The organism is Pseudomonas sp. B23(2017) (genome assembly GCF_002113725.1).
Classification (GTDB): domain Bacteria; phylum Pseudomonadota; class Gammaproteobacteria; order Pseudomonadales; family Pseudomonadaceae; genus Aquipseudomonas; species Aquipseudomonas putida_Z.
Map to the genome: position 1 here is coordinate 1 of NZ_NEJM01000003.1, position 115,343 is coordinate 115,343.

The 115,343-nt window shown below is 63.8% G+C and carries 97 protein-coding genes (1 of these 97 running past the window's edge); 60 read left to right on the forward strand and 37 right to left on the reverse strand.

Annotated features, from left to right (window positions below):
* Positions 1 to 441: 441 nt before the first annotated feature.
* Positions 442 to 1,338, forward strand: coding sequence for a formate/nitrite transporter family protein (locus tag CAG46_RS05740; protein WP_085614170.1), 897 nt, complete (start codon positions 442 to 444; stop codon positions 1,336 to 1,338).
* Positions 1,339 to 1,341: 3 nt separating this feature from the next.
* Here the strand turns inward: CAG46_RS05740 and CAG46_RS05745 are convergent, their stop codons facing one another.
* Entirely contained in the window at positions 1,342 to 2,433 is a 1,092-nt protein-coding gene (locus CAG46_RS05745; RefSeq protein ID WP_085590165.1) for an MBL fold metallo-hydrolase, read from the reverse strand.
* 130 nt (positions 2,434 to 2,563) lie between these two features.
* On the opposite strand from CAG46_RS05745, the gene CAG46_RS05750 reads away from it, so the two are divergent.
* Both CAG46_RS05750 and CAG46_RS05755 read left to right on the forward strand, forming a co-directional pair.
* Positions 2,564 to 3,637, forward strand: coding sequence for a diguanylate cyclase (locus tag CAG46_RS05750; RefSeq protein WP_085614372.1), 1,074 nt, complete (start codon positions 2,564 to 2,566; stop codon positions 3,635 to 3,637).
* A 51-nt stretch (positions 3,638 to 3,688) separates the two neighbouring features.
* The gene (locus tag CAG46_RS05755) at positions 3,689 to 6,274 is read left to right on the forward strand and encodes an EAL domain-containing protein (protein WP_085614171.1); all 2,586 of its coding nucleotides are present in this window, start codon (positions 3,689 to 3,691) and stop codon (positions 6,272 to 6,274) included.
* Between the two features lie 175 nt (positions 6,275 to 6,449).
* Here the strand turns inward: CAG46_RS05755 and CAG46_RS05760 are convergent, their stop codons facing one another.
* Entirely contained in the window at positions 6,450 to 6,785 is a 336-nt protein-coding gene (locus CAG46_RS05760) for a DUF2025 family protein (RefSeq protein ID WP_085614172.1), read from the reverse strand.
* A 122-nt stretch (positions 6,786 to 6,907) separates the two neighbouring features.
* On the reverse strand, positions 6,908 to 7,816 hold the full coding sequence (locus CAG46_RS05765) for a LysR family transcriptional regulator (RefSeq protein ID WP_085614173.1): 909 nt from the start codon (positions 7,814 to 7,816) through the stop codon (positions 6,908 to 6,910).
* A 111-nt stretch (positions 7,817 to 7,927) separates the two neighbouring features.
* Here CAG46_RS05765 and CAG46_RS05770 point away from each other — a divergent pair, with 111 nt between their 5' ends.
* Positions 7,928 to 8,686, forward strand: coding sequence for an SDR family NAD(P)-dependent oxidoreductase (locus CAG46_RS05770; protein ID WP_085614174.1), 759 nt, complete (start codon positions 7,928 to 7,930; stop codon positions 8,684 to 8,686).
* Between the two features lie 202 nt (positions 8,687 to 8,888).
* Here CAG46_RS05770 and CAG46_RS05775 read toward each other — a convergent pair whose 3' ends face one another.
* The 7 genes from CAG46_RS05775 to CAG46_RS05795 all read right to left on the reverse strand — a co-directional run bounded on the left by CAG46_RS05775 (position 8,889) and on the right by CAG46_RS05795 (position 13,805).
* The gene (locus CAG46_RS05775; RefSeq protein WP_085614175.1) at positions 8,889 to 9,746 is read right to left on the reverse strand and encodes an HlyD family secretion protein; all 858 of its coding nucleotides are present in this window, start codon (positions 9,744 to 9,746) and stop codon (positions 8,889 to 8,891) included.
* Positions 9,747 to 9,758: 12 nt separating this feature from the next.
* The gene (locus CAG46_RS05780) at positions 9,759 to 9,965 is read right to left on the reverse strand and encodes a DUF1656 domain-containing protein (protein ID WP_025340345.1); all 207 of its coding nucleotides are present in this window, start codon (positions 9,963 to 9,965) and stop codon (positions 9,759 to 9,761) included.
* A complete protein-coding gene (locus tag CAG46_RS05785; RefSeq protein ID WP_085614176.1) occupies positions 9,952 to 11,940 on the reverse strand; it encodes an FUSC family protein in 1,989 nt (662 codons plus the stop codon). The genes CAG46_RS05780 and CAG46_RS05785 overlap by 14 nt, the downstream gene beginning before the upstream one ends.
* A gap of 295 nt (positions 11,941 to 12,235) precedes the next feature.
* Complete coding sequence (gene ccoM, locus CAG46_RS29235) at positions 12,236 to 12,352, reverse strand: cytochrome c oxidase subunit CcoM (RefSeq protein WP_025340347.1); 117 nt, start codon at positions 12,350 to 12,352, stop codon at positions 12,236 to 12,238.
* A 135-nt stretch (positions 12,353 to 12,487) separates the two neighbouring features.
* On the reverse strand, positions 12,488 to 12,649 hold the full coding sequence (locus tag CAG46_RS28870; RefSeq protein WP_075046112.1) for a hypothetical protein: 162 nt from the start codon (positions 12,647 to 12,649) through the stop codon (positions 12,488 to 12,490).
* A 67-nt stretch (positions 12,650 to 12,716) separates the two neighbouring features.
* The gene (locus CAG46_RS05790) at positions 12,717 to 13,046 is read right to left on the reverse strand and encodes an aspartate-semialdehyde dehydrogenase (protein ID WP_085590175.1); all 330 of its coding nucleotides are present in this window, start codon (positions 13,044 to 13,046) and stop codon (positions 12,717 to 12,719) included.
* 63 nt (positions 13,047 to 13,109) lie between these two features.
* Entirely contained in the window at positions 13,110 to 13,805 is a 696-nt protein-coding gene (locus tag CAG46_RS05795) for a M949_RS01915 family surface polysaccharide biosynthesis protein (RefSeq protein ID WP_085614177.1), read from the reverse strand.
* Positions 13,806 to 13,966: 161 nt separating this feature from the next.
* Between CAG46_RS05795 and rapA the strand changes: the two genes are divergently transcribed.
* Both rapA and CAG46_RS05805 read left to right on the forward strand, forming a co-directional pair.
* Positions 13,967 to 16,813, forward strand: coding sequence for an RNA polymerase-associated protein RapA (gene rapA, locus CAG46_RS05800; protein WP_075046115.1), 2,847 nt, complete (start codon positions 13,967 to 13,969; stop codon positions 16,811 to 16,813).
* A 320-nt stretch (positions 16,814 to 17,133) separates the two neighbouring features.
* Positions 17,134 to 19,398, forward strand: coding sequence for a bifunctional diguanylate cyclase/phosphodiesterase (locus CAG46_RS05805; RefSeq protein WP_085614179.1), 2,265 nt, complete (start codon positions 17,134 to 17,136; stop codon positions 19,396 to 19,398).
* On the opposite strand, the gene CAG46_RS05810 is transcribed toward CAG46_RS05805, so the two are convergent.
* Together CAG46_RS05810 and CAG46_RS05815 are read right to left on the reverse strand one after the other, a co-directional pair.
* The gene (locus tag CAG46_RS05810) at positions 19,298 to 20,185 is read right to left on the reverse strand and encodes an NAD(P)-dependent oxidoreductase (RefSeq protein WP_085614180.1); all 888 of its coding nucleotides are present in this window, start codon (positions 20,183 to 20,185) and stop codon (positions 19,298 to 19,300) included. The genes CAG46_RS05805 and CAG46_RS05810 overlap by 101 nt on opposite strands.
* Before the next feature lie 308 nt (positions 20,186 to 20,493).
* Positions 20,494 to 20,805, reverse strand: a complete 312-nt coding sequence (locus CAG46_RS05815) for a DUF2288 domain-containing protein (protein ID WP_085590181.1) — start codon at positions 20,803 to 20,805, stop codon at positions 20,494 to 20,496.
* A 359-nt stretch (positions 20,806 to 21,164) separates the two neighbouring features.
* Between CAG46_RS05815 and CAG46_RS05825 the strand changes: the two genes are divergently transcribed.
* From CAG46_RS05825 to nhaA, 8 genes are all read left to right on the forward strand, one after another.
* Complete coding sequence (locus CAG46_RS05825; RefSeq protein WP_085614181.1) at positions 21,165 to 22,280, forward strand: branched-chain amino acid ABC transporter substrate-binding protein; 1,116 nt, start codon at positions 21,165 to 21,167, stop codon at positions 22,278 to 22,280.
* A 186-nt stretch (positions 22,281 to 22,466) separates the two neighbouring features.
* Positions 22,467 to 23,390 carry a high-affinity branched-chain amino acid ABC transporter permease LivH gene (gene livH, locus CAG46_RS05830; RefSeq protein WP_025340356.1) on the forward strand — a complete coding sequence of 308 codons (924 nt, stop codon included), beginning with the start codon at positions 22,467 to 22,469 and terminating at the stop codon, positions 23,388 to 23,390.
* On the forward strand, positions 23,387 to 24,643 hold the full coding sequence (locus CAG46_RS05835) for a high-affinity branched-chain amino acid ABC transporter permease LivM (RefSeq protein WP_085614182.1): 1,257 nt from the start codon (positions 23,387 to 23,389) through the stop codon (positions 24,641 to 24,643). The genes livH and CAG46_RS05835 overlap by 4 nt, the downstream gene beginning before the upstream one ends.
* Entirely contained in the window at positions 24,640 to 25,407 is a 768-nt protein-coding gene (gene livG / locus CAG46_RS05840) for a high-affinity branched-chain amino acid ABC transporter ATP-binding protein LivG (RefSeq protein ID WP_025340358.1), read from the forward strand. Before CAG46_RS05835 ends, livG begins: the two co-directional genes overlap by 4 nt.
* On the forward strand, positions 25,408 to 26,109 hold the full coding sequence (locus CAG46_RS05845) for an ABC transporter ATP-binding protein (protein WP_013973921.1): 702 nt from the start codon (positions 25,408 to 25,410) through the stop codon (positions 26,107 to 26,109). It begins immediately after the preceding gene.
* Positions 26,110 to 26,349: 240 nt separating this feature from the next.
* Positions 26,350 to 27,024: a COG3650 family protein gene (locus tag CAG46_RS05850; RefSeq protein ID WP_025340360.1), complete on the forward strand. Its 675-nt coding sequence runs from the start codon at positions 26,350 to 26,352 to the stop codon at positions 27,022 to 27,024.
* Positions 27,025 to 27,127: 103 nt separating this feature from the next.
* On the forward strand, positions 27,128 to 28,735 hold the full coding sequence (locus tag CAG46_RS05855; RefSeq protein ID WP_046614721.1) for an NAD(P)/FAD-dependent oxidoreductase: 1,608 nt from the start codon (positions 27,128 to 27,130) through the stop codon (positions 28,733 to 28,735).
* Between the two features lie 312 nt (positions 28,736 to 29,047).
* Positions 29,048 to 30,223 carry a Na+/H+ antiporter NhaA gene (gene nhaA / locus CAG46_RS05860; protein ID WP_085614184.1) on the forward strand — a complete coding sequence of 392 codons (1,176 nt, stop codon included), beginning with the start codon at positions 29,048 to 29,050 and terminating at the stop codon, positions 30,221 to 30,223.
* A 69-nt stretch (positions 30,224 to 30,292) separates the two neighbouring features.
* On the opposite strand, the gene CAG46_RS05865 is transcribed toward nhaA, so the two are convergent.
* The gene (locus tag CAG46_RS05865; protein ID WP_013973925.1) at positions 30,293 to 30,757 is read right to left on the reverse strand and encodes a glycine zipper 2TM domain-containing protein; all 465 of its coding nucleotides are present in this window, start codon (positions 30,755 to 30,757) and stop codon (positions 30,293 to 30,295) included.
* Between the two features lie 146 nt (positions 30,758 to 30,903).
* Between CAG46_RS05865 and CAG46_RS05870 the strand changes: the two genes are divergently transcribed.
* The gene (locus CAG46_RS05870) at positions 30,904 to 31,137 is read left to right on the forward strand and encodes a hypothetical protein (protein ID WP_085614185.1); all 234 of its coding nucleotides are present in this window, start codon (positions 30,904 to 30,906) and stop codon (positions 31,135 to 31,137) included.
* 128 nt (positions 31,138 to 31,265) lie between these two features.
* On the opposite strand, the gene pdxH is transcribed toward CAG46_RS05870, so the two are convergent.
* The 5 genes from pdxH to dinG all read right to left on the reverse strand — a co-directional run bounded on the left by pdxH (position 31,266) and on the right by dinG (position 38,871).
* A complete protein-coding gene (pdxH, locus tag CAG46_RS05875; protein WP_085614186.1) occupies positions 31,266 to 31,913 on the reverse strand; it encodes a pyridoxamine 5'-phosphate oxidase in 648 nt (215 codons plus the stop codon).
* Positions 31,914 to 31,931: 18 nt separating this feature from the next.
* A complete protein-coding gene (locus CAG46_RS05880) occupies positions 31,932 to 32,909 on the reverse strand; it encodes an OmpA family protein (RefSeq protein WP_085614187.1) in 978 nt (325 codons plus the stop codon).
* Positions 32,910 to 33,008: 99 nt separating this feature from the next.
* Positions 33,009 to 34,154 carry a serine hydrolase domain-containing protein gene (locus CAG46_RS05885; RefSeq protein ID WP_085614188.1) on the reverse strand — a complete coding sequence of 382 codons (1,146 nt, stop codon included), beginning with the start codon at positions 34,152 to 34,154 and terminating at the stop codon, positions 33,009 to 33,011.
* A 256-nt stretch (positions 34,155 to 34,410) separates the two neighbouring features.
* Positions 34,411 to 36,645, reverse strand: a complete 2,235-nt coding sequence (locus CAG46_RS05890; RefSeq protein WP_085614189.1) for a beta-galactosidase — start codon at positions 36,643 to 36,645, stop codon at positions 34,411 to 34,413.
* 81 nt (positions 36,646 to 36,726) lie between these two features.
* On the reverse strand, positions 36,727 to 38,871 hold the full coding sequence (dinG, locus tag CAG46_RS05895; RefSeq protein ID WP_013973931.1) for an ATP-dependent DNA helicase DinG: 2,145 nt from the start codon (positions 38,869 to 38,871) through the stop codon (positions 36,727 to 36,729).
* A gap of 98 nt (positions 38,872 to 38,969) precedes the next feature.
* Here dinG and CAG46_RS05900 point away from each other — a divergent pair, with 98 nt between their 5' ends.
* Positions 38,970 to 39,434 (forward strand): CopD family protein, encoded by a 465-nt coding sequence (locus tag CAG46_RS05900; protein WP_085614190.1) that lies wholly within the window; start codon positions 38,970 to 38,972, stop codon positions 39,432 to 39,434.
* 150 nt (positions 39,435 to 39,584) lie between these two features.
* Here the strand turns inward: CAG46_RS05900 and CAG46_RS05905 are convergent, their stop codons facing one another.
* From CAG46_RS05905 to CAG46_RS05920, 4 genes are all read right to left on the reverse strand, one after another.
* Positions 39,585 to 40,343 carry a collagen-like triple helix repeat-containing protein gene (locus CAG46_RS05905; protein WP_075046127.1) on the reverse strand — a complete coding sequence of 253 codons (759 nt, stop codon included), beginning with the start codon at positions 40,341 to 40,343 and terminating at the stop codon, positions 39,585 to 39,587.
* Positions 40,336 to 40,611 carry a DUF1145 domain-containing protein gene (locus CAG46_RS05910; RefSeq protein WP_025340369.1) on the reverse strand — a complete coding sequence of 92 codons (276 nt, stop codon included), beginning with the start codon at positions 40,609 to 40,611 and terminating at the stop codon, positions 40,336 to 40,338. The genes CAG46_RS05905 and CAG46_RS05910 overlap by 8 nt, the downstream gene beginning before the upstream one ends.
* Before the next feature lie 98 nt (positions 40,612 to 40,709).
* Positions 40,710 to 41,429 (reverse strand): OmpA family protein, encoded by a 720-nt coding sequence (locus CAG46_RS05915; RefSeq protein ID WP_085614191.1) that lies wholly within the window; start codon positions 41,427 to 41,429, stop codon positions 40,710 to 40,712.
* Between the two features lie 89 nt (positions 41,430 to 41,518).
* Positions 41,519 to 42,211, reverse strand: a complete 693-nt coding sequence (locus tag CAG46_RS05920) for an OmpA family protein (RefSeq protein WP_025340371.1) — start codon at positions 42,209 to 42,211, stop codon at positions 41,519 to 41,521.
* A gap of 159 nt (positions 42,212 to 42,370) precedes the next feature.
* Between CAG46_RS05920 and CAG46_RS05925 the strand changes: the two genes are divergently transcribed.
* The 4 genes from CAG46_RS05925 to CAG46_RS05940 are packed head-to-tail and all read left to right on the forward strand — an operon-like array spanning position 42,371 to position 44,037.
* On the forward strand, positions 42,371 to 42,865 hold the full coding sequence (locus CAG46_RS05925; protein ID WP_025340372.1) for a DUF6231 family protein: 495 nt from the start codon (positions 42,371 to 42,373) through the stop codon (positions 42,863 to 42,865).
* Between the two features lie 2 nt (positions 42,866 to 42,867).
* Positions 42,868 to 43,344: a YchJ family protein gene (locus CAG46_RS05930; RefSeq protein WP_085614192.1), complete on the forward strand. Its 477-nt coding sequence runs from the start codon at positions 42,868 to 42,870 to the stop codon at positions 43,342 to 43,344.
* Between the two features lie 2 nt (positions 43,345 to 43,346).
* Positions 43,347 to 43,832: an LEA type 2 family protein gene (locus tag CAG46_RS05935; RefSeq protein WP_013973937.1), complete on the forward strand. Its 486-nt coding sequence runs from the start codon at positions 43,347 to 43,349 to the stop codon at positions 43,830 to 43,832.
* A 7-nt stretch (positions 43,833 to 43,839) separates the two neighbouring features.
* Positions 43,840 to 44,037: an SEC-C metal-binding domain-containing protein gene (locus CAG46_RS05940; RefSeq protein ID WP_003258907.1), complete on the forward strand. Its 198-nt coding sequence runs from the start codon at positions 43,840 to 43,842 to the stop codon at positions 44,035 to 44,037.
* A gap of 54 nt (positions 44,038 to 44,091) precedes the next feature.
* Here CAG46_RS05940 and CAG46_RS05945 read toward each other — a convergent pair whose 3' ends face one another.
* Positions 44,092 to 45,288 carry an MFS transporter gene (locus tag CAG46_RS05945; protein ID WP_085614193.1) on the reverse strand — a complete coding sequence of 399 codons (1,197 nt, stop codon included), beginning with the start codon at positions 45,286 to 45,288 and terminating at the stop codon, positions 44,092 to 44,094.
* Positions 45,289 to 45,443: 155 nt separating this feature from the next.
* Between CAG46_RS05945 and CAG46_RS05950 the strand changes: the two genes are divergently transcribed.
* The 8 genes from CAG46_RS05950 (at position 45,444) to pdeM (ending at position 57,055) form a co-directional block, all read left to right on the forward strand.
* Positions 45,444 to 46,784 carry a PLP-dependent aminotransferase family protein gene (locus CAG46_RS05950; RefSeq protein WP_085614194.1) on the forward strand — a complete coding sequence of 447 codons (1,341 nt, stop codon included), beginning with the start codon at positions 45,444 to 45,446 and terminating at the stop codon, positions 46,782 to 46,784.
* A gap of 103 nt (positions 46,785 to 46,887) precedes the next feature.
* Positions 46,888 to 49,329 carry a penicillin acylase family protein gene (locus tag CAG46_RS05955; RefSeq protein WP_085614195.1) on the forward strand — a complete coding sequence of 814 codons (2,442 nt, stop codon included), beginning with the start codon at positions 46,888 to 46,890 and terminating at the stop codon, positions 49,327 to 49,329.
* 104 nt (positions 49,330 to 49,433) lie between these two features.
* Positions 49,434 to 49,775 carry a hypothetical protein gene (locus tag CAG46_RS05960; protein ID WP_085614196.1) on the forward strand — a complete coding sequence of 114 codons (342 nt, stop codon included), beginning with the start codon at positions 49,434 to 49,436 and terminating at the stop codon, positions 49,773 to 49,775.
* A gap of 98 nt (positions 49,776 to 49,873) precedes the next feature.
* Positions 49,874 to 50,890, forward strand: a complete 1,017-nt coding sequence (locus tag CAG46_RS05965) for a ligase-associated DNA damage response exonuclease (RefSeq protein WP_085614197.1) — start codon at positions 49,874 to 49,876, stop codon at positions 50,888 to 50,890.
* Entirely contained in the window at positions 50,887 to 52,545 is a 1,659-nt protein-coding gene (locus tag CAG46_RS05970; protein WP_085614198.1) for an ATP-dependent DNA ligase, read from the forward strand. Before CAG46_RS05965 ends, CAG46_RS05970 begins: the two co-directional genes overlap by 4 nt.
* A 223-nt stretch (positions 52,546 to 52,768) precedes the next feature.
* Positions 52,769 to 53,884 carry a succinylglutamate desuccinylase/aspartoacylase family protein gene (locus tag CAG46_RS05975; RefSeq protein WP_085590209.1) on the forward strand — a complete coding sequence of 372 codons (1,116 nt, stop codon included), beginning with the start codon at positions 52,769 to 52,771 and terminating at the stop codon, positions 53,882 to 53,884.
* A 67-nt stretch (positions 53,885 to 53,951) separates the two neighbouring features.
* Positions 53,952 to 56,405 (forward strand): ligase-associated DNA damage response DEXH box helicase, encoded by a 2,454-nt coding sequence (locus CAG46_RS05980; RefSeq protein ID WP_085614199.1) that lies wholly within the window; start codon positions 53,952 to 53,954, stop codon positions 56,403 to 56,405.
* Positions 56,402 to 57,055: a ligase-associated DNA damage response endonuclease PdeM gene (gene pdeM / locus CAG46_RS05985; RefSeq protein ID WP_085614200.1), complete on the forward strand. Its 654-nt coding sequence runs from the start codon at positions 56,402 to 56,404 to the stop codon at positions 57,053 to 57,055. Before CAG46_RS05980 ends, pdeM begins: the two co-directional genes overlap by 4 nt.
* 10 nt (positions 57,056 to 57,065) lie before the next feature.
* Here pdeM and CAG46_RS05990 read toward each other — a convergent pair whose 3' ends face one another.
* The gene (locus CAG46_RS05990) at positions 57,066 to 57,293 is read right to left on the reverse strand and encodes a hypothetical protein (RefSeq protein ID WP_046614742.1); all 228 of its coding nucleotides are present in this window, start codon (positions 57,291 to 57,293) and stop codon (positions 57,066 to 57,068) included.
* A gap of 93 nt (positions 57,294 to 57,386) precedes the next feature.
* Positions 57,387 to 57,953, reverse strand: a complete 567-nt coding sequence (gene dcd / locus CAG46_RS05995; RefSeq protein ID WP_003258001.1) for a dCTP deaminase — start codon at positions 57,951 to 57,953, stop codon at positions 57,387 to 57,389.
* Between the two features lie 328 nt (positions 57,954 to 58,281).
* Here dcd and CAG46_RS06000 point away from each other — a divergent pair, with 328 nt between their 5' ends.
* On the forward strand, positions 58,282 to 58,491 hold the full coding sequence (locus tag CAG46_RS06000) for a cold-shock protein (protein WP_003254922.1): 210 nt from the start codon (positions 58,282 to 58,284) through the stop codon (positions 58,489 to 58,491).
* A gap of 184 nt (positions 58,492 to 58,675) precedes the next feature.
* On the opposite strand, the gene apbC is transcribed toward CAG46_RS06000, so the two are convergent.
* Positions 58,676 to 59,770, reverse strand: coding sequence for an iron-sulfur cluster carrier protein ApbC (gene apbC / locus CAG46_RS06005; RefSeq protein ID WP_016713757.1), 1,095 nt, complete (start codon positions 59,768 to 59,770; stop codon positions 58,676 to 58,678).
* Positions 59,771 to 59,928: 158 nt separating this feature from the next.
* On the opposite strand from apbC, the gene metG reads away from it, so the two are divergent.
* The 7 genes from metG to CAG46_RS28875 all read left to right on the forward strand — a co-directional run bounded on the left by metG (position 59,929) and on the right by CAG46_RS28875 (position 65,693).
* Positions 59,929 to 61,968, forward strand: a complete 2,040-nt coding sequence (gene metG, locus CAG46_RS06010; RefSeq protein WP_085614201.1) for a methionine--tRNA ligase — start codon at positions 59,929 to 59,931, stop codon at positions 61,966 to 61,968.
* Positions 61,969 to 62,133: 165 nt separating this feature from the next.
* Positions 62,134 to 62,682 carry an Rnf-Nqr domain containing protein gene (locus tag CAG46_RS06015; RefSeq protein ID WP_085614202.1) on the forward strand — a complete coding sequence of 183 codons (549 nt, stop codon included), beginning with the start codon at positions 62,134 to 62,136 and terminating at the stop codon, positions 62,680 to 62,682.
* Positions 62,679 to 63,653: an RnfABCDGE type electron transport complex subunit D gene (locus CAG46_RS06020; RefSeq protein ID WP_085614203.1), complete on the forward strand. Its 975-nt coding sequence runs from the start codon at positions 62,679 to 62,681 to the stop codon at positions 63,651 to 63,653. Before CAG46_RS06015 ends, CAG46_RS06020 begins: the two co-directional genes overlap by 4 nt.
* Positions 63,650 to 64,252 carry an RnfABCDGE type electron transport complex subunit G gene (locus tag CAG46_RS06025; protein ID WP_085614204.1) on the forward strand — a complete coding sequence of 201 codons (603 nt, stop codon included), beginning with the start codon at positions 63,650 to 63,652 and terminating at the stop codon, positions 64,250 to 64,252. Before CAG46_RS06020 ends, CAG46_RS06025 begins: the two co-directional genes overlap by 4 nt.
* On the forward strand, positions 64,245 to 64,769 hold the full coding sequence (locus CAG46_RS06030) for an NADH:quinone oxidoreductase (protein WP_085614205.1): 525 nt from the start codon (positions 64,245 to 64,247) through the stop codon (positions 64,767 to 64,769). The genes CAG46_RS06025 and CAG46_RS06030 overlap by 8 nt, the downstream gene beginning before the upstream one ends.
* A gap of 4 nt (positions 64,770 to 64,773) precedes the next feature.
* Positions 64,774 to 65,412: an endonuclease III gene (nth, locus tag CAG46_RS06035; protein WP_025340388.1), complete on the forward strand. Its 639-nt coding sequence runs from the start codon at positions 64,774 to 64,776 to the stop codon at positions 65,410 to 65,412.
* Positions 65,413 to 65,516: 104 nt separating this feature from the next.
* The gene (locus tag CAG46_RS28875; protein ID WP_003258006.1) at positions 65,517 to 65,693 is read left to right on the forward strand and encodes a PA3496 family putative envelope integrity protein; all 177 of its coding nucleotides are present in this window, start codon (positions 65,517 to 65,519) and stop codon (positions 65,691 to 65,693) included.
* 43 nt (positions 65,694 to 65,736) lie between these two features.
* Here CAG46_RS28875 and CAG46_RS06040 read toward each other — a convergent pair whose 3' ends face one another.
* On the reverse strand, positions 65,737 to 66,357 hold the full coding sequence (locus CAG46_RS06040; RefSeq protein ID WP_023660944.1) for a response regulator transcription factor: 621 nt from the start codon (positions 66,355 to 66,357) through the stop codon (positions 65,737 to 65,739).
* 365 nt (positions 66,358 to 66,722) lie between these two features.
* Between CAG46_RS06040 and CAG46_RS06045 the strand changes: the two genes are divergently transcribed.
* Positions 66,723 to 67,205, forward strand: a complete 483-nt coding sequence (locus CAG46_RS06045) for a hypothetical protein (protein ID WP_025340389.1) — start codon at positions 66,723 to 66,725, stop codon at positions 67,203 to 67,205.
* Positions 67,206 to 67,263: 58 nt separating this feature from the next.
* Here CAG46_RS06045 and CAG46_RS06050 read toward each other — a convergent pair whose 3' ends face one another.
* Together CAG46_RS06050 and CAG46_RS06055 are read right to left on the reverse strand one after the other, a co-directional pair.
* Positions 67,264 to 68,481 carry an argininosuccinate synthase gene (locus tag CAG46_RS06050; protein ID WP_013973956.1) on the reverse strand — a complete coding sequence of 406 codons (1,218 nt, stop codon included), beginning with the start codon at positions 68,479 to 68,481 and terminating at the stop codon, positions 67,264 to 67,266.
* Between the two features lie 273 nt (positions 68,482 to 68,754).
* A complete protein-coding gene (locus tag CAG46_RS06055) occupies positions 68,755 to 69,672 on the reverse strand; it encodes an OmpA family protein (RefSeq protein ID WP_085614206.1) in 918 nt (305 codons plus the stop codon).
* 130 nt (positions 69,673 to 69,802) lie between these two features.
* On the opposite strand from CAG46_RS06055, the gene pyrC reads away from it, so the two are divergent.
* On the forward strand, positions 69,803 to 70,849 hold the full coding sequence (gene pyrC, locus CAG46_RS06060) for a dihydroorotase (protein ID WP_085614207.1): 1,047 nt from the start codon (positions 69,803 to 69,805) through the stop codon (positions 70,847 to 70,849).
* 59 nt (positions 70,850 to 70,908) lie between these two features.
* On the forward strand, positions 70,909 to 71,520 hold the full coding sequence (gene rnt, locus CAG46_RS06065; RefSeq protein ID WP_230388460.1) for a ribonuclease T: 612 nt from the start codon (positions 70,909 to 70,911) through the stop codon (positions 71,518 to 71,520).
* A 159-nt stretch (positions 71,521 to 71,679) separates the two neighbouring features.
* Here the strand turns inward: rnt and CAG46_RS06070 are convergent, their stop codons facing one another.
* Positions 71,680 to 72,282 carry a peroxiredoxin gene (locus CAG46_RS06070; RefSeq protein ID WP_003254945.1) on the reverse strand — a complete coding sequence of 201 codons (603 nt, stop codon included), beginning with the start codon at positions 72,280 to 72,282 and terminating at the stop codon, positions 71,680 to 71,682.
* Positions 72,283 to 72,506: 224 nt separating this feature from the next.
* Here CAG46_RS06070 and CAG46_RS06080 point away from each other — a divergent pair, with 224 nt between their 5' ends.
* Both CAG46_RS06080 and bfr read left to right on the forward strand, forming a co-directional pair.
* Positions 72,507 to 72,725, forward strand: coding sequence for a bacterioferritin-associated ferredoxin (locus CAG46_RS06080; protein ID WP_003254947.1), 219 nt, complete (start codon positions 72,507 to 72,509; stop codon positions 72,723 to 72,725).
* 201 nt (positions 72,726 to 72,926) lie between these two features.
* Positions 72,927 to 73,400: a bacterioferritin gene (gene bfr, locus CAG46_RS06085; protein WP_003258014.1), complete on the forward strand. Its 474-nt coding sequence runs from the start codon at positions 72,927 to 72,929 to the stop codon at positions 73,398 to 73,400.
* Between the two features lie 57 nt (positions 73,401 to 73,457).
* Here the strand turns inward: bfr and grxD are convergent, their stop codons facing one another.
* Together grxD and CAG46_RS06095 are read right to left on the reverse strand one after the other, a co-directional pair.
* Positions 73,458 to 73,793: a Grx4 family monothiol glutaredoxin gene (gene grxD, locus CAG46_RS06090; RefSeq protein ID WP_003254949.1), complete on the reverse strand. Its 336-nt coding sequence runs from the start codon at positions 73,791 to 73,793 to the stop codon at positions 73,458 to 73,460.
* A gap of 91 nt (positions 73,794 to 73,884) precedes the next feature.
* Positions 73,885 to 75,993 carry a molybdopterin-dependent oxidoreductase gene (locus CAG46_RS06095; protein ID WP_085614209.1) on the reverse strand — a complete coding sequence of 703 codons (2,109 nt, stop codon included), beginning with the start codon at positions 75,991 to 75,993 and terminating at the stop codon, positions 73,885 to 73,887.
* 397 nt (positions 75,994 to 76,390) lie between these two features.
* Between CAG46_RS06095 and argF the strand changes: the two genes are divergently transcribed.
* The gene (argF, locus tag CAG46_RS06100; RefSeq protein WP_013973960.1) at positions 76,391 to 77,311 is read left to right on the forward strand and encodes an ornithine carbamoyltransferase; all 921 of its coding nucleotides are present in this window, start codon (positions 76,391 to 76,393) and stop codon (positions 77,309 to 77,311) included.
* Positions 77,308 to 78,417 (forward strand): ABC transporter ATP-binding protein, encoded by a 1,110-nt coding sequence (locus tag CAG46_RS06105; protein ID WP_085614210.1) that lies wholly within the window; start codon positions 77,308 to 77,310, stop codon positions 78,415 to 78,417. The genes argF and CAG46_RS06105 overlap by 4 nt, the downstream gene beginning before the upstream one ends.
* A 121-nt stretch (positions 78,418 to 78,538) precedes the next feature.
* Here CAG46_RS06105 and ybaK read toward each other — a convergent pair whose 3' ends face one another.
* Positions 78,539 to 79,009: a Cys-tRNA(Pro) deacylase gene (gene ybaK / locus CAG46_RS06110; protein WP_085590236.1), complete on the reverse strand. Its 471-nt coding sequence runs from the start codon at positions 79,007 to 79,009 to the stop codon at positions 78,539 to 78,541.
* A 303-nt stretch (positions 79,010 to 79,312) separates the two neighbouring features.
* Between ybaK and CAG46_RS06115 the strand changes: the two genes are divergently transcribed.
* The 4 genes from CAG46_RS06115 to glpD all read left to right on the forward strand — a co-directional run bounded on the left by CAG46_RS06115 (position 79,313) and on the right by glpD (position 84,532).
* Positions 79,313 to 80,164 carry an MIP/aquaporin family protein gene (locus CAG46_RS06115; protein WP_085614211.1) on the forward strand — a complete coding sequence of 284 codons (852 nt, stop codon included), beginning with the start codon at positions 79,313 to 79,315 and terminating at the stop codon, positions 80,162 to 80,164.
* Between the two features lie 51 nt (positions 80,165 to 80,215).
* Positions 80,216 to 81,715, forward strand: coding sequence for a glycerol kinase GlpK (glpK, locus tag CAG46_RS06120; protein WP_015271569.1), 1,500 nt, complete (start codon positions 80,216 to 80,218; stop codon positions 81,713 to 81,715).
* Between the two features lie 276 nt (positions 81,716 to 81,991).
* Positions 81,992 to 82,747, forward strand: a complete 756-nt coding sequence (gene glpR / locus CAG46_RS06125) for a DNA-binding transcriptional repressor GlpR (RefSeq protein ID WP_025340394.1) — start codon at positions 81,992 to 81,994, stop codon at positions 82,745 to 82,747.
* 252 nt (positions 82,748 to 82,999) lie between these two features.
* Complete coding sequence (gene glpD, locus CAG46_RS06130) at positions 83,000 to 84,532, forward strand: glycerol-3-phosphate dehydrogenase (protein WP_084785256.1); 1,533 nt, start codon at positions 83,000 to 83,002, stop codon at positions 84,530 to 84,532.
* Between the two features lie 74 nt (positions 84,533 to 84,606).
* Here the strand turns inward: glpD and CAG46_RS06135 are convergent, their stop codons facing one another.
* Complete coding sequence (locus CAG46_RS06135; RefSeq protein WP_085614212.1) at positions 84,607 to 88,935, reverse strand: NEL-type E3 ubiquitin ligase domain-containing protein; 4,329 nt, start codon at positions 88,933 to 88,935, stop codon at positions 84,607 to 84,609.
* Positions 88,936 to 89,144: 209 nt separating this feature from the next.
* Between CAG46_RS06135 and CAG46_RS06140 the strand changes: the two genes are divergently transcribed.
* The 8 genes from CAG46_RS06140 to CAG46_RS06175 all read left to right on the forward strand — a co-directional run bounded on the left by CAG46_RS06140 (position 89,145) and on the right by CAG46_RS06175 (position 100,493).
* Positions 89,145 to 93,299 carry an NEL-type E3 ubiquitin ligase domain-containing protein gene (locus tag CAG46_RS06140; protein ID WP_085614213.1) on the forward strand — a complete coding sequence of 1,385 codons (4,155 nt, stop codon included), beginning with the start codon at positions 89,145 to 89,147 and terminating at the stop codon, positions 93,297 to 93,299.
* A 319-nt stretch (positions 93,300 to 93,618) separates the two neighbouring features.
* Positions 93,619 to 94,536, forward strand: coding sequence for a glutamate/aspartate ABC transporter substrate-binding protein (locus tag CAG46_RS06145; protein WP_085614214.1), 918 nt, complete (start codon positions 93,619 to 93,621; stop codon positions 94,534 to 94,536).
* A gap of 142 nt (positions 94,537 to 94,678) precedes the next feature.
* Entirely contained in the window at positions 94,679 to 95,425 is a 747-nt protein-coding gene (locus CAG46_RS06150; protein WP_025340399.1) for an amino acid ABC transporter permease, read from the forward strand.
* Entirely contained in the window at positions 95,426 to 96,097 is a 672-nt protein-coding gene (locus CAG46_RS06155) for an amino acid ABC transporter permease (protein WP_075046155.1), read from the forward strand. It abuts the gene before it with no gap.
* On the forward strand, positions 96,094 to 96,828 hold the full coding sequence (locus CAG46_RS06160) for an amino acid ABC transporter ATP-binding protein (protein ID WP_003258023.1): 735 nt from the start codon (positions 96,094 to 96,096) through the stop codon (positions 96,826 to 96,828). Before CAG46_RS06155 ends, CAG46_RS06160 begins: the two co-directional genes overlap by 4 nt.
* Before the next feature lie 73 nt (positions 96,829 to 96,901).
* A complete protein-coding gene (locus tag CAG46_RS06165; RefSeq protein WP_025340401.1) occupies positions 96,902 to 98,806 on the forward strand; it encodes an ATP-binding protein in 1,905 nt (634 codons plus the stop codon).
* Positions 98,803 to 100,131 (forward strand): sigma-54 dependent transcriptional regulator, encoded by a 1,329-nt coding sequence (locus tag CAG46_RS06170; protein WP_046614764.1) that lies wholly within the window; start codon positions 98,803 to 98,805, stop codon positions 100,129 to 100,131. Before CAG46_RS06165 ends, CAG46_RS06170 begins: the two co-directional genes overlap by 4 nt.
* A 26-nt stretch (positions 100,132 to 100,157) precedes the next feature.
* Positions 100,158 to 100,493, forward strand: coding sequence for a GlpM family protein (locus tag CAG46_RS06175; protein ID WP_015271577.1), 336 nt, complete (start codon positions 100,158 to 100,160; stop codon positions 100,491 to 100,493).
* A 169-nt stretch (positions 100,494 to 100,662) separates the two neighbouring features.
* Here CAG46_RS06175 and CAG46_RS06180 read toward each other — a convergent pair whose 3' ends face one another.
* Positions 100,663 to 101,658, reverse strand: a complete 996-nt coding sequence (locus tag CAG46_RS06180) for an alpha/beta fold hydrolase (protein WP_085614215.1) — start codon at positions 101,656 to 101,658, stop codon at positions 100,663 to 100,665.
* Between the two features lie 196 nt (positions 101,659 to 101,854).
* On the opposite strand from CAG46_RS06180, the gene metR reads away from it, so the two are divergent.
* Positions 101,855 to 102,772 (forward strand): transcriptional regulator MetR, encoded by a 918-nt coding sequence (metR, locus tag CAG46_RS06185; protein WP_003258025.1) that lies wholly within the window; start codon positions 101,855 to 101,857, stop codon positions 102,770 to 102,772.
* Here the strand turns inward: metR and CAG46_RS06190 are convergent.
* On the reverse strand, positions 102,756 to 103,169 hold the full coding sequence (locus CAG46_RS06190) for an NUDIX domain-containing protein (RefSeq protein ID WP_003258026.1): 414 nt from the start codon (positions 103,167 to 103,169) through the stop codon (positions 102,756 to 102,758). The genes metR and CAG46_RS06190 overlap by 17 nt on opposite strands.
* Before the next feature lie 245 nt (positions 103,170 to 103,414).
* Here CAG46_RS06190 and CAG46_RS06195 point away from each other — a divergent pair, with 245 nt between their 5' ends.
* Positions 103,415 to 107,683: a DEAD/DEAH box helicase gene (locus CAG46_RS06195; protein WP_085614216.1), complete on the forward strand. Its 4,269-nt coding sequence runs from the start codon at positions 103,415 to 103,417 to the stop codon at positions 107,681 to 107,683.
* 245 nt (positions 107,684 to 107,928) lie between these two features.
* Positions 107,929 to 109,548 carry an FMN-binding glutamate synthase family protein gene (locus CAG46_RS06200; protein ID WP_085614217.1) on the forward strand — a complete coding sequence of 540 codons (1,620 nt, stop codon included), beginning with the start codon at positions 107,929 to 107,931 and terminating at the stop codon, positions 109,546 to 109,548.
* 124 nt (positions 109,549 to 109,672) lie between these two features.
* On the opposite strand, the gene CAG46_RS06205 is transcribed toward CAG46_RS06200, so the two are convergent.
* The gene (locus CAG46_RS06205) at positions 109,673 to 111,091 is read right to left on the reverse strand and encodes an amino acid permease (RefSeq protein ID WP_075046161.1); all 1,419 of its coding nucleotides are present in this window, start codon (positions 111,089 to 111,091) and stop codon (positions 109,673 to 109,675) included.
* Between the two features lie 475 nt (positions 111,092 to 111,566).
* Between CAG46_RS06205 and CAG46_RS06210 the strand changes: the two genes are divergently transcribed.
* Together CAG46_RS06210 and CAG46_RS06215 are read left to right on the forward strand one after the other, a co-directional pair.
* Positions 111,567 to 114,716 (forward strand): transglycosylase domain-containing protein, encoded by a 3,150-nt coding sequence (locus CAG46_RS06210; protein WP_085614218.1) that lies wholly within the window; start codon positions 111,567 to 111,569, stop codon positions 114,714 to 114,716.
* An 89-nt stretch (positions 114,717 to 114,805) separates the two neighbouring features.
* On the forward strand, positions 114,806 to 115,343 hold the 5' portion of the coding sequence (locus tag CAG46_RS06215; protein ID WP_046614772.1) for a PadR family transcriptional regulator. The gene runs 8 nt beyond the window's last position; only the first 538 of its 546 coding nucleotides appear in the window; it begins with the start codon at positions 114,806 to 114,808; its stop codon lies beyond the right edge, outside the window.

The following is a 115,343-nucleotide window of genomic DNA, read 5'->3' on the forward strand; positions in this document are numbered from 1 at the left end:
TAAGAAACCCTAAACTTGGCTCAGCAATCTCAAATGACTATGTGATTTCTCGCATGGCCACTTGTGATGCTGATAATCTTTGTGACTATCAGTCCGTACTCACAAGCACCCACACGAATTGCTTGATTCGATTTGTTAAAGAGCGTTTGGTTAAGAGCCTTTCGTCTCAACCGAGGCGCGCATTCTACGCTTTCCTCATTTGCTGTCAAGCGTTTATTTTGAAGTTTTTTACAACCGGTTTCTTTCGAAACCCTTCAACCTCAACAACTTACCGCTTGCCTCGAAGCGTTCATCGCTGCGAGGAGGCGAATAATACGCGCTTTGAAATCAGAGTCAACACCTTGATCTGAAAAAACTTTCTGCCGGCGTTTGTCTCCTCGCCGGCAACTAATGAAAGCGCCGCGAATCTGTAGAGAAACACCCCCACGGAGCGTAGCGGCCATGAGCGATGCGCAAAGCGAGAAAACCCCGGGCCTGTCGGCAGACGAGGAGCAGGAAGTCAGCCTTAGCCAGCCGCCCCGCGCGGCAGTACTGCACGAGATCATTCGTTACCAGGGCGACCAGGAACTGGAACGTACACTCGCCGCACTATGGTGGTCGGCACTGGCCGCAGGCTTGTCCATGGGGCTGTCGCTCATGGCCATGGGCCTGTTCTATGCCCGCCTGCCAGAGGGGGACAGCGCCCAGGTAATCGCCAGCATCGGCTACAGCGCAGGCTTCCTTGCAGTGATTCTGGCGCGTCAGCAGTTGTTCACCGAAAACACCCTGACCGCCGTGTTGCCGGTAATGACCGCCCCCACCCTGGCCAACTTCGGGCGCCTGCTGCGCCTTTGGAGCGTTGTACTGCTTGGCAACCTCGCCGGCACCTTGCTGGTGGCCTGGGTAATGCTGGAACTGCCGATCTTCGACAGCAAGACCGACGTGGCCTTCCTGGAGGTGGGCCGCAAGGTCATGAAGAACGATATCAGCCAGATGTTCGCCAAAGGCATCGTATCGGGGTGGATGATCGCCACGATGGTCTGGATGATCCCGTCGATGGAACACGCCAAGATCTGGATCATCCTGATGATCACCTACCTGATGGCCCTGGGCGACTTCACCCATATCGTGGTCGGCTCGATCGAGGTGTCCTATCTGGTCTGGGCCGGCGATGAAACCTGGAGCAGCTTCTGGCTGGAGTTCGCGCTGCCGACACTGTCGGGCAACATCATCGGCGGCAGCTTCATCTTCGGCTTGATCAGCCATGCACAGGTGCGCAGCGACAGCGGCAAACCGCCCTCACGGCTACTGAAAGAGGACCGGCCACCCTCCCCGCGCCGCAACAACGGCAACAAATGAACTTCAGCGTGCCGCCACCACGCGCTCGTTCGCCTGGCCGCGCTGACGCACAGGCCGCGGCTGCCACCAGTTCTGCCCGGCGTGCGGAGAGTCGAGGCTGACCCGCTCCCCCATCTGCGGCGTGCTCAGGCGCACCTGTGCCTGGTTGGCCAACGCCAGGATGCGCTCGAACGGCTCCTGCCAGCCATGCATGGACAGGTCGAAGGTGCCGTTGTGAATCGGCAACAGCCAGCGCCCGCGTAGATCCAGATGGGCCTGCAGGCTCTGCTCCGGCTGCATGTGCACATCGGGCCAGGCGACGTTGTAGGCCCCGGTCTCGATCAGGGTCAGGTCGAACGGCCCGAAGCGCTCGCCAATCTGCTTGAACCCATCGAAGTAGCCGGTATCGCCACTGAAGAATACCCGCACATCCTCGTCGACGATCACCCACGACGCCCACAAGGTCCGGTTGCTGTCCAGCAGCCCACGCCCGGAAAAGTGCTGAGCCGGGGTGGCGACAAAGCGCACACCCTCGACCTCGCTTTCCTGCCACCAGTCCAGCTGCCGCACCTTTGCCGGTGCTACGCCCCAGGTCATCAGCAGGTTGCCTACGCCAAGCGGCGCCAGGAACACACTGGTGCGCGGTGCAAGTTGGCGAATCGCCTGTTCGTCAAGATGATCGAAGTGATCGTGGGACAGTACCACCGCAGCCAACGGCGGCAACTGGTCCAGCGCCAGGGGCGGCGCATGGAAGCGCAGTGGGCCGGCCCACTGCACCGGCGAGGCGCGCTCGGCGAATACCGGGTCGGTAATAAAGAAGCGCCCGCGCAGCTTGAGCAGTACCGTGGAATGGCCCAGGCGCCAAAGGCTGCGGTCGGGCGCATCGAGCACCTGCTGGCGGGTCATGGGCTGGAGGCTGACCGGTGTGGCCGGCCGGGTTTCCGGCGGTTTGCGCAGGAACAGGTACTTGAGCCCGATGCGCAGCTTCTTCAATACGCCATCCTGTGGCAACGACGCCTGATTGTGAAAGCGCCCTTCCCGCTGAGGCGCCGGCTCGCCGGCAGGGTTGGCCAAAGGGACCATCAGCAACACTCCGAGCAACAGGAAAGCCTTCATGTTACCCCACAGTGATCGGATCAACCGTGAATTGGCTTGTAAGGTCATTTTTCGTCGATGAAACACTGTTCAACAATATTCATGCGAGTTATGCGATAAACGGTGCTTCAGCAGAAGAACGATGACCAAGATGGATAAACGCAGCGGCAAAGGCCTTTCATTCGCCAAACGCATCTACCTGCCGCGGGTCATCGGCCTGGGGATCGGTCTGTTCAGCGTCATGGCCGCCATGGCGCCGCTGTCACCGCCCACCTGGGCATGGCTGCTGTTACTGTTCAACGGCCTGCTGTGGCCGCATGTGGCCTACCTGTGGGCCGCCCGTTCGGCCATGCCCTACCAGGCAGAACAGCGCAACCTGGTGCTGGACTCCCTGATGGGTGGGTTCTGGACCGCCGCCATGCATTTCAATCCATTGCCCAGCGTGACCGTGCTGTCGATGATGACCATGAACAACGTCGCCGCCGGCGGCAAGCGCATGGTCGTTCGCGGGGTGCTGGCCCAGCTGGCGGGCATGCTCGTCGCCATCCTGCTGCTGGGCCCCGGCCTGCAACTGAATGCGACGCCCCTGCAGGTCTATGCCTGCCTGCCGATGTTGACCCTCTACCCGCTGGCGCTGGGTTGGGTCTGCTACCAGTTGGCGATCACGCTGGCCGACCACAAGCGCCGGCTGAGCACCCTGAGCCTTACCGACAGCCTGACCGGTCTGCTCAACCACGGCGCCTGGAAAGACCTGCTGCTGCTGAAGTTCCAGGCTTGCCAGCAGCAACAGGGGCACGCGGTGATTGCCCTGATCGACATCGACCACTTCAAGACCATCAACGACACCTTCGGCCACGTGGTCGGCGACTGTGTGCTGCGCCAGCTCGGCGCCGAGCTGCGGCGCAATCTGCGCGAAGGCGACCAGGCCGGGCGTTACGGTGGTGACGAATTCTGCGTGATCCTGCCGGACACCAGCGAGGCCCAAGCCTGCCAGGCCATGGAGCGCCTGCGCGAGCAGGTCGCCAGCTACCGTAACCCGCAGTTGCCGCACCTGCGCATCAGCCTGAGCATCGGCCTTTCGGCATTCGAGGCCGACCTGGAGTCACCCGAACACTGGCTCGAACAGGCGGACAAAGCGCTGTACACCGCCAAGCATGCCGGACGCGACCAGGTCAATTTTGCCCACAGAGACGCTGCGGCGCTCAGGCTGGCCTATCCTGATTGAACCTCCTTCCTGACCAACTGGCGGGAGGCTGCCTGAAGGAGCCGCTCGCGCATGGCCAGGACCGCCAACCTTCCACCCGCCAGCCCCACACCCCGCTTCCAGGTGCGTCGCCTGATTGCCGGCTTCAGCGCAGTTTTCGGTCTGGCCTGCCTGATCATCCTCGGCGCCCTGTTCAATATCGCGGGTACTCTTGACCATCAGGAACGCCAGCGCAGTGCCTCGCAGGCAACCAAGGCGCTGGAGCAACGGCTGCTCGCCTCGCGCCAGTTCCTGTCCAGCTATGCCGTGTGGGATGCTGCCTTCGAACACCTGGCGGGCCAGGCCGACTGGAAATGGGCCTACGAAGAAAAGAACGTGGGCGAGTCGCTGTACAGCGCCAGCGGCTATGAAGGGGTGTTCGTGGTGGAGGACGCTCGCACCACCTACGGTTTGTTCAAAGGCCAGCCTACCCAGGCAGCGGCCAATACCTATATTGATGCAGCGCTGCAGCCAATCATCGACCAGGCTCGGGCGGCGGCCATCCCACGTGAACAGATCACCCGTTTCGTCCTGTTCAACGGTTGGCCGGCAGTGCTCAGTGCCGCGGCGGTGCGCCCGGACCGGGATGTTACCGATAGCGAGGTGCGCCAGGCGCCGGTGATGCTGTTCGTCGACCAGCTCACCGAGGAAAAGCTGGCACAGCTGAGCAGCGGTGCCGGCCTGACCGGCATGCATGTGGAAAACGATGATGTGCGGGAGCATGGCCACCTGCGCATCGACCTCGGCGATACCGGCTACCACCTGTCCTGGAGCAGCCCGCTGCCAGGACACCAGTTGCTGCGTGCGGTGTTGCCGCCGCTGGCGGGTGCCTTGCTGATACTCGGCCTGGTCATGCTGTACCTGTTCCGCCATGCCTTGCGCAGTTCGCGGGCGATCGACCTCACGCTCGCCGATCTGCAGCAGAGCAACCAGGCCCTGGAGGCCAGCGAGCAGCGTTTTCGCGCGGTGGCCGAGTCGGCCTCCGACTGGATCTGGGAAACCGATCGGCAACAACGCCTGACCTACCTTTCGCAACGCTTCGTCAATGTCACCGGCTACCCGGTGGACGACTGGCTCGGCCACCCGCTCAATCAGTTGCTGGCCTGCGATACCACGCCGCTCTCGCCGTGGCTGGATGCCCTGGCCGCGGCCGACCCGCAACAACTGGCCAACCTGCGCTGCACCTACCGCGACCAGAATGGCCAGAACCGCTACTGCCGGATATCGGCCCGCGCCATCTGGTACGACGGCAAGCCCGTCGGTTTTCGCGGCACCGCCAGCGACATCACCGACGAAGTCGACGCTCATGCGCGCATCCAGCACCTGTCGCTGCACGACCCGCTGACCGGGCTGGCCAACCGCAACAAGCTCGCCCGGCACCTCGAGCAGGCCTTGTTGCGCGGCAGTGATTCGCCGCCACTGACCTTGCTGCTGCTGGACCTGGACAACTTCAAGCCGATCAACGACTCCCTCGGCCATGCCGCCGGTGACGCCGTGCTGCAGGAGGTAGCAACACGCCTGCGCGACAGCACCCGCGATGGCGACCTGGTCGCGCGCCTGGGCGGCGACGAGTTCCTCCTGGTGCTCGGCGGCATGGACAACCGCAGCGAGATCGACCGCTTCTGTGCGCGCCTGATCAGCCTGCTGCAACAACCGATCATCTTCGATAACCAGCCCCTGCACGTTGGCGCCAGTATCGGTGTCGCCCAGACCCGTACCCAGGGCTTCGATGCCGGCGAGCTGATCCGCTGCGCCGATATCGCCCTGTACCAGGCCAAGGCCGACGGCAAGTGCACCTGGCGCTATTTCGCTGCCGAAATGAACCAGCAGATCCAGTACCGCCGCCAACTGGAGAACGACATGCGGCGGGCCCTGCGCAACCAGGAATTCGAGCTGCACTACCAGCCGCGCTATCGCCTCAGCGACCTGCGCATCGTCGCGGTCGAGGCTTTGCTGCGCTGGCAGCACCCGCAGGAGGGGTTGCTGGGGCCGGACACCTTCATTCCGTTGGCCGAACAGAGTGACATCATTGTTGCGCTGGGCCGCTGGGTGCTGCGCGAAGCCTGCCGCACCGCCCATGACTGGCCCGCCGATGTACTGGTTTCCGTGAACCTGTCACCGGCGCAGTTCCTGCGCAGCGATGTGGTGGCCGATGTACGCGAGATCCTGCTGGAAACCGCCTTCCCTGCCCAGCGCCTGGAGCTGGAAATTACCGAGAACGTGATGCTCAATGACATCGAAGGCGCGCTGGGCACCATGCTGTCGCTCAAGGAGCTGGGGGTGCGCCTGAACATGGACGACTTCGGCACCGGCTACTCGTCGTTGGGCTACCTGCGCACCTACCCGTTCGACAGCATCAAGATCGACAAACGCTTCATCGGCGGGCTGAACAACACCGCCGGCAGCGACCGCGCCGTGGTCCAGGCCATCATCAACCTGGGCGAAGCGATGGGGCTGACGGTGACGGCCGAAGGGGTGGAAAGCGAGCAGCAGCTCAGGGCATTGCAGAAGGACCGTTGCCATGAAGTGCAGGGCTATTACCTGAGCAGGCCGCTGGACAGTGCGGGGCTCGAAGCGTTGTTGCAGCAGGCATCCCAGCGTTCGGCGCCCTACCTGTAGCGTGTGGAGGTCACTGTCTTGTCCAGGTTTGATACTTGCCCCCTGTGGGAGCGGGTTCACCCGCGAAGAATGCGACGCGGTATATGGCACCGGCTTCGCCGGTGTTCGCGGGTGAACCCGCTCCCACAGTGATGGTGCAGGTTTTCGGTATTCGAGCGAGGCAGTTACTCCGCTATTACAGAGCGGAATCCCGCTGCAAGCTGCGCTCAGCCACGATTTCCGGCAGGTCGCGCCGGCGCAGGTAGGTGCGCAGCGGTTCACCGATGTTCAAACGGTCATCCACATGCTGCTCCAGCAACAGCGCCAGCCGTTCGCGGCACAGGGCCATGCGCTGCCCTTGCTCGGGCCGCCAGACAAACTCGTTGCAGGGCGTGATGCTGGCGTCGGCCACGTCCATGCCGAACGAATCTTCGGAAAAACGCACGATGTGCACACCGCGCTTGCCATGAAAACCGACGAAGCCCTTGAGCTGGTCGGCAGCGTTGCAGATGTCCTGGGAAGTGATGGCCATGACGTAACCTCGCAATGAAATCGGAAGATACGCACGCCAGGCGGGGGTGGTTGCCTCTGCCGGGCAACTCGTGACTGGCAGCCTAACGCAGGCCGTCGCACAGGCGCCACGCTTTTCATCAATCAGCGGCCACCGTCAACCTGCGAATGCAGCACCTCGCCCAGCCACTGCATGAAGGCCTGCACCCGGCGTGGCACGTGCCGTTGCCGGGCATACAGCAGTGACACGGGCATGGCCGGGGCCTGCCAGCCTTCCAGTACCGAAACCAGCTCACCGCGCTGCAGGTGCTCGGCCACGCCCACCGCCGGCACCTGGATCAACCCCAGCCCGGCCAGGCAGGCCGCCGAGTAGGCCTCGGCATTGTTGACCGTGACCACTCCGGCCATGGCCTGGAAGTGCAGTTCACCGCCCTGCAGGTATTCGAAACCGGCACTGCGCCCCCCAAGGGTGCGCACGTAATGCACCAGGTGGTGCTCGGCCAGGTCCTGCAGCGTGCGCGGCACGCCACGGCGGGCCAGGTAGGCAGGGCTGGCACAGTTGCGCATGCTCAGTTGCCCGACCGGGCGCGCCACCACGTCCAGGTCATGCAGGGCACCAATGCGCATCACACAATCGAAGCCTTCACGCAGCAGGTCGACCTGGCGGTCGGTGCAACTGAGCTCCACCTCCAGGCGCGGGAAGCGCTGCAGAAACTGCGGCAGCGCCGGGATGATGACCCGGCGGGCCATCATGGTCGGCAGGTCGACCCGCAGGCGCCCGGCCAGCTCGGCGTCGTCGGCGCAGAACAGGCTCTCGATCTCGTCCATGCCCGACAGCAGGTCCTTGCTGCGCTCGTACAGCAAGGCGCCATCCTGGGTTGCCTGCACCCGGCGGGTGGTGCGGTTGAACAGCTGCGTACCCAGCAAACGCTCCAGCGCCCTGACCTGCTCCGACACGGTCGAACGGGGCAGCCCCAGGCTCTCGGCAGCCAGGGTGAAACTGCTGACCTCGCTCACCCGCACAAAGGTGCGCAACAACTCCAGCTTGTTCACTTGAACCTCGTCTATCCGGTTTTACCGAACAGTATTTCCATATTTGCTGGATTTAACAGCACAACACCGACCAATAACCTGTGCTCATCAGCCCACCATGAGGTTTTCACCATGACCCGCAAGATTGCCCTGATCACTGGCGCCAGCCGCGGCCTGGGCCGCAACACCGCCGAACACCTGGCCGCACGCGGCATTGATGTCATCGGCACTTACCACAGCAAGGCCGAGGAAGCCCAGGCCGTGGCCGTGCGGCTGGAGCAGGCCGGGGTCAAGGCCGCCATGTTGCAACTGGACGTCAGCGACAGCGCCAGCTTTGCCGGCTTCGCCGAACGCCTGGGGGCAACCTTGCAGCAACACTTCGGTCGCGAGCATTTCGACTTTCTGGTGAACAATGCCGGGATTGGCTTGAACGTGCCATACACCGAAACCAGCGAGGCGCAGTTCGACCAGTTGCTGAACATCCAGCTGAAAGGACCGTTCTTCCTCACCCAGCGCCTGCTGCCGCTGCTGGTCGACAATGGCCGCATCGTCAACATTTCCACTGGGCTGGCGCGCTTTGCGCTGCCGGGGTATGCCGCCTATGCCGCGATGAAGGGGGCGATGGAGGTGCTGACCCGCTACCAGGCCAAGGAACTGGGCGCGCGTGGTATTCGCGTGAACATTCTGGCACCGGGGGCGATCGAGACGGACTTTGGCGGCGGCGTGGTGCGGGATAACCGCCAGGTGAATGAATACATTGCCGGCAACACGGCGCTGGGGCGGGTGGGCTTGCCGGATGATATCGGGGCAGCGATTGCGCTGTTGCTGGAAGATGGCAATGGCTGGATCAACGGGCAACGGCTGGAGGTTTCAGGCGGGATGTTCCTCTGAGGTCAGGTTTTCTGGGGCCGCTTTGCGGCCCATCGCCGGCAAGCCAGCTCCCACCTCGACTGCATCGACCTCAAGCATTGTGCAGTACCTGTGGGAGCTGGCTTGCCGGCGATGAGGCCAGGACAGACAACACAGGACAGTTGCTCCCACCACCGCATGAGCCTGGGTTGCCAGCGATCGGGCCACAGAGTAGCCACCTGCCTCATTGCTCATGCACCTGCACACTGGCCGTCATCCCCGCACTCAGGGTCACCCCCTCCGGCACCTGGTCCAGGCGGATCCTCACCGGTATCCGCTGCGCCAGGCGCACCCAGTTGAAGGTCGGTTCAACCTCCGGCAGCAACTGGCTGTCGGGGTTGCTGTTGCGGTCGGTGATACCACGGCTGATGCTCTCTACATGCCCTTGCATCGGCTCGCCTGCGCCCATCAGCCAGACCTTCACCGCATCCCCCACACGAATGCGCGGCAGCTTGGTTTCCTCGAAGTAGGCCTGGATATAGAAGGTTGAATCGTCCACCAGGGCCATCACCGATTCCCCGGTGTTCACATAGTTGCCCTCGGCCAGGCGCAGGTTGGTGATATGCCCGCTGCGCGGTGCCCGCACTTCACTGCGCGCCAGGTTGATTCTGGCAACCTGCAACTGTGCCTCGGCCTCATGCAGCTCACCACGGGCGATGGCCGCATTGATCTGGGCGTTTTCCCGCAATTCGGCACTGATCGCCTCCGGCCCAAGGGCGGTACGCCGGGCCGCTTCACGCTCGCGCAGGCGCAGTTGCTGGGTGCGGGTCTCGGTCACCGCGCTGGCCTGGTCGAAGGCCGCCTGGAAGCGTTCGCGGTCGATGCTCATCAGCAGGTCGCCGGCCTTGACCTGCTGGTTGTCACGGGCCTTCAGCTCGCGCACCCAGCCGGACACATCAGGGGCGATCACCACCACATCGGCGCGCACACGGGCATCGCGGGTCCAGGGGGTGAGCATGTAGTACTGCCACAGCTGATAGCCGGCGAACACGGCAAGGGCCACCACACACAAGGTGACCAGGGTACGTACGGCCGCACGCATCGAAACACTCCTTTATAAAGCTCCCAGCAGTCGCACCACCAGGAACAGCACACAAACGAACAACGCCGCGTCGAACAGCGCTTCATGCCAGATCCAGCGCCCCAACGGCGTGGCCTGCACCACCAGACGCAACAACCCGGTAAGCACCAGCGCCAGCAACACATAAACAAGGAAGGGGCTGAACAGCACGCCGCCCACTTCCCACTCACGCAACCCCATGGGCTTCCTCCTGCCAGCGGCACCACTTGCCCCAGCTTTTCTGCAGTTGCAGCACCGCCCCTTCGGCCAACCGCAGCGGATCGCTTGAGGGTAGACGGCGCAAGGCGCCAATGAACTGTTCGCTGGCGGCATCCAGGCGCTGACCGCGCCCGGGCGCCGGCCCCTTGGCCAGCACGGCCTCTACCTGCTGCAGGTATTCGCGCTCGGCCCGCCCCAACGGGGCCTGGGCAACCGCCAGGCACATGCGCAGGTGCACCAGTTCGTCGCCGATATCCAGGCCGTGCAGGCCGTCGTCCCAGCGCTTGCGTTCGCTCTCGGGCAGTTCGCCGGCATGCCGCGCCAGTTGCATCAAGCGGTCGGCCATGCGCCCGCCAAACCAGCTGTCGGCCCCGCGCAGGTCGCGCCGGGTCAGGCGCACCAGGTCGTTCTGGGTCGCCGCACGCAGGCGCCGGCCCAGCCAGGCCGGGTGGCGGAACACCAACAAACGGAAGGCCATCACCGCCGCCGATACACCCACCAGCATGGCCAAGGCACTGTTGAGCATGGTGGCCACGCCGAACTGCATGGCGTTGAGCGGCGACACCAGCACGATGAAATGCAGGCAATAGGAGGTGGCCGTGGCCCCGGTCCGCGGGTGAGCCATGCCCAGCGCACCAAGAAACAGCGGCACGCCCATGCCCAGGCAGAGCATGGCGAAGCTGCTCCATTGCGGCAGCAGAATCTGCCCGACCAGAAACGCCGCAGGTATCGCCAGGAAAATCCCACGCAAGAAGCTCAGGCCGATCTGCGCGCCGTTCTCGCGGCTGGCGAACAGGCTGCAGACCACGCAGGTCAGCACCAGGCCACCTGGTGCCGAAGGCCAGGCGGTGGCCAGCCAGAAGCCACTCATTACCAGAAAGGCCAGCGCACTGCGTGAGCCGAACAGCAAAGCCAGCGACCAGTCGCGGTGCGCGGCCAGGCCTTGGGACACATCTTTGGGCGCCCTGCCCGCCTCCACATCGTCCAGCGCCTGACTGGCAGCCATGGAGTAATCCATCAGCAGCGCCATGCGCGCCAGGCAGAAGTGCTCCGCCGGGCTGATCTGTTCATCGTGGGCAGCATCCCAGATGCGCTGGCGCAGGAACAACAGGCTCGGCTGGTCGGGCTTGCCCAGCAGTGCGCGCACCTCCTCCAGCCAGGGCGCCAGGCGTTCGGCCTCGCGCTCATCAAGTTGCCGCCACTGCCGGCGCACCGAACGGGAAATGCGCAACAGCACCATCAGTTTCTGGCTCAGGCCACGAATGGCACGAGCGCGCTGGCGCCCGCGGTTGCCTTCGAACCAGGCGTGTTCGCGTTGGCTGTCGATGGCAACGATACGCCCCAGGCTTTCCAGCAGGCCTTTGCGCGCCTCGTCTTCGCCGCCCAGCATGGCACTGGCGGCCTGCAGGCCGTTCTGCCAGGCCTGGCGGGCCTGCCCGCCCAGTTGCTGCTCTACCCGCATGGGCCAGAGCAAGGCACTGCTGGCGGTGGCACAGAAGATACCCAGGCAGATCTCGGTGCAGCGCGCCACGGCCTGGTCGAACACCTGCAACGGGTGGTCGATGGCCGGCAGGGCAATGATCGCCGCGGTGTAGCCTGCCAGCACGAAGGCATAGGCCCAGGCGCTGCGCAGTTGGGTGGAGGCGGCGGTGCACAGGGCCAGCCACAGGGCCAAGGTGAGCAGGAACAGCCATGGGGTCTGGGCAAACAGGCCAATGAACAGCACCGACGCAAACGTGCCGACCAAGGTACCGGCCAACCGCGCCAGGCCCTTCTGCACCACCATGCCCGACAACGGCTGGGCGACGATGAAAGCGGTCATCAGTGCCCAGGACGGTTGCTCCAGCCCCCAGCGCATCGCCAGCCACAGCGCCAGGCCGCCACCGAGCAGGGTCTTGATGGCGAACTTGAGGGCGAGGCTGCTGGGGGCGAACAGGGCCTGGAGAGTGATGGGCACGAGACGGACCTTGCGGGGATGGTCTTGTAGAAAGATAGACAATTGGGGAAAGGATAAAGCGGAAACGATTAATTAGCTAGCTAATCATCTTTGTTGTGGACAGGCTCTCCTGCGCTGCCCTCTTCGCGGGCACGCCGCTCCCACATGGGACCGCGCACAGTCCGAATCCTGTGAAGTCATTGTGGGAGCGGGTTTACCCGCGAAGAGGCCGGTACAGGCAACACAAAAATTGCAGGCAAAAAAATGGGCGACCGAAGTCGCCCTAAATGCCTTGCGTGCTCGTGTACCCGGAAGGTCAGCGCGGCTTGCGCTTGTTCGAGTCCTTCCAGATGAAAATGCCCAGACCGGCAAAGAAGACGACCATCAACCCGACCGTTACCACTCCGGCGATAACCACGTTGTCGAAGAACATGCTGGCCTCCCCATTCGTTTGCCGTTGTCCGATGGGTGCAAGTTAACCAATGTGGGGGCGGGGAAAATTGATCGGTGTCAATGGTGCCCGGGGCCGGGCACGCGAGGCGGGGGCAGGGTTGACCTGCGTCAAGTTTCAGCGCTTCTTCGGTTTGCCCTTGGGCTTCTTTTTCTTGGCGGTGTTCAACGGCAGGGCCTGCTCGAACGCATTGCGCATCTCGTTCAGGCGCTTTTCCTTGAGGTCGTGGACGCGCTTGGCGCGTTCGGCATCGAAATCGATGAGGTTGTCTTGGCTCATGGGTGGGCTCGACGATCAACTGAGACTTGCATGATGAAGCCAGGCGCTGGCGCTGACCAGCCCCATGTCAGACTTCGATGTCCACCAGCAGCCCCTGGCGTACATGCTCGCCCATCAACGGCGCCACCGGCACGGTGTTGTCGGCGTTGACCTCGTCACCCGGCATCGCACTGTAGCGTTCGTCGTCGCCCTTCTGCCGGCGTTGCTGCTGGCGGCGCTGCTCGTCGCGCAGCAGCAGCGCCTGCTCCTGCGGGTCACGCTGGTGCTTGAGATCGATGGCACTTTCACCGGATGCAGGCTGCGTCGGCACCACCGGCTTGATGTCGGGGGTCGGCTTGACCGGGTCCTGTTGCGAGGTCACCGGCGCGGCACTGAGCGGAATGATCGGTGGCAGCATGGACGTTCTCCTATGCCCCCTGTATCGGCAGGCGCGGGATTATCTTGATGGCAGGCACAACACTTATTCGGCTTCGTCGTCAGGGTCGTCGTCGCTTGGCGGGCTGGCCTCGCTCCAGGGCCGCTTGTACACCTGCTGCCAGACCGCGTCCATGTGCTCGCGCAGCACCTGCGGCGCGGCCTTGAGCGAAGCGCTGTCCTCACGCTCACCGCCGATCGGCTCTTCACCCGCCGGGGTGATCAGCGACTGGCCGGTGATGCTGTAGCTGGCCTGCCCTTCGCGCATCTCGATGGCGATGTCGTGCGGGTCGATGCCACCGCCGCAGAAGGCGTGGCTGGCGACCGTCACCTCGGCGACGCCGTCCTTGTTCAGGTCGCCGACATCGCTTACGTCGTTATAGAAGTCCACGTCCAGGTCCAGGCCCGGGCAGGTGGTTTCCTGTTCGATCTGCCAGCGCGCCTTGAACGCGTCGTTTTCGGCGGTGCGCCCGTAAAGCGTGGCCTTGAGTACCACCTTGTCCACTTCCTGCTCGCTTTCCGGGTCGCTGGCCTGGCCATCGCTGCGGCTCAATACCAGCAGGCCTTCACCGTCGCGGTCACGAAAGTGCACGCTCTTGATCGGTGTCTGCACACCCAGTACCTCGAGCTGCTCGATCGGGATGGCGGGCAAGGTCTCGAAGTTTTTCTGCTCGCAGGCGGCCAGCAGCAACAGGCTGCCCACGGCAATCGAAGTGCTGATCCAGCGGTGCTTGGCAGACATGTTGATCCGGGGCCCTCGTCGGCAGCACGGTGGGGGGCGATGAAGCGGCTAGACTGTTGCTACCTATCGCACTTCGGCACCTTTCGATGCGCTCGGCACTTTGGTCTGACCGGCCGATCCGTTAACATAACCGGCTTTTTCATCGCGGGAGTTCAGGCAGTATGGCGCAGCAGTATCAACCGGGGCAACGCTGGATCAGCGACAGCGAAGCCGAGCTCGGCCTGGGTACCATCCTGGCGCAGGATGGCCGCCTGTTGACCGTGCTCTACCCGGCCACTGGCGACACCCGCCAGTATTCCCTGCGCAATGCGCCGCTGACCCGCGTGCGCTTCTCGCCAGGTGACCAGATCACCCACTTCGAAGGCTGGAAGCTGACCGTGCGCGAGGTCGAGGACATCGACGGGCTGATGGTCTACCACGGCCTGGACGGGCAGAACCAGCCGCGCACCCTGCCGGAAACCCAGTTGTCGAACTTCATCCAGTTCCGCCTGGCCAGCGACCGCCTGTTCGCCGGGCAGATCGACCCGCTGTCGTGGTTCAGCCTGCGCTACAACACCCTGCAGCACACCAGCAAGCAGATGCAGTCGGCGCTGTGGGGCCTGGGCGGCTGCCGTGCCCAACCCATCGCCCACCAGTTGCACATCGCCCGCGAAGTCGCCGACCGCAGCGCGCCGCGCGTCTTGCTGGCCGACGAAGTGGGCCTGGGCAAAACCATCGAAGCCGGCCTGGTGATCCACCGCCAGCTGCTGTCGGGCCGCGCCAGCCGCGTTCTGATCCTGGTACCGGAAAACCTCCAGCACCAGTGGCTGGTGGAAATGCGCCGCCGCTTCAACCTGCAGGTGGCCCTGTTCGACGCCGAGCGTTTCATCGAAAGCGACGCCAGCAACCCGTTCGAGGATGCCCAGCTGGCGCTGGTGGCCCTGGAGTGGCTGGTCGACGACGAAAAGGCCCAGGACGCGCTGTTCGCCGCCGGCTGGGACCTGATGGTGGTGGACGAAGCCCACCACCTGGTCTGGCACGAAGACCAGGTCAGCGCCGAATATGGCCTGGTCGAACAGCTGGCCCAGGTGATCCCGGGCGTGCTGCTGCTCACGGCCACCCCCGAGCAGCTCGGCCAGGACAGCCACTTCGCCCGCCTGCGCCTGCTCGACCCCAACCGTTTCCACGACCTGGCCGCCTTCCGCGCCGAGAGCGAGCACTATCGCCCGGTGGCTGAAGCCGTACAGGAACTGCTCGACGAAGGCCGCCTGTCGCCCAAGGCCCACGCCACCATCCAGGGCTTCCTGGGTGCCGAAGGCGAAGCCCTGCTGGCCGCGGTCAGCGACGGCGATACCCAGGCCAGCGCGCGCCTGATCCGTGAGCTGCTCGACCGCCACGGCACCGGCCGCGTGCTGTTCCGTAACACCCGCGCGGCGATCCAGGGCTTCCCTGAGCGCCAGCTGCACCCTTACCCACTGGCCACACCCGAGCAGTACCGTGACCTGCCAGCCGGCGAACATGCCGAGCTATACCCGGAAGTCGCCTTCCAGGCCCAGGGCGAGGTGGCCGACGACGAGCGCTGGTGGCGTTTCGACCCGCGTGTCGACTGGCTGATCGACACCCTGAAGATGCTCAAGCGCACCAAGGTGCTGGTGATCTGCGCCCATGCCGAAACCGCGATGGACCTGGAAGACGCCCTGCGCGTGCGCTCCGGCATCCCGGCCTCGGTGTTCCATGAAGGCATGAGCATCCTCGAACGCGACCGCGCCGCCGCCTACTTCGCCGACGAAGAGTTCGGCGCGCAGGTGCTGATCTGCTCCGAGATCGGCAGCGAAGGCCGCAACTTCCAGTTTGCCCACCACCTGGTGATGTTCGACCTGCCGGCGCACCCCGACCTGCTAGAACAGCGCATCGGCCGCCTCGACCGTATCGGCCAGAAGCACACAATCCAGCTGCATATCCCGTACCTGCAGGACAGCCCGCAAGAGCGCCTGTTCCAGTGGTACCACGAAGGCCTCAACGCCTTCCTCAACACCTGCCCTACCGGCAACGCCCTGCAGCACCAGTTCGGCCCGCGCCTGCTGCCGCTGCTCGAAGGTGGCGAAAGCAAGGCCTGGGAAGCCCTGGTGGCCGATGCCCGCAGCGAGCGCGAACGCCTGGAAGCCGAACTGCATACCGGCCGTGACCGCCTGCTGGAGCTCAACTCCGGCGGTGCCGGCGAAGGCCAGGCGCTGGTCGAGGACATTCTCGAACAGGACGATCAGTTCGCCCTGCCGATCTACATGGAAACCCTGTTCGACGCCTTCGGCATCGACAGCGAAGACCATTCCGAGAACGCCCTGATCCTCAAGCCGAGCGAGAAGATGCTCGACGCCAGCTTCCCGCTGGGCGACGACGAAGGCGTGACCATCACCTACGACCGTGGCCAGGCGCTGTCGCGCGAGGACATGCAGTTCCTCACCTGGGAGCACCCGATGGTGCAAGGCGGCATGGACCTGGTGCTGTCCGGCTCGATGGGCAACACCGCTGTGGCGCTGATCAAGAACAAGGCGCTCAAACCCGGCACCGTGCTGCTTGAACTGCTGTTCGTCAGCGAGGTGGTGGCACCGCGCAGCCTGCAACTGGGCCGTTACCTGCCACCGGCGGCATTGCGCTGCCTGCTCGACGCCAACGGCAACGACCTGGCGTCCCGCGTGGCCTTCGAAACCCTCAACGACCAGCTGGAAAGCGTGCCGCGCGCCAGCGCCAACAAGTTCGTCCAGGCCCAGCGCGATGTGCTTGCCCAGCGCATCAGCAGTGGCGAGGCCAAGGTCATGCCGGCCCACGTCGAGCGCGTGGCCGAGGCCCAGCGTCGCCTCACAGCTGAAGCCGACGAAGAACTCGCTCGTCTGGTCGCGCTGCAAGCGGTCAACCCGAGCGTGCGCGACAGCGAGATCGAAGCGCTGCGCAAGCAGCGCGAAGAGGGCCTGGCGATGCTGGAAAAGGCCGCCCTGCGCCTGGAAGCCATTCGCGTGCTGGTGGCTGGCTAATACAGGTCAGACACCGCCGCCTTTGTGGGAGCGGCCTTGTGTCGCGAAAGGGCCGCAACGCGGCCCCAGGATTGACGCGCAATAGTTGAAACTGCCGGGGCTGCTTTGCAGCCCTTTCGCGACACAAGGCCGCTCCCACAGGGGGGCCAATTTTTAGAACCCATGTACATATTCCAGGCTGCGATCAAGTTCATAACCAAATCGTAGAAATCAATGTGCCATTAGTCAGGAAGGGTTAAACACCTCTTCCTATACTGCCTCTGGACAGTCTGCACAGGGTTGTAGCGCAGACGAGTGAAAACTCGATCATGAGGCATTCCATGGAATGGCTGGGGCTGCAACTGTTCGCCGACCTGCCGGCAACCGGGCGCATCGTCATTGATTGCCGGCATGAACCGTTCCTGGTTCTGCTCGCCTACTTCGTCGCCTGTGCGGCCTGCTTCGCCACTCTGGACATGGCCGAGCGCCAATCCCACAGCGAAGATCCCACCGCCCACCGACAATGGAACATGCTCGGCGCCTGCTGCCTTGCTGGTGGCATCTGGGCCATGCACTTCATCAGCATGCTGGCCTTCCAGGCGCCAGTTGAAGTGCACTACGACGCGTCCCTGACCATCCTTTCGCTGCTCATCGCCCTGGCCGTCGCCTGGCTGGCCATGCACAGCCTCGACCGCAGCCAGATGCAAACACACCATTACCTGCAAAGTGCGGTACTGATCGGCCTGGGTATCATCGTGATGCACTTCGTAGGCATGGCCGCCCTGGAAACCGGCGCCCGCCAGTACTACCAGTCCGGCCTGCTGCTGGCCTCGGCCACCATTGCCCTGCTCACCAGCCTGACCGCGCTGTACCTGGCCCGCTACTTCCGGCATGGCAGCGGTACCCTGCACCAGGCCATGAAGTACGGCGCCAGCCTGCTGATGGCCGGCGGTATCGTCGCCACCCACTTCACCGCGATGTCGGCCATGACCCTGGTCATCCCGGCCGACACCGCCCTGCGCCTGCCCTCTGGTGACAACAGCCTGCAACTGGCGCTGGGCATCGGCTTCATCACCCTGCTGATCAGTGCTGCCAGCATCAGTACCGCGCTGGCCGACAAGAAGCTGCAAAGCAAGGAGCACGACCTGCGCCGGGTCAGCGTGCTGCTCAGCCAGCTCGACCAGGCCCGCGCGTCGCTGCAGCAGGCCGCGCACTACGATGCCCTGACCAGCCTGGTCAACCGCCGCGGTTTCAACCAGGTGTTCGCCGAACGCCTGGCCGAACACCAGGCCACGGAAAGCCACCTGGCAGTGATGTTCCTCGACATCGACCATTTCAAGCGCATCAACGACAGCCTCGGTCACGACGCCGGCGACGAACTGCTCAAGGTGATCGCCAGCCACATCAAGGCCGCCACCCGCAACCACGACCTGGTCGCACGCTTTGGCGGCGACGAGTTCTGCGTGGTCACCAGCCTCAACAACCGCGACGAAGCCCGCCACCTGGCCCAGCGCATCATGCAGAGGATGAAAGAGCCCATCAACCTGGGCGGCCGGCGCATGGTCATGACCACCAGCATCGGTATCAGCATCTTCCCCGACGACGGCACCACCGCCGAAGAGCTGCTCAAGCATGCAGACCTCGCCCTGTACCAGTCCAAGGGCAACGGGCGCAACAGCCTGAACTTCTTCAACGACAGCCTGAAGACTCAGGCCTCGATTGCCCTGCAACTGGAAGAGGAACTGCGGGTGGCCCTGCTCGAGGAGCATGGGCTGTGCGTGCACTACCAGCCGATCTTCGACCTGCGCAGCAGGCAAGTGGCCAAACTGGAGGCCCTGGTGCGCTGGCGACACCCGCAACACGGCCTGCTCGGGCCCGATCGTTTTGTCGCCATCGCCGAAGCCAACGGGCTGATCATCGACCTCGACCTGTGGGTGCTGCGCCACGCTTGCGCCGACCTGGCCTACCTGCAGCGCCACGGCCATGGCAACCTCAAGGTCACGGTCAATTGCTCGGCCGTCACCCTCAGCCACGATGAACTGCCCAACGAAGTGGAAAAGGCGCTGTTCCACGCCGGGCTCGCACCCCGGCAGCTGGAACTGGAAGTGACCGAGAACGCCCTGATGGGTGATATCCAGCGCACGGTCAACCTGCTCAAGCGCGTGCGCGCCCTGGGCGTGGCGCTTTCGATCGATGACTTCGGCACCGGCTACTCGTCACTGGCCTACCTCAAGCGCCTGCCGCTGGACGTGCTGAAGATCGACCGCAGCTTCCTGCAGGATGTGCCGGGCAGCCAGAAGGACCGCGAGATCGTCCAGGCGATCATCGTCATGGCGCATACCCTGCATCTGCAGGTGGTCAGCGAGGGCGTGGAAACCGCCGAACAGCTGGCGTTTCTCGAAGCCCACGGCTGCGACTACCTGCAGGGCTACCTGCTGGGCCGCCCGGAGCCGCTGGCCGAACTGCGCTCGCTGCTGGAGCGGCTGCAGCACCAGGGCGGCGTGTTCAGCCCTTGTTGCGATACAGCTCAACCAGGGTCGCCGGATCTTTTTGCAGGTAACCCTGGCTTGCGTGCAGGCGCATCAATTGTGCGGCAAGGCCACTGAGCGGCGTCGCCGAGCCTTGCTCGCGGGAAAACTTGACCGCGCCATCGAGGTCCTTGAGCAGCGTGCGCACGTGCCACTTGATCGGCTCGAAGCGGCTTTCGGCCATTTGCGGGGCGAGGATCTGCAACGGTTTGGAATCGGCAAAGCCGCCCGCCAGCGCTTCGGCGATCAGCGTCGCATCGACCCCGGACTGTTCAGCCAAGGCCACCACTTCGGCGATCACCAGGGCATTGCAGGCCACGATCATCTGGTTGCAGGCCTTGGTCACCTGGCCTGCGCCCACCGCCCCCATGTGCGTCACCCGCTGGCCGAGTACCTGCAGTACCGGGCGCGCCCGCTCCAGGTCGGCCGCCTCGCCACCGACCATGATCGCCAGAGTGCCGGCTTCGGCCCCCGGCGTGCCGCCGGAAACTGGCGCGTCCAACCAGGCCATGCCGCACAGCGCTGCCAGTTCGGCGGCCATTTCACGGGTGGCGGTTGGCTCCAGGCTGGAGAAATCGATCAGCAACTGGCCGCTGCGCCCGCCCTGGGCGATGCCTTGCTCGCCGAACACCACCTCGCGGACCACGGCCGTGTCGGCCAGGCACAGCAGTAGCATGTCGCTGTCGCGGCACAGTTCGGCAGGGCTGCTGGCCAGGCGCGCGCCGGCGGCGACCAGTGCAGCGCACTTGTCCGGGCTGCGGTTCCACACGGTCAGCGGGTAACCCGCTGCCAGCAGGCGGCGGCACATGGGCAGGCCCATCAGGCCGATGCCGGCGAATCCAAGCGAAGGTAGTGCAGTGCTCATCAATGACTCCTGACTGGTTCGAACATTACCCATGCGGGCCAGGAACCTGTAGGAGCGGCCTTGTGTCGCGATGGGCTGCACAGCAGCCCCAGATTTCCGCATCGATGCAAAAAATGCCGGGGCTGCTGTGCAGCCCATCGCGACACAAGGCCGCTCCTACAGGTTTCGCGTTGCCTGGCAGAACGGTGGGGCATTACGCATCCCGTAAACTGTTACCGCCACGCCGAATTGTTACTTCCCTCCACCCGCCTTGAGCGCCCTCAAGCACCAAAACGGGGCTGCTGCGCATTTTCGCGCACCAAAAGCGATCACGCCTCTGCCGGGGGCTTCACCTGGATCACGATGAACGGCGAAACCACTACCGCCCAGATCTCTGGATCGCGGCTTTGCAGGTCATGGGCCTGCTCGGCGGTCACCGGCCCAACAGTGCCATCACTACGCCACTTGGCGAAGATCTCGCTGCGATTCTCGGCCATCGCCTCGGCAACGGTGATCAGGTCGAGGCTCGGGTCGACCCAAATCAGGTCACCCTTGGCCCAGAAACGCTCCAGCGCTTTCCACTCGATGATTGCCGTCTCGCCAAGCAATTTGGCATAGAGGGTGCTTGTTTGATCAGTCATGGGTGGTTTCCGCAAAAATCGGCCAATAAAAAAGGTCGGCATTTTTGCAGAAAAACCCGGTTTCAAATATGTAATTTGGTCGATTGATCCCGAACTTGTGGGGCGGGGTCGCAGATGCAGGCAGTTTGATGGCGCCTTTCTGTATCTTTGTGTCGACCATGCGACAACCCAGGAAGCAGGCACTTTTCGACCGCTTTTCAAGCGCTCGAACAGCGCTCTACACTGTACCGGTACAGTTCCGGGACATGTTCCGGGGGAAGGTGGGCTTGCGCGTTGGCATGGCCACGCCGCAAATCCCGCCCGGTCTGTAGCCCTGGCCGCCAGGACTATAAGAATTACAACAGAATGAGTGGAGCACTATGATCAAGATTTCCAAGCTGTTCGCCGCAATGGTTCTGGCAGGGGTAGCCAGCCATTCGTTTGCCGCCGATACCATCAAGATCGGGATTGCAGGCCCCAAGACCGGTCCTGTGACCCAGTACGGCGACATGCAGTTCATCGGCGCAAAGCAAGCCATCAAGGATATCAACGCCGCGGGCGGCGTGGATGGCAAGATGCTCGAAGCCAAGGAATACGACGACGCCTGCGACCCTAAACAGGCCGTTGCAGTCGCCAACAAAGTGGTCAACGACGGCGTCAAGTTCGTCATTGGCCACCTGTGCTCCAGCTCCACCCAGCCTGCGTCCGACATCTACGAAGACGAAGGCGTGATCATGATCACCCCGGCCGCCACCTCCCCGGAAATCACCGCCCGTGGCTACAAGCTGATCTTCCGTACCATCGGCCTGGACAGCGCCCAGGGCCCGGCTGCCGGCAACTACATCGCCGACCACGTCAAGCCGAAGGTGGTCGCCGTCCTGCACGACAAGCAGCAGTACGGTGAAGGCATCGCTACCGCGGTCAAGCAGACCCTGGAAGGCAAAGGCACCAAGGTTGCCGTGTTCGAAGGCCTGAACGCCGGTGACAAGGACTTCTCCTCGATCATCCAGAAGCTCAAGCAGAACAACGTCGACTTCGTCTACTACGGCGGCTACCACCCAGAGCTGGGCCTGATCCTGCGCCAGGCTCAGGAAAAGGGTCTGAAAGCCAAGTTCATGGGCCCGGAAGGCGTGGGCAACGACTCCATCTCGCAGATCGCCCAGAACGCCTCCGAAGGCCTGCTGGTGACCCTGCCGAAGTCGTTCGACGCGGACCCTGCCAACAAGAAGATCGTCGACGCCATCAAGGCTGACGGCAAGGACCCAAGCGGCCCGTTCGTGTTCCCGGCCTACTCGGCTGTCGAACTGATTGCCCAAGGCATCAAGGCCGCCAAGTCCGAAGATACCGACAAGGTAGCAGCCGCCATCCACGCCGGCTCCTTCAAGACCCCGACCGGCACCCTGTCGTACGACGAGAAGGGCGACCTGAAAGACTTCAAGTTCGTGGTCTACGAATGGCACTTCGGCAAGCCGAAGACCGAAGTCTCCCCTCAGTAACTGCGTGACTAATAGCTGACCGTAGAAGCCCACTGTGCGAGCAGTGGGCTTTGTTTTACGAGGTTCATGGGCCTGATCCCCGCGATCCGGGGGCGGGCTCACCTGAAAATCTTAAAACCGTCACCCGCGGTTTCCTGGCCGTACCCCCGCCAGCGAAATGCAAATCAGGTTTTTAGGAGCGCTGTAATGCCTGAGATCTACCATTTCTTCCAACAACTGGTTAATGGATTGACCATCGGCAGCACCTATGCCTTGATCGCCATCGGCTACACGATGGTGTACGGCATCATTGGCATGATCAACTTCGCCCACGGCGAGGTGTACATGATCGGTTCCTACGTGGCCTTCATCGCCCTGGCGGGCCTGGCCATGATGGGTATCCATTCGCTGCCGATCCTGATGACCGTCGCCTTCGTCGCGACGATCTTCGTCACCAGTGCCTATGGCTACAGCATCGAACGGGTTGCCTACCGCCCCCTGCGCAACAGCAACCGACTGATCCCGCTGATTTCCGCCATCGGCATGTCGATCTTCCTGCAGAACACCGTCTTGCTTTCGCAAGACTCCAAGGACAAGTCCATCCCCAACCTGATCCCCGGAAGCTTCTCGTTCGGGCCGGGCGGCGCGGAGGAAGTACTGATCAGCTACATGCAGATCCTGGTGTTCGTGGTCACCCTGGTGGCCATGACCTGCCTCACCCTGTTCATCTCCCGTTCCCGCCTGGGCCGCGCCTGCCGCGCCTGCGCCGAGGACATCAAGATGGCCAACCTGCTGGGCATCAACACCAACAACATCATCGCCCTCACCTTCGTCATCGGTGCCGCCCTGGCGGCGGTGGCGGCCGTGCTGCTGAGCATGCAGTACGGGGTGATCAACCCCAACGCCGGTTTCCTGGTGGGCCTGAAGGCCTTCACCGCGGCGGTGCTGGGTGGCATCGGCAGCATCCCGGGCGCCATGCTCGGCGGGCTGGTGCTGGGCGTGGCCGAAGCGTTCGGTGCCGATATCTTCGGCGACCAGTACAAGGACGTGGTGGCATTCGGCTTGTTGGTTCTTGTCCTGCTATTCCGGCCGACCGGCATCCTGGGCCGCCCGGAGGTTGAAAAAGTATGAACAGAAATCTCAAACAGGCGTTCTTCAGCGCCTTGCTGGTATGGGCCGTGGCCTTCCCGGTACTGGGCCTGAAACTGAGCATCGACGGCATCAGCCTGTCCGTGCACAGCCAGGGCTCGTTCAACCTCAGCATCATTGCCCTGTGCTCGGTGCTGATGTTCCTGCGCGTGCTGTTCGACAAGCAGTGGAACTCGGTAATTGGCCGCCGTTCGGATCGCAAGCTGATCCCGCCGGCGGTCAGCAACTACCTGACCCTGCCGAAAACCCAGCGCTACGTGATCATGGGCCTGATCGTCGCGGCACTGGTATGGCCGTTCTTCGGCTCGCGCGGTGCGGTCGACATTGCCACGCTGATCCTGATCTACGTGTTGCTGGGCCTGGGCCTGAACATCGTGGTCGGTTTGGCAGGCCTGCTCGACCTCGGTTACGTCGGCTTCTACGCCGTCGGCGCCTACAGCTACGCCATGCTTTCGCACTACCTGGGCTGGAGCTTCTGGGTATGCCTGCCGATCGCCGGCCTGATGGCCGCTACCTTCGGCTTCCTGCTCGGCTTCCCGGTGCTGCGCCTGCGCGGTGACTACCTGGCGATCGTGACCCTCGGCTTCGGCGAGATCATCCGCCTGTTCCTGCGTAACCTCACCGACTGGACCGGCGGCCCCAACGGCATCAGCAACATCCCCAAGCCAGAGCTCTTCGGCCTGACCTTCGAACGCCGTGCCGCCGAGGGCATGCAGACCTTCCATGAGTTCTTCGGGCTGGAATACAACTCGATCAACAAGGTCATCTTCCTCTACCTGGTGGCCCTGCTGCTGGCCCTGCTGGCGCTGTTCGTGATCAACCGCCTGCTGCGCATGCCGATCGGCCGCGCCTGGGAAGCCCTGCGCGAAGACGAGATCGCCTGCCGTGCACTGGGCCTGAACCCGACCGTGATCAAGCTGTCGGCATTCACCCTGGGCGCCTGCTTCGCCGGATTCGCCGGCAGCTTCTTCGCTGCGCGCCAGGGCCTGGTGACGCCGGAGTCGTTCACCTTCATCGAGTCGGCGATCATCCTCGCCATCGTCGTGCTCGGCGGCATGGGCTCACAACTGGGCGTGATCCTCGCGGCCATCGTGATGATCCTGCTGCCCGAGCTGATGCGTGAGTTCAGCGAATACCGGATGCTGATGTTCGGTGCGCTGATGGTGTTGATGATGATCTGGCGTCCGCAAGGCCTGCTGCCTATGCAACGTCCACACATGGAGCTGCGTCGATGAGCCGCGAAATTCTGCAAGTCAGCGGCCTGAGCATGCGCTTCGGCGGCTTGTTGGCGGTCAACGGCGTGGGCCTGACCGTCAAGGAAAAACAGGTGGTGGCACTGATCGGCCCGAACGGTGCCGGCAAGACCACGGTGTTCAACTGCCTGACCGGCTTCTACAAGCCCAGCGGCGGCACCATCCTGCTCGATGGCCAGCCGATCCAGGGCCTGGCCGGGCACCAGATCGCCCGCAAGGGCGTGGTGCGGACTTTCCAGAACGTGCGCCTGTTCAAGGAAATGACCGCGCTGGAAAACCTGCTGATCGCCCAGCACCGCCACCTGAACACCAACTTCTTCGCCGGCCTGTTCAAGACCCCGAACTTCCGCCGCAGCGAGAAGGAGGCCATGGAGCGCGCGCAGTACTGGCTGGAGAAGGTCAACCTGACCGAGTTCGCCAACCGTACCGCCGGCACCCTCGCCTACGGCCAGCAGCGCCGTCTGGAAATCGCCCGCTGCATGATGACCCAGCCGCGCATCATCATGCTCGACGAACCGGCAGCGGGCCTGAACCCGAAGGAGACCGAAGACCTCAAGGCGCTGATCGCCTACCTGCGTGAGTCGCACAACGTCACCGTGCTGCTGATCGAGCACGACATGAAGCTGGTGATGAGCATTTCCGACCATATCGTGGTGATCAACCAGGGCACCCCCCTGGCCCACGGCACGCCGGAAGAGATCCGCGACAACCCTGACGTGATCAAAGCCTACCTGGGGGAAGCGTAAATGCTGAAGTTCGAGAACGTTTCCACCTTCTACGGCAAGATCCAGGCGCTGCACAGCGTCAACGTGGAGATCAACCAGGGCGAGATCGTTACCCTGATCGGCGCCAACGGTGCCGGCAAGTCGACCTTGCTGATGACCCTGTGCGGCTCGCCGCAGGCGCACAGCGGCAGCATCAAGTACCTGGGTGAAGAACTGGTCGGCCAGCCGTCCTCGCACATCATGCGCAAGAGCATCGCGGTAGTGCCGGAAGGCCGCCGCGTGTTCTCCCGCCTGACCGTCGAGGAAAACCTGGCGATGGGCGGTTTCTTCACCGACAAGGGCGATTACCAGGAGCAGCTGGACAAGGTGCTGCAGCTGTTCCCGCGCCTGAAGGAGCGTTATATCCAGCGTGGCGGCACCATGTCCGGTGGCGAGCAGCAGATGCTCGCCATCGGCCGGGCGCTGATGAGCAAACCCAAGCTGCTGCTGCTCGACGAGCCCTCGCTGGGCCTGGCGCCGATCATCATCCAGCAGATCTTCGACATCATCGAACAGCTGCGCCGTGATGGCGTGACGGTGTTCCTGGTGGAGCAGAACGCCAACCAGGCGCTGAAGATCGCTGACCGGGCGTATGTGCTGGAGAACGGCCGGGTGGTGATGCAGGGTACTGGGGAAGCACTGTTGACCGACCCGAAGGTGCGCGACGCGTACCTGGGGGGTTGACCGGGAAAAGGGCCATCTACTGGCCCTTTTTTCTACCTGTCAGAAATGTATTGCCTGTACTGGCCCTATCGCCGGCAAGCCAGCTCCCACAGGTACCCCACAGTTCCTGAAAGTTGTGGGGGCCTGTGGGAGCTGGCTTGCCGGCGATAGGGCCAGCACAGGCAACCATTAACTTGTGATCCAGCGCCAGCCTGAGTAACGTGGCCTGCTTTCACGGCAAAGACCCCCGGAGCCCGCCCCATGCGCCTCACCCCCACCCTGCTGCTCACCGCCCTGCTGCCCCTGTTCGCCGGCTGTCAGCTCATGGCTGACGCCCCCAGCGACCCGAACATCGGCACCACGCGCATGCAGGGCGAGTTGCGTGCTGCCGGTGGCCAGCTGCTGTTCAAGCCGTGCAGCGAAAACCGCACTTTCGTGATCAACGACGTCGCCGCCACCGGTATCCTGCAGGAAGCCGCCAACCTCGCCAAGGACGCCAACGACAAGCTGTTCGCCGACGTCCGTGGCCGCCTCACCGGCAGCAGGCAGGCCAACAACGACGGCCAGCTGGAAGTTCGTCGCCTGTACCGCCTGGAACCTTCCACCCGAGCTTGTGAAGACCCCAACTTCAAACAGCTGACCCTGCGCGCCAACGGCCATGAGCCGGAATGGGACATCAAGGCCAGTGGCAAAGGCATGGTGCTCAACCGCGTCGGCCAGGAACCCCTGCCCCTGCCCTTCCTGGAAGAAGAAGTGCCCGGCGGCGGCCTGACCCTGACCAGCGAAGCCAACGGCCAGCACGTGGAGCTGTGGGTCGCGCCACAACGCTGCGTAGACACCGCCACCGGTGCCATCCACCACCTGCGCGCCGAACTGCGCATCGACGGCAAGACCCTGCAAGGCTGCGGTTACTATGGCGGTGCGCGCGACAACTGATCGCCGGGCGCTTTTATCCTGCCAGTCGGGGCGGCGAACAGCTTATACTTGGCGGTTTGTGTAAAGCCGCCGGCCGCCCATGGCCGGGATACTGGACCCTGCCATGCTACGAATCACCGAACTGAAGCTGCCCCTGGACCATCCCGACGAAGCCCTGCGTGAAGCCATCGTCCAGCGCCTGGGCATCCGCGACGAGCAACTGCTCAGCTTCAACCTGTTCAAGCGCAGCTACGATGCGCGCAAGAAGAACAGCGAACTGCTGTTCATCTACACCATCGACCTGGAAGCCAGCAACGAAGCCGAACTGCTCAGCAAGTTCGCCGACGATCGCAACATCGGCCCGGCGCCAGACGTGACCTACAAGTTCGTCGGCCAGGCCCCTGCCGATCTGCAGGAGCGCCCGATCGTGGTCGGCTTCGGCCCGTGCGGCATCTTCGCCGGCCTGTTGCTGGCACAGATGGGCTTCAAGCCGATCATCCTCGAGCGCGGCAAGGAAGTGCGCCAGCGCACCAAGGACACCTGGGGCCTGTGGCGCAAGAGCGTGCTCAACCCCGAGTCCAACGTGCAGTTCGGCGAAGGCGGCGCCGGTACCTTCTCCGACGGCAAGCTGTACAGCCAGATCAAGGACCCGCAGCACCACGGCCGCAAAGTGCTGGAAGAGTTCGTCAAGGCCGGTGCGCCGGACGAGATCCTGTACATCAACAAGCCGCACATCGGTACCTTCCGCCTCACCGGCATGGTCGAGCAGATGCGTCAGGACATGATCGCCCTCGGCGCCGAAGTGCGCTTCCAGCAGAAGGTCACCGACCTGCTGATCGAGGATGGGCAGCTGACCGGCGTGGTGCTGGAGAGCGGCGAACAGCTGCACTCGCGCCATGTGGTGCTGGCCCTGGGCCACAGTGCCCGCGACACTTTCCGCATGCTGCATGCCAAGGGCGTGTACATGGAAGCCAAGCCGTTTTCGGTGGGCTTCCGCATCGAACACCCGCAAACGCTGATCGACAAGGCGCGCCTGGGCAAGTACGCCGGTCACCCGAAACTTGGTGCCGCCGACTACAAGCTGGTGTACCACGCCAAGAACGGCCGTTCGGTGTACAGCTTCTGCATGTGCCCGGGTGGCACCGTGGTCGCCGCCACCAGCGAGCCAGGCCGGGTGGTTACCAACGGCATGAGCCAGTACTCGCGTAACGAGCGCAACGCCAACTCCGGCATCGTCGTCGGCATCGACCCCGAACGCGATTACCCGGGCGGACCGCTGGCCGGCATCGAGCTGCAGGAGCGCCTGGAAGCCCACGCCTACGTGATGGGCGGCAGCAACTACCAGGCCCCGGCGCAGCTGGTGGGTGACTTCGTCGCCGGCCGGCCGTCGACTGCACTGGGCAGTGTCGAGCCGTCCTATAAACCGGGCGTGACCCTGGGCGACCTGGCGCCGAGCCTGCCGGACTTCGCCATCGAGGCCATTCGCGAGGCACTGCCGGCGTTCGACCGGCAGATCAAGGGCTACAACCTGCATGATGCAGTGTTGACCGGGATCGAGACCCGCACCTCGTCGCCGCTGCGCATTACCCGCGGTGAGGACTTCCAGAGCCTGAACCTGAAGGGGCTGTTCCCGGCGGGTGAAGGGGCTGGGTATGCGGGCGGGATCCTGTCGGCAGGTGTCGATGGCATTCGTATCGCCGAGGCGGTGGCGCGGGATATGCTCGGTCTCTGAGCCTTTATTGCCCGCGAGGGCCTCTTCGCGGGTAAACCCGCTCCCACAGGTACTGCACAGGTATTGAAGACTGTGAAGTACCTGTGGGAGCGGGTTTACCCGCGAAAGGGCCACTGCAGACATCAGAAAAATCCACAACAAACATCAGACTTCCCCTCCCCACTCTTTTCCCATCTGCATCTAGGCTTCCCTCAGCCCAGCCAGTAACAACATATAACAAAAACGAATATAGTTTTTGTTTGAAAGCATATCATCACAGGCTAGGGTGTACGCCCGTTCCATCGTCAACTGCTCATGGAGAGCCTATAGCCCGTGCGTAGCCTGTTCACCCGCTTCTTCCAGCTCGAAGCCGCCAGCGGCCTGCTGCTGATCGCTGCGGCCATCCTGGCCCTGGTCATCAACAACTCGCCGTTGTCCTACCTGTACAGCGGCCTGCTCGACGTCCCCGTCGCCGTCCAGGTCGGCGCGCTGCACATCGCCAAACCGCTGCTGCTGTGGATCAACGACGGCCTGATGGCCCTGTTCTTCCTGCTCATCGGCCTGGAGGTCAAGCGCGAGGTGGTCGACGGCCACCTGTCCAAGCCCTCCCAGGTGATCCTGCCTGCCACCGCCGCCGTGGGCGGCATGGTGATACCGGCACTGATCTACTGGTTCATCAACCGTGACAACCCGGCGGCCGTGGCCGGCTGGGCGATCCCCACAGCCACCGACATCGCCTTCGCCCTCGGCGTACTGGCCTTGCTGGGCAAGCGCGTGCCGGTGTCGCTGAAACTGTTCCTGATGACCCTGGCGATCATCGACGACCTGGGTGCGATCATCGTCATTGCCCTGTTCTACTCGGGCACCCTGTCGAGCGTGTCGCTGCTGCTGGCCGCCGCCTGCCTGGTAGTGCTGGTGGCCATGAACCGGCTTGGCGTGGTCAAGCTTGGGCCGTACATGGTCGTTGGCCTGATCCTCTGGGTCTGCGTGCTCAAGAGCGGTGTGCATGCCACCTTGGCCGGGGTTGCCCTGGCCCTGTGCATCCCGCTGCGCACGCGCCATGCCGAACGCTCGCCACTGCTCGCCCTGGAGCACGCCCTGCATCCTTGGGTCGCCTACGCCATCCTGCCGCTGTTCGCTTTCGCCAATGCCGGTGTATCGCTGGCAGGCATGACCGTAGAAAGCTTCACCCACCCGGTGCCACTGGGCATCGCCGTCGGGCTGCTGCTGGGCAAGACAGTGGGTGTCTTCGGCCTGACCTGGGTCGCGGTCAAGCTGCGCCTGGCCGCGCTGCCTGCAGGCGCCAGTTGGGGGCAATTGCTGGGTGTGGCGATACTTTGTGGTATCGGCTTCACCATGAGCCTGTTCGTTGGCTCGCTCGCCTTTGTGCCTGGCAGCAGTGATTACGCCGGAATGGACCGCATGGGTATTCTCACCGGCTCGTTCTTCGCCGCCGTGATCGGCTATGCGGTGACCGCCATGGCCAGCCGCAAGCCCAATGTCGGCTGACCTGGCCGCAGCATGAAAAAACCCCGACTGGCGAGCGCCATGTCGGGGTTTTGTCTTGTTGGGCTACGGTCAGTGCGTGACGCGGCTGGTGCCATCGACGGTCATGATGCGCACGCGGTCGCCAACGCGGAAGATCTCGTTCTGCTGCACGGCCTGCACATAGGCACGCATGCTGCCATCATCCTCACGCACGGTGATTTCGACACCTTGGGTACGAGTCAGGCCTTCTTCGGCGGCGGAACCGGCCAGGCCACCGGCAACGGCACCGATCACGGCAGCGACGATGCTGCCACGGCCCCCACCCACGGCGCTGCCGGCCACGCCACCGACGATGGCGCCAGCACCACCGCCGATCGGGGTCTTGGTGCCTTCGATCTTGACCGGGCGCAGGGACTCGATGGTGCCCATGCGCACGGTTTGCACGCGGCGGGCCTCATCACGGGAGTAGCTGTCACCGGTCAGGCTCGAGGCACAGCCACCCAGCAACAGCGACATGGTGGTAAAGGTCGCCACCAGCAAAGCGGATTTACGCATGGGTAAAGTCTCCATAAGTCAGGTGCTCATTAGACGCTGCACGTTGACGGCTGTCACGGTACAAACGTAATAAAATTGTTTTCATTCAGCCAAGGGACAGCCTGCGTGGCTGTGTCGAGGCCTTTCAAGTGAGACCAAGGATAGCCATGGATTACTTCATCGTCGTGGTCACCACCGTTGCGGGGTTGTACTTCCACTGGTGGCTGTATGTGCGCATGCGCCGCTGGATGGACCGTGACCTGGCGTTGTCGCTGGCTGGGGCGGACCCTGGAAAACGCACGTATATGCTGGAAAGGCTGGAGCAGGCGCGGGTGGAGAAGGTGGGGCGCAAGCAGTTGGCGGGGTGGTTGGAGCGGGAGGCTGCGGGGTATCCGGGGTAGCCTTGGAGATTGCTGGGGCCGCTTTGCGGCCCTTTCGCGACACAAGGCCGCTCCCACAGATTGGGTCTGCGCTGTACCTGTGGGAGCGGCCTTGCGTCGCGATGGGCTGCGCAGCAGCCCCCGGAATCTCAGGGCGCCAACCGCTCCCGCAGCCACTGCCCATCCACCAGCCGGTAGTTCAGTCGGTCATGCAGGCGGCTGGCCCGCCCCTGCCAGAACTCGATACGCTCAGGCAGCAATCGATACCCACCCCAATGTTCCGGGCAATGCGGCTGGGTGTCGGAAAAGCGCGCCTCGGTGGCCTTGACCAGCCCCTCCAGCTCCTCACGGCCGGCAATCACCTGGCTCTGCGGCGAAGCCCAGGCCCCCAGGCGGCTGCCCAACGGGCGCACCTGGTAGTAGGCGTCCGACTCCTGGGGCGTGACCTTTTCCACCCGCCCTTCGATGCGCACCTGGCGCTCCAGTGCCGGCCAGAAGAAGGTCATGGCGGCGAAAGGGTTTATCAACAGTTGCTTGCCCTTGGCACTATCGTAGTTGGTGAAGAAGGTGAAACCACGCTCATCGAGCCCCTTCAGCAGCAAGATACGGCAGTGAGGGCGGCCTTCACCATCGACAGTGGCCAAGGTCATGGCGTTGGCTTCCACCGGTACCTGCTCGGTTTTCACCGCATCGGCGAACCACTGGTGGAACAGGGCGAACGGCTCCCCCGGGGCCTGGGCTTCGGCCAGGCCATCACGGGTGTAGTCGCGGCGCATATCGGCCAGGGATTGGGTCATTGCTGCGTTCCTTGACGATCAGTTGGTCTTCGCAGGGCTGTTGGCAGCTACTTTCTTGTCAGTGGTAGCTTTCTTGGCGACGGGCTTGGCCGGCGCGGCTTTTTTCTTGGCCGTGGTCTTGGCTGGCGCCTTGGCCTTGGCTTTGGTTACAGGCTTCTTCGCCGCAGCCTTGGTGGCCGGCTTGCTGTCGGCAGGCTTGGCGGCAGGCGCCTTGACGTCCTGCACCGCCACCATCGGGGCCCGCGCCGGGGCGGCTTGCTGGTACTTGGCCAGCAGGGCGACCATGGTGTTCTGCGGGGTCAGCAGCATTTCCACACGGCGGTTCAGGGCACGGCCCTCGGCGCTGTCGTTGGCGGCGCGCGGCATTTCCGAGCCCATACCCTTGAGGTTCAGGCGATCACGCTGCAGGCCGCTGAGGCGGAAAATGGCCGACACCGAAGCGGCGCGCTCCAGGCTGAGCTTCTGGTTGGCGGCAGCGACACCGCTGCTGTCGGCATGGCCGAGCACCAGCACGGCGGTCTTGGCATCGCCCTCGACAGTCTTGGCCACACGAGTGATCGGGCCCAGGGTCATCGGCAGCAGCATGTTCGGACGATCAGGGTTGTACGAGCTGTCCACCGGGATGGTTACGGCCAGCACGTTGTCACGGCGCTCCAGTTCCAGCTTGCTGCCCTTGATCGCCTCACGCAGCTTGGGCTCGTACTCGTCCAGCCAGGCCTGGGTGGCCTTCTGGTCGATCTTCGGTACCACCGGCCCCTTTGCCTGCTTCTCTTCACCGCCGAACGGCCACCACCAACGGCTGGCGTTGTCGGACTTGGCGTCGGCCTTGGCCACGTTTTCCGTGACGGCTTGCTTCACTTCCTGCTCGGCAACCTTGTCCGAACCGAAGGGCCACCAGCTCGAGGCGCTGTCCTTCGAGCCGTCCTGGGGGTGACTGGCGCAGCCGGTAACGGCGGTCAGGCACAGGGCGAGTGCTAAGGTTTTGTGTGAAGACATCAGCGATACACCATGAAATAGAAAGAAATTTTGCCTACGCCTTTCAGGCGTTGGCATTGAGGATAGTCAAAGGGGTGGGGCAACACCCGCATTACCCGATCAAAGGCAACTGGCAAGGACGCGTACCAGTTTCTGGGCTCGCGGGTCCATGAGCACATAAGGGCCGAGGGTATTGACCACGAAACCGAAGGCCACATCGTGTTCCGGGTCAGCGAAACCGACCGAGCCACCGGCACCTGGGTGGCCGAAGGTCCGGGCCCCGAGGCCGAACGTGGCATTGGCCACGTCGGGCTGGTCGAGCATGCAGCCCAGGCCAAAGCGGGTCTGGGTGAGCAGGGTGCGATCCTGCCCGAGGCTGTGCTCACGGGTCAGTTCCTCGAGCAGTTCGGATTCGAGCAGGCTGCCGTCCAGCAACCCGGCATAGAAGCCCGCCATGCTGCGCGCATTGCCATGGCCATTGGCCGCTGGCTGCTGCATGCGCCGCCACTCCGGCTTGTTGGTACTGGTCAGGATCGCCGGCGGGTTGGTGAAGGCACGGGTCGACAGGGCCTCGGGCTCGCGCATGGTCACCTGCAGCAGGCGCTGCGCCGCAGCGTCCCCGGCGTTGCCCTTGCCACGGGCGATGTGCGCCACGCGATAAAACTCATCGTCCGCCAGGCCGACATGAAAATCCAGCCCCAACGGCCGAGCGGTACGGGCCACGATCGAGTCGCCGGGGCCACGGCCGTCGGCACGGCGGATCAGCTCGCCGATCAGCCAGCCGTAGGTAATGGCGGCATAGCCGTGCTCGGTGCCGGGTGTCCACCAGGGCGTTTCGGCAGCCAGCGCATCGACCATGGCCTGCCAGTCATACAGTGCCTCGGCCGGCAGCAGCTCACGGATGGCCGGCAAGCCGGCACGGTGGCTGAGCAGCTGGCGCAGGGTGATCGCCTGTTTGCCTGCCTGGGCGAACTCGGGCCAGTAGTTGGCCACCGGCGCATCGAGGGCCAGCTTGCCCTCGCCGACCAGTTGCAGGGCGGTGACAGCGGTGAAGGTCTTGGTGCAGGAGAACAGGTTGGCGATGGTATCGCTGTGCCAGGCCTGCTGGCCGTCCTTGTCGGCACTGCCGGCCCACAGGTCGACCACGGTTTCGCCACCAACCTGGATGCACAGCGCGGCGCCACGCTCCTGGGGATCATCGAACAGCGCGGCAAAGGCTTCGCGCACTGCTTCGAACTTCAGCTCATAGTGACCCTGGATCTGCACCCGCTGTTCTCCGTACGACCAATTCCGAAAATGGTGTGCATTGTTTCAGTAGTTGCGTGTTTTGCAAACTGGCTTGGGCCAAGTGGTCGCGACGAATGGCAGCCAGGACGAACGGTGCTCCTGTAGGAGCGGCCTTGTGTCGCGATGGGCTGCGCAGCAGCCCCGGCAATTGTGCATTGCGGCGGAGATCCTGGGGCTGCTGCGCAGCCCATCGCGACACAAGGCCGCTCCTACACCAGACCGCGTCAGCCGGTTGCTAGGGCGCCGGCTTTTCCAGTTGGGCGCGCAGCTGGCTCATTGCCTGCAAGTTGCTCTTGCGCACGGCATCGACAAACCCCGGGTATGGCATATCGGTGATCGCCACCAACCCAAGGTGGCCGTTCTCGCCGTCGAGCAGGCGGCCGCTGGCCGGCTGGTCGAGGTACTGGAACCAGTGCGCGCCAACGATCATCGGCTGCGCCAGGGCCGCCTTGAGGAAGTTGCCGTAGGCCGGGCCACGGTCTTCTTCCCGCGCCACTTCCAGCGGCCCCGGCCAGAACGGCCCGCGATCGCGCGAACCGAACTGGAACTCGGACACCAACACCGGCTTGTCCAGCTCGGCCAGGCGGGCGAAGTCGTAGCCATCCTGCGGCTTGAGGGTATAGAAGTTGAAGCTGAGCACATCGCAGAACTCCGCGCAGGCCTTGACCGCCTCCGGCGTGCTGACGGCATAGCGGCCCCCCAGCAGCAGGTGATTGGGCGCATGCCACTTCAACGAGTCGGCAATGGTCCTGAAGTAGGTTTCGGCGAACACCTGCTGGAAGTGCTGGTAGTCACGCTCGATTTCCGGGTGCTCCGGGTCGGGCAACGGAGCCTCGAAGCCCGGGTCCTCCATCAGTTCCCAAGCGGTCAGCTCGATGCCCCAGGCCTTGGACAGCCCTTCCTGGTTGCGGTACTTGTCACGCAACTGCTTGAGGAAGGCGCGCTTGGCCGGTACATCGGTGGTCAGGCGCAAGGTACCGTAGGCCAGGCCGTAACGCGCCTTCGGGTCGCTACCGGGGGCGGCCCAGGCCAGTTCGTTGTCGGCGAAATAACCGATCAGCCAGGGGTCGTCACGGTGATCGCGGGCGGCAATGGCCACGGCGCGCTCGGTAGCCATGGCAAAACGCGGGTCGAACGGGTCGGGCATGCGGCCCCACCAGTCCATGCCGGTGCTGATGCTGGCGTAATCCCCCACGATCGATAGCGGCAAGGTGTACGGCATGCGCCTGGCCTGGCCCAGGGCCGGCTCGCTCCAGTTGCCGACCGTGTTGAAACCCCAGGCCTGCAGGCGGTCGAGCGCATGCGCCTGCCAGCGGGCGGCATCCAGCGCCAATGGTGGGCAGTTGGCCGGCTGCCCTTCTACCGCGGGCGGGCAGGGTTTGCCATAGGTGCGCTGCAGGTTGGCGGCATAGAAATCGAACCAGCGCCCCTGTTTGAAGTTGCGCCCTTGCGACGAGGGGTTGCCGTCGTCGTTGTTGCCGTCGCCATAGAATGCGGCCAGTGCATCACCCTCGCCCGGCAACGCCTTGAACATCCCTTCACGCCCGGCGACGTAGGTACGCCCGCCATCCGCGGCCACGGCATTCACCCCCAGGGAATAGAATGGATGCCCCTCGGGCGTTACCAGGTACCAGCGGCCGTCACGCTTTTCGGTGCGGAAGAAGCCTTTGGCCTCGAACGCCGGCCCGGCCAGCAGGCCACCGTATGCATCCAGCTGCTGCTTGCCACGCTCTGCCAGCCAGCCTTTGAGCTGTTGCTGCTCGCGTGCATCGGCCGCCTTGAGCTGCTCGTCATTGGCAACCTTTTCAGGCCAATGGCCGCGGGTGGACTGGCCATAGGCATCGATCAGCTCATGGTAGGCCGCCTTGTAGGCCTGGTCGTCATCCTGGATGCCGACCCGCTCGATCAGCAGGTTCTGCGCCACCTTGGGGTTGGGGATACTCAGGCTGACCGACGCCACCTGCTTGAGGTCGACCGCGCCGGCGCTGCTGGTCAGCAGCAGGCGCTGGCCGCCATGGTTCCAGGGCATGGGCGGGCCGGCGCGCATGCCCTGGCTCAGCGGTGAGCTGGCCGTCAGCGGTACCATCACGGTTTGCGCAGGACCGGCCGGAAGGTCGATGCGGCTGGTCAACGTGCGGCCATCACTGCCCTGCACCATGACGTCCACGGTCAGCGCCCAATCCATCGCGCTTTGCAGGCGCAAGGTCAGGAACTGACCGCCGGACCAATCCCACACACCGCTTTGCGGGCTGAGGCGCAGGGTCGGCCGCTGGGCCGGGTTGAACACCACGCGCCGCAACACTTCGCCTTCGGCCGTCTGCTCCGCGTTGTACTGCGGCATGCCGGCATCCTCGGTCGCCACGTTGACCACCGAGGCCGGGCGCACGAAGCTGAACAGCGTCTGCTGCCCAGCCAGCAAGGGCGAGCTGAACAACAGGGCGAAAATGGCGGGCAGGGTACGGCGGACCATAAGGCTGGGGCTCTCCTTCAGGGCCCTCATGGCCCACGACTGAGTAATGGACATCGCGCCGGAGCAAGTGTGCTCCGGCGGTCAGGAAATCTCCCGCCGGAACGGCGGCAGCGCATTGAGAATAGCCTTGCCGTAGCGCTGGGTGACCAGGCGCCGGTCAAGCAAGGTGATGACACCGCGATCCTGTTCGGTTCGCAGCAGGCGGCCGCAGGCCTGGATCAGCCGCAGCGAGGCGTCGGGCACGGCAATTTCCATGAACGGGTTGCCGCCGCGAGCTTCGATCCACTCGGCCAACGCCGCTTCGACCGGGTCGTCGGGCACGGCAAAGGGAATCTTGGCGATCACCACGTGCTCGCAGTAGGCACCCGGCAGGTCGACACCCTCGGCAAAGCTGGCCAGGCCGAACAGCACGCTGTGCTGGCCATCGTCGACCCGCGCCTTGTGCTTGTTCAGGGTCTCCTGCTTGGACAGGTTGCCCTGGATCAGCACCAGCTTGCGCCAGTCACGGTCCAGGCCATCGAACACGTCCTGCATCTGCTTGCGCGAGGAGAACAGCACCAGCGCGCCGCGGGCATCTTCGACGATGTTCGGCAGTTCGCGGATGATCGCTGCGGTATGCGCCGCCGCATCCCTCGGGTCGGCCTTGAGGTCGGGGACCCGCAGCAGGCCGGCATCGCCATGCACGAACGGGCTGGGCACCACGCAGGTGACCGCGTCACGCGGCAACCCCGAGCGCATGCGGAAGCGGTCGAACTTGCCCAGCGCGGTCAGCGTCGCCGAGGTCACCAGCGCGCCATGGGCCACGCTCCACAGGCTGCGGCGAAGCATTTCGGCGGCCAGGATGGGGCTGGCGTTGACTTCGATATCGAACAGCGCACCGCTCTCGGCCAGGGTCAGCCAGCGGGCCATGGGCGGGCTGTCTTCCGGGTCTTCGGCGGTAAAGGCCGTCCACAGCTCCCAGTTGCCCTGGGCACGGGTGACCAGGCTACCGAACAGCGGGTACCACTCCTCGGCCTGATGGCTGGCGATGCCGATGTTGACCTCACCGTCCATGCCCTCCTTGAGCAGGTCGGCCAGGCGGGTGAACAGGTCGTTGAGGCGGGCAAAGCCCTTTTTCAGCTCGATGCCCACTTCGCGAATCTGCTCCGGCACCACGCCGCCTTCGAAGCGGTAGCGCGGGCGCTCACGGCCTTCGTTGTCCTCGCTGGGGCGGAAGTCGGCAACCTGCTCGCACAGGGTGAACATGAACTGCTGCTGGGTGCGCACTTCCCGCGCTAGCTCCGGCACCTGTTCGATGTACTTGCCCAGGTCACCGGGCAGCGGGTGCTGGGCCAGCAGCTTGGTCAGGTTCTTGGCGGTCTGCTCCAGCCAGTCGGCAGTGGAACGCAGGCGCGAATAGTGGGCGAAATGGCCAATGGCCTTGTCCGGCAGGTGGTGGCCTTCGTCGAACACGTACATGGTGTCGCGCGGGTCGGGCAATACCGCGCCGCCGCCCAGGGCCAGGTCGGCCAGCACCATGTCGTGGTTGGTGACGATCACGTCGACCTTGCCCATGCCTTCGCGGGCCTTGTAGAACACGCACTGCTGGAAGTTCGGGCAATGACGGCCGGTGCACTGGCTGTGGTCGGTGGTCAGGCGCGCCCAGTCCTGGTCTTCGAGGGCTTCGGGCCAGCTGTCGCGGTCACCGTCCCAGCGGTTGCCGGCAAGCTTCTCGATCATGCTGTTGAACAGCTTCTGGCTGCGCTCGTCGACTTCGATGTGGAAGCCTTCTTCCTCGAACAGCTGGGCGGTGGCCGATTGGGCGTGGCCCTCCTGCAGCAGGATGTCGAGCTTGGACAGGCACAGATAGCGGCCACGGCCCTTGGCCAGGGCGAAGCTGAAGTTCAGCCCGCTGCTGCGCATGAGGTCGGGCAGGTCCTTGAAGACGATCTGCTCCTGCAGCGCCACGGTGGCGGTGGCGATCACCAGGCGCTTGCCGGCGGCCTTGGCGGCCGGAATGGCAGCCAGGCTGTAGGCCACCGTCTTGCCGGTACCGGTGCCCGCCTCCACTGCCACCACGGCAGGCTCGCCGGCACGGCGGCCTTCTTCGTCGCAGGCGATGTCGCCGAGCACCTTGGCCACTTCGGCGATCATCAGGCGCTGGCCATAGCGCGGCTTGAGGCTCTTGGCTTCGAGAAAACGCGTATAGGCGCCCTGGATGGTGGCTTTGAGTTCGTTGCTGATCATGGTCTGCAGGCGCCCGGAGGGCTGGATATATTTTCAGTGTTTCGCATGGGGCGGCTATCATACCCCGCTATTGCCCTTTATGCCGCATGGAGATCCGGATGCTTGCCTTTGCCCTGCCCTACACACTGCATGTCCTGGTCGCCCTGGTGTGGGTCGGCGGCATGTTCTTCGCCTGGCTTGTGCTGCGCCCGGCAACGGTTGCAGCCCTTGAGGGGCCTGCCCGGCTGCGCTTGTGGGTGGAAGTTTTCCGACGCTTCTTCGGTTGGGTCTGGCTGGCCGTGGCGATTTTGGCGATAAGTGGTATCGGCATGTTGCACATGCGCTTCAGCGGCTTCGAGACTGCACCGAAGTATGTGCAGGTGATGATCGGTGGAGGCATCGCCATGTTTGCCCTGTTCATGCGCATCCAGGCGTTGCTGCTGCCGGAGTTGAGGGCGGCGGTGCAGGCCGAGGACTGGCCGGCAGGTGCGGCAGTGCTGGGGCGGATTCGGCGGATGGTGGGGATCAACCTGCTGCTGGGCCTGGCGGTGGTAGCCGTGGCCAGTTCGCGGCTGATGCTCTGACAGGATCTGCGCGGCCCCTGTAGAAGCGGCCTTGTGTCGCGATGGGCTGCGCAGCAGCCCCGGCAATTTGTGCGAAGGCGCTGAAATCCTGGGGCTGCTGCGCAGCCCATCGCGACACAAGGCCGCTCCTACAGGGGGCGCGGCAAGGCTTCAGAGGCGCTGCAGAATCAGCTCACCTGCAGCGCCGGCCAACCCAGGCTGGCCCGGCTGCCCCGGCCGGCCATTGGCGCCGGCGTCTGTGCGGTACACCAGGCAACCCTTGCTAGCCCCGCCCTTGCCGGCCTTGCCAGCAGCCCCGGCCTTGCCCGGTGCGCCGCCGTCCAGGCGCACCACGATGCGTTCTTGCGGGAAGCCCTGCGGCACGCTCAAGCGGATGCGCCCACCCGGCGCACCATCGTGCCCGTTGCCGCCGTCATCGCCATTGGCACCGCGGCTGGCCTGGCCCCAGGTGCAGCCACCGGCCTGGCCGTTGGCGCCATCGAGCCCCACGTACCCCGGCGCACCGGCACCGCCACGGGCATCGATGGCCAGGCGCTCGGCATCCACTTCAGCCAGTTTCAGGTCCAGGCTGCGGCCCGACCGGGCTCCCCGCTGGTAAGTACCCGCCGCTCCCGGCGCACTGAATTCGCTACCCTCACCCAGCCGCGCGCTGCGCGCCTCGATCAGCAACGGGCTATCGGACGGTGCAATGGCGATACGCGCATCGCGCCCCAACTCCAGTTGGTCGACCTTCAACTCAGCGAGCGTGGCAGGCAGCAGCAGGGTTGCGGCATCGGCGACACGCAACTGTGCCAGGTGCACGCTTGCCGACTTGTCGGGCAGGCGCAGCATGGAATTGGCAGCGACCTCCAGGCTTTCGGCCTGGGCCAGGGGAACGGCCAACATGGCCAGCAACATCAGATTACGCATTTCGCGGCGCCTCCTGCACACGGGGGATGGACATGACATGGAAGATACCCGTCAACAGGATCTGCAGACGATCGAACCAGCGGTGGCTGCGGCCGCGCAGGCTGCCATTGAAGAACAGCACTTCGAGCAGGTGCAGGCCCAGCAAGGTGATGCCGGCGGCGTTGATCAGCAGATTGAAGGGCAAGGGTTGTGGCATCAACTGATTGAACAACACCACACCCCAGAAAGCGACTGTCAGGACCTTGCCCAAGCCCAGGATGAACTTCATATCCCGCCCCCATGGATTGTTGTTATGTCGAGACGGCCCGTTCGAGCGGACCGTGCGACCAACATTAACTGCAATGTCAGGACAGGCGCCAGCACCACTCAGTTGAGGTGCAGTTCCACCCGTCGGTTGCGGGCGCGGCCCTCCTCGCTTTCGTTGTCGGTGAGCGGTTCACTCTCGCCGCGCCCCTGGCTGGTGACCTTGCCCGCCTCCAGCCCCTGGCTGATCAGGTAAACGGCCACGCTGCTGGCGCGGCGTTCGGAAAGTGCCTGGTTGTAGCTATCGGAGCCCACGTTGTCGGTATGCCCGATCACGCTTACTTTCGCCACTGTCGGTGAATCGAGCTTCGCCACCAGGCCTTGCAGGCGCTGCTGGGCCGCCGGGGTCAGCTCGGCGGAATCGAAGGCGAACATCACCACGCCGTTGTCATCCAGGATGATCACCTCTGGCGAGGGTTCAGGTTCAGTGGCAGGCGGCGATGCGGGGTACACCTTCAACGGGCAACCCATGTGGTCGACCGCAGTGTTGGCGGGGGTATCGGGGCAAAGATCGCGGCGGTCGAAAATACCGTCGCCATCTTCGTCGCCATCCTGGGCGTAACAGATCAGGCCCCCGGCAATGGCGCCAAGGGCACCGCCGCCAGCCGCCCAGCTCGAACTTTCGATGGCGCCCAGGCCACCACCGACCAGGCCGCCGAGCAGGCTGCAGATGGGCCAGGTCCTCTGGTTGAGCGGCGCGCTGCCATCGCTGTGGGTGGCGCAGCCCGCGAGCAGGCTGGCAGCCACCAACAGCGGCAGCGCCGCCTTCGACGTCACACTCATGCTGAATGCTCCTGTGTCATTGGCCACGGACGGTTGACCGCCGTGAAGGCGCGCCCGTGCCACTGCTCAAGGCACGGGCGCACGCCGCTCTACCGCTGGATCTTGATCTCGGTACGGCGGTTCATGGCGCGCCCATCGGCCGTGGCGTTGTCTGCCACCGGCTGGGTTTCACCGGCACCGACCACCGAAACGAAGCTGCTGCGCGGCACACCGCTCTCGACCAGGTAATCGGTCACCGAGTGGGCACGGCGCTCGGACAGTTTCTGGTTGTAGCTGTCGGAGCCGACGCTGTCGGTATGGCCGCTGACGCTCAGGCGGGCGGACGGCGCTTCCTGTTTCAGGCGCGTGGCAATGGTGTTGAGGCGCTCCTTGTCGCTGGCGGTCAGGCGCGCAGAGTCGAACTCGAAGTGCACATCGCGGATGACGATGACTTCTTCCTTCTGCACCACCACTTCCTCGACCACCGCGGCCGGCTCTGGCGGGCAGCCGTTGGCATCGACCTGCACACCGCGCGGGGTGCCTGGGCACTTGTCACGGCTGTCCGGCACGCCGTCGCCATCCTCGTCGCCATCGCCATGGGCCCAGCAATAGCCCGCCGCCAGGCCACCGCCCAGCAACGCGCCCCAACCAGCCCAGCTGGAGCTCTCGATGGCGCCCAGGGCAGCGCCGCTTACACCCCCGACGGCGGCACATTTCGGCCAGTCGGTCTTTTGCAAACCTGCACAACCAGTCAACACACTGGTGAGCAGAACCAGGGGTATCGCTGTGCGTACTATGCTCATTTCATTGCTTCTCCTAGGGGGAATCGGCATAAGGCCGATTTCAGGGAGTAAAGACCGAGCATCTGATCCCTGCCACCAATAAGCCACGACACAGTCACATGCCTCTTTGCCCGCACGCTGCGGCCCGCTAGTCTTGGACGACTTCAACGAGGATTGCCAATGACCGACGGTTTTTCCCAGCGCACCCCGCAGCAGGCCCTGGCGGCCCTGCTCGAGCGCTTCACCCCGCAACGCCTGCTGCTGGTGGGCACGCGCTTCCCGGCGCTGGACGCCTTCGCCCAGGCGCACCCACAGGTAACCATCGCCACGGCCGCCCCAGGCCCGCTGCCGGCCGAACTGGCAGCCCAGCGCTTTGACCTGGCGGTACTGGTGGACTGCCTGGAGCACCTGCCCAAACGCACCGGCCTGGAATTGCTCGGCGGCATTCGCAACCTCAATGCCAGCCGGGTCGCGGTGCTGGCCGACCTGGCCGCCTGTGGCTGGCAAGACACCGATTTCTTTGCCCTGGCCCTGTCGGCCAGCGAGAAATTCCGCCGTGACCAGCAGGTATTGAGCCTGTTCACCTATGATCTACATGACTACAAGCAGGTACCGGACTGGCTGAATGCCAAGTTCTGGGCCAACCCTGAAAACTTCGGCAAGTACTGGTGGTGATGATGAGTGTCTCGGTCTGCCCTTGTGGCAGTGGCAACCTGCTCGACGCCTGCTGCGGGCATTACCATGCCGGCACCCCGGCACCGGATGCCCAGGCGCTGATGCGCTCACGCTACAGCGCTTACGTGCTGGGCCTGGTCGACTATCTGGTGGCCACCACCCTGCCCGCCCAGCAAGCCGGCCTGGACCGTGCCGCCATGGCCGCCTGGAGCGCCCAGAGCACCTGGCTGGGCCTGGAGGTGGAAAGCGCAGAGGTGCTGGGCGGCCAGCCGGAGCACGGTTTTGTCACCTTCACTGCACGCTGGCACGACCAGGAGGGTGACCATCAGCACCGCGAGCGCTCGGCATTCGTCCAGCATGCCGGGCGCTGGTACTTCATCGACCCCACGGTCGGGCTCAATGCCGGGCGCAACGACCCCTGCCCCTGCGCCAGCGGCCAGAAGTTCAAGAAATGCTGCGCCAGTTACGTGGGTAGCTGAACATGATCGCCCGCACCCGCCCGCTGCTGCTCGCCACCCTGATGGCATGGCTGGCACTGCTGGCGGGCTGCGCCAGCTGGGGCAGTGACGACTGGCGCGAACCCGAGGTGCACCTGGTCGAGGTGGAGACGGTCAAGGCCAGGTTGCTGGAGCAGGAGTTCGTGCTGCATCTGCGAATCGACAACCCCAATGACAGCCGCCTGTTCATCCGCAACCTGTCGTATGCCATACGCCTCAACGACCTGTTGCTGGTGCAGGATGAAACCAGCGTGTGGCGTAGTGTCGGCGGGCATGCCCAGCGTACTTTCAAGATCACCGCGCGGACCAACCTGTGGCAGCACCTGAAACCACTGGCCAAGCTGCTGAAAAGCGAACAACCGCTGCACTACAGCCTGCAGGGCGAGCTGGCGACCGGGTTGCTCATCCATCGGGACCTGCACTTGTCGCGCAGTGGTGAGATAATCCCCGGTGATTACAAACCGGAGTAACCCTGCAATGTCCCAGCAACCCCACGTTCATGGCCCTGACTGCAACCACGATCATGATCACCACCACGATCATGGCCATGTACACGGCCCGCACTGCAACCACGGCCACCAGGAGCCGGTACGCAACGCCCTGAAGGACGTTGGCCGTAACGACCCGTGCCCGTGCGGTAGCCAGAAAAAGTTCAAGAAGTGCCACGGCGCCTGACCTGAACAGCGCTTGCGCGTCCCTGCCGCGGGCCGCGCAGTGGGTAGCCGGGGCCTAGCTGGCCCTGGCAGGCCCTGAAACCTTGCGCTGCAGCACCCCTGCGGTGGCCATGAGCAGCACGATGCACAGGGCCATGCAGATGGCATTGGTGCCATCCCAACCGACCGTGCCCAGCAACAGCGACGGGCTGAATGCGCCAATGGTCGCGAACACAGCAATGGCCAGATCGTTCTTCCCCTGCATCTGCATCGCTGCCGGGCTGTTTTGCAGCGTCTGCGCCAACAGCGCCCCACCGCCCACGTAGGTCAGGTTCCAACCCAGGCCCAGGGCTATCAGTGACAAGGTCATCATCGCGTAGCTGTGCGACCACATGTTCATGGCAGTGCAACCGATCAGCAGGCCCAGGCCGAGACAGATGGTGGCCCTGATGCCGAGTTTGTGGATGATGGCGCCGGTGAAGAACGACGGCGCAAACATGGCAATCACATGCCATTGAATCGCCAGGCGAACGTCGGAAAAGTCCTCATGCATGTGTTTCATGTGCATGGACGCCTGGATCATCAGCAAATTCATGATCCCATAGCCCAGCGCGGCCACTGCCATGGCCACGGCAACCACCGGGCTCAGCGGCTCGGCGGTGGTGCCAGCCGGTTTCGCTGCACGGTCGTTACTGGCGGTGCCGGTATCGCCGGGCAGGCAGGCCGCTGTCAGCAACGACATCACCGCCAAGCCGACAAAAGCGGCGTAGCACAGCGAAAACAGCGGATACCCACCAACGTCCCTCAGCCACTCGGTGAGCGCCGGCCCGACCACGGCAGCGATCACCCCACCGGCCACGACCAGGGAAAGCGCCTTGGGCTTCAGGTTCTGAGCCAGATTGTCGGTGGCCGCGAAGCGATTGAAGTTGGCAAACGCAATGTAGATGCCCAACGCCGAATGGCTGATCACCAGCGTCGGGAAGTGCTGGTACTGCACAGCCAGGTAACCACTGATGCCAGACACCGCCAAAGGGATCGAGCCCAGCATGAAGGCGCGCTTGCGGCCAATACGGCTCATCAGCCTGGAGACCGGATAGGTGGCGAGCATCAGGCAGAGGAACTGGAAACCATAGGGCACGGTGGACCACGTGGCGGCAGGCGCCAGCGCCGCCCCGACAATGGCCGCCATGGTCACGGACATGACCGCAGTCGTCAGGTTGATCGATTGCGCGGTGAAATACAGGTACGTGCGCCGCGGAAGTGTGCTCGACATAGCGTGTGCTCACGGTTGGTGGACGGGTCGATTTCGGTATTGGGAAAGATGCCGACAGGTGCATGGTCGCATCTGCCACGCCCTGAAATTCGAACAGTCGACGCGCTTTCCGGTTAACTGTTAGGCTGCTTTTTCTAACAGCTGCTGGACCCGCCATGCGCCCGCACAGCCTTCATGACCAGTTGAAACAGCGCCTCGAAGCCGGCGAATGGCTGCCCGGCCAGCGCATGCCGTCCATCCGCAAGCTGACGGCGGCGGCTGGCTGCAGCTACCACGATGTCGTCTCCAGCTATGCCCGGCTGGTCAGCGAAGGTGTGTTGACCGCCATTCCCGGCCGCGGCTACTTCGTCGCCAGCCACACACGGCAAACCAGTGCGGTGGATGCGCCCGCAGGCATGGCCGGCGATCCGCTGTTCAAGCTGCTGCAGGGGGGCCAGCACTACATCAAACTGGGCAGCGGCTGGCTGCCACCCGCCTGGCGTGACACCGAGCTGCTGGCCAAGGCGATTCGGCGCACGGCGCGGCTGGAGCAGAGTTCGCTGGCGGAATATGGCGACATCCAGGGCTACCTGCCCATGCGCAAACAGCTGTGCGTGCACCTGAAACGCCTGACCCGTGTCGATGCCCGGCCAAGCCAGTTGCTGACTACGCTGGGCGCCACACAAGCGCTGGACCTGGTGGCGCGGTTGTTGATCAAGCCAGGCGATCACGTGTTCGTCGACGAGCCCGGCAACGGCAACCTGATCAAACTGATCCAGTTGGCCGGCGGCCACGTGGTCGGGGTGCGCCGAACCCAGGACGGACCAAGCGTGGAAGACATGCAGGAGCACCTGGCCAGGCACAAGGTCAAGGCGTTCTTCTGCAACAGCACCTTCCACAACCCGACCGGCGGCAACATCAGCCCGCACAATGCCTTCAGCGTCCTGCGCCTGGCGGTGGAACACGACTTCTTCGTGGTCGAGGACGATGTCTACGGCGACTTCAGCCCGGGTGTGCGCCAGACCTTTGCCGAACTGGACAACCTTGAGCGGGTCATCTACATCGGCAGCTTCTCGAAATGCCTGTCCGCTTCATTGCGCGTGGGCTACATCGCCTGCTCGGCAGAGCTGATAGAGCCGCTGACGCGCCTGAAGCTGCTGACCTGCGTGGCGGTGCCGGCGTTTTGCGAACGCTTCGTCAACACCATCTTGTCCGACGGCACCTATGCCCGGCACATGCAAGACCTGCAGCAGCGCCTGATCCGGCAGCAGGCGCAGACCCAGCAGTTGTTGCGGGCGCGTGGCTGGCAGTTCGACATAACGCCCCAAGGCGGCATGTTCCTGTGGGTCTACCACCCCGAACTGGCCGACCTGCAGCCTTTCATGCGTCGCCTGGAACAGCACAAGGTGCTATTGATGCCAGGCTCGGCCTTCGCCGTCAGCCGTGACTATCAGCGCCTTGCTCGCATCAATTGCACGCACTTTTCCGACGCCGTGGCCGAACATTTCAAGGTTTGAGTCGGCACTGGCAAATAAACCGCCCAGGGACCTTGCACGGCGCCTGCGCGCTCACTACCTTAGCGCCTTTCGAAACCCGCCACGCCTTGCAGGAGCCCTTGTCATGGCCGCCTCCGCCTTTCCTCCATTCCGCCCGCGGTTCGCAACCGCTGCCACGCTGCTCGGCATGCTCGGGCTGGCCGGCTGCCAGACGGGCGGCTACCAGGGCAGCGTGCCACCGACCAGCGGCGTGCAGCCGCTCAAGGGCCTGGCGCAGAACGTCTCGGTACGGCGCAACGCAATGGGCGCACCACTGATCGAAAGCAGCAGCTTCCATGACGCCCTGTTCAGCCTGGGCTATGTGCATGCCGGCGACCGCATCGAGCAGATGGTCGCCATGCGCCTGCTGGCCCAGGGCCGCCTGGCCGAACTGGCCGGCAGCGACGCGCTGGACATCGACCGCCTGATGCGCGCGGCCAACCTCAAGCAGAGCGCCGCCCAGCAGTACGCCGACGCCTCGCCACGGCTCAAGCGCTTCTTCGAAGTGTATGCACGCGGGGTCAACGCCTACCTGTTCCGCTACCGCGACAAGCTGCCCGCCGGCCTGGCCAGCAGTGGCTACCGCCCCGAATACTGGAAGCCCGAGGACTCGGCGCTGATCTTCAGCCTGTATGCGTTCAGCCAGTCGGTGAACCTGCAGGAAGAACTGAGCGCCCTGACCCTGGCGCAGAAAGCCGGCAGCGACAAGCTGGCCTGGCTGCTGCCCGGTGCCCCGGACGAGCCGTTGGCCGAAGCCGAAGTGGACAAGCTCAAGGGCCTGAACCTGGCCAGCCAGTTGCCGGGGCTGCCGGCCCTGGCAGCTGCCAGCCAGAAGCTGGCCGACCTCGACCTTCTGGGCAGCCCGGGCTCGGCCAACCTGGCCCTGGCGCCGCAGCGCAGCCGCAGCGGCAAGAGCCTGCTGGCCAGCGACAGCCGAGCCGCCTGGGCCCTGAGCCCGGTACAGATCCACACCGGCAAGTACCAGGTCGCCGGCCTGTCGTTGCCCGGCCTGCCAATCGTGCTGGCCGGCTACAACGGCAAGCTGGCCTGGAGCAGCAGCGCGGTCATGGCCGACAACCAGGACCTGTACCTGGAGCAACTGCGCCACCAGGGCAGCCAGCTGAGCTACCTGGCCGACGGCAAATGGCTGCCGGCCCGCGCCCGTAGCGAAACCTTCTTCGTCCGCGGCCAGCGCCCGCTGCGCGAGGTGATGTACGACACCCGCCACGGCACCCTGCTGGCCCAGCCAGGCAATGCCAGCCTGGGCCTGGCGCTGAATCTGCCACAGTTCAAGGGCGACCGCAGCCTGGATGCGCTGTTCGACCTGACCCGTGCCAAGAGCGTGGAGCGTGCCTTCGACAGCACCCGTGAAGTGACCGCCGCCGCCCTCAACTTCGTCTTCGCCGAACCCGAGCACATCGGCTGGCAAGTCAGTGGCCGCTACCCCAACCGCCGCGAAGGCCAGGGCCTGCTGCCCTCGCCGGGCTGGGACGGGCGCTACGACTGGGACGGCTATGCCGACCCGATGCTGCACCCTTACGACCAGGACCCGCCCGCCGGCTGGATCGGCCACGCCAACCAGCGCAGCCTGCCGCGTGGCTATGGCATGCAGCTGTCCAGCACCTGGTACTACCCCGAGCGCGCCGAGCGCCTGGCCCAGCTGGCCGGCAATGGCCGCCACGACAGCCGCAGCCTGATGGCCCTGCAGAACGACCAGACCACACTGCTGGCCGACAAGCTCAAGCAGATGTTCGACGCCCCGGGCATGGCCCAGCCGCTCAAGCAGGCGATCGACGCCCTGCCCGCCGCACAGCGCGACAAGGCCAGCGACGCGCTGGCCCGGCTCAAGGCCTTCGATGGGCGCCTGAGCCCGGTATCGGCCGATGCCGCACTGTACGAACTGTTCCTCCAGGAAGTGGCCCGGCAAACCTTCCTCGACGACCTGGGCCCGGAATCCGGCCCGGCCTGGCAGGCTTTCGTCAGCAATGCGCGGTTGTCGTTCTCGGCGCAGGCCGACCACCTGCTGGGCCGCGACGACAGCCCGTTCTGGGATGACCGCAGCACGCCGCAGACAGAAGACAAGCCGGCCATTCTCGCCCGCAGCCTGGCTGGCGCGGTGGATGCCGGCACCGCGCAACTGGGCGCCGACCGCCGCGCCTGGCAGTGGGGCAAGCTGCACCAGTACCGCTGGCCTGCACCGGCCTACCATGGCCTGGGCGACGCCCTTGGCCGCTCGCCGCTGGCTGCCGGTGGCGACTTCACCACCCTGGCCCTGACGCCCTACGCCTGGGGCAGCGACTTCGACACCCGCCTGCCGGCCTCGGCGCGGATGATCGTCGACTTCGGCCAGGCCGAGCCGTTGCAGGTGCTGACCAGCAGCGGGCAGTCCGGCAACCCGGCCAGCACGCATTACAGCGACGGGCTGGATGCCTGGTTCAAAGGGCGCTTCATGAGCCTGCCACTGCAGCAGCAGAACTTCGGGCGAGCGTATGGCAACCAGCGTTTGACGTTGGTGCCTGGGCGCTAGTGGAGCCTTTCCTGCTTACCGGCAGCCGCCCAGCTACCTAGCATCCTCGGTGCCGCACTGTTCCCGGACAGGAGCGGCACACTTTCCATCAAGAGGATGAGAACATGGCTACAGAAACCCTGAAAATTGAAATTTCCTGGCCTGATACGCTCAAAGTTCCAGCTGGCGCTACCGTCAATGCACAACTTTGGGTGGGAACCGCAATCGCCGACTACCGCATGATCAGCGACGGAGATGCCTGCGCCCCTGCGGTTACTTCACCCGTCACCCTGGAAATCACTTACGATACCGAGGACCTGCTGCCAAACAGCGTCGATACCACTTGGGATCACTTCCGTGCTTCGCCATATTTGATGCATGACGGCAAACGCCTGAACATCGCCCGCGTCGCCAAGATCAGTATCGAAGAAGCCCGAAAAACGGGCTGGAAGGTCGCTATTTCCTGACGCGGGTCTGGCAGCCCTCGAGAGGGCTGCCTCACACATAGAACTTGTCGCGGGCCTCGACACTCTGACCTAGCAAGCCCTACTCCAGACGTTGAGCCATGGACCTCGTCATCGCCCGCCCCGAAGGCCTGTACTGTCCGCCCGGTGATTTCTACATTGACCCCTGGCGGCCAGTGGAGCGTGCCGTCATCACCCACGGCCACGGCGACCATGCCCGCGTCGGCAACCGCAATTACCTCACCGCCGCCCCAGGCGCCGGCATCCTGCGCAGCCGCCTGGGCCAGGACATCAACCTGCAAACCCTGCCGTACGGCGAACGCCTGCTGCACCATGGCGTAACCCTGAGCCTGCACCCGGCCGGGCATGTACTGGGCTCGGCGCAAGTGCGTCTGGAGTACCAGGGCGAAGTCTGGGTCGCCTCCGGCGACTACAAAGTGGAACCCGACGGCACCTGCACGCCGTTCGAACCGGTGCGCTGCCACACGTTCATCACCGAATCGACCTTCGGCCTGCCCATCTACCGTTGGCCCAGCCAGGGCGAGATCTTCACCGGCATCAATAACTGGTGGCGCGCCAATAGCGAACAGGGCAAAGCCAGCGTGCTGTTCTGCTATGCCTTCGGCAAGGCCCAGCGAATCCTCCACGGGCTGGACGCCAACATTGGTCCTGTCCTCGTGCATGGCGCTGTCGAACCACTCAACCGGGTGTACCGGGACGCTGGCGTCTACCTTCCGCAAACCCGCTATGTGGGCGATATCCCACGCAACGACCCGCTGCTGCGCCAGGCACTGGTCCTGGCACCGCCTTCGGCGGGTGGCAGCAGCTGGATGCGCCGTTTCGGTGACTACAGCGATGCCTTTGCCAGTGGCTGGATGCTGTTGCGCGGCACCCGCCGCCGGCGCGGGGTAGACCGAGGTTTCGTGCTCTCGGACCATGCCGATTGGCCGGGGTTGCTCTGGGCCATCGGCCAGACTGGCGCAGAACGCGTGATGGTCACCCATGGCTCGGTCAATGTGCTGGTGCGCTATCTCATCGAACAAGGCCTCGATGCCCGCGCCTTCGTGACCGAGTACGGCGAGGAAGATGACGTGGTAGCCGCGGAGCCAGACGCATGAAAGCATTCGCCGAGCTGTACCTGAGGCTGGATGCGACTACCTCCAGCACTGCAAAGCTCACGGCGCTACGCGACTACTTCAGCACCGCCCCGGCTGGGGATGCCGCCTGGGCGGTGTACTTCCTGGCAGGTGGCCGCCCTCGCCAACTGGTGCCTACACGCGTGCTGCGGGAGCTGGCCGGCAGATTGGCGGGGCTGCCTGACTGGCTGTTCGAGGAATGCTACCAGGCCGTTGGCGACCTGGCCGAAACCATTTCCCTGCTGGTACCGGAAAGCCACCACCCTGGCGACGACGGCCTCGCCCGCTGGGTCGAAGCCCATCTGTTGCCATTGCGTGGCCTGCCGGTCGAGGAGATCCAGCAACGCCTGCCGCCTCTTTGGGCCCAGTTGGACCGCCCCAGCCTGATGCTCTGCCTGAAACTCATCACTGGCAGCTTTCGCGTGGGGGTATCGAAGCTGTTGGTCACTCGCGCCCTCGCGCAACTGGCCGGGCTGGATGCCAAACGCGTGGCCCAGCGCCTGGTTGGCTACACCGACATCAGCCACCGCCCGACGGCAGCCAGCTATCAACGGCTGATAGCCCCGGAATCAGACGATGAATATAGCCAGCGTGGCGGCCAGCCCTACCCGTTTTTTCTGGCCCACCCCCTGCAGGTACCAACCGAACAGCTCGATGCACTGCTCGGGCCGCCGAGCGAATGGCAGATCGAATGGAAATGGGACGGCATTCGCGCCCAGGTGGTCAAGCGCGAAGGCCAGCTGTGGGTCTGGTCGCGCGGTGAGGAACTGGTCACCGAACGCTTCCCCGAATTGCACAGCCTGGCGCAGACGCTACCCGACGGTGTCGTGCTCGATGGCGAGATCCTGGTGTGGAAACCCGGCGGCTCAGCGGCTGAACTGGCTGTACAGCCCTTTGCCATGTTGCAGCAGCGCCTGGGTCGCAAGACCTTGGGCAAGAAGCTGCTGAGCGACGCGCCGGTCGTGCTGCAGGCCTATGACCTGCTGGAATGGCGAGGCGAGGACTGGCGCAGCCGGCCGCAGCATGCACGCCGCCAACAGCTGGAACACGTGCTTGAGCAGCACCCATTGGCCCCGGTGTTGCTCTCGCCTCTACTCGAAGGCCGGGACTGGGCCGACCTTGCCTACCAGCGCGAACAGTCCCGCAGCCTGGGGGTGGAAGGGCTGATGCTGAAACAGCGCGAGGCCTTGTATGGCGTGGGGCGCACCAAGGACATGGGCACCTGGTGGAAGTGGAAGATCGACCCGTTCAGCGTCGATGCCGTGCTGATCTATGCCCAGCGCGGCCACGGCCGGCGGGCCAGCTTGTACAGCGACTACACCTTCGCCGTGTGGGACGCGCCAGCCGGTACGCCGGGGCGGGCACTGGTCCCCTTTGCCAAGGCCTATTCAGGGCTCAGTGACGAAGAGATGCGCAAGGTCGACGCCATCATCCGCAAGACCACGGTTGAAACCTTCGGGCCGGTGCGCAGCGTGACGCCGACGCTGGTGTTCGAGCTTGGCTTCGAGGGCATCGCGCTGTCCAGGAGGCACAAGAGCGGCATTGCCGTGCGCTTTCCGCGGATGCTGCGCTGGCGGCTGGACAAGCCGGTGGAGGAAGCGGATGACCTGGCTACATTGCAGGCGCTGCTGGCCTGAAACAATTTCTGGACCGTGCTGGCTTCTTCGCGGGTAAACCCGCTCCCACAGGTCATGCACAAAAGCTGGGTTTTGCGCGATCCCTGTGGGAGCGGGTTTACCCGCGAAGAAGCCAGCGCGGTGGCCAGGAGGGCACCGATGCAGGCGCAAGGCCAAAAACTGTGCTTCTATCTGTGTGCCGCCCCGTGTCGCAGACCGTTTTCGCCACGCACCCAGGACCACCATGCACCATTCAACTCACGACCTGCTCTCGCCCGTTCCGGGCATTACCCGCCAGTTGCACAGCTTCCACTTCGGACCTCGCGGTGGCGGCAAAGTCTATATCCAGGCCTCGCTGCATGCCGACGAGCTGCCCGGCATGCTGGTGGCCTGGCACCTCAAGCGCCGCCTGGGTGAACTGGAACAGCAAGGCCGCCTGCAGCGCGAGATCATCCTGGTGCCGGTGGCCAACCCGGTCGGCCTGGAACAGGTGCTGCTGGACGCGCCGCTGGGGCGTTTCGAACTGCAAAGCGGCGAGAACTTCAACCGTAACTTCGTCGACCTTTCCGACAGCATCGGCGACCAGATCGAAGAACACCTGACCGAAGACCCGGCACACAACCTCGCACTGATCCGCGAATACCTGCGCCGGGGGCTGGACGCACACCCGGCGCGCACACCGCTGCAGGCCCAACGCCTGATACTGCAGCGCCTGGCCTGCGATGCCGACATGGTGCTGGACCTGCACTGCGACTTCGAGGCGGTCGAGCACCTGTACACCACGCCAGACGCCTGGCCGCAGATCGAACCGCTGGCCCGCTACCTGGGTGCCCAGGCAAGCCTGCTGGCCACCGATTCGGGCGGGCAGTCGTTCGATGAATGCTTCAGCCTGGTGTGGTGGCAGTTGCAGCAACGCTTCGGCAAACGGTTCCCGATTCCGCTGGGCTGCTGCTCGGTCACCGTCGAGCTGCGCGGCCAGGCCGATGTCAGCCACGACCTGGCCAGCAAGGACTGCCAGGCGATCCTCGATTTCCTGACCCATGCGGGGGTCATCGAAGGCGCAAGCCCGGCCCTGCCCGACTTGCGCTGCCCGGCCACGCCGCTGGCCGCCGTCGAACCGGTGATAACGCCACTGGGCGGGCTGCTGGTGTACCACGCCCGGCCAGGCCAGCACCTGGAAGCGGGCCAGTTGATCGCTGAAGTCATCGACCCGCTCAGCGACCGGGTGACTGCCATCCACAACAGCCAGCCCGGCCTGCTGTATGCACGTAACGTACGGCGCATGGCTACCGCCGGCATGGTCATCGCCCACGTCGCAGGCGAGCAGGTATGCCGCAGCGGCTACCTGCTGGCAAACTGATCCGGTAAAACCATTGCACCTGGCTGGTTGTCTGTAGAAACACAGCCACCGAAGGACCCTATGCCCCATGCCCGCCGCCACCGACCTCGCCAAGGCCTGGTTCGCCAAGCGTGGCTGGAAGCCTTTCGCTTTCCAGCGCCGTGTATGGGCGGCCGTGGACCGGGGCGAATCCGGCTTGCTGCATGCCAGTACCGGTGCCGGCAAGACCTACGCCGTATGGCTCGCCGCGCTGCGGGCCTTCAAGGCCGAAGCCCAGGGGCGTCATGCTGCACCCCTGCAGGTGGTGTGGGTTACCCCCATGCGTGCCTTGGCCGCCGACACCGCCCGCGCGCTGCAGTTGCCGCTGGACGACCTGGGCCTGCCCTGGAGCGTGGGCGTTCGCAGCGGCGACACCGGCAGCGCCGAACGTGCCCGGCAAGCACGGCGCCTGCCCAGCGTACTGGTCACTACCCCTGAAAGCCTTACGCTGCTGTTGACCCGGGCACAAGCCCGCGAAGACTTCGCCACGCTGCGCCTGGTAGTGGTAGACGAATGGCACGAACTGCTGGGCAACAAGCGCGGGGTACAACTGCAACTGGCGCTGGCCCACCTGCGCCACTGGCACCCGAGCCTGCCGACCTGGGGCCTGTCCGCCACCCTCGGCAATCTTCAACATGCGCTGGACGTATTGCTGCCAAAAGGCGGCTTGCTGGTACAAGGCCGACAAGACAAGCCGCTGCAGGTCGATACCCTGCTGCCAACGGCCATCGAGCGCTTCCCCTGGGCAGGGCACATGGGCTTGAAGATGCTCGACCAGGTAAGCCGGGAGATCGATGCCAGCACCAGTTGCCTGGTATTCACCAACACGCGGGCACAGGCCGAACTCTGGTACCAGGCCCTGCTCGAAGCACGCCCCGACTGGGCCGGCCTGATTGCCTTGCACCATGCCTCGCTGGCCCGCGATACCCGTGACTGGGTCGAGCGCAGCCTCAAGCAAGGCAGCCTGAAGGCAGTGGTCTGCACCTCCAGCCTGGACCTGGGGGTGGACTTCCTGCCCGTGGAGCGAGTACTGCAGATCGGTTCCGCCAAGGGCATTGCCCGCCTCGTGCAACGGGCCGGGCGCTCCGGCCACGCGCCGGGGCGGCGCTCCCGGGTTACTCTGGTGCCCACCCACAGCCTGGAACTGGTGGAAGCGGCCGCCGCCAGGCAGGCCTTGGCAGCCGGGCACATCGAGGCCCGTCATTCGCCGCGCTTGTGCATGGACGTGCTGGTGCAACACCTGGTCAGCATGGCCCTGGGCAGTGGCTTTCACCCGGAGCAGTTACTGGCCGAAGTGCGCAGCACCTGGGCCTTTCGCGAGTTGCGCGACAGCCAGTGGCAATGGGCGCTGGACTTCGTCTGCCATGGCGGCAGTTCACTCAGCGCCTACCCGGACTACCAGCGCGTCGAGCGCCAGGCCGACGGTGCTTACCGGGTTGCCAGCGAACGCCTGGCACGTCGCCACCGCATGAGTATCGGTACTATCGTCAGTGACGCCAGCCTGCAGCTCAAGTACTGGAGCAAGGGCGGCGGAGGCAAGGCGCTGGGCAGCGTCGAAGAGGCGTTCATTGCCCGTTTGCGCCCTGGCGATACCTTGCTGTTCGCCGGGCGAGTGCTGGAACTGGTGCGCGTGGAAAACATGACCGCCTACGTACGCCGCAGCACCGCGCGCAAGGCAGCGGTCGCTCGCTGGAATGGTGGCCGCATGCCGCTTTCCAGCGAACTGGCCGACGCACTGGTCGAGCAGCTTGGCGCAGCATCCCAAGGGTGCTTCCAAGGCCCGGAGATGCGTGCAGTGCGCCCTCTGCTGACCTTGCAGGCGCTATGGTCGGCGCTGCCCACCCCCGGCACGCTGCTGGCCGAGACCTTCAAGTCGCGCCAAGGTTGGCACCTGTTCCTGTACCCGTTCGCCGGACGCATGGCCAACCTTGGCCTGGCCAACCTGATTGCCTGGCGAGTGAGCCGCGTGCAGCCGCTTTCGGTTTCGATTGCCGTCAATGACTACGGGTTCGAACTGCTCAGCCCGGGCAACGTGGACTGGGCAACGCATCTGCCACAGGCGCTGGTTACCGAACACCTGCTGGAGGATGTGCTGGCCAGCCTCAATGCTGGAGAAATGGCATTGCGCCGTTTTCGCGAGATCGCGCAGATTGCCGGGCTGGTGTTTGGCGGGTATCCGGCGGCGCAGAAAAGCCTGAGGCAGATCCAGGCCTCCAGCGGTTTGTTCTATGAGGTTTTTCGCAAGCACGACGCCGGCAACTTGCTGCTGGCTCAGGCACGGGACGAAGTGCTGAATGAGGAACTGGAGATCGAGCGGCTGCACCGTCAATTGCTGAAAATGGGGCAGTTACGGCTGGAGCTGCGACAGCTTGAGCGGCCCGGGCCGTTGGCATTTGCCTTGCTGGTGGAAGGCATGCGCGAAACGTTGAGCACCGAGAAACTGGCGGACCGGATTGCCAGGATGGTCGCGGAACTGAACAGTGCGGCGGACGCTACGGAATGACCAACTTCCTATCCATCGAACACCATGGCCAGGTGCTCTGGCTGCTTTCGGACAAGGCCATCTACTGGCCAGCCCGTCGTGCCCTGCTGGTGGCCGACGTGCACATCGGCAAGGCAGCAAGCTATCGCGCCCTGCACCAACCGGTACCACGCGGCACCACCGAAGCGACACTCGAGCGCCTGGATGCATTGCTGGCCGCGCATGATTGCGAGCAACTGATCGTTCTTGGCGATTTCCTGCATGCCCGAACAGCGCGGGCGCCGGCAACGCTCACCAGGCTGCAGACATGGAGGGAACGGCACAAGGCCCTGAAAATCGTGCTGATACGCGGCAATCATGATCGCAACGCCGGTGATCCACCCGTGACGCTCGAAATAGAAGTCATGAACGAACCCTGGCTGCTTGAACCCTTCGCGCTCCAGCACGAACCCGAACCGCACCCCAGCCACCCGGTACTGGCAGGCCATGTACATCCGGTATTTGTACTGCGTGGCAAGGCTCGGCAACGCCTGCGACTGCCCTGCTTCCTGATCGATGGCCAGGTCAGCCTGTTGCCGGCGTTCGGTGAATTCACCGGGGGTTGGGAAATCGCGCCCACGAGCGCCAGCCGGGTGTACCTGGCAGGGGCAGACCGTGTCTGGGCGCTCTAGCGGAGTCAACTCAGGCTACAGGCGCCGGAGGGGGCTCATCAGGCAAGGTTGGCTCGCCCGGTTCCATGGGTGGTGTTTCACCGGGCTCCGGCGGTTGCGGGGTATCCGGGTCAGGCTGGTGGGGCACGCCGCCCGCCTGCATGGGCAGCGGGTGTGCCAGCAGTGACCATGGCAGCAACCCGACGTGATTGGGCTGCAGAACTGCCAGCTTGGCACTGATTGCGGGGTGGAGTTTCATTGGCTGCTCCTGACAAGGCCGCTGCGCATCATGCGCACCGACGTTATCCAGTTGGAGTGCCAAAGGCGCGGGGAATTCCCCGCGCTCGTCGGCTCAGGTACGCGGCAGGGTGACGCCGCGTTGGCCCTGGTACTTGCCGCCACGGTCCTTGTACGACACTTCGCATTCTTCGTCGGACTGCAGGAACAGCATCTGGGCCACACCTTCGTTGGCGTAGATCTTCGCCGGCAGCGTGGTGGTGTTGGAGAACTCCAGTGTCACATGGCCTTCCCACTCGGGCTCGAGCGGGGTGACGTTGACGATGATGCCGCAACGGGCGTAGGTGCTCTTGCCCAGGCAGATGGTCAGCACATCACGCGGAATGCGGAAATACTCGACGGTGCGCGCCAGGGCGAAGGAGTTCGGCGGGATGATGCATACGTCGCTCTTGATGTCGACGAAACTGCCGGCATCGAAGTTCTTCGGGTCGACGGTGGCCGAGTTGATGTTGGTGAACACCTTGAATTCGTCGGCGCAGCGCACGTCGTAGCCGTAGCTGGAGACGCCGAAGGAGATCACCCGGCTGTCCTGTTCGCCGCGCACCTGGCGCTCGACGAACGGTTCGATCATGCCGTGTTCCTGCGCCATGCGGCGAATCCACTTGTCCGATTTGATGCTCATGGCGGGGTGTCCTGAAGAGTTGCGAGGTGAAAAATCGAGACGCGCATCTTACCGGTCCCGGCGCCCAGGTTAAAGTTCCATGCCTCATCCCGCGCCGGGCGGGGGCTGCAGCCGCCGTCGATCCGAATTTGCGTAAAGCGCCTTCTGACCATTGGCAGGTTGCGGAAAGTGGGGTAAGGTGGCGCCACTGTGCTGCACGTGACACCGAGAATCTCTAGTTTGATGCACGATCCTGATCGGCCCATCGCTGAATTTTCTGCTCTCTTTGCGCTCAGTCCCGGCCAGGGTTTTTCCTGACCGTTATCAAATTGTCCAAGGAGACAGAAAAATGTCCAACCGTCAATCCGGTGTTGTTAAGTGGTTCAACGATGAGAAAGGCTACGGCTTCATCACCCCTCAGTCGGGCGACGACCTGTTCGTGCACTTCAAAGCCATCCAAGCTGACGGCTTCAAAACCCTGAAAGAAGGCCAGGCTGTTACTTTCGTCGCTACCCGCGGCCAGAAAGGCATGCAGGCTGAAGAAGTTCAGATCGCCTAAGTCGATCGAAGCTTCCTAGCTTTCAAAAAACCCGCCTTCCGGCGGGTTTTTTATGCCTGGCCGAAAGACCGAGTCGGCCTCTTCGCGGGTAAACCCGCTCCCACAGGGACAGCGCGGTACTTGAAGGCTGCGCTGTACCTGTGGGAGCGGGTTTACCCGCGAAGCAGGCGACTCGGTCTGCCAGTCAATCTTCGCTGATGGTAATGCTAGGCATCGCCGGCGCAGCAGCTTCCTGCAGCACGATCCGCGCGCCCACCTGGCGGGCCAGTTCCTGATAGACCATGGCAATCTGGCTTTCCGGCTCGGCGATCGCCGTCGGCTTGCCACTATCGGCCTGCTCGCGGATCAGCATCGACAGCGGCAACGATGCCAGCAGGTCGACACCATACTGGCTCGCCAGCTTCTCGCCACCGCCTTCGCCGAACAGGTGCTCGGCATGGCCGCAGTTCGAGCAGATATGCACGGCCATGTTCTCCACCACGCCCAGCACCGGGATGTTGACCTTGCGGAACATCTCCACGCCCTTCTTGGCATCCAGCAAGGCCAGGTCCTGCGGGGTGGTGACGATCACCGAACCGGCCACCGGTACCTTCTGCGCCAGGGTCAGCTGGATGTCACCGGTGCCCGGCGGCATGTCGATCACCAGGTAATCCAGGTCGTCCCAGGCGGTCTGGGTCACCAGCTGCAGCAGCGCGCCGGAAACCATCGGGCCACGCCATACCATCGGCGTGTTGTCGTCAGTCAGGAACGCCATGGACATGACTTCCACGCCATGGGCCTTGATCGGCACGAACCACTTCTGCTCGCGAATCTGCGGGCGGGTGCCTTCGGCGATGCCGAACATCACGCCCTGGCTGGGGCCATAGATATCGGCATCGAGAATACCCACCCGCGCACCCTCGCGGGCCAGCGCCAGCGCCAGGTTGGCCGCGGTGGTCGACTTGCCCACACCGCCCTTGCCCGAGGCCACGGCGATGATGTTCTTGACGTTGGCCATTGCCGGCACCTGGGCCTGGGCCTTGTGCGCGGCCACCACGCAGTCGATCGACACCTGGGCACTGCTGACGCCCTCGAGGTTGCCGATGGCGGTCTGCAGCACCTGGGCCCAGCCGTTCTTGAACAGCCCTGCGGCATAACCCAGCTGCAACTGCACGCTGACCTGCCCGCCCTGGATATCGATGGCGCGCACGCAGCCGGCGCTGACCGGGTCCTGGTTCAGGTAGGGGTCGGTGTACTGGCGAAGCACGCCTTCGACGGCGGCACGGGTGACGGCACTCATGGAGACTCCCAATGGCAAACTGAATGTAAAACAGACGCCTATCCTAACCCGTCAATCGTCAGCAGATGCGCATGCGGGGTGAAATATCTTCGCCAGCCCTTTATAGTGGCCGATCAACCTCATTTTTACCCCGTCGCCAGATAAGTAGCCGAGCCACCATGTCCGAGCCACGTCAGATTCTCGTCACCAGCGCCTTGCCCTATGCCAACGGATCGATCCACCTTGGCCATATGCTCGAGTACATCCAGACAGACATGTGGGTCCGCTTCCAGAAGCTGCGCGGCAACCAGTGCATCTACGTCTGCGCCGACGACGCCCACGGTTCGGCCATCATGCTGCGCGCCGAGAAGGAAGGCATCACCCCGGAACAGCTGATCGCCAACGTCCAGGCCGAACACAGCAGCGACTTCGCCGACTTCCTGGTGGACTTCGACAACTTCCACTCCACCCACAGCGAAGAGAACCGCGAGCTGTCGGGCCTGATCTACGCGCGCCTGCGTGACGCCGGGCATATCGCCACCCGTTCGGTGACCCAGTACTTCGACCCGGAAAAGGGCATGTTCCTCGCCGACCGCTTCATCAAGGGCACCTGCCCCAAGTGCGCGGCCGAAGACCAGTACGGCGACAACTGCGAGAAATGCGGCGCCACCTACGCGCCCACCGAGCTGAAGAACCCTAAGTCGGCGATCTCCGGCGCCACCCCGGTACTGCGTGATTCCCAGCACTTCTTCTTCAAGCTGCCGGACTTCCAGGCCATGCTGCAGCAGTGGACCCGTAGCGGCACGCTGCAGGACGCGGTAGCCAACAAGCTGGCCGAATGGCTGGACTCGGGCCTGCAGGAATGGGACATCTCCCGCGACGCGCCGTACTTCGGCTTCGAGATCCCGGGCGAGCCAGGCAAGTACTTCTACGTGTGGCTGGACGCACCGATCGGCTACATGGCCAGCTTCAAGAACCTCTGCGCACGCCGCCCGGAGCTGGACTTCGACGCGTTCTGGAACGAGGGCTCCAAGGCCGAGCTGTACCACTTCATCGGCAAGGACATCGTCAACTTCCACGCCCTGTTCTGGCCAGCCATGCTCGAAGGCGCCGGCTTCCGCAAGCCGAGCGCGGTCAACGTGCACGGCTACCTGACCGTGAACGGCGCCAAGATGTCCAAGTCGCGCGGTACCTTCATCAAGGCCCGCACCTACCTGGACCACCTGCAGCCGGAATACCTGCGTTACTACTACGCGGCCAAACTGGGCCGTGGTGTCGATGACCTGGACCTGAACCTGGAAGACTTCGTGCAGAAGGTCAACTCCGACCTGGTCGGCAAGGTGGTCAACATCGCCAGCCGCTGCGCCGGTTTCATTCACAAGGGCAACGAAGGCGTGATGGTGGCTGGCGATGCCGCACCGGAGCTGACCGAAGCCTTCCTGGCGGCCGCCCCGTCGATCGCCGACGCCTATGAAGGCCGCGACTTCGGCCGTGCCATGCGCGAAATCATGGCACTGGCCGACCGCGCCAACGCCTGGATCGCCGACAAGGCCCCATGGTCGCTGGCCAAACAGGAAGGCAAGCAGGATGAAGTGCAGGCCATCTGCGCCCAGGGCATCAACCTGTTCCGCCAACTGGTGATCTTCCTCAAGCCTGTTCTGCCAGTGCTGGCCGCCGACGCCGAGGCCTTCCTCAACGTGGCACCGCTGACCTGGAACGACCACCTGTCGCGCCTGGAAAACCACCAGCTGAACCCGTTCAAGGCGCTGATGAGCCGTATCGAACCGGCCAAGGTCGAAGCCATGGTCGCCGCCAGCAAGGAAGACCTGCTGGCCGCCGAAGCCAAGACCCCGGCCGGCAACGGCGAGCTGGCCAAGGACCCGCTGTCGGCGGAAATCGAGTTCGACACCTTCGCAGCCGTCGACCTGCGCGTGGCACTGATCGTCAAGGCCGAGGCCGTGCCGGGTGCCGACAAGCTGCTGCAACTGACCCTGGACATCGGTGACGAGCGCCGCAACGTGTTCTCCGGCATCAAGTCGGCCTACCCCGACCCGTCCCAGCTGGAAGGCCGCCTGACCATGATGGTGGCCAACCTCAAGCCACGCAAGATGCGCTTTGGCGTGTCCGAAGGCATGGTCATGGCGGCCGGGCCTGGCGGTGAAGAGATCTACCTGCTGAGCCCGGACAGCGGTGCCAAGCCGGGCCAGCGCATCAAGTAACAAAACCTGCTGGACCTTGTGGGAGCGGGCGTGCCCGCGAAACGGACTACGCGGTGCATGGCACCGGCGCTGCCGGTGTTCGCGCGCACGCCCGTTCCCACAATGACTCCGGCACCTTGATGCCAAACCCGGACAATCGCCCCGATTCCCGGCTATCGTCATCTCATGAGCGACTACATCCTGGTCCTGATCAGCGCTGCGCTGGTCAATCACCTGTGCCTGCAACAACAGCCACTCCCAAGGCTGCACCTCCATGTGCACGGCCTCGCCTGCGCACTGTGCATTGCCTTGGGCGTGATCGGCGCACAACTACTGGTGCGCGGGGTGCTTGCCCCGCTGCAGGCCCAGGACCTTGCCCTGTTCCTGTTGCTGCCCTGGCTGGCCGTGCTCGCCTGGGGCGTGCCATGGCTGCTGACAAGGTGGCGCCCGAGCTGGCCGGTGACGCAACTGCCCGCGCTGCTGTTGAGCAACGCGGTAGTACTGGGGTTGGCCCTGCAACAGTCAAGCGACGACAGCACATGGCTCGCTACCTTGCTGCAAGGCCTGCTGGCCGGCGGCGGCTTCTGGCTGGCGTTGGTGCTGTTCGCCGACCTGCGCCAGCGCAGCGCTCATGCCGACGTCCCGGGGGCAATGCGCGGCCTGCCCATCGAACTGCTTGGGGCCGGGGTAATGGCCATGGCGTTTTCCGGCTTCAACGGGCTGTTCGCCCAATGACCGCCAAGCCCGACCCGCGGCTACGCACCAGCATGGGCCTGGTGTTGCTGGCCTGCGTACCTGGCCTGTTGGCGCTGTTCTGGCTGCACGGCTGGAGTTTGCTACTGAACCTGTTGCTGTGCGCCAGCGCCGCGCTGCTGTGCGAGGCGCTGTTGCTTACCTTGCGAGCACAACCGCTGCGCACGGCGCTGAACGACGGCAGCGCGCTGGTGACCGCCGTGCTGCTGGCCGCCGCCCTGCCCACCCTGGCACCCTGGTGGTTGCCTGTGGTCGCAGCCAGCGTTGCCATCGGCATCGGCAAGCAGGCCTTTGGCGGGGTCGGGCGCAATCTGTTCAACCCGGCCATGGTCGGCTACGCCTTCGTGCTGCTGAGCTTCCCGTTGCAGATGAACCATTGGCCGGGGCCGACACCAGGCCTGCTCGACAGCCTGCAGCTGGTGTTCGCCGGCGGCGAGCAGATCGATGCCTGGGCCCGGCCGACACTGCTCGACGGCCTGCGCCACAACCGCAGCCTGACCATCGATGAACTGTTCGCCAGCCACCCGGGCTTCGGCAGCATCGGTGGGCAGGGCAGCGAATGGGTCAACCTGGCGTTCCTGCTGGGCGGCCTGTTTTTGCTGCAACGCAAGGTGATCAGCTGGCATGCGCCGGTTGGCCTGCTGGCAGGGTTGTTCCTGTTCAGCCTGCTGGGCTGGAATGGCCCGGGTTCGGACTCCAACGGCTCCCCCCTGCTGCACCTGTTCTCCGGCTCGACCATGATGGCGGCGTTCTTCATTGCCACCGAACCGGTGTCCGGTCCGCGGCAGGAGTGGGCGAAGCTGGGGTTCGGTCTGGGGGCGGGCCTGCTGATCTACCTGATCCGCACCTGGGGCAGCTACCCGGACGGTACGGCGTTCGCCATCCTGCTGATGAACCTCATGGCGCCGAGCCTCGAACGCCTGGCTTTGCAGCGCCAGCAGGTTGCACGATGAAGCGCCTGGTACGTGATGTGGGCCTGTTGCTACTGACCGGGGTACTGGCACTGTCGGCCACCCTGGCCTGGCGACACTGGACCAGCGCGGCCATCGCCGACGCCGAGAAACAACTGAATAGCCGTCAGCGGCTGGCAGTGCTGCCAGAAGGCAGTTACGACAACCAGCCCCTGGACAGCCCGCTGCCCAGGCCCGCCGCACAGCGGCCAAACAGCCGTATCCTGGCAGCTTACCGGGCGACGCTGGCGGGCAAGCCGGCCGCCATCATCCTGGTCACTCAGGCCCAGGGCTATGCCGGGCAGATCGTGCTGAGCGTGGCCATCACCCCGGACGGCCGGCTGATCGGCAGCCAGGTGGTCGAGCAACAGGAAAGCCCCGGGCTGGGTGCACGCCTGGGTGATCCGCAGCTGAACTGGCTTGGGCAATTTGCCAACCGCCAGTTGGGCGATCGCTGGGCGCTGAAACGCGACCAGGGCGACTTTGACCAGTTGGCTGGCGCAACCGTGACCTCACGGGCGGTGATCGGCGCGCTGCAAGAGGCGCTGAGCTACTTCGATGAGCAGCGCAGCGTATTGCTGGAGGGCGGCTCTCATGAATAGGTTCTACCTGCTCGGCGCAAGCCTGGTGCCCCTGTTGGGCGCCACCCGAACACTGAGCGAAGGCGCCACCATCGGCGTGTGTGCGGTGCTGATGAGCAGCCTTCACCAGCTGTTGCTGGCCCCCCTGCGCCAGCGGCTTGCCACCTGGACCTATGTGCTGGCCAGCCTGCTGCTGTTGGCGGCCCTGGCCAGTTGCCTGCAACTGGCGCTGCGTGCCTGGCTGCTGCCAGTGGCACTTGCCCTCGGCCACTACCCAGCACTGCTGTGCCTGCAATGCCTGGCCACTGACCACCTGCTGCCCGATCAAGGGCGCTGGCGCCTGCTCGCTGGCCACCTTTGTGCGCTGCTTGCCACATGCCTGCTGCTCGGCGCCAGCCGCCAATGGTTGGCCGACGGTACCGGCCTGCACCTGGTCAGCCTTGCCCCGGGCGCCTTGCTACTGCTCGGACTGCTGTTGGCCTTGTACAATCGCCTGCGTCCGGGCCCCGCCCAACCACGTCGTCAAGGAAAGCTCTGATTTCATGAATGCCGCCAAACGCCTGGAGATCTTTCGCAGGCTGCACGAAGACAACCCCGACCCGAAGACCGAACTGGCCTACACCACCCCGTTCGAACTGCTGGTCGCCGTGACACTGTCTGCGCAGTCCACCGATGTCGGCGTCAACAAGGCCACCGCACGCCTGTTCCCGGTCGCCAACACCCCCGAGGCCATCTATGCGCTGGGCGTCGAAGGCCTGAGCGAGTACATCAAGACCATTGGCTTGTACAACAGCAAGGCCAAGAACGTCATCGAAGCCTGCCGACTGCTGATCGAACGCCATGGCAGCCAGGTACCGCAAACCCGCGAAGCCCTGGAGGCGCTGCCCGGCGTGGGCCGCAAGACCGCCAACGTAGTGCTCAACACGGCGTTCCGCCAGCCAACCATGGCGGTGGATACCCATATCTTCCGGGTCAGCAACCGCACGGGCATTGCGCCAGGCAAGACGGTGCTGGAAGTGGAGAAAAAGCTGATCAAGTTCGTGCCAAAGGATTACCTGCTCGACGCCCACCACTGGCTGATCCTGCACGGGCGCTATGTGTGCCAGGCACGCAAGCCGCGCTGCGGCAGTTGCCGGATCGAAGATTTGTGCGAGTACAAGCACAAGACCTCCGACGATTGAGTCGATAGCTGGAAACCAGCTGCGGCGATTGAAAAAATCTTTTTTACCAGCGTCTGCTTTCTGGTTATAAGGACGGCCAATGGCCCCTTGGCTTGGAGCGACTCATGAGTAGCGATAAAGACGACCTGTCGATCGAAGATGATTTTGTTGCCGCGGATGACGAAGCGGAACCCCAGGTAGAAACCGCAAAGACCAACCTGAGCAAGCGCCGCACCATCGACAACATGCTGGAAGAAAGGCGCCTGCAGAAGCAGCTGGCCGACTTCGACTACGATCTGTAACCCTGGCAAAGCCTCCTGACTGGAGGCTTTACGGCCTTGGCGGTCAGTTCAACCCTTGCCGCTGCGCCAGCTCGATCAGGTCGACCAGCGAGCGCGCATTGAGCTTGAGCAACAGGCGCGACTTGTAGGTACTGACCGTCTTGTTGCTGAGGAACATGCTGTCGGCAATCTCCTTGTTGGAACGCCCTCGCGCCAGCTGTTGCAACACGGTCATCTCGCGCGCCGAGAGGCGGTTGACCATATCCGTCTCGCTTCCGCCCCTGCCACGTGACACATGCAAGGCCTGGTTGGGGAAGTAGCTGTAGCCCGACAGCACGGCCTTGATGGCGCTCAGCAACTCGGTGAGTTCCTGCTGCTTGCATACATACCCCGCCGCCCCCGCCTGCATGCAGCGCATCGAGAAGTTGCCGGGGGCCTGCGATGTCAGCACCAGCACCTTGCTGCCCGGGCTGAAAGTTGTCATGCGACCGATCACCTCCAGGCCATCCAGCTTGGGGATACCGATATCGAGCACCACGATATCCGGCAAGTGTTGCCGTGTGAGTTGCAGCGCAGCCACCCCGTTGTCGGTTTCCGCCACGACGTCATACCCATGCCGCTCCATCAGCATGCGTACGGCCAGGCGTATGACCGGATGATCATCCACGATAAGCACTTTATTCATGCGATATCCATTCATTGCTTTTGCTTTGGCCCGCCAAGATAACCTACAGAACGCTTACTGGCGCGGTGATTTACCGGCGAAATATATGAACAGATAGAACCTACAACACTTACAGAAATTTCCTACACTCAACTGATGCACTTGTAACAATCAAATTCCCTGTTACCGAATGAACGGTATCACCGGCCGGTAAAAGTGCACCAGTTGGAAACCGGCCGACACCTCAGGAAATATTCAGCTCAAATGCGCTGAACAAACACCGTCATCAGGATTTCAAGCGATTATTCTCACCCGGGAAACAATCCAGTCTTTAGTTGAGCATCGCCGTAAGGTAAAGATGTGCAAAATCGCTGGAGACGACCCATATGCACCAAGTACAGCCTGTCGCCCCGCTGACGATCATTGCCATCTTCGCAGGGATTATCGAAGCCTCCGCCCTTGCCACATTGCCGTTTCTCAGCGAATCCAGCCAAAAGCTCTATACCTGGTTCCTGGTGGGCTTCCCATTCTTCCTGACGGCACTGTTCTTCCTCACGCTCAACTTCAATTACAAGTCGTTCTACGACCCTTCATCAAACAGGACGGCAAATGACAACACGTCGACACAGAGCGATGTGGCCAAACATGCAATGCCCGGTAATACCAGCGAAGCGCTGCAGGGCGAGCCTGTCACATTCATGTTTTCCGGCCCCGATGCCTATCGCATGATGGAGCAGCAATTGCTGTCCGCCCTTGCCCAACCGCCGCAGCAAGCGCGCACGTGGCGCTTTTGCAACCTGGATAGGCGCCAGTGCGCACAACTATCGATCAGCGCGCTTGATGGACAGCAGGCGAACGACGGCCATTGATATCACAGACAAAAAAAACCCCGGCCTGGGCCGGGGTTCTTGTTTCACATGCCAGCGATCAGAGCAGCGAGCGGCCCTTGTTGGCAGCAATGCGCATACGCAGGGCGTTGAGCTTGATGAAGCCCGCTGCGTCCGCCTGGTTGTAGGCGCCGCCATCTTCCTCGAAGGTAGCGATGTTGGCATCGAACAGCGAGTCGTCCGACTTGCGGCCGACAACGGTGACGTTGCCCTTGTACAGCTTCAGGCGTACCACGCCGTTCACGTTGACCTGCGAAGCGTCGATCATCTGCTGCAGCATCAGACGCTCCGGGCTCCACCAGTAGCCGGTGTAGATCAGGCTGGCGTACTTCGGCATCAGCTCATCCTTCAGGTGAGCGACTTCGCGGTCCAGGGTGATCGACTCGATGGCACGGTGAGCCTTGAGCATGATGGTGCCGCCTGGGGTCTCGTAGCAGCCACGCGACTTCATGCCGACGTAACGGTTCTCGACGATGTCCAGACGGCCGATGCCATTGGCACCACCGATACGGTTCAGGTCGGCCAGGACGGTGGCCGGGGTCTTCTCGACACCGTCGATGGCAACGATGTCACCGTTGCGGTAGGTCAGCTCGATGTAGGTAGCCTGGTCCGGGGCGTTCTCGGGCGAGACGCTCCAGCGCCACATGTCTTCTTCGTGCTCGGTCCAGGTATCTTCCAGGACACCGCCTTCGTAGGAGATGTGCAGCAGGTTGGCGTCCATCGAGTACGGCGACTTCTTCTTGCCGTGGCGCTCGATCGGGATGCCGTGCTTCTCGGCGTAGTCCATCAGCTTCTCGCGGGACAGCAGGTCCCACTCACGCCATGGGGCGATTACCTTGACGCCTGGCTTCAAGGCGTAGGCGCCCAGTTCGAAACGCACCTGGTCGTTGCCTTTGCCGGTGGCGCCGTGGGAAATGGCGTCGGCGCCGGTTTCGTTGGCGATTTCGATCAGGCGCTTGGCGATCAGCGGACGGGCGATGGAAGTACCCAGCAGGTACTCGCCCTCGTAGACGGTGTTGGCGCGGAACATCGGGAACACGAAATCACGCACGAATTCTTCGCGCAGGTCGTCGATGTAGATCTCTTTAACGCCCATTGCCTGGGCCTTGGCACGAGCCGGCTCGACCTCTTCGCCCTGACCCAGGTCAGCGGTGAAGGTCACCACTTCGCAGTTGTAGGTATCCTGCAGCCACTTGAGAATCACCGAAGTATCAAGGCCGCCGGAATACGCCAGTACGACCTTTTTTACGTCCGCCATGCCATCACTCCACGGGGTTGTACGGAAAGGGATCGATTCTAACGACGTTACGGATAAATTTACAGTGGGGCGACAGCTTCTGACGACAAAGCGACAGGAAGTTTCGGAAGGGCGACTTACCGTCGGAAAGTATGAAATGCCGTGTAGGAGTGGCCTTGTGTCGCGATGGGCTGCGCAGCAGCCCCTGGATCTCAGCAATGCAGCGAAAACTGCCGGGGCTGCTGCGCAGCCCATCGCGACACAAGGCCGCTCCTACAGAAAGCTCCGCAGCCTTCAGGACTTGGCAGGTGTTGGCTCAGGGGCCTTTTCGACAGGCTTCTCAACCGGCTTCTCGATTACCGTCACCCGATCCAGTTCAATATTCACCCGACGATTACGCGCCCGGTTGGCAGCATTGGTGTTCTTCGCCAATGGGTAACGCTCGCCATGGAAGCGCACGGTAATCTGCTCTTCCGGAACGCCATGGGCCTTGAGGTAGTCGGCCACCGCCAGTGCCCGGCGGCGCGACATGTCGCGATTGGTCAGGCGGTTGCCACTGTTGTCGGAGTGGCCGTTGAGCTCGACATGGTTCACCGTCGGGTCAGCCTTCATGTAGTCGAGAATCACGTCCAGCCGCGCCTTGGCCGCGCCATCCAGCTCGAAGCCGCCCCCGGGGAAGCCCACCTGGGTCTGGCGCACCTGGTCGTAATTCATCGGCAGCAGCTTGCCGGCACAGGCCTGATAGTCGCTGTAGGCCTTGGCGAAGCTGACCGGTAGCACACGCACTTCCATCGGCCTGCCCGCCTCGCCGGTGTAATTGCGTACCACCGTGCTGCGCCCATCGAGCAGGCCGTTGATCAGGCGGCTGGCCTGGCCCTGGGACGAACTGAACAGCACCCCGGTGCGAGCCATGCGCACGCTGCCCAGGTTGATGTCACTGCGCCCGGGTTGCCACGGCGCAGCGGCTGCCAGCAAGGTGGCTGTGCCCGCCCCCAGAACGTTGCTGTCCGAACGCAGCTGGAACACCGGCTGCTCGCCCGCGCGGCGCACGAACTCGCCACTGCCGAAGCCGTCGATCGGCTGGATCAGCCGGCATTCGAACTGGTCACCCTCGACCTTCCAGGCGATGTTCTCCATGCGCGTCTGGAAGGTCAGCGCGCCGGCCGGCAGGCTGGCGAACAGGGTCAACAGGGCTAGGTAACGCTGGCGCACGGGCGGCTCCACAAATTCTGACGGCTTACCTGCAGGCTATCGGACGCCTGCCGGAAAACTTGATAGCCGTGCTCCACCCAGGGTTTTCCGGTAGCATTGGGGCTTGAGTTCGACCCGCCTGGAATCCCCAATGTCCGATCGCCTGACCCTCCTGCGTCCCGACGACTGGCACATCCATCTGCGCGATGGTGCCGTCCTGCCCCACACCGTTGGCGACGTGGCGCGTACTTTCGCCCGTGCCATCATCATGCCCAACCTGGTTCCGCCGGTACGCAATGCCGTCGAGGCCGGCGCCTACCGTGAGCGCATCCTGGCCGCCCGCCCGGCTGGCAGCCGCTTCGAGCCGCTGATGGTGCTGTACCTCACCGACCGCACCAGCCCCGAGGACATCCGCGCGGCCAAGGCCAGCGGCTTCGTGTACGCCGCCAAGCTGTATCCTGCCGGCGCCACCACCAACTCCGACTCGGGCGTGACCAGCATCGACAACATCTTCCCGGCCATCGAGGCGCTGGCGGAAGTTGGCATGCCGCTACTGGTGCATGGCGAAGTGACCCGCAGCGAGATCGACGTGTTCGACCGCGAGAAGCGCTTCATCGACGAGCACATGCGCCGTGTGGTCGAGCGCTTCCCCACGCTGAAGGTGGTGTTCGAGCACATCACCACCAGCGATGCCGCGCAGTTCGTCACCGAGGCCCCGGCCAACGTCGGCGCGACCATCACCGCGCAGCACCTGCTGTACAACCGCAACCACATGCTGGTTGGCGGCATTCGCCCGCACTTCTACTGCCTGCCGATCCTCAAGCGCAACACCCACCAGGTGGCGCTGCTGGACGCGGCCACCAGCGGCAACCCGAAGTTCTTCCTGGGTACCGACTCGGCCCCGCACGCCCGTCATGCCAAGGAAGCCGCCTGCGGTTGTGCCGGTTGCTACACCACCTACGCGGCAATCGAGATGTACGCCGAAGCATTCGAGCAGCGTAACGCGCTGGACAAGCTGGAAGGCTTCGCCAGCCTGCACGGCCCGGCGTTCTACGGCCTGCCGGCGAACACCGACACCATTACCCTGGTCCGCGAGGAGTGGACCGCCCCGGACAGCCTGCCGTTTGGCGAGCAGACCGTGGTCCCGCTGCGCGCCGGCGAAAAACTGCGCTGGCGCCTGCTGGAGGAAAACGCGTGAGCGAAGACCTCTACGAAGACGACCTGGACACCCAAGGCAGCAGCGGCTCGCGCCACCCGATGGCCGAGCGCTTCCGCGGCTATCTGCCGGTAGTGGTAGATGTTGAAACCGGCGGCTTCAACAGCGCTACCGATGCCCTGCTGGAAATTGCCGCTGTCACCATCGGCATGGACGAAAAGGGCTTCCTGTTCCCCGAGCACACCTACTTCCACCGGGTGGAGCCATTCGAGGGCGCCAACATCGAGGCGGCCGCGCTGGAGTTCACCGGGATCAAGCTGGACCACCCGCTGCGCATGGCGGTCAGCGAGGAAAGTGCGCTGACCGACATCTTCCGCGGCGTACGCAAGGCGCTCAAGGCCAATGGCTGCAAGCGGGCGATCCTGGTCGGCCACAACAGCAGCTTCGACCTGGGCTTCCTCAATGCAGCGGTAACGCGCAATGACCTGAAGCGCAACCCGTTCCACCCGTTCTCCAGCTTCGACACCGCTACCCTGGCGGGCCTGGCTTACGGCCAGACCGTACTGGCGCGGGCCTGCCAGAGCGCCGACATCGACTTCGACGGGCGTGAGGCGCATTCGGCGCGTTATGACACCGAGAAGACGGCCGAGCTGTTCTGCGGCATCGTCAACCGCTGGAAAGAGATGGGCGGCTGGCGCGATTTCAACGATTGAGTTGAAAAAGCATTCGCGGGCATGCCCGCTCCCACAGGGATCGCACAATGGCTGAGGCCCGTTGGGTACCTGTGGGAGCGGGTTTACCCGCGAAGAGGACGGCACAGGACGGCACAAAAAAACCGGCCACAAGGGCCGGTTTTTTCATGCGCTTGGCAATTACAGCTTGCCAGCGTTCTCGCTCAGGTAGGCAGCAACGCCTTCCGGCGAAGCGTTCATGCCTTTGTCGCCTTTTTTCCAGTTGGCAGGGCAGACTTCGCCGTGCTCTTCGTGGAATTGCAGGGCATCGACCAGACGCAGCAGCTCGTCCATGTTGCGGCCCAGTGGCAGGTCGTTGACGATCTGCGAACGGACAACACCGTTGGTGTCGATCAGGAAGGCACCACGGAAGGCCACGCCGCCTTCGGACTCGACGTCGTAGGCCTTGCAGATTTCGTGGGTCATGTCGGCAGCCAGGGTGTATTTGACCTGGCCGATACCGCCGTTGTTGACCGGGGTGTTACGCCAGGCGTTGTGGGTGAAGTGCGAGTCGATCGACACGCCGATCACTTCCACGTTGCGCGCCTGGAAGTCAGGGATGCGGTTGTCCAGGGCGATCAGCTCGGACGGGCAGACGAAGGTGAAGTCCAGCGGGTAGAAGAACACCAGGCCGTACTTGCCCTTGATGGCCGAAGCCAGGTTGAAGCTGTCGACGATCTCGCCATTGCCCAGCACGGCCGGAACGGTGAAATCGGGGGCTTTCTTACCAACGAGTACGCTCATTGTAATCTCCTGATGAGGGTGAAAAACCGTTTGCCGGGCCAGACGGGCTTGCCCGACATCCAACAAAGGCCGACCATCATACACGGCTTCTGGTGACAGGCCGACTCCAACGACGAAGCAACCGCCGGTCGCTCAACCACGGCCCTTTCAGAAACTCCTTTGACAAGCATTCTCATTAACATTAAGCTCCACCCCATCGAGCCCACCAACGATGGTCAGCCTTTATGTATGTGTGTCTTTGTGTCGGCGTTACCGACGGACAGATCCGCGATGCGATCTATGAAGGATGCTGCAGCTACAAGGAAGTGCGAGCCGCGACCAATGTCGCCAGCCAGTGTGGCAAATGTGCCTGCGTGGCCAAGCAGGTGGTCCGCGAGACCCTGACCGAGCTCCAGGTCAGCCAGGCAGCCCTGCCCTACCCCGTGGAATTTACCGCGGCCTGAAATCCCAGAATTCGAAGAACCGGACCTTGCGTCCGGTTTTTTTATGCCCGCAATTCAATAAGTTAGCGCTCCAACGCGGTTCACAAACATTCTTATTTCCATTAATTTTCACTTATTATTCAAGAACTTAGGTTTGACACTCCTAAGTATCGGGCTCAAACTTCACTGTATTGGCACACTTCTACAGGGCAGGAACCCGAAATGAAAGGCGACGTAAGCGTCATCCAGCATCTCAACAAGATCCTCGGAAACGAGCTGGTCGCGATCAACCAGTACTTCCTGCACGCACGCATGTACGAAGATTGGGGCCTGAACAAACTCGGCAAGCACGAGTACAAGGAATCCATCGACGAGATGAAGCACGCTGACAAACTGATCAAGCGTATTCTCTTCCTCGAAGGCATCCCTAACGTCCAGGACCTGGGCAAGCTGCTGATTGGCGAGCACACCAAGGAAATGCTCGAGTGCGACCTGAAGATCGAACAGAAAGGCCTGGTCGACCTGAAAGCAGCCATCGCCCATTGCGAAACCGCTGGCGACTTCGGCTCGCGTGACATGCTCGAAGACATCCTCGAGTCCGAGGAAGAACACATCGACTGGCTGGAAACCCAACTGGGGCTGATCGACAAGATTGGTATCGAGAACTACCTGCAGTCGCAGATGGGCGAAGAATAAATATTCGCCCCATGAAAAAACCCGCGATCAGCGGGTTTTTTCATGCTTGCCGGAAATTCAGGCCTCGGACGCCTTGGCCTTGGCAGCCGCTTCCTTGATCAGGGTCTGCAGCTCACCCTTCTCGAACATTTCCAGCATGATGTCGCTGCCGCCGACCAGCTCACCGGCTACCCACAGTTGCGGGAAGGTCGGCCAGTTGGCGTACTTTGGCAGGTTCGCACGGATTTCCGGGTTCTGCAGGATGTCGACGTAGGCGAACTTCTCGCCACAACCCATCACGGCCTGCGATGCACGCGCAGAGAAGCCACACTGCGGGGCATTCGGCGAGCCTTTCATGTAAAGCAGAATGGTGTTGTTGGCAATCTGCTCTTTGATCGTTTCGATGATATCCATGTAGCACCTCGGCTGAACTTTCCGACGCGGTCGTCGGCACGGTGACGCATTGTAACGGAAAGCCGAGCAGCATGCTCGGCCTTACCGTTCCTTACGCGGCCTCTACCTGCACGGGTACGCCATTGAGGGCGGCATTGCCAGAAACCTGATCACGCAGGCGCTCATCGGTGAGGTCGTTGGCGCTCACGCCAGGTTGCGCCTGGGCGGTCTGCATGTGCACGCCTCGACGAGAGTGACCGAAGCCATGAGGCAGGCTCACCACGCCCGGCATCATGTCCTCGCAGGCCTGCACCTCGACTTCAAGCTCCCCGGTACGCGAGCGGATACGAACCCGCTGGCCGTCCTGCAGCTGCCGCTGCTGCAGGTCCTGCGGGTGCATCAACAACTGATGTCGCGGTTTGCCTTTCACCAGCCGATGAAAATTGTGCATCCACGAATTGTTGCTGCGTACATGGCGACGGCCGATCAGCAGCAGTTCGCCCGGCGTCGGAGGGGCTTGTTGTGCCAACCGCCCCAGGTCGTCCAGCAGCACCTGGGGCGCCGCTTCGACAGCCTTGCTGGCAGTCGTCAGGCGCGCTGCGAGGTTGGCGCGCAATGGCCCCAGGTCGAGGCCATGCGGGTGCTCGTCCAGCGCTGCCAGCGATAACTGCCAGGGTGTCGCTTCACCATAGCGCCCCTTGCGCAGGGCCAGGTCGATCATCTGCGCTGGCGCCCAGGTCGGCTTCAACTCCAGCTCGGCGCGTTTGGCGAACGCTTGTGCCAGCCCGACGAAAATCTCCCAGTCATGCAATGCCCCTTCGGGCTTGGCCAGGATCGCCCGGTTGAAGCGGGTCACGTTGCGCACGGCCAGCAAGTTGAACGTGGAGTCGTAATGGTCGTTTTCCAGCGCCGAGGTGGAGGGCAGGATCAGGTCGGCATGCCGGGTGGTTTCGTTGATGTACAGGTCGATGCTGAGCATGAACTCCAGCCCCTCCAGCGCCAAATCCAGCTGGCGGCCGTTGGGCGTGGACAGTACGGGGTTGCCAGCCACCGTCACCAGCGCGCGCACCTGCCCTTCGCCGGGTGTCAGCATTTCCTCGGCCAAGGCCGCCACGGGCAGTTCGCCGCCGTACTCGGGCAAGCCCGACACCCGGCTCTGCCAGGCGTTGAAATGGCCACCCGAGGTGGTCGCTACCAGGTCGACGGCAGGCTCGGTGCACAACGCGCCGCCTTCACGGTCAAGGTTGCCGGTCACCAGGTTGATCAGTTGCACCAACCAATGGCAAAGAGTGCCGTAGGCTTGGGTCGAAACCCCCATGCGGCCGTAGCACACCGCCTTGTCGGCCGCGGCGAAGTCCCGTGCCAGCTGGCGGATGTCTGTAGCGGCAATGCCACAGTGCGCGCTCATGGCCTCCGCGCTGAACGGCGCGATCGCTTCGCGCACCTGCTGCAGGCCGGCGACCGGCAAGTGCGAGCCGCGCGCCAGGCCTTCAGTGAACAGGGTGTTGAGCAAGCCGCACAACAAGGCCGCATCCCCTCCAGGGCGAATGAACAGGTGACTGTCGGCCATCGCCGCCGTTTCGCTGCGCCGCGGGTCCACCACCACCAGGCGCCCACCCCGGGCCTGCAGCGCTTTCAGGCGCTTTTCCACATCCGGCACGGTCATGATGCTGCCGTTGGATGCCAGCGGGTTGCCGCCGAGGATCAGCATGAAACCGGTCTGGTCGATGTCCGGGATCGGCAGCAGCAGGCCATGGCCGTACATCAGGTGGCTGACCAGGTGCTGCGGCAATTGGTCCACCGAGGTGGCAGAGAAGCGGTTGCGGGTTTTCAGCAGGCCCAGAAAGTAGTTGCTGTGGGTCATCAGGCCGTAGTTGTGCACGCTCGGGTTGCCTTGGTACACCGCCACCGCATTGCGCCCATGGGCCTGCTGGATCGCCCACAGCCTGTCGGCGGCCAGGGCAAAGGCCTCGTCCCAGCCGATGGCATGCCAGTGCTCGCCCACCCGCCTGTGCGGTTGGCGCAGGCGGTCGGGGTCGTTCTGGATGTCCTGCAGGGCCACGGCCTTTGGGCAGACATGGCCGCGGCTGAACGGGTCCTGGGGGTCGCCCTTGATCGAACTGATCAGCGCCCGCCCGTCGTCGTCATGGCTGACTTCGATGTTCAGCCCACAGATCGCTTCGCACAGGTGACAGGCACGGTGATGCAGGGTCTTGGTCATGGCCGCCTCTGCCTTGTTGTCGTGGAGGATGTGTAGAGGGTTGTCGAACATCGACTATGCGCCCAGCCCCCGCCGCCGGCCAGCGCGCTTCGCGGCGTGAATCCACCGACATCAGGCACACGATTTGCGACAGCCATTTGCCAAATTGCCGGCAAGCCGTGTACAACCCTCTGTAGCAAATAAAAAACAGCACTGCCCGTCGGGTAAAGACACCCTTTGCAACACCCTTTGGTACTGGGCAGCTGTTTCCCCTCTTGGCTTCAGGCGACATTTACTTATAGTATTGCGCCTTTCCCTATTTCGTCCGCCCCCGTGCGGCTTACGCCGCAGGTCACTCCCGTTGTCAAAAAAAACCATACGGTCGACCTGCATACCGTTGCAGATAAGGTAGTCAATCATGAGCGCTAGGCACTTTCTCTCCCTGCTGGACTTCACCACCGACGAATTGCTCGGGGTGATCCGCCGCGGCATCGAGCTGAAGGACCTGCGCAAGCGAGGCGTGCTGTTCGAGCCCCTGAAGAACCGCGTGCTGGGCATGATCTTCGAGAAGTCCTCGACCCGTACCCGCGTGTCGTTCGAGGCCGGCATGATCCAGCTCGGCGGCCAGGCCATCTTCCTGTCCCCGCGCGACACCCAGCTGGGCCGTGGCGAGCCGATCGGCGACAGTGCCATCGTGCTGTCGAGCATGCTCGACGTGGTGATGATCCGTACCCACGCCCACAGCACCCTGACCGAATTCGCCGCCAACTCGCGTGTGCCGGTGATCAACGCGCTGTCCGACGAGTCGCACCCGTGCCAGCTGCTGGCCGACATGCAGACCTTCCTCGAACATCGCGGCTCGATCCAGGGCAAGACCGTGGCCTGGATCGGCGATGGCTTCAACATGTGCAACTCGTACATCGAGGCAGCCAGGCAGTTCGACTTCCAGCTGCGCATCGCCTGCCCGGAAGGCTACGAGCCGGACCCACGCTTCATGGCCATTGGTGGTGACCACGTGCAGATCGTGCGTGACCCGAAGGAAGCCGTGCGCGGCGCCCATCTGGTGACCACGGATGTCTGGACTTCCATGGGCCAGGAGGAGGAAACTGCACGGCGCCTGGCGCATTTCGCGCCTTACCAGGTCACCCGCGAACTGCTCGACCTGGCGGCACCCGACGCCCTGTTCATGCACTGCCTGCCAGCCCACCGTGGTGAGGAAATCAGCCATGACCTGCTCGACGACCCACGTTCGGTCGCCTGGGACCAGGCTGAAAACCGCCTGCATGCACAGAAGGCCCTTCTCGAATTCCTTGTAGAACCGGCTTACCACCACGCATGAGTCAACCCCTACTGCTCAACCTGCGCAACCTCGCCTGCGGCTATGGCGACCAGCGCATCGTCCAGAACCTCAATCTGCACCTGAACGCAGGCGACATCGGTTGCCTGCTGGGTTCATCCGGTTGCGGCAAGACCACCACCCTGCGCGCCATCGCCGGTTTCGAACCCGTGCACGACGGCGAGATCCAGCTGGCTGGCGAGGTCATTTCCCGGGCTGGCTTCACCCTGGCCCCGGAAAAACGCCGCATCGGCATGGTGTTCCAGGATTACGCGCTGTTCCCGCACCTGACCGTGGCACAGAACATTGCCTTCGGCATCGCCAAGCACCCGCGCCAGGCCGAGGTCATCGAAGAGATGCTCGAGCTGGTCAAGCTGGGCGGCCTGGGCGGGCGCTACCCGCATGAACTGTCCGGCGGCCAACAGCAACGGGTCGCCCTGGCCCGTGCGCTGGCACCGGAGCCGCAACTGCTGCTGCTCGACGAGCCATTCTCCAACCTCGACGTGGAGCTGCGCCGGCGCCTGAGCCATGAGGTTCGCGACATTCTCAAGAGCCGCGGCACCAGCGCCATCCTGGTGACCCATGATCAGGAAGAGGCCTTTGCCGTCAGCGACCAGGTTGGCGTGTTCAAGGAAGGCCGCCTGGAGCAGTGGGACACGCCCTACAACCTTTACCACGAGCCGCAGACGCCGTTCGTGGCCAGCTTCATTGGCCAGGGATATTTCATCCGTGGGCAGATGATCAGCCACGAAGCGGTCAATACCGAGCTGGGTGAACTGCGCGGCAACCGTGCCTACATCATGGCGCCGGGCAGCTCTGTGGATGTGCTGCTACGCCCTGACGATATCGTCCACGCACCGGGCAGCGCGCTGCAGGCGAACATCGTCGGCAAGAGCTTCCTTGGGGCATCGACCCTGTACCGCCTGCAGTTGCCGACCGGCAGCCAGCTGGAAGCGATCTTCCCTAGCCATGACGACCATCAGGTCGGTGAGGATGTGGGGATTGCGGTCAAGGCCGATCACCTGGTGCTGTTCCCGGTTCCGGGCAGCGTGGCGGCGCAGTTGCCGCGGCAGGAGAACGGGGTGCGCCGGTACAGTTCGGCGACCTGATTCGACATTCTGGGGCCGCTCTGCGGCCCATCGCGACACAAGGCCGCTCCTACAAGGGTACGTATTCCCCCTGTAGGAGCGGCCTTGTGTCGCGATGGGCTGCAGAGCAGCCCCAGAAATCTCAGCCCCGACCAATCCCGGCAAACTTGCCCTGGGTGTACTCAGCCAGCACCACGGCCGCCAACTCCACCTCCAGCCCACGCCGCCCGGCGCTGACATGGATGGTTGCAAAGTTCTGCGCCGAGTCATCGATGAAGGTGCGCAGGCGCTTCTTCTGCCCCAGCGGGCTGATCCCGCCCACCAGGTACCCCGTGGCCCGCTGCGCAACCGCCGGGTCGGCCATCTCGCACTTTTTCACCCCGGCAGCATGGGCCAGGGCCTTGAGGTCGAGCGTACCCACCACAGGCACCACCGCCACCAGCAATTCACCCTTCTCACTGCTCGCCAGCAAGGTCTTGAACACCTGCTGCGGGTCGAGACCGAGCTTTTCCGCCGCCTCCAGGCCATATGACGCCGATTTGGGGTCATGTTCGTAACTGTGCACACGATGCTCGGCACGGTGTTTCTTCAACAGGTCTAGGGCGGGGGTCATGCGGGGGCTCCGGTCGGGGACAGCTCGGCGGCTACTTTAGGACAATTCCCACACCTCAGCCAGCGAACCGCAACTGCGCGCCTCTAGTACGCGGATCCGCACCTGAAACCAGCATCCAGATCGTGACCGGCCGTTCACTTTCGACCTTTGACATCAGCGTTTCTTGTCTATATTTTTTCGTTTCTGAATAAATGATGCACTTTTAAGGTGCGTTTCCTACATCTGCCTGGGGTCAACGGGGATAGACTCCGGGCTTTGCTGTCGAGCGCCACGCGCCTCACAACAAAAAAAACGAGGTCATACATGACGACTGCTCTACGCCAACCCGCGCTGTCCAGCCAATGCCTGGCCGAGTTCCTCGGCACTGCCCTGCTCATCTTCTTCGGTACCGGCTGCGTCGCCGCGCTCAAGGTCGCGGGCGCCAGCTTCGGCCTTTGGGAAATCAGTATCATCTGGGGCGTGGGCGTCAGCATGGCGATCTACCTCACCGCCGGTGTTTCCGGCGCGCACCTGAACCCTGCGGTGAGCATTGCCCTCACCCTTTTCGCCGGTTTCGACAAGCGCAAGCTGCCCTTCTACATGCTGGCCCAGGTATGCGGCGCATTTTGTGGCGCAGCGTTGGTCTACACCTTGTACAGCAACCTGTTCTTCGATTTCGAACAAACCCACGCGATGTTGCGCGGTAGCGAAGCCAGCCTGGAACTGGCCTCGGTGTTCTCTACCTATCCGCACCCATCGCTGTCCACCGGCCAGGCGTTCCTGGTCGAAGTGATCATCACCGCCATCCTGATGGCCGTGATCATGGCCCTGACCGACGACAACAACGGCCTGCCGCGCGGTGCCATGGCCCCGCTGCTGATCGGCCTGCTGATCGCCGTGATCGGTAGCGCCATGGGCCCGTTGACCGGCTTTGCCATGAACCCGGCCCGCGATTTCGGACCCAAACTTATGACCTTCCTGGCCGGTTGGGGCGAAATCGCCTTCACTGGCGGTCGGGACATGCCTTATTTCCTGGTTCCGGTGTTCGCACCGATCCTTGGCGCCTGCCTGGGCGCCGCGACCTATCGCGGCCTGATCGCCCGCAACCTGCCAATGGCAGCCGCCGTGAACCCTGAGACAAATGACAGTCGCCAGGGCGATACTCAAGTCAATTGACGCCGGCATCACGCCCAGCCCTGAACCCCTATTTTCGCAAGGCCTACGACCATGACAGACACCCAGGATAAGAACTACATCATCGCCCTGGACCAGGGCACCACCAGTTCGCGGGCCATCATTTTCGACCGCGACGCCAATGTGGTGGGTACCTCCCAGCGCGAATTCGCCCAGCACTACCCGCAAGCGGGCTGGGTCGAGCACGACCCGATGGAAATCTTCGCCACGCAGAGCGCGACCATGGTCGAGGCCCTGGCCCAGGCGGGCATCAGCCACGCTCAGGTCGCCGCACTGGGTATCACCAACCAGCGTGAAACCACCGTGGTATGGGACAAGGAAACCGGCCGCCCGGTGTACAACGCCATCGTCTGGCAGTGCCGCCGCAGCACCGAGATCTGCGCCCAGCTCAAGCGCGACGGCCATGAAGACTACATTCGCGAAACCACCGGCCTGGTCACCGACCCGTACTTCTCCGGCACCAAGCTGAAGTGGATCCTCGACAATGTCGAGGGCGCCCGTGAACGCGCCGAGCGCGGCGAACTGCTGTTCGGCACCATCGATACCTGGCTGATCTGGAAGTTCTCCGGTGGCAAGGTGCATGTCACCGATTACACCAACGCCTCGCGCACGCTGATGTTCAACATCCACAGCCTGCAGTGGGACGACAAGCTCCTGGAAATCCTCGGCATCCCACGGCAGATGCTGCCCGAGGTTCGCCCTTCTTCCGAGGTCTACGGCCACACCAAGAGCGGCATCGCCATTGCCGGTATCGCCGGCGACCAGCAGTCGGCACTGTTCGGCCAGATGTGCGTGGAGCCGGGCCAGGCCAAGAACACCTATGGCACCGGCTGCTTCCTGCTGATGAACACCGGCGACCAGGCGGTGAAGTCGTCCCATGGCCTGCTCACCACCATCGCCTGCGGCCCGCGAGGCGAAGTGGCCTACGCGCTGGAGGGCGCGGTGTTCAATGGTGGTTCCACCGTGCAGTGGCTGCGTGACGAACTGAAGATCGTCAACGACGCACTGGATACCGAATACTTTGCCAGCAAGGTCAAGGACAGCAACGGCGTGTACCTGGTGCCTGCCTTCACCGGCCTGGGTGCCCCGTACTGGGACCCATATGCCCGTGGCGCACTGTTCGGCCTGACCCGTGGCGTGAAGGTGGACCACATCATCCGCGCTGCTCTGGAATCGATCGCCTACCAGACCCGCGATGTGCTCGACGCCATGCAGCAGGACTGCGGCCAGCGCCTGTCCGAGTTGCGCGTTGACGGCGGTGCGGTGGCCAACAACTTCCTCATGCAGTTCCAGGCCGACATCCTCGGCACCTGCGTGGAGCGGCCGAAGATGCGCGAAACCACCGCGCTGGGTGCGGCCTACCTGGCAGGCCTGGCCTGTGGTTTCTGGAGCGGCCTGGACGAACTGCGCGACAAGGCGATCATCGAGCGCGAGTTCAGCCCGCAGCTGGATGAAACGCAGAAAGAGAAGCTGTATGCCGGCTGGAAGAAGGCAGTCGACCGTACCCGTGACTGGGAAGATCACGAGGCCTGATCCTGCCTGACAGGCGCTACACCACGTGTAGGAGCGGCCTTGTGTCGCGAAAGGGCCGCGAAGCGGCCCCAGCAGCATTTGCTATGACGCGAAAATCCTGGGGCCGCTTCGCGGCCCTTTCGCGACACAAGGCCGCTCCTACAAGAAAGCGCCAGCGCAGGCCACAGAATCGATGCAGGGCATTTGTCCCCGCGGCCGCCCCGATAGTCTACTGGTCGTAGTCCGCGTCCTACGGCATCATTGCAGCATTTGTCCGGCAGCCCCAAAGGACCGCCCATGAATCTGCCCCCTCGCCAACAACAAATCCTCGAACTGGTGCGCGAACGCGGTTACGTCAGTATCGAAGAGATGGCGCAGCTGTTCGTCGTCACACCGCAAACCATCCGCCGTGATATCAACCAGCTGGCCGAGCTCAATCTGCTACGCCGCTACCACGGGGGCGCGGCCTACGATTCGAGCATCGAGAACACCGCCTACGCCATGCGCGCCGACCAGATGCGTGACGAAAAGCAACGCATCGCCGAAGCCGTGGCCCGGCAGATTCCCGACCATGCCTCGCTGTTCATCAATATCGGCACCACCACCGAATCCATCGCCCGGGCGCTGCTCAACCACAACCACCTGAAAGTCATCACCAACAACCTGCACGTGGCCGCGATCCTTGCCGCCAAGGACGATTTCGAAGTGCTGGTGGCAGGTGGCACGGTGCGCCGTGATGGCGGCGTTGTCGGCCAGGCCAGTGTCGACTTCATCAACCAGTTCAAGGTCGACTTCGCCCTGGTGGGCATCAGCGGCATCGACGAAGACGGCAGCCTGCTCGATTTCGACTATCAGGAAGTGCGGGTGTCACAGGCGATCATCGCCAATGCCCGTCAAGTGGTCCTTGCCGCCGACTCCAGCAAGTTCGGGCGCAACGCCATGGTGCGCATGGGCTCGATCAGCCTGGTCGACTGCCTGGTGACCGACCAGGCGCCAACCCCCGCCCTCACCCAGCTGCTGAACCAGTACAAGATCCGGCTTGAGGTGGTTTGAGGGCTGACAGGCGCATGCCGCAAGGTTTGTCGCGCCTGTGAGATCGAGCGTCGCCCGCGCCGCGCTCGATCCCACAGACGTCACATCTTTCAAACCGATCATCCAAAATTTTCGTAAATGTTCATTTCATTGTCATCTGATCAGTTTTTTCTATAAAGACTGACTGGCGACCGGCTTTCTGTTGCGCTAGTATTTTCGAAAACGAACATCAATGTTCATATTCGATGTGAACAGCCCCAGGAGGCCTTGCCCGTGTCCCAGCCCGTTTCGTCCCAGCCCCCCGTTGCCGACTGCTATGACCTCGCCGTGATCGGCGGCGGCATCAATGGCGTGGGCATCGCTGCCGACGCCGCCGGGCGTGGCCTCAAGGTATTTCTCTGCGAAAAGGACGACCTGGCCCAGCACACCTCGTCGGCCAGCAGCAAACTGATCCACGGCGGCCTGCGCTACCTGGAGCACTACGAGTTCCGCCTGGTACGTGAAGCGCTGGCCGAGCGCGAAGTGCTGCTGGCCAAAGCCCCGCACATCGTCAAGCCGATGCGCTTCGTGCTGCCGCACCGCCCGCACCTGCGCCCGGCCTGGATGATTCGCGCCGGCCTGTTCCTCTACGATCACCTGGGCAAGCGCAAGCGCCTGGGTGCTTCGCGCAGCCTGCGCTTCGGCCCGGGCTACCCGCTCAAGCCTGCAATCAGCCGTGGCTTCGAATATGCCGACTGCGCGGTGGACGATGCCCGCCTGGTAGTGCTGAATGCGATGGCCGCACGGGAAAAAGGTGCCCATATCCATACCCGTACCCGCTGCCTGCGCGCGGAGCGTGTGGATGGCCTGTGGCAGGTGGAGTTGCAGCACGCTGACGGCCGCCTGCAGACCATTCGCGCCCGCGCCCTGGTCAACGCTGCCGGCCCGTGGGTGGCCAGCTTCATCAAGGATGACCTCAAGCTCGATGCCCCCTACGGCATCCGCCTGATCCAGGGCAGCCATATCATCGTGCCGCGCATGTACGAAGGCGAACACGCCTACATCCTGCAGAACGAGGACCAGCGCATCGTCTTCTGCATCCCGTACCTGGAGCGCTTCACGCTGATCGGCACCACCGATCGCGAATACAGCGGCGACCCCGCCAAAGTCGCGATCACCGAGCAGGAAACCGATTATCTGCTCAAGGTGGTCAACGCCCATTTCAACCACCAGCTCAGCCGCAGCGACATCGTGCACACCTATTCCGGCGTGCGCCCACTGTGCAACGACGAATCGGACAATCCGTCTGCGGTCACCCGCGACTACACCCTGGCGCTGTCCGCCAGTGAAGGGCAAGCGCCGTTGCTCTCGGTTTTCGGTGGCAAGCTGACCACCTACCGCAAACTGGCCGAGTCGGCCATGGCCGAGCTCAAGCCACACTTCCCACAGATGCGCGGCAGCTGGACCGCTGGCGCGCCGCTACCAGGTGGTGAGCAGATGACCACGGTGCAGGCTCTGGTCGATGCGGTGCTGGCGCGTTGTGGCTGGTTGCCGGTCGATATCGCCAGGCGCTGGGTGCTGACCTATGGCAGCCGTGTATGGCAGTTGCTGGATGGCGTGCAAGGGCCGGAAGACCTGGGCCAGGCCATTGGCGGTGGGTTGTTCGGCCGGGAGGTGGACTACCTTGCACACAACGAATGGGCATGCAGCGCTGAAGACATTCTCTGGCGTCGCACCAAGCTGGGCCTGTTCACCAGCACCGGCGAGCAACAGGCGCTAGCAGACTATCTGCAACGAGAGCAGCAGGCGCGCACCCAAGCGGCGTGACCGTGGCCTGCCCGCACCCACGGAACGGCGAGCAAGCCGTCCGTGAGTGCGCACCGGGTGCGTAACCGCTGCAGTCACAGGTTCAACCGGTCATAGGCTTCCCTGGCCAACGTGCTTATCAAGTCACGTTCGGCAACCTGATAATCACTCATGACCGTCCTGCCGCGTTGTACATGGGTCCATTCATCGATGCGCTGCGCGGCCAGGTCCGCCTCGATCTGTTCCAGGCGCAGGTCGAAGCGCTGCCGCAGCGTGTCGAAACGATCCGGGTAACGCTGGCGCACATGCACCTCCCAGAACGGGCGCTGGGCGAGCGAGACGATCAGGTCCTCTCGGCTTTCCATTTCCAGCACACTATTCTGAACGCTGCGCAGATCCTGCTCGGTGACGTTGGCGAAATCTTCGAAGTGCATCGTGTCCGGCACGATTGGCAGGTCAAGCGGCTGCCGCAGGTGCAGCCTGAAAAAAAGCCTCGTTTCGATATCGTCCACGATCGACGCCTCCCCTCTGCGCAACTGCCTGATGTGCGCGGCGGCGAACCGGTCGACGGCATCCAGGCGAGCCAGTTGCCGCCCCAGACGAACCAGCCCCTCTTCCAGTTCCGCCGCTGGAACTCGGCTGCTCACCCGCTCCGCCAGCAAGCTCAACTCCAGTTGCTCCAGAATCAACAGCATCTGGTCTTCGCAGGTGCGGGGGGCCGAGGCCTCGGCAAACACCCGCAACCGCAGCTGTTCATGTTGCTCGCATGCCTGAAGGATGCGCCAGATGCGTTTACGGTAATACCCGGGATATTCATGAAAATCGTCGCTGTCGAGAAAGTCCGCGAGAAACTGGAACAGCCCTTGCGCCTCGGGCTCTTGGTGTAACGACTCCCACAATGCGGTCCTGGGGGCTTTCGATGCGCCGTCTTTGCCGACCCAGGCATCGCGAACAGTGAGGTCAACAGCACGATGGCGAAACGAGCCACCACCCCTGCTGCCGGCGCGGTCAACACCGGCAGCCCGATCAAGCGCGGCCTCGCCCTGGGCATCGAGCGGGTTGTCATGCAGGCTGAACGACTGCAATCGCTCGCCCAAGCCGTTCAGTTCCTGGCGCAACTGGCGAATACGGTTTTCCCTCAAGTCCACATGCCCACGCAGGATCACGTCCGCGGGCGTCGTCTCCAGGCCTGCGCCGCGCAGCCGAACATCAGTAAGTTGGTGCAAGCCGGTCAGCACAGGCGCGCGCCCCAACGGGTTGTGGCTCAGGTCCAGCATCGCCAGCCGCCCCAGGCTGGCCAGGCGCCGTTCACTGGCGACATTCATCACGATACGGTTGCCGGAAAGGTTCAAACGCAGCAGGCGCGACAGTCGCTCGAGCCCGACAGGCACTTGCTCGAGACGATTGCCAGCGAGATCCAACTCGATCAGGTTGCCGAAACGTGACAGGAAGTCTGCACCGACTTCGCTCAAGTTCATGTTTCGCAGCACCAGCCTGCTGACGTGTCCGAAATCCAGCCCAGCGGGCAACACCGGCAGGGAGCCAAGCCGCTCTCCGTCGATTGTCAGAACATATTCGCCGGCGTGATTGGTTATTTTCCGCCGCCAGCTTTGCCGTACCTGCCGGGCCACCCGGCGTCGCCTGGCATACTCAAGTACACTTGGAGCCTCGGCGCACCAGCCATGCAACGCCTCCCGCAACCGGGAAAGCTGCTGCTGGAGCTGGCTGAAGTGTTCCCATAGCCCTGTCGAGTGTTGCATGAGCTCCGCCAGGTAAGCGTCCATCTGCTCATCGGTCAACGTCGGAAATACCTGGTGAATGCCGCTTCTGATTGCCTGCCGGCTGCTTTCGGCACGGCCACTGAGAGGGTACCCGATGCGCCCGTCGGCAAATCTGTGCACCGGGCGCAGCCCCTGCCCGACCGGCGCCAAGCCGATCAGCCGCGCGGCCCGTTCACGGTCGGCAGCGGCCAGGGTAGCCAGGGAATCACGCAGGCCCTGCTCCCCTTCGATACCGCCGAGCAGCCCTTTCTGATCGTCCTCGAGCAGGCGCAGTAGCGCTTGTGAAAGCTCCAGACTCTGGCTGGCAGCGTCAGCAAGATGGTATCCCTGCTCGCCTCTGACGATGCAACGCACATCAGCAGTTTGCTCGGCACCGAAAGCCATCAAGAGCCGGCCGTTTACCTGCGCCTCACGCAGCTCCACGCGAACCGATTCCGGCCATGGGGCGGTTTCCGATACAAGCCCCAACGCCAAGGCCTCGCTGTCTGCATTGGCCGCGCGCAGCAGGCGCACGCCGGCGCAGGCCCGATCGAGACGAGTGTCATGCAGTAGCCAGCGCGCACGTTCCGCCAGCGCCAGCGGTACTCGCCGACCTTGAGCCAGGTTATCGAGTTGCACACCAGAAGCCTGGCCAAGCAACTCGTCCAGCGCGTGCGCAGACAACGTGGGGAAGTCACGCACAAGCACGGCAGCTGCCTCGGCACTGGGCTTGGGTTGGCGCTCGGTGAAGACGCGATCAAGCGCTGCCCCCCGTAACAATGGCATCTGCTCATGCAATTGATGGAACTCGAAGGCGTCCAGCAAACGGCCCGGAGCCGGAGCATTCTCCACACGCAGCCGGCGAAGCTGCTCCAGCTTCAGACCGGTGATCTGCAACAGCTGGTGCGCCGTGTCATCAGGCACTTCTGCCAGGCTCGCCGCCAGGCGCCGCATCAGGCGAGCAGCGCCCTGCCAACGCTGAGGCTGCTCGAGCGCATGATGCCAACCACCGCCGTTGTCCTCCACCCATGGCGCAAATGCCTCGGCGCGGTCCGGGTGACGAATACGCGGTATCCCGTCCTGCGGATCGTCCCAGACCTGAAAGGCCGACTCTTCACTGCGCAGCAGGCGGTAATCGGAAGCGCCCCCAGCGTCGGCCAATTTCGCCTCGGCAGCATCCACGCCATATCCTTCGAGACTTGGCGAACACAGCCTTACCATGCCCAGGCCATCAGATAACGGTACGAGGTCATCGACGAAGGCGACCCGCTTCAAGCCTTGGATCACTGCCGCGCCGCCCTTGGCAAGCAGCAGACCGGCGGCGACGTTTTCCGCCACACCAAAAAGGTGGTCCAGCGCACCCTCGCGATCCCCGATACGCCAGTCCTGGTAGCCCTCATAGACTTCAGAAGCCACCTGCACCGCAGCCACCGCCAGCAATGCCTCCCCAAGCACCGGCACGAACAGGCCCGCCAGGTTGAGCAGGTCCAACCCCAGCGATGCATAGGCGTTGAACCGCTCGTTACGGGCCTGCTGGTCTTCATCGCCCGTGGGCACGGCGAGCAGGCGGGCATCGTCATAGATCTTGCCTATCTGCAAGCGTAGCAGGTGGACGTACAGCGGTTCACTGACAGCCAGGTGGCGACCGTCGAGTTCGATAGCCGAACCCGCTCTCTTCGCCAGGCGCTCGGTCAACAGGGTAAAGAAACGGACTCGGTCCCGCTCACTGACAAACCGAGCGAAGAATGCACGGTAGCCCGGGCTCTGCAAACGAACGGCCAGTGCAGCGTATAGCGCTTGCCAGGTGGCAAACCGAGCGACAGGGGTGATCGGATCGCCGGGAATCCAGGCAATGACCCCCTCGATACCACCGCCGCCTGCCTGTGCCACTTCGAGGGTCACTACACCGCGGATGCATTTCCCCAGCAGATAGAGCTGCCGCGCCGTGGTCACCTGGGGCAATGCCGGCACCACCGGGGTTTCAGCCAACAAGGGCAACAGTTGCAGATAGCTGCGTTCGTCCAACGCGCCCTTGAACAAAGCCATGTACACAGCGACCTGAAAATGCGCGCGCTGATTGTCTTCGAACAGTTTGTGTACCTCGCGCTCGGCCTGCCCCGGCGCGGCACCTTGGGGGTCACTCGGTTTCAGGCACGTAACGAGCGTGGCCTGGTATTGTCCACCCACATCCAATTGCCTGCACAGTTTCGCGAACGCCTCGAAGTTCAATGGCAGCCTCCTGCCATTCCCGTCCAGGAAATAGGCGTTTCGCAGGGAGTCAGCCTTTGTCTCGTTGACGTGATAGTTGTGCAGCGCGGCGGTCAACAAATTGCGTGTAGACCAACTGACAGGGTATGCCTTGCGTATCCCCGGCTGCACGGATGGCTGGAACTTCGATTCCTGCTGGAACACCTGCCAACGCCACGCCTGCTCGTTGCTGACTCCGGCTTGCTGCAAGCCAGCGGTAAGCAGTTGCCGGGCAAACACGTCCAGCGATGGAATCTTGTGTAGCACCTCGCCCAGGTTGCGGGTGGTCTGTTCCTGTTTGCGCAAGGCCTTCAGGAAAGTGCTCCGTCGATCGGCCGGGGCATGCGTGAGCCAATCGGGCAACTGATGAGCAATCAGCGTATCGATCGAGTCAGGGGGGAATTCAACGGATGTCATGTGGTGTCTCCAGCGGCAATGGGTGGCCACCTCAACACCTGCGCACCGGGCATGGGCACTAGATAATGCTCATGGATCGAACCTTGGTTTCCCGGCTGGCCGTCATCGCCCCTGCCGGCACCGCAGGCAACTCAAGCAGCACTATCTACCGCCAAGCCAGGTTCCCAGCGTGATGCTCTGGTGGCTTTTTCAGCCCCGGAGATCACCACGTGCCGCCCATCGAAAGTATCCCGTCCGACTCCATCGACAATCTGATCGCGCAGCAGCTTCCTGACTGGTTGATACGCGCGGACGCACAGCACCGTGAAGCCTATCGCGAGGCCTTGAGCGAACAGCAGCAAGCAGCCGACAGCCTCAAGCATCTGCTTGCCTCGATACCGGACATTGAACAGTTCGCCGTCCCTCTGCTCGAAGGCGCCTTGCTTGCAGAAGGGCTTGGCGAGGTCGACCCTCGGTCCACATACGTGGTCATCAGCGAAGCGTTTCAGTTGCCCTCTGCTGCAGAAAAGCTCTACCAACCCAGCATCACTCACACCACACGACAGAGCCTGCTAGCCGCCGCGCTACACAACTTCGAAGCACACGAAACCCAGCCTTGGTGGCAGCGCAAGGCGTATCTGGTAGACGAAAAGGGCAGGCGCCTGGCGATGACGTTCGAGCGCTTTGCCAGCCTGTGCCGCACGCTGGACATCGGCGGACGATACCAAGCCCTTCTGAACCGCATCCTCAAACCCAGAGCGGGCCGAGGCCAACCAGCGGATCAGGCGCGAATCAAGGTGGAACAGCAGTTTCAGCGCGGTATTCGTTCGCGCATGCGGGCCGCGCTTCATGAAGGCAGGCTCAAGGGCCAGCTGGATGAGCAGGATCTGCTGCGGTTGCTATCAGTGCTTGCGCCTCCTGCCCAGCCGGTGCATGGCAAAGGCAGCCTGATCCCGCGCCAACTGTATGTGCTGGGCAAGTGCATGGTCGGCATCATCGCGCTCGAATGGCGACCGCTGCCAGATTCCGCCCTCGATGAGATCATCGTCTGGATCCCTGATGACCCTGACCGAAGCGTGCGTTTCTACGACTCGTGGGGCGAGCTCTACGACGACCTTGCCAGGCGCCTCGAACATCGGTCGTTCCAGACCTTTCTGCGGCGTTTCGTCAAGGCGCAGGACAGGAGCGAGTTCGACCAGGCTCTCTCGCGGGCTTTGGCTGCATCGAAGAAGGAGCACACCCCGGAAATTGACGGGCGCAACCTCGCCGTGAGCGGTGATGTGTTCGCCCACGTGCAGGCGTTGCTGATCACCAGGATCTTCGACGATGCCGCCTACCTGGCCGTAGCGACCGATCAGGAAGACCGTCTAAGCAGGCACAGGCGCTTGCAGGCCATGCTCAGCGCAGGGCTGGACCTGCTGGGGCTGGTTGCATTCGTCGTACCCGTCGTAGGCGACCTGATGCTGGTCCTGAGCGCTGCGCAACTGTTGGACGAGGTCTACGAAGGCTATCAGGACTGGCAACTGGGTGATCGCCAAGGGGCTCTGGATCACCTGTTCACCGTGGCCCAGGGACTGGTGTTCGCCGGTGCCAGCGCAGGCGCGATAAAGGCAATACGGCGGGTACCTTTTGTCGATGGGTTGGCGCCAAGGCCGCTTCCTGGAGGCAAAGTCAAACTGGCTCGCTCTCTTCACTACTTCCCAGCCGAGGAAAACGCGTCGGTACTGCTGCAGGGGTTGCAAGGCAACCACCTGGGTGAACTTCAGGAGTCGAACACCAGCATGCTGCAGGATGTCACCGGTTTTTCCACGGAGCAATTACGCCAACTGTGCCAGGAACACGCCTCACCGCCAGCGCGGCTGCTCGACATCCACGAACGTATCGCATTGCATACCGACCACCCGGGGCTACGCGGCGTGGCCTTCGAAGAGCAATTGCTCGCCCGGCGCCAAGCCGTTTCCGATGAGCAGAGAACATTGATGAATGCCTTCAGGTATCTCTCACCGAGGGGTGCCCAGGAAATCATCGAGCACAGCAGCTCCTCCCAGCTGGAAAAACTCCAGGCAACCGGGCGTGTGCCGTTGGGCATGGCGGAACGTGCCCGCTGGCATGAGCGGGACAGCCGTATCGACCGGGCTTGCCTTGGCATGCGCCTGGCGGCGCTGGGTACAGCCGACAGCGAAAAACTGGCGATGGGGCTGATCGAGCGCCAAGCGCCCTGGCCGGCCGCATTGCGTGTGGAACTGCGTGAAGGTCACCAGAAAGGTCGCCTGTTGTATGCAAGCCCAGATACGCAGAACAGTCAGGTGTCGATCATCGTGCGACAACCAGACGGCTACAGGCTGGCCAATGACGCGAATCACCTGGCCAGCGGTACCTTGCTCGAAACGGTACTGCGCACCTTTGACGAGCAGCAGAAAACCAAGCTTGGAAACCGCAATTTGCAGGCCAGGCAGCTCCGTCAGCAACTCCTTGTGGCCGCGGTGCAGGATCGGCAACGCACGGCGGAAATCCTCGGGCTCCCCCGGATCGGTGCCAATCTGCGGCCGCCCAGGCGCTTTGCCGATGGAAGGCTTGGATACCCACTCAGCGGTGGCGGCGAAAGCAGCCGGCAGGCCATTCGCCAAGGCATCCATCAGATCTTCCCGACACTGAGCGAACTGCAACTGGACGCCTACCTGAACGCCGTGCGGCAGCGAGGCGAAAACCTGTGGAGCCATTATCAGATGCTGCAACGCCAGCTTGGCGAACTACGCGAGACGCTACGGGCCTGGCAGGCCGACTGGCAGTCGCCGGTCGACGCCATCCGCCGCCGCCGTATCGTCGATGCCCTTCGCCGCAGCTGGCGGCGCAAGCTGGTGGATGGCAACGACCAGTACGAGTTGTTCATAGACGGCGAGTCCGTACCGACCCTGCCAGCGTTGCCAGCCGGCATCGAATACGGGCATGTGCGCCGGCTGACATTGCGCGACATGCATCTGGAACACATCGATGCCCAATTCCTCAGGCGTTTTCCCAACATCGTCGATCTGGACCTCAGCGGCAACCGGCTGACCCACTTGCCCGAGGGCATCGAAAGCCTTACCCAGCTCCGACGCGTGAACCTTGGCAACAACCGGATCACCCTGGACCAGACGGCAAGCAGCCGCCTGGCCCAACTGCAGCGCCTCGATACGCTGATACTGAGCTACAACCCGCTCAATGGGTTGCCTGACCTGTCGGCGTTGCCGCATGTGCGTGACCTGCAGCTGCGTGCCACTGGGCAGGCAGACATCAGCCAGATTCACCAGTTGATAACGATGCGCGCCCATGTCGATCTGCGCGACAACAGGATCAGCGAGCTACAGCGGGAAATGCGCGGGCTGCGCCTGCGTCTGCAGCGCCTCAACCTGCACGACAACCCCTTGAGCGAAAGCAGTATCGAGTATCTCGACGAAGCGCGCGGCGTCACCGATGCCGGTGGCAGGGGCAGCGCCAGCTACACCCATGGGGTGATCGACGAGGACACCCGCGCCAATTGGGTAGCGTCCAGGAACGAGCTGCTTCGCGCTCAACGCGAGGCAGCCTGGGACCGCCTGATCGAAGAGCCTGGTTCGGCAGGCATGTTCCGGTTCCTGGCCGACTTCGCCCAAAGCGAGGACTTCCAGGACAATCCTCGCCATTATCGTCGGCGCGCCTGGCATATCCTGGAAGCCTGCGAAAACAACGAAGCGCTGCGTGAACAGCTGTTTCGCGAAGCCGATGGACCACGCAGCTGCGATGACCGCCTGCTGCTGATGCTCAACCAGATGGAAGTCGGCGTCATGGCTTATCAGGGCGTCGAAGGCGTACCTGCTGCAATGAGAGAAACAAGCTTGCTGCACCTGGGGGAGCAGTTGCATCGTCTCGACTTGTTGGATGCCATCGCCAATCGCCATGTCCAGCGCTTGCGCCAGGCAGGGCGCAGGCCGGATGAAATCGAAGTCCGCCTGTTCTATCGCTTGCGCCTTGCAGACGCCCTCGACCTGCCAGTACCGCCCGATGAAATGCATTTCGCTTCGTACGCGCATGTGACGTCCGCGGACCTGAACGATGCGCAACTGGAAGTGCTGGGCACCTACGAGACGTTACCCATGCTGGATGCGCTCGCCGCCCGCCCCTATTGGCAGACCTACCTGCGTGAAACCTATGCGGAGCGTTTCGAGGCGATGGCCGGGCCTTACCACGATCGGATGGAAGCGCTCGAAGCGCAGGCCACGGCGGGCCAGGAAGGCGACTACGAAGAACGCGCCAGATCACTGATGCACGAACTGGCGGCAGAAGAATCAACCTTGATTCGCCGTTTGACGGCCGAGGCGTGGGCACGTTCCAGGTCGGCTGACGTGGACCGCCCGCTTCAGCGCTGATCCTCGAACGCTGCCCCGGTCAGGTTGCCTGGACCGGGGCCTGACCGAGTTGGTAGCGGCAGCGTTTGACGAGATATGCGTTCGGATTTCCGAATGACAGAAAACAATTCGTTCGGAAATGCGCACGCAACTCACCGTCATACAATGGTCAAAAAAGTTTGATTCCCAGCAAATTCGCGGCGTTATCATCGAACACAGGGCTTGGCACGACTCATGCTCTACACTTGGTAGCCGAATGCAATCGTTTATTTCTGTATTCGTTGAACGAAGAGTCCGCCAACGGCTCCATAAAAAAAACAAACACGTCGAGGAAAATTTGATGCGCATCGTTCGTCAATTGCTGGGCGCCGCCATCGCGGCCGCTGTGATCGCTTCGCCGGCCATGGCCGAAGAACTGACCGGCACCCTGAAGAAGATCAAGGATTCGGGCACCATCACCCTGGGCCACCGCGACTCCTCCATCCCGTTTTCCTACCTGGCCGGCAAGCCCGAGCCCGTGGGCTACTCGCATGACATCCAGCTGGCTGTCGTCGACGCCCTGAAGAAGCAGCTGGGCACGGACATCAAGGTCCGCTACAACCTCGTCACCTCCCAGACCCGCATCCCGCTGGTGCAGAACGGCACCGTGGACCTCGAGTGCGGCTCCACCACCAATAACGTCGAGCGCCAGCAGCAGGTCGGCTTCTCGGTCGGCATCTTCGAAGTCGGTACCCGCCTGCTGACCAAGGTCAAGGACGGTCAGCCGGCATACAAGGACTTCCCGGACCTGGCCGGCAAGAACGTGGTGACCACCGCCGGTACCACCTCCGAGCGCATCCTCAAGGCGATGAACGCCGACAAGCAGATGAAGATGAACGTGATTTCCGCCAAGGACCACGGTGAAGCCTTCAACATGCTCGAAAGCGGCCGCGCCGTGGCCTTCATGATGGACGACGCCCTGCTCGCCGGCGAAATGGCCAAGGCTCGCAAGCCGACGGACTGGGTCATCACCGGTACCCCGCAGTCGTACGAAATCTACGGCTGCATGGTGCGCAAGGATGACGCGGCCTTCAAGAAAGCGGTCGATGACGCCATCGTCGGCTACTTCAAGTCGGGCGAAGTCAACAAGAGCTACGACAAGTGGTTCCAGCAGCCAATCCCGCCAAAGGGCCTGAACCTGCAGTTCCCGATGAGCGACGAGCTGAAGAAACTGATCGCCGAGCCGACCGACAAGGCTGCGGACGAGAAGAAGTCCTGACTCTCAGATAGTGGCCTGGTGCTCAACAGCACCAATCAATACTGCAGGCCACTCATTAGTGTCTAACCTTTCATCCGAGGGCGCCAAGCGCTCTCGGATGCTCGAAGGTGCCCGTGAAACAATCGTCTGAGGGGAAATCCCGATGAATTACAACTGGGACTGGGGCGTGTTCTTCAAGTCCACCGGCGTGGGCAGCGAAACCTATCTGGACTGGTACGTCACCGGCCTGGGCTGGACCATCGCCATCGCCATCTCCGCCTGGATCATCGCCTTGCTGCTGGGCTCGGTCCTCGGTGTCATGCGTACCGTGCCGAACCGTGTGGTAGCAGGTATCGCCACCGCCTACGTGGAGCTGTTCCGCAACGTACCGCTGCTGGTGCAGCTGTTCATCTGGTACTTCCTGGTGCCGGACCTGCTGCCAGAAGGCCTGCAGGAATGGTTCAAGCAGGACCTCAACCCGACCACCTCGGCGCTGATCAGCGTGGTCATCTGCCTGGGCCTGTTCACCGCCGCCCGCGTGTGCGAACAGGTGCGTACCGGCATCCAGGCGCTGCCCCGTGGCCAGGAAGCCGCCGCCCGCGCCATGGGCTTCAGCCTGTCGCAGATCTACACCAATGTGCTGCTGCCGCAAGCCTACCGGATCATCATTCCGCCGCTCACCTCGGAATTCCTGAACGTGTTCAAGAACTCGTCGGTGGCATCGCTGATTGGCCTGATGGAACTGCTGGCACAAACCAAGCAGACCGCCGAATTCTCGGCCAACCTGTTCGAGGCCTTCACCCTGGCCACGCTGATCTACTTCACCCTGAACATGGGCCTGATGCTGCTGATGCGCATGGTCGAGAAGAAAGTCTCGGTGCCCGGCCTGATTTCCGTAGGGGGCAAATAAATGGACATGGATTTCAGCGAAATCATCCCGGCCCTGCCTGCCCTGTGGGAAGGCATGGTCATGACCCTGCAGCTTATGGTCATGGGCGTGGTCGGCGGCATTGTGCTGGGGACCATCCTGGCCCTGATGCGCCTGTCGTCGAGCAAGCTGCTGTCGAACGTGGCCGGCGCCTACGTCAACTACTTCCGCTCGATCCCGCTGCTGCTGGTAATTACCTGGTTCTACCTGGCGGTACCGTTCGTGCTGCGCTGGATCACCGGCGAGGACACCCCGGTGGGTGCCTTCACCTCCTGCGTGGTGGCATTCATGATGTTCGAGGCCGCGTACTTCTGCGAAATCGTCCGCGCCGGCGTGCAGTCGATCTCCAAGGGCCAGATGGGCGCCGCCCAGGCACTGGGCATGACCTACGGCCAGACCATGCGCCTGATCATCCTGCCCCAGGCTTTCCGCAAGATGACCCCGCTGCTGCTGCAGCAGAGCATCATCCTGTTCCAGGACACCTCGCTGGTATACACCGTGGGCCTGGTGGACTTCCTCAACTCGGCACGCTCCAACGGCGACATCATCGGGCGCTCCCATGAGTTCCTGATCTTCGCCGGTGTCGTGTACTTCCTCATCAGCTTCTCCGCTTCGTGGCTGGTCAAGCGCCTGCAAAAAAGGATCACCGTATGATTTCCATCAAGAACGTCAACAAGTGGTACGGGGACTTCCAGGTACTGACCGACTGCAGCACCGAGGTCAAGAAGGGTGAAGTGGTGGTGGTATGCGGCCCGTCGGGCTCGGGCAAGTCCACCCTGATCAAGTGCGTCAACGCCCTGGAGCCGTTCCAGAAAGGTGACATCGTGGTCGACGGCACCTCGATCGCCGACCCCAAGACCAACCTGCCCAAGCTGCGTTCGCGCGTCGGTATGGTGTTCCAGCACTTCGAGCTGTTCCCGCACCTGTCCATCACCGAGAACCTGACCATTGCTCAGCGCAAGGTGCTTGGCCGCAGCGAAGCGGAAGCGACCAAGAAGGGCCTGGCCCTGCTCGACCGCGTAGGCCTCGGTGCCCACGCCAAGAAGCACCCAGGCCAGCTGTCCGGCGGCCAGCAGCAGCGCGTGGCCATCGCCCGTGCCCTGTCGATGGACCCGATCGTCATGCTGTTCGACGAACCGACCTCGGCGCTGGACCCGGAGATGGTCAACGAAGTACTGGACGTGATGGTCGAACTGGCCCACGAAGGCATGACCATGATGTGCGTGACCCACGAAATGGGCTTCGCCCGCAAGGTGGCCAACCGCGTGATCTTCATGGACAAGGGCAACATCATCGAGGATTGCCAGAAGGAAGACTTCTTCGGCAACCCGAGCGCCCGCCACGAGCGTACCCAGCACTTCCTCAGCAAGATCCTGCAACACTGATTTTGCTTCACTGAAGCGGTCGGCGCCGCTGCCCTTTCGGGCAGCAGGCGCTGGTCGTGACAAGGCCACTGTGATGAAATGCGATCCTTCGCTTCTTCTCCCTGCCAAGCCTGCCGTGAAATCCCGCCTGCTCCGCCAATTGCTGTTGCCGCCACTGATCATCCTGCTGATGGTCGGCCTGGGTATGGCTGGCTACCTGATCAGCGAGAGCAACGGTATCCGCACCCTCAGCGAAAACGGCGAGCGCCAGCTGGAGCTGCACGCGCGCACGGTCGAGAGCGAAATCAGCAAGTACACCTACCTGCCGAGCCTGCTGGAGCTGGAAGACAGCGTCTCGCACCTGCTCACCGACCCTGATGGCGGCTCGCGGCAGATCGTCAACGAATACCTCGAAGGCCTGAACCGGCGCAGCCGCAGCCGGGCCATCTTCGTCCTCGACACCAATGGCCGGGTCCAGGCCACCAGCAACTGGCGCGATGCCGACTCGTTCCTCGGCGAGGACCTGTCGTTCCGTGCCTACTTCCAGACCGCCGTGCGAGGCGAGCCCGGGCGTTTCTACGGTATCGGCAGCACCACCGGCGAGGCTGGCTATTACCTGGCCCACGGCCTGGAGGAACACGGCAAGATCATTGGCGTGGCGGTGATCAAAGTGCGCCTGGACACCCTCGAGGAGCGCTGGCAGCGTGCCCGCCTGGAAGCTTTCGTCAGCGACGAGAACGGCATCATCATCCTCTCCAGCGACCCGGCCCGGCGCCTGAAGTCGGTACGCCCGCTGACCCCGCAGATCAAGGAGCGCCTGGCCCGTAGCCTGCAATACTACTGGTGGCCGCTGAACGAACTGCAGCCCCTGGCCCGGGAAACCCTGGCCGATGGTGTGGAAAAGCTGACCTTCCCGGCCAACAGCGAAACCGCACAGGGCAAGGCCCGCGAAATGGCCTACCTGGCCCAGACCCGACGCCTGGTCGACACGCCCTGGCACTTCACTCTGCTGACCCCGCTGCAGGACCTGCGCCGCGAATCCATGGTACAGGGCATCCTGGTGGGCGTGGCCTTTGCCTTGCTGGCGATCCTCGGCATTGCCTGGAACGAACGGCGCAAGGTCATCGCCACCCGCCTGGCAGCCCGCGAGGCCCTGCAGGAAGCCAACAGCCAGCTGGAACGACGGATTACCGAACGCACGGCCGACCTGCGCGCCAGCAATGAACGCCTCAAGGGCCAGATTCGCGAGCGCCGGCATGCCGAGCAGACCCTGCGCCACGCCCAGGACGAACTGGTACAGGCCGGCAAGCTGGCCGCCATCGGGCAGATGTCCACCAGCATTGCCCACGAACTGAACCAACCTCTTGCCGCGCTGCGCACGTTGTCCGGCAACACCGTGCGCTTCCTCGAGCGCGGGGCACTGGAAACCGCCAGCACCAACCTGCGCACCATGAACGACCTGATCGACCGCATGGGCCGCATCACCGCCAGCCTGCGCTCGTTCGCCCGACGCAGTGACGACAGCGGCCAGGCCTCGCTGGCCAAGGCGGTGGACGCTACCCTGCAGGTGCTGGCCAACCGCATCAGCGCCTGCCACCTGCAGCTGCACAATCAGTTCGAGGACCAGCAGCTGGCCATCGACCAGACCCGCCTGGAGCAGATCCTGGTCAACCTGATCGGCAACGCCCTGGATGCCATGGCCGCCCAGCCGCTGCCGCAACTGTGGCTGGAAGGCGAGCTGCAGGGCGACAAGTACCGTTTGCAGGTGCGCGACAATGGCCACGGCATCGACGCCGAGGCGCGCAAGCACCTGTTCGAACCTTTCTTCACCACCAAGCCGGGCGAACACGGCCTGGGCCTGGGCCTGACCCTGTCGGCGAGCCTTGCCGCCGCCGCCAAGGGCAGCCTCAACGTCGAGCACCCCGCCAGCGGCGGCACGGCCTTCGTTCTCGCCCTGCCCCTGGTCTCACCCCCTAGCGAATCGGCAGAGCACCCATGAACCAAGCGCCTCTTACCGTCCTGATCGTCGAAGACGACCCGCATGTGCTGCTCGGCTGCCAACAGGCGCTGGCCCTGGAAGACATCGCCTGCGAAGGCGTAGGCAGCGCCGAACAGGCGCTGGAACGCATCGGCGACGACTTCGCCGGCATCGTCGTCAGCGATATCCGCCTGCCGGGCATCGATGGCCTGGAGCTGCTCAACCGCCTCAAGGCCCGCGACCGCAGCCTGCCGGTGGTACTGATCACCGGCCACGGCGATATCGACATGGCGGTCGGCGCCATGCGCAATGGCGCCTACGACTTCATGGAAAAACCCTTCTCCCCGGAGCGCCTGGTCGACGTGGTGCGCCGCGCCCTTGAGCAGCGCGGGCTGTCGCGCGAAGTGGTGGCCCTGCGCCGCCAGTTGGCCGAGCAAAGCAGCCTGGAGGGGCGCATCATTGGCCGCTCGCCGGCCATGGAGCACCTGCGCGAACTGATCGCCAACGTCGCCGATACCTCGGCCAACGTGCTGATCGAAGGCGAAACCGGTACCGGCAAGGAACTGGTCGCCCGCTGCCTGCACGACTTCAGCCGCCGCCAGGGCCAGCCGTTCGTGGCACTGAACTGTGGCGGCCTGCCGGAAAACCTGTTCGAAAGCGAGATTTTCGGCCACGAGGCCAACGCCTTCACCGGTGCCGGCAAACGCCGCATCGGCAAGATCGAACATGCCAACGGCGGCACGCTGTTCCTCGACGAGGTGGAGAGCATGCCGATCAACCTGCAGATCAAGCTGTTGCGCGTGCTGCAGGAGCGCACCCTGGAGCGGCTGGGCTCGAACCAGAGCATTCCAGTGGACTGCCGGGTGATCGCGGCCACCAAGTCCGACCTGGATGCCATGGGCCAGAGCGGCCAGTTCCGCAGCGACCTGTATTACCGGCTGAACGTGGTGACCCTGGAGCTGCCGCCGCTGCGCGAGCGCCGCGAAGACATCCTGCAGCTGTTCGAACACTTCCTGCAACAGTCGGCCCTGCGCTTCGACCGCGAAACGCCTGCGCTGGACAGCCAGACCTTGTCGCGCCTGATGGCCCACGACTGGCCGGGCAACGTGCGTGAACTGCGCAACGTCGCCGAACGCTATGCCCTCGGCCTGCCAGCGTTCAAGAAAGGCCCCAGCGGTGGTGCCAGCCAAGGTTTGGGCTTTGCCGAGGCGGTGGAAGCGTTCGAGCGCAACCTGCTCGGCGATGCCCTGCAACGCACTGGCGGCAACCTGAGCCAGGCCAGCCAGGAGCTGGGCATGGCCAAGACCACGCTGTTCGACAAAGTGAAGAAATACGGCCTCGGCTGACCTCAACCCCAACCTGGAAAGACAACGTGGACCTGGTATTCAAAGCTGCCCTGGGCGCTGGCGTGGTGCTGCTGCTGGCGGTGCTGTCGAAGACGCGCAATTATTACATCGCCGGGCTGGTGCCGCTGTTCCCCACCTTCGCCCTGATTGCCCACTACATCGTCGGCAAGGGGCGCAGCATTGCCGACCTGAAGACCACCATCCTGTTCGGCATGTGGTCGATCATTCCGTACTTCGTGTACCTGGCGACCTTGTATGTACTGGTCGACCGCATGCGCCTGGAGGCATCGCTGGCATTGGCCACGGTGGCCTGGCTGATGGCCGCGACCGTGTTGGTGACCCTGTGGGTGCGGATGCACTGAGGCCGGTCGGCTGACGCGGTCCGTGTAGGAGCGGCCTTGTGTCGCGATGGGGCGCGTAGCGGCCTTCGATTTCAGCTTCGCCGCGAATATTGCCGGGGCCGCTTTGCGGCCCTTTCGCGACACAAGGCCGCTCCTACAGTGGATCGCATCAGCCTGGAAGCATGGGAATTCAGAGCCCGGCGATATGCGTGACATCCTGCCGATGTGTCTGCAGATAGGGCAACACCGCCCCCAGCAACGGCGCCTTGAACGGCTCCTGGAAGCGGTGCGCCAACCCCGGTATCAAGCGCAGCTGGCTGCCCTGGATATGCGCCGCCAGATGCACGCCATGCATCACCGGCAGCAACGGGTCGGCCGTGCCATGCACCACCAGGGTCGGCACCCGCAACTGGTTCAGCAACTCGACCCTGCTCGGCTCGGCCAGTATCGCCATGATCTGGCGCTTGGCCCCCTCCGGGTTGAACGCCCGGTCATAGGCCACCGCCGCCTGCTGCAGCAAGGCCGCACGGTCGTCACGCACCTCGGGGCTACCCAGCGCCGCCAGCAGGTCGGCCTGCTGTTCGATGGCCACTTCGCGGTTCGGCGCGCTGCGCCGGGCCAGCAACTGCACCAGCGCCGGATCCGGCGCCGGCAACCCCGCTGCCCCTGAACTGGACATGACCAGCGTCAGGCTGCGCACGCGCTCGGGCGCCATGGCCGCCAGGTGCTGGGCAATCATGCCGCCCATGCTCACCCCCAGCACATGAAACTGGCGCACGCCCAACGCATCCATCAGGCGCAGGCCATCGTCCGCCATGTCGGTCAGCGTATAGGGCGCAGCCACCGGCAGGCCCAGTTTGTAGCGCAGCAGTTCGACCGTCAGGTTGGCCGACGGTGGCAGCTGGCTCCAGCGTGACAGGCCGACATCGCGGTTGTCATAGCGAATCACCCGAAAGCCCTGGCGGCACAACGCTTCGACCACGTCGTCCGGCCAGTGGATCAGCTGCCCGCCAAGGCCCATCACCAGGAGCAAGGCCGGGTCGCGTGGCGCACCGACGCTCTGATACACCAGGCTGACCGCGCCCAGTTCGGCACGCTGCACCGGCACGTGGGCGTCACAACGCTGTTCAGCGAAACTCGCCGGTACGCCGAATACAAAGAAAAGAAAAAGCCAAAAAGCCCGCATGAAAGAAACACCAGAATGCATATCCCCAGTAGAGCGCGAGTCTGATGAATTCTGTTCGGGCGCGCTGCCACAGTTCAGTGACAGTTTGATGACTCCCGCCAGGCGGTGCGGCGGTACGCCCAGTCGACAGGCGCGGCAACATGAGGGAAACTCAACTCATTCCCTGTTTCCTCAAGTCCACACACCGGAGTCAGCTGTGCTGGAGATCCGTCACCTGAAAACCCTTCATGCCCTGCGCGAGGCCGACAGCCTGGTGGAGGCCGCCGAGCGCCTGCACCTGACCCAGTCGGCGCTGTCGCACCAGTTCAAGGAGCTGGAAGAGCGCCTGGGCCTGCCGCTGTTCGTGCGCAAGACCAAGCCGATCCGCTTCACCAGCGCCGGGTTGCGCCTGCTGCAACTGGCCGATGCCACCCTGCCGCTGCTGCGCGGCGCCGAGCGTGACATCGCGCGCCTGGCCGGTGGCACCGCCGGGCGCCTGCACATGGCCATCGAATGCCACAGCTGCTTCCAGTGGCTGATGCCGACCATCGACCAGTTCCGTGACGCCTGGCCGGAGGTGGAGCTGGACCTGGCCTCCGGCTTTGCCTTCGCCCCACTGCCGGCCCTGGCCCGCGGTGACCTCGACCTGGTGGTGACCTCCGACCCGCTGGACCTGGCGGGCATCACCTACGTGCCGCTGTTCACCTACGAGGCGATGCTGGCGGTGGCCAACCAGCATCCGTTGGCCAGCAAGCCCTACATCGTGCCGCAGGACCTGCTTGACCAGACCCTGATCACCTACCCGGTGGAGCGCGACCGCCTGGACATCTTCACCCGCTTCCTGGAGCCGGCCGACATCGAGCCCGCCGCCGTGCGCACCTCGGAGCTGACGGTGATGATGATGCAACTGGTGGCCAGCGGCCGTGGCGTGTGCGGCATGCCGCACTGGGCGCTGCACGAGTACAGTTCGCGCGGGTATGTGAAGGGCAAGCGCCTGGGTGAAAAAGGCCTGTTCGCCACGCTTTATGCCGCCGTGCGCACCGACATGCTCGATGCGCCGTACATGCGCGACTTCCTGCTGACGGCGAAGGACACCTCGTTCGCCACCCTCGATGGTGTCAGCGCGGTGCGCTGACGGCCTGGCGGTATAGCGGCAGGATCAGGTCGCGGGTCAGGGGTGCCAGCTGCATGGCGGGTGCTTGGTCAGCGGCCAGCCACACCACCTCCTCGATCTCCGCGGCCGGCAACACGGCTGCGGCGCTGTCGACACGGAACAGTTCGGCCTGTACCTCGAAGCCCGGCTCGTTGGCGGCCGGGGCGCTGAACTGGCCCAGGTGCACGGCCTGGGCCGGGTCGATGTGCAGGCCCAGTTCCTCATGCAGCTCACGCACCAGTGCCTGCACCGGGGTTTCGCCAGCATCGATCTTGCCACCGGGCTGCATGAAGGCCTGGGTGCCGCGTTTGCGTACCAGCAGGGTGCGTCCCTGGGGGTCGATCAGCAGGGCGGCGGCGATGCGGATGGTGTTGGGCATGGGTGGGCTCACCTGAAACAATGGCCGGGGAGGATCCCATGGGGTTCCTGGCCTGACAAGGCCAGTGTTTCCTGTGCCGGCCTCTTCGCGGGTGAACCCGCTCCCACAAGTGCACCACAAGGCCAGAGAGCGGCGCAGTACCTGTGGGAGCGGGTTTACCCGCGAAGAGGCCGACACAGGTCATAGCAGATCTGGCAGACGAACGGCCCCTTGCCAACCCGCCCCACACCCTGCATAACCAACACATGAACCTGCCCGCCAAACACCACCCGGTGCTCGAGCTGTTCCACCCCGCCGTGCGCACCTGGTTCCGTCGCCACTTCGCCACGGTGACCGATGCCCAGGCCCAGGCCTGGCCGTTGATCCATGCGGGCCATTCGATGCTGCTGGCCGCGCCGACCGGCTCGGGCAAGACCCTCAGCGCGTTCCTGGCCGTGCTCGACGAACTGTTCCGCCAAGGCCTGGAGCACCAGGGCGAGCTACCAGCGCAAACCCAGGTGGTCTACGTTTCGCCACTCAAGGCGCTGTCCAACGATATCCGCCTGAACCTGCAAGCCCCGCTCGAAGGCATCAGCCAGGCCCTCGCGGACCAGGGCCTGAACGCCCCGCGCATCACCACGGCCGTGCGCAGCGGCGACACCCCGCAGAAGGAGCGTGCCGCCATGCGCAAGCTGGCGCCGCACATCCTGGTGACCACCCCCGAATCGCTCTACGTGCTGATGGGCTCGGCTTCTGGCCGTGAAGGCCTGGCCAGCGTGCACACGGTGATCGTCGACGAAATCCATGCCCTGGCAGGCAACAAGCGCGGCGCCCACCTGGCACTGACCCTGGAGCGCCTGCAGGCCCTGTGCAACCGGCCGTTGCGGCGCATCGGCCTGTCGGCCACGCAACGCCCGGTCGAGCGGGTGGCGCAATTTCTGGTCGGCAACGGCCGCCCCTGCGCAATCGTCGATGTCGGCCATGCTCGGCAGCGCGACCTGGCCATCGAGGTGCCGCCAGTGCCGCTGGGTGCAGTGATGGCCACCGATGTCTGGGGCCTGGTCTATGACCGCCTGGCCACCCTGGCGCGCGAACATCGCACCACCCTGGTGTTCGTCAACACCCGACGCCTGGCCGAGCGCATCACCCGCCACCTCAGCGACCGCCTGGGCAAGGAGGCGGTTGCCGCGCACCACGGCAGCCTGGCCAAGGAGCTACGCCTGGATGCCGAACAACGCCTGAAGAACGGCCAACTGCAGGTGCTGGTGGCCACTGCATCGCTGGAGCTGGGCATCGATATCGGCGACATCGACCTGGTCTGCCAGATCGCTTCGCCAGGCTCGATCGCGGCCTTGCTGCAGCGGGTCGGCCGCGCCGGACACCAGGTCGATGGCGTGCCCAAGGGGCGCTTGTTCCCGACCTCGCGCGATGACCTGATCGAATGTGTGGCCCTGCTCGACTGCATACGGCGGGGCGAGCTGGATGAACTGCACATTCCCCGGGCGCCGCTGGACGTGCTGGCCCAGCAGATCGTCGCCGAAGCCAGCAACCAGCCCTGGCACGAACAGGCCCTGTTCAACTGCCTGCGCCAGGCCACACCCTACGCCGAGCTCGACCAGCAACATTACCAGGCCCTGCTGCGCATGCTCGCCGAGGGCTACAACGGCCGCCAGGGCGTGCGCAGTGCCTACCTGCACCGCGATGCGGTGAGCGGCACCCTGCGTGGCCGCCGCGGCAGCCAGCTGACCGCCCTGACCAGCGGCGGCACCATCCCCGACAACGCCGACTACGCCGTGCTGCTCGAACCGCAGGCGCTGAACATCGGCAGCGTCAACGAAGACTTCGCGGTGGAAAGCATCGCCGGCGATATCTTCCAGCTGGGCAATGCCTCCTATCGCATCCTGCGGGTCGAGCCGGGCCGGGTGCGGGTGGAGGATGCCCAGGGCCTGCCACCGACCATCCCGTTCTGGCTGGGCGAGGCGCCGGGGCGCAGCGATGAGCTGTCTGCCGCAGTGGCCCGGCTGCAGGCGCAGATCGACCAACAGCTGGCTGACAACAACCAGGCCGAGGTGCTGGCATGGTTGCAGGCCACCTTCGAACTGGACGAAGCCGCCGCTGGGCAGCTGCTCTACTACCTGGCCCGCACCCGCGAAGTGCTCGGCGCCCTGCCCTCGCAGGACACGCTGGTGATGGAGCGCTTCTTCGATGAGTCCGGCGGTACCCAGCTGATCATCCATTCGCCCTACGGCAGCCGCATCAACCGCGCCTGGGGCCTGGCCCTGCGCAAGCGCTTCTGCCGCACCTTCAACTTCGAGTTGCAGGCGGCGGCCAGCGAGGACGCCATCGTGCTGTCGCTGTCCTCCAGCCACAGTTTCGAACTGGACGACGTGTGGCGTTACCTGAACAGCCGCAGCGCCGAGCCGATCCTTGTCCAGGCGCTGCTCGATGCGCCGCTGTTTGGCGTGCGCTGGCGCTGGAACGCCAGCGTGACCATGGCCCTGCCGCGCTTTGTCGGCGGTCGCAAGGTGGCGCCACAGATCCAGCGGATGAAGAGTGAAGACCTGATTGCCGCCGTATTCCCCGATCAGATCGCCTGCCTGGAGAACATCGTCGGCGAGCGGCAGATTCCCGATCATCCGCTGGTCGAGCAAACCCTCGATGACTGCCTGCACGAGGCGATGGACAGCGAAGGCTGGCTGGCGCTGTTGCGGCGTATGGAAAGCGGCACGGTACGCCTGCTGTGCCGAGATCTGCCCGCCCCTTCGCCGCTGGCGGCGGCCATCCTCAATGCACGGCCCTATGCCTTCCTGGATGACGCGCCACTGGAAGAACGGCGCACTCAGGCGGTGCTCAACCGGCGCTGGAGCGAAGTGCAGAGCGGCGACGACCTGGGCGCGCTGGACGCTGATGCCATCGCCGCCGTCGCAGCCGAGGCATGGCCGCAACCGGGCAATGCCGACGAAATGCATGAAGCGTTGATGGGCCTGGGGGCCATCAGCCAGGGCGAAGTGCAAGGCAATGCCAGCTGGGAGCTGCTGCTCAGGCAGTTGGCCAAGGCCGGCCGGGCCTTGCGCCTGGTGGATGAAAAGCTGTGGCTGGCGCGTGAGCGTTTGAACCTGCTGCAAGTACTGTATCCCGGCTCCCGGGTGGAACCTGCGTTGCAGGCACTGCCAGGCTTCGATCAGGCCATCGAGCCGGACATTGCGCTGGTCGAACTGCTGCGAGCCCGCCTGAGCGGTCATGGCCCGCTGACCCGTGCGCAGATTGCGGCAGCACTTGGCAAGCCGCTGCCGGCCATCGAACAGGCCCTGGCCCGCCTGGAGGCCGAAGGCTATGTGCTGCGTGGGCATTTCAGCCCCGGCGCAAGCGAATTGCAGTGGTGCGAGCGCCATTTGCTGGCGCGCATCCACCGCTACACGGTCAAACGCCTGCGCCGGGAGATCGAGCCGGTCAGCCTGCAGGACTTCGTGCGCTTTCTGTTCGACTGGCAGCACCTGGCTGACGACACGCGCCTGCGCGGCCCGCAAGCCGTGGCCGAGGTACTTGGCCAGTTGCAAGGGTTCCCGAGTGCAGCCGGAGCCTGGGAGGCCGAACTGCTGCCGGCACGTATCAAGGACTACAGCCCGCACTGGCTCGACGATGCCTGCCGTAGCGGGCAGTTCGCCTGGAGCAGGCTGGCGGCGACCGTGTCGAGCAACACCTTGTCGAGCACACCGCTGGTGCTGTTGCCGCGCGAGCATCTTGGGTTGTGGCGCAGCCTTGCCCCCGTGCCAACCCTGGATAGCCTCGGCGCACGGGCGCAACGCGTCCACGAGGTGCTGAACGCACATGGCGCGCTGTTCTTCGACGAGCTGACACACGATGCCCACCTGCTGCCCAGCGAACTGGAAACGGCCTTGCAGGAGCTGGTAGGCGCAGGCCTGGTGGGGGCCGACAGCTTCACCGGCCTGCGAAGCTTGATCACCCCGGCGGCGAAACGCACATCGCGCAACAGCCGACGCGGCCACCCGCCGCTGTCCAGCAGCATGTCCCATGCCGGGCGCTGGGCCTTGCTGCGCAGGGGCGCTGTAGACGACAGCCAGCGCCTGGAGCACATCGCCCGGGCCCTGCTTCGGCGCTATGGCGTGGTGTGCTGGCGCCTGCTGGAGCGCGAAAGCGATGTGCTGCCGCCCTGGCGCGAACTGCTGCGCTGCTATCACAGGCTGGAAGCGCGTGGCGAGATTCGTGGCGGGCGTTTCATTGCCGGGCTGGCCGGCGAACAGTTCGCCCTGCCGGAGGCGGTGGGGCTGCTGCGGCAGGTGCGCAAGCGTGAATTGGACGGGGCACTGGTGGTGGTAAGTGCCAGTGACCCGCTGAACCTGGTCGGGTCGCTGCTGCCGGGGGCGAAAGTGCCGGCGGTGAGTGGCAACCGCTTGTTGTATCGCGATGGTGTGCCGGTGGCGGTGCGGGTGGCCGGGCACTATTCGTACCTGGACGAAGCGCCGGCGCAAGAGCAGGAAAGCTGGCGGCAGAAGCTGCTGCGCGACACTATCTGAATGCTTTTTTGCGGTACTGGCCCTATCGCCGGCAAGCCAGCTCCCACCTCGACCGCATCGACCTTGAGCCATGCTCTATCCCTGTGGGAGCCGGCTTGCCGGCGATAGGGCCAGTACAGCCAGCACAAGGCTTGGCGAGAATGATTTTCGCTACCCCGATTTTAATTTGCACAGCCGTGCAACTTGGCTATGGTCGGGGTTTGCCCCAGGCCCTGAGCCTGACCGCGCCATCGCAAGGACCCTGTATGAGCCTGTCACTTCTCAGCCGCTATGCCTTCTTCGCCGCCTGTGTGCTGTTCACCCTGGCGAGCCTGCCCTTCACCCACCACGAATGGTTGTGGCCATTTACCCTGAGCACCGCCATCCTCAGCCTGATCGGCCTGTTCGACATGTTGCAGCAACGCCACGCAGTACGCCGCAACTACCCGATCCTGGGCAACATCCGCTATCTGGTCGAGGCCATTCGCCCGGAAATCCGCCAGTACCTGCTGGAGGCAGACAGCGACGCCCTGCCGTTCTCCCGCGCCCAGCGCTCGCTGGTGTATGCACGGGCGAAGAACGAAGCCTCGGACAAACCCTTCGGCACCCTGATCGACGTGTACGAGTCCGGCTTCGAATTCATCGGCCACTCCATGCGCCCGGCGCCATTGGCCGACCCGGCCAGCTTCCGGGTCATCGTCGGCGGGCCGCAGTGCAGCCAGCCATACTCGGCGTCGATCTTCAACATATCGGCGATGAGCTTTGGCTCGCTCAGCGCCAACGCCATCCGCGCCCTCAACCAAGGCGCCAAGCTGGGCAATTTCCACCATGACACTGGCGAAGGCAGCATCAGCCCCTATCACCGCGAGCACGGTGGCGACCTGGTCTGGGAACTGGGCAGCGGCTATTTCGGGTGCCGCACGGCAGACGGGCGCTTCGACCCCGAACGCTTCGCCACCCAGGCGCGCAGCCCGCAGGTGCGGATGATCGAGATCAAGATGAGCCAGGGCGCCAAGCCCGGCCATGGCGGCATCCTGCCCAAGCACAAGGTGACCCGGGAAATTGCCGAAACCCGCGGCGTGCTGATGGGCGAAGACTGCATATCGCCATCGCGCCACAGCGCCTTCTCCACCCCCATCGAGATGATGCAGTTCATTGCCCAGCTCCGTGAGCTGTCTGGCGGCAAACCGGTAGGTTTCAAGTTCTGCCTGGGCCACCCGTGGGAGTTCATGGGCATCGCCAAGGCCATGCTGGAAACCGGCATCCTGCCCGACTTCATCGTCGTCGACGGCAAGGAAGGCGGCACCGGCGCGGCGCCGGTGGAGTTCACCGACCACATTGGCGTACCGCTGCGCGAAGGGCTGCTGTTCGTGCACAACACCCTGGTCGGCCTGAACCTGCGCGACAAGATCAAGCTGGGCGCCAGCGGCAAGATCGTCAGCGCGTTCGACATTGCCAGCGTGCTGGCCATTGGCGCCGACTGGGCCAACTCGGCGCGCGGCTTCATGTTCGCCATCGGCTGCATCCAGTCGCAGAGCTGCCACACCAACAAGTGCCCGACCGGTGTGGCCACGCAAGACCCTCTGCGCCAACGGGCGCTGGTGGTGCCGGACAAAGCCCAACGGGTGTTGAACTTCCATCACAATACCTTGCGTGCCCTGGCCGAAATGCTTGCGGCAGCGGGCTTGGAGCACCCGGCGCAGCTGGAGGCCAAGCACCTGGTACGGCGCATCTCGGCCACCGAGATCAAGCTGTTCTCGCAGATGCATGTGTTCCTGAAGCCGGGTGAGCTGCTGACTGGCGAGGTGAACGGGCAGTTCTATTCGCGCATGTGGCAGCTGGCGCGGGCGGACAGCTTTGAACCGAACAGCGAAGTGGCAGCCTGATAGAACCCTGGGGCCGCTACGCAGCCCATCGCGACACAAGGCCGCTCCTACAGGAGTACGCGATCTCTTGTAGGAGCGGCCTTGTGTCGCGAAAGGGGCGCAAAGCGGCCCCAGCCATTTCAGATCAGGAAGCAGTACTGGCCACACCCTGCGCGTCTTTCGGCGCCAGGCGGAACGCGTAGTACAGCACCGTCAGCAGCACCAGGAACGCCGGGCCGATGTACAGCGCCACGCGGGTGTCCTCGAAGTACGCCATCAGGCCGACCACCAGCACCAGGAAGGCCAGCGCCAGGTACGAGCTCAGCGGCCACAACCACATACGGTACTTCAGTGCCTTGCGCTCGGCAGTGGTGAGGCCGGCACGGAACTTCAGCTGCGCCAGCAGGATCATCACCCAGGTCCAGATCGCGCCGAAGGTGGCGATCGAAGTCACCCAGACGAAGACCTTTTCCGGCACCAGGTAGTTGGCCAACACGCCCAGCAGCAGCGCGCCGATCGACAGCAGCAGCGCGTTGCGCGGCACGCCGTTCTTCGACGTACGGGCGAAGGCCGCCGGGGCCTGGCCGTTCTGCGCCAGGCTGTAGAGCATGCGCCCGGTGCTGAAGATGCCGCCGTTGCACGACGACAGCGCTGCAGTGATGACCACGAAGTTGATGATGCCAGCGGCGGTCTTGATGCCCAGGCGCTCGAAGGTCATGACGAACGGGCTGCCCTGGCTGCCGATTTCGTTCCACGGGTAGATCGACAGGATCACGAACAGCGCACCGACATAGAACAACAGGATGCGCCAGAACACCGAGCCGATGGCCTGTGGGATGGTCTTTTGCGGGTTGCGTGCTTCACCGGCGGTCAGGCCGATCATTTCCACGCCCAGGTAGGCGAACATCACCATCTGCAGCGACATCAGCACGCCGGTCACGCCATTGGGCATGAAGCCGCCGTTGCTCCACAGGTTGGAGATACCCACTGCCACGCCGTCATTGCCGAAGCCGAAGGCAATGATGCCGATGCCGCCAAGGACCATGGCAATGATGGTGACAATCTTGATCAGGGCGAACCAGAACTCGAACTCACCAAACGCCTTGACGGCCACCAGGTTGACCGCCCCCATGCTGCCCAGCGCCGCCAGGGCCCAGATCCAGCGTGGTACGTCGGGGAACCAGATGCCCATGTAGATGGCCACCGCGGTGATTTCGGCAACGCAGGTCACCAGCCACAGGAACCAGTAGTTCCAGCCGGTAAGGAAACCCGCCAGCGGGCCGAGGTAGTCCTGGGCATAACGGCTGAACGAGCCGGCGACAGGGTTGTGCACGGCCATTTCGCCAAGGGCGCGCATGATCACCAGAATGGCCAGGCCGCCGATGATGTAGGACAGCATGATGGCGGGGCCGGCCATTTCGATGGCCTTGGCCGAACCGAGGAAAAGACCGACACCGATACAGGCGCCCAGCGCCATCAGGCGGATGTGCCGTTCGCCCAGTTCACGCTTGAGCGGGCCGCCTTCGGTGGCCTGGCCGTGGGCAGGGTGGTTGCCGACTGGCATAGCAATACAACCTCATTTTGTTATTGGATTTGACCTTCGTGCAGCTCCGGCCAGGCCGATAGGCGTGGCGTTGGCTTGCCGAGCTGGCCTTGTGGGCCGGCCCGTGTGCCGGAATAGAGCGCCCGGCAAGGCGAAGGGGGCGAGCAGTATAGGAAGACCGTTGCAGGGTTTTTCGCTGTATAAACAGGAAAATTCAGCAAGATCTCTGGGGCCGCTTCGCGCCCCTTTCGCGACACAAGGCCGCTCCTACAAGCGTGCTCGGTCTCCTGTAGGAGCGGCCTTGTGTCGCGAAAGGGCTGCAAAGCAGCCCCAAAATCGCCCGGCCACCATAGCAATATCGCCTTACGAAAAAACCCACACCAAAGCCGCATAGCCCTACGCCACTTTCTCCGTCTCTTACAAATTTTTCACCTGACCCGCTCAACGTCTAAGCTTCAGACAAGCAAGACGAAAATACCTGGCCGGATAGAAGACTATGGGCGCACTGTGGCAATCGGAACCAAGCAGAACGGAAGCACCCGAGATACCTCCGGCCGAGACGCCACAACCCAAGTCCCCCCGTCAGCGTCGGCTATGGTGGCGGCTGATCATCCTCATCCTGCTGGTGGCGCTGGTGGCCATCGGCTTCGCTGCGTATGACGAATTCCGCACCTCCAACCTGCAGTCGCGGGAATTCAGCAAGCTGGCCAGCACCCTCACCTATTCGCTGCAACCAGGCCCCAGCGATGCCATCGTCTACCCCGGCGAAGGGCCGTTCGACAAACGCCTGGGCTACAGCGCGCTGGGCGAATTCCTGCCGCGCCTGCTCAAGCGCGACTACCTGATCAGCGAGCAGGTGAAATTCTCGCCGGCGTTGATGAACTACGTCGATCATGGGCTGTTCGCCCCCTATATCGAGAAAATCCAGGCTGGCCTGTCGATCACCGACTGCCGCGGCGACATGCTGTACCAGTACAACTACCCGCAACACCTGTACCCGGACTTTGCGGCGATCCCGCCGGTGATCGTCAACAGCCTGCTGTTCATCGAGAACCGCGACCTGCTCGACACCAAGGACCCGCGCAACAACCCGGCCGTGGACTGGCCGCGCTTCGCCAAGGCCGCCTACAGCCAGGTGGCCAAGTACCTGGCCCTGCCCGGCCAGTCCGCTGGCGGCAGCACCCTGGCCACGCAGCTGGAGAAGTACCGCCATTCACCGGACGGCCTGACCGTTTCCGGCGCCGAGAAGATCCGCCAGATGATTTCCGCCAGCGTGCGCGCCTACCAGGGCGGCCCAGACACCACCGAGGCGCGCCAGCGCATCGTGCGGGACTACCTCAACAGCGTGCCGCTGTCGGCAGTGCCTGGGCATGGCGAAGTGCATGGCATGGCCGAAGGCCTGCGGGTGTGGTACGGCGCCGACTTCGACCAGGTCAACCAGGCCCTGAACTCCACCGCCAGCGACCCCGAGAGCATGGCCGCACGCGGCCTGGCCCTGCGCCAGGTGCTATCACTGATGATTGCCCAGCGCCGGCCGTCGCACTACCTGTCCAAGGGGCGGCTCGAACTGGCCGAACTGACCAACGCACACATCCGCGTGCTGGCCGCCAACAAGGTCATCGAGCAGCCACTGGCCGACGCTGCACTGGCCAGCAAGGCGGTATACCGCGACTGGGTGGCGCAACCGACCATCGTGCCGATCGTCACCAACAAGGGCATCAGCCTGGCACGCAACCGCCTGGCGGCCATGCTCAACCGCCCGCTGTACGACCTCGACCGGCTCGACGTGTCGGCCACCAGTACCCTGCAGTCCGACCTGCAGCTGCAGGTCAGCCAGTACCTGAAAAACCTTGCCGACCCTGAATTCGCAGCGCAGATCGGCCTGATTGGCGAACGCCTGCTTACCGCCAAGACCACCGACCAGGTGAGCTACAGCTTCACCTTGTTCGAGCGCACCGCTGACGGCTCGCGGGTGCGGGTGCAGACCGACAGCACCGACCAGCCGTTCGACATCAACGAAGGCAGCAAGCTGGAGCTGGGTTCCACCGCCAAGTTGCGGGTGCTCACCACCTACCTGGAGATCATCGCCGAACTGCACGACAAGTACGCCGGCAAGCCAGCCGCCGAGTTGAAGAAAGTCGAAGTCGCCGAACTCGACCGCATCAGCCAGTGGTCGCTGGAATGGCTGGCGCAGAACAGCAAGAACCAGAGCCTGGACGCGATGCTCGATGCGGCGCTGGAACGCAAGTATTCGGCCAACACCGGCGAAGCCTTCTTCACCGGCGGCGGCATGCATGTGTTCAACAACTTCCGCAAGGAAGACAACAGCCGCAACCCAACCCTCAAGGATGCATTGCGCGAGTCGATCAACCTGCCGTTCATCCGCCTGATGCGCGACCTGGTGCGCTACGTGACCTACCAGCAGCCGTACAACCGCGTGCCGCTGCTCAAGGACGACTCCGACCCGCGCCGCCAGGAATACCTGGCCCGTTTCGCCGACAAGGAAGGCACCAACTACCTGATGCGCTTCTGGAAGAAATACCAGCGCAAGACCTCGCAGCAGCGCCTGGACACCTTCCTCGACAGCATGCGCGTAACCCCGCAACGGTTGGCGGCCGTGCACCGCTACCTGTTCCCCGAGGCTGGCCAGGAAACCTTCAACGCCTTCGTCCGCGCCCACCTCAAGGGTGACAAGATCGGCCTGGGCAAGCTGACCGATGGCCGCCTGTCGGAGATGTACGACGCCTATGGCCCGGGCAAGTACGACCTGCCCGACCAGGGCTATATCGCCAAGGTCCACCCGCTGGACCTGTGGCTGTTGGGTTACCTGCTGAAGAACCCCGGTTCGACCTTGACCGAAATGGTCAATGCCAGCCGCTTCGAGCGCCAGGAGGTTTACGGCTGGCTGTTCAAGAGCCGCCATCAGGGCGCCCGTGACAGCCGCATTCGCACCATGGTCGAGATCGAAGCGTTCCTCGACATTCACCAGCGCTGGAAGCGCGTGGGCTATCCATTCGACCACCTGGTACCCTCGCTGGCCACCGCCATCGGCAGCTCGGGCGATCGCCCCGCCGCCCTCTCCGAACTGGTCGGCATCATCCAGAACGACGGCGTGCGCCTGCCGACCTTGCGGATCGACACCCTGCACTTCGCTGCCAACACGCCTTACGAGACCAAGCTGGTCACTGACCCGGACCGGGGGGTGCGGATTCTGCCGGTCGAAGTGGCGCGCGCCCTCAAAGGCGCCATGTCGCAGGTGGTGGATGCGGGCACCGCGCGGCGTATTTCCGGCAGTTTCAAGCTGCAGGACGGCACGCCATTGGTGATGGGCGGCAAGACCGGTACCGGTGACAACCGCATCGAAAGCTTTGGTGCTGGCGGCCGGCTGATCGGCTCGCGCTCGCTGAACCGTACCGCCACCTTCGTGTTCTTCCTGGGCGACAACCACTTCGGCACCTTGACCGCGTTCGTGCCGGGGCGCTCGGCAGAGGCCTTCAAGTTCACCTCGGCGCTGCCGGTGCAGGTACTCAAGGGCATGGCTCCGATCCTCATGCCATACCTGCAACCGGGCAATCCGAATGAGTGCAAAGCGCCGCAGGTGGCCATGCACACAGCCACGCCGCAAGGGGATACATCGAACAACTAGATGATAATCATCTGCAATTGAGGGCTTGTCTTTAGATATATCTTGAGTAATATCTTACGATATATCGCAAAAGACGGAGCCCTGCACCCATGCGCGAACATACCCCCCATGACCCCTTCGAGCGGCGCCCAGGTCGTGGCGAACGCGGCCCGCGCGTCTTCGCCCCCGGCGACCTCAAGCTGTTGATGCTGGCCCTGCTCGCAGAGCAGCCAGGCCACGGCTACGACCTGATCCGCCAGATCGAAAACCTGTTCGACGGCAGCTACAGCCCAAGCCCCGGGGTGATCTACCCCACCCTCAACTTCCTCGAGGAGGCCGAGCTGATCAGCGGCCAGGTGCAGGGCAGCAAACGCCTCTATGCCATCACCGAAGCCGGCCGCACCGCCCTGGCCGAACAGGCCGTCGCACTGGACGGCGTGCGCATGCGTATCGAAGTCAGCAAGCGCGCCCTGCGCGGCCACGACCGCCCACCAGAGATTCATGAAGCGGTCGGCAACCTGCGCCACGCACTGCACATGCACAGTGGCCGCTGGACACCGGAAGAAATCGAGCGGGTCCGCGACCTGCTCAACCACACCGCCAAGGCCATCGCCTCCGGGCCGGCCGAACCTGTCAGGGAGACACCCC

Coding starts and splice junctions, on each gene's coding strand:
- CAG46_RS06015 (WP_085614202.1), top strand. CDS start 62,134: ATGAGCGACTACATCCTGGTCCTGATCAGCGCTGCGCTGGTCAATCAC.
- CAG46_RS05855 (WP_046614721.1), top strand. CDS start 27,128: ATGCTACGAATCACCGAACTGAAGCTGCCCCTGGACCATCCCGACGAA.
- CAG46_RS05780 (WP_025340345.1), bottom strand. CDS start 9,965: ATGGGGTTGCGTGAGTGGGAAGTGGGCGGCGTGCTGTTCAGCCCCTTC.
- CAG46_RS06150 (WP_025340399.1), top strand. CDS start 94,679: ATGAATTACAACTGGGACTGGGGCGTGTTCTTCAAGTCCACCGGCGTG.
- glpR (WP_025340394.1), top strand. CDS start 81,992: ATGAATCTGCCCCCTCGCCAACAACAAATCCTCGAACTGGTGCGCGAA.
- CAG46_RS06070 (WP_003254945.1), bottom strand. CDS start 72,282: ATGAGCGTACTCGTTGGTAAGAAAGCCCCCGATTTCACCGTTCCGGCC.
- CAG46_RS05920 (WP_025340371.1), bottom strand. CDS start 42,211: ATGAGCATAGTACGCACAGCGATACCCCTGGTTCTGCTCACCAGTGTG.
- CAG46_RS05810 (WP_085614180.1), bottom strand. CDS start 20,185: ATGAGCACTGCACTACCTTCGCTTGGATTCGCCGGCATCGGCCTGATG.
- pyrC (WP_085614207.1), top strand. CDS start 69,803: ATGTCCGATCGCCTGACCCTCCTGCGTCCCGACGACTGGCACATCCAT.
- CAG46_RS06095 (WP_085614209.1), bottom strand. CDS start 75,993: ATGACCAAGACCCTGCATCACCGTGCCTGTCACCTGTGCGAAGCGATC.
- CAG46_RS05975 (WP_085590209.1), top strand. CDS start 52,769: ATGCACCATTCAACTCACGACCTGCTCTCGCCCGTTCCGGGCATTACC.
- CAG46_RS06020 (WP_085614203.1), top strand. CDS start 62,679: ATGACCGCCAAGCCCGACCCGCGGCTACGCACCAGCATGGGCCTGGTG.
- CAG46_RS05915 (WP_085614191.1), bottom strand. CDS start 41,429: ATGAGTGTGACGTCGAAGGCGGCGCTGCCGCTGTTGGTGGCTGCCAGC.
- CAG46_RS05955 (WP_085614195.1), top strand. CDS start 46,888: ATGGCCGCCTCCGCCTTTCCTCCATTCCGCCCGCGGTTCGCAACCGCT.
- CAG46_RS05890 (WP_085614189.1), bottom strand. CDS start 36,645: ATGGTCCGCCGTACCCTGCCCGCCATTTTCGCCCTGTTGTTCAGCTCG.
- CAG46_RS05745 (WP_085590165.1), bottom strand. CDS start 2,433: ATGAAGGCTTTCCTGTTGCTCGGAGTGTTGCTGATGGTCCCTTTGGCC.
- CAG46_RS06030 (WP_085614205.1), top strand. CDS start 64,245: ATGAATAGGTTCTACCTGCTCGGCGCAAGCCTGGTGCCCCTGTTGGGC.
- ccoM (WP_025340347.1), bottom strand. CDS start 12,352: ATGTTCTTCGACAACGTGGTTATCGCCGGAGTGGTAACGGTCGGGTTG.
- CAG46_RS06045 (WP_025340389.1), top strand. CDS start 66,723: ATGCACCAAGTACAGCCTGTCGCCCCGCTGACGATCATTGCCATCTTC.
- CAG46_RS28875 (WP_003258006.1), top strand. CDS start 65,517: ATGAGTAGCGATAAAGACGACCTGTCGATCGAAGATGATTTTGTTGCC.
- CAG46_RS06195 (WP_085614216.1), top strand. CDS start 103,415: ATGAACCTGCCCGCCAAACACCACCCGGTGCTCGAGCTGTTCCACCCC.
- argF (WP_013973960.1), top strand. CDS start 76,391: ATGAGCGCTAGGCACTTTCTCTCCCTGCTGGACTTCACCACCGACGAA.
- CAG46_RS05930 (WP_085614192.1), top strand. CDS start 42,868: ATGAGTGTCTCGGTCTGCCCTTGTGGCAGTGGCAACCTGCTCGACGCC.
- CAG46_RS05770 (WP_085614174.1), top strand. CDS start 7,928: ATGACCCGCAAGATTGCCCTGATCACTGGCGCCAGCCGCGGCCTGGGC.
- CAG46_RS28870 (WP_075046112.1), bottom strand. CDS start 12,649: ATGAGCCAAGACAACCTCATCGATTTCGATGCCGAACGCGCCAAGCGC.
- livH (WP_025340356.1), top strand. CDS start 22,467: ATGCCTGAGATCTACCATTTCTTCCAACAACTGGTTAATGGATTGACC.
- pdeM (WP_085614200.1), top strand. CDS start 56,402: ATGACCAACTTCCTATCCATCGAACACCATGGCCAGGTGCTCTGGCTG.
- dinG (WP_013973931.1), bottom strand. CDS start 38,871: ATGATCAGCAACGAACTCAAAGCCACCATCCAGGGCGCCTATACGCGT.
- CAG46_RS05865 (WP_013973925.1), bottom strand. CDS start 30,757: ATGCGTAAATCCGCTTTGCTGGTGGCGACCTTTACCACCATGTCGCTG.
- CAG46_RS05910 (WP_025340369.1), bottom strand. CDS start 40,611: ATGAAGTTCATCCTGGGCTTGGGCAAGGTCCTGACAGTCGCTTTCTGG.
- CAG46_RS05805 (WP_085614179.1), top strand. CDS start 17,134: ATGGAATGGCTGGGGCTGCAACTGTTCGCCGACCTGCCGGCAACCGGG.
- apbC (WP_016713757.1), bottom strand. CDS start 59,770: ATGAGTGCCGTCACCCGTGCCGCCGTCGAAGGCGTGCTTCGCCAGTAC.
- CAG46_RS05940 (WP_003258907.1), top strand. CDS start 43,840: ATGTCCCAGCAACCCCACGTTCATGGCCCTGACTGCAACCACGATCAT.
- rnt (WP_230388460.1), top strand. CDS start 70,909: ATGGCCGAGCGCTTCCGCGGCTATCTGCCGGTAGTGGTAGATGTTGAA.
- CAG46_RS06145 (WP_085614214.1), top strand. CDS start 93,619: ATGCGCATCGTTCGTCAATTGCTGGGCGCCGCCATCGCGGCCGCTGTG.
- CAG46_RS05760 (WP_085614172.1), bottom strand. CDS start 6,785: ATGGCCATCACTTCCCAGGACATCTGCAACGCTGCCGACCAGCTCAAG.
- CAG46_RS06200 (WP_085614217.1), top strand. CDS start 107,929: ATGAGCCTGTCACTTCTCAGCCGCTATGCCTTCTTCGCCGCCTGTGTG.
- CAG46_RS06165 (WP_025340401.1), top strand. CDS start 96,902: ATGAAATGCGATCCTTCGCTTCTTCTCCCTGCCAAGCCTGCCGTGAAA.
- CAG46_RS05980 (WP_085614199.1), top strand. CDS start 53,952: ATGCCCGCCGCCACCGACCTCGCCAAGGCCTGGTTCGCCAAGCGTGGC.
- CAG46_RS05970 (WP_085614198.1), top strand. CDS start 50,887: ATGAAAGCATTCGCCGAGCTGTACCTGAGGCTGGATGCGACTACCTCC.
- CAG46_RS05925 (WP_025340372.1), top strand. CDS start 42,371: ATGACCGACGGTTTTTCCCAGCGCACCCCGCAGCAGGCCCTGGCGGCC.
- CAG46_RS06170 (WP_046614764.1), top strand. CDS start 98,803: ATGAACCAAGCGCCTCTTACCGTCCTGATCGTCGAAGACGACCCGCAT.
- CAG46_RS05850 (WP_025340360.1), top strand. CDS start 26,350: ATGCGCCTCACCCCCACCCTGCTGCTCACCGCCCTGCTGCCCCTGTTC.
- CAG46_RS06155 (WP_075046155.1), top strand. CDS start 95,426: ATGGACATGGATTTCAGCGAAATCATCCCGGCCCTGCCTGCCCTGTGG.
- glpK (WP_015271569.1), top strand. CDS start 80,216: ATGACAGACACCCAGGATAAGAACTACATCATCGCCCTGGACCAGGGC.
- nth (WP_025340388.1), top strand. CDS start 64,774: ATGAATGCCGCCAAACGCCTGGAGATCTTTCGCAGGCTGCACGAAGAC.
- CAG46_RS05815 (WP_085590181.1), bottom strand. CDS start 20,805: ATGACTGATCAAACAAGCACCCTCTATGCCAAATTGCTTGGCGAGACG.
- CAG46_RS06080 (WP_003254947.1), top strand. CDS start 72,507: ATGTATGTGTGTCTTTGTGTCGGCGTTACCGACGGACAGATCCGCGAT.
- livG (WP_025340358.1), top strand. CDS start 24,640: ATGAGCCGCGAAATTCTGCAAGTCAGCGGCCTGAGCATGCGCTTCGGC.
- CAG46_RS05795 (WP_085614177.1), bottom strand. CDS start 13,805: ATGTCTGCCAAGCACCGCTGGATCAGCACTTCGATTGCCGTGGGCAGC.
- CAG46_RS05755 (WP_085614171.1), top strand. CDS start 3,689: ATGGCCAGGACCGCCAACCTTCCACCCGCCAGCCCCACACCCCGCTTC.
- CAG46_RS06205 (WP_075046161.1), bottom strand. CDS start 111,091: ATGCCAGTCGGCAACCACCCTGCCCACGGCCAGGCCACCGAAGGCGGC.
- CAG46_RS05905 (WP_075046127.1), bottom strand. CDS start 40,343: ATGCGTAATCTGATGTTGCTGGCCATGTTGGCCGTTCCCCTGGCCCAG.
- CAG46_RS05750 (WP_085614372.1), top strand. CDS start 2,564: ATGGATAAACGCAGCGGCAAAGGCCTTTCATTCGCCAAACGCATCTAC.
- CAG46_RS05965 (WP_085614197.1), top strand. CDS start 49,874: ATGGACCTCGTCATCGCCCGCCCCGAAGGCCTGTACTGTCCGCCCGGT.
- CAG46_RS05945 (WP_085614193.1), bottom strand. CDS start 45,288: ATGTCGAGCACACTTCCGCGGCGCACGTACCTGTATTTCACCGCGCAA.
- CAG46_RS05880 (WP_085614187.1), bottom strand. CDS start 32,909: ATGTCTTCACACAAAACCTTAGCACTCGCCCTGTGCCTGACCGCCGTT.
- ybaK (WP_085590236.1), bottom strand. CDS start 79,009: ATGACCCCCGCCCTAGACCTGTTGAAGAAACACCGTGCCGAGCATCGT.
- CAG46_RS06040 (WP_023660944.1), bottom strand. CDS start 66,357: ATGAATAAAGTGCTTATCGTGGATGATCATCCGGTCATACGCCTGGCC.
- CAG46_RS06025 (WP_085614204.1), top strand. CDS start 63,650: ATGAAGCGCCTGGTACGTGATGTGGGCCTGTTGCTACTGACCGGGGTA.
- metG (WP_085614201.1), top strand. CDS start 59,929: ATGTCCGAGCCACGTCAGATTCTCGTCACCAGCGCCTTGCCCTATGCC.
- CAG46_RS06115 (WP_085614211.1), top strand. CDS start 79,313: ATGACGACTGCTCTACGCCAACCCGCGCTGTCCAGCCAATGCCTGGCC.
- CAG46_RS06000 (WP_003254922.1), top strand. CDS start 58,282: ATGTCCAACCGTCAATCCGGTGTTGTTAAGTGGTTCAACGATGAGAAA.
- CAG46_RS05790 (WP_085590175.1), bottom strand. CDS start 13,046: ATGCTGCCACCGATCATTCCGCTCAGTGCCGCGCCGGTGACCTCGCAA.
- dcd (WP_003258001.1), bottom strand. CDS start 57,953: ATGAGCATCAAATCGGACAAGTGGATTCGCCGCATGGCGCAGGAACAC.
- CAG46_RS06190 (WP_003258026.1), bottom strand. CDS start 103,169: ATGCCCAACACCATCCGCATCGCCGCCGCCCTGCTGATCGACCCCCAG.
- bfr (WP_003258014.1), top strand. CDS start 72,927: ATGAAAGGCGACGTAAGCGTCATCCAGCATCTCAACAAGATCCTCGGA.
- CAG46_RS05900 (WP_085614190.1), top strand. CDS start 38,970: ATGCTTGCCTTTGCCCTGCCCTACACACTGCATGTCCTGGTCGCCCTG.
- CAG46_RS05845 (WP_013973921.1), top strand. CDS start 25,408: ATGCTGAAGTTCGAGAACGTTTCCACCTTCTACGGCAAGATCCAGGCG.
- CAG46_RS06160 (WP_003258023.1), top strand. CDS start 96,094: ATGATTTCCATCAAGAACGTCAACAAGTGGTACGGGGACTTCCAGGTA.
- CAG46_RS05825 (WP_085614181.1), top strand. CDS start 21,165: ATGATCAAGATTTCCAAGCTGTTCGCCGCAATGGTTCTGGCAGGGGTA.
- CAG46_RS06105 (WP_085614210.1), top strand. CDS start 77,308: ATGAGTCAACCCCTACTGCTCAACCTGCGCAACCTCGCCTGCGGCTAT.
- CAG46_RS05990 (WP_046614742.1), bottom strand. CDS start 57,293: ATGAAACTCCACCCCGCAATCAGTGCCAAGCTGGCAGTTCTGCAGCCC.
- CAG46_RS06210 (WP_085614218.1), top strand. CDS start 111,567: ATGGGCGCACTGTGGCAATCGGAACCAAGCAGAACGGAAGCACCCGAG.
- CAG46_RS05935 (WP_013973937.1), top strand. CDS start 43,347: ATGATCGCCCGCACCCGCCCGCTGCTGCTCGCCACCCTGATGGCATGG.
- CAG46_RS06050 (WP_013973956.1), bottom strand. CDS start 68,481: ATGGCGGACGTAAAAAAGGTCGTACTGGCGTATTCCGGCGGCCTTGAT.
- grxD (WP_003254949.1), bottom strand. CDS start 73,793: ATGGATATCATCGAAACGATCAAAGAGCAGATTGCCAACAACACCATT.
- CAG46_RS06135 (WP_085614212.1), bottom strand. CDS start 88,935: ATGACATCCGTTGAATTCCCCCCTGACTCGATCGATACGCTGATTGCT.
- pdxH (WP_085614186.1), bottom strand. CDS start 31,913: ATGACCCAATCCCTGGCCGATATGCGCCGCGACTACACCCGTGATGGC.
- CAG46_RS05960 (WP_085614196.1), top strand. CDS start 49,434: ATGGCTACAGAAACCCTGAAAATTGAAATTTCCTGGCCTGATACGCTC.
- CAG46_RS05835 (WP_085614182.1), top strand. CDS start 23,387: ATGAACAGAAATCTCAAACAGGCGTTCTTCAGCGCCTTGCTGGTATGG.
- CAG46_RS05950 (WP_085614194.1), top strand. CDS start 45,444: ATGCGCCCGCACAGCCTTCATGACCAGTTGAAACAGCGCCTCGAAGCC.
- CAG46_RS05870 (WP_085614185.1), top strand. CDS start 30,904: ATGGATTACTTCATCGTCGTGGTCACCACCGTTGCGGGGTTGTACTTC.
- CAG46_RS06180 (WP_085614215.1), bottom strand. CDS start 101,658: ATGCGGGCTTTTTGGCTTTTTCTTTTCTTTGTATTCGGCGTACCGGCG.
- CAG46_RS05740 (WP_085614170.1), top strand. CDS start 442: ATGAGCGATGCGCAAAGCGAGAAAACCCCGGGCCTGTCGGCAGACGAG.
- rapA (WP_075046115.1), top strand. CDS start 13,967: ATGGCGCAGCAGTATCAACCGGGGCAACGCTGGATCAGCGACAGCGAA.
- CAG46_RS05775 (WP_085614175.1), bottom strand. CDS start 9,746: ATGCGTGCGGCCGTACGTACCCTGGTCACCTTGTGTGTGGTGGCCCTT.